The sequence below is a fragment of the Burkholderia sp. PR2 genome (assembly GCF_052372875.1).
Classification (GTDB): domain Bacteria; phylum Pseudomonadota; class Gammaproteobacteria; order Burkholderiales; family Burkholderiaceae; genus Burkholderia; species Burkholderia diffusa.
Map to the genome: position 1 here is coordinate 57,367 of NZ_JBQRWH010000003.1, position 112,938 is coordinate 170,304.

The following is a 112,938-nucleotide window of genomic DNA, read 5'->3' on the forward strand; positions in this document are numbered from 1 at the left end:
CGAACCTGTCCGCACCTTCCGGCCATTCAGCGCCGCGCCATCGGGAGTACCAATCCAGCGCTCATTAGTTGCCGGGATTTCGATAATGCCGATTGTCGGTCGGTCCTGATCCATCAGACAGATCAGCGAGCCGAATATTGGAAAACCAAGCACAAAGGGTTTGGTTCCATCTATCGGATCGAGGAGCCACGTGTATTCGGCGGACCGGGTGGAGCCGAACTCCTCACCACAGATTGCGTGGCCCGGAAAGGTCGAAGTGATCAACTCCCGCATCTGCTGTTCGACCTCTCGATCGGCGAGGGTTACTGGCGATTGATCATCCTTCGATTCGATCGATAGGGGGGTCCGGAAGTACTTCATCGAGGTCGCACGCGCGACGTCGGCAAGCCGCTCGGCAAGTGCGACGGTATCTTGAAAGAGCTTGGAATCCATAGGCGCGATCTAGGAGTGAAACAAAATCAGCTAGGTTATCAGGCCCGCACACGGGCCCGACCCTACTCGGCTCTACTTCAACGTGATGAAGCCCGGTGGGAAGTACTTTGCGATCAAGCCATCCAGAGTACCGTCGGCCTTGATCTTCGCAAGGGCGGTATTGAAGCGCTCGCGCAATCCACTGTCATCCTTGCGGAAGCCAAGTGCCACGCCCACGCCGAGCGTTTGTCTGTCGATAATTGGATCACCAGAGTAATCGAAGCCAGCGCCTTGAGGCTTGCTCAGAAACCCCTTCTTTGCCGCCATCACGTTCTGGAAGGTCGCGTCGATCCGACCGTTTGCCAGATCTGCGTATACCTGGTCCGCGGTTTGATAGGTGGCGATGTTGACGCCGCCTGGAACCCAATTCTTGCGAACGAAAACTTCCTCGATCGTGCCCTGTACGACGCCAATCGTTTTGCCCGAAAGCGAAGCCACCGTCGGCTGCAGATTGACCCCCTTCTTCGCTACAAGACGCCGGGTGACGTCATACAGCATGTCGGAGAAGCTGATTACACGTGCGCGGGCCTCAGTCGCACTGAAGTCCGAGTTGATGATGTCGAACTTTCGCGCTTCGAGAGCAGGAATCAGTCCGTCAAACGGCACCTCTACCCACGAACACTGGACCTTGGCTGCAGCACATAGCGCGGTTCCGATGTCATAGTCGAAACCGGCTAGCTTTCCCTCTGGCGTCTTGTATTCGAACGGGAAATAGTTTGGCTCAGTACCGAATTTGACCACCTGGGTGGTATCTGCGTGCGCGCCCGCGCACATCACTGTCGCGAGAATCGCGACTGCTTGGACAAAGCGATTCATTTCGTCACTGCTCCCGTAGTCATCGCGAAAAATAGGACCGATCGGCTAGCTAGTTCGCGTGAATCTCCCGATTGAAGATCTGCACGCACGAGTCGTCATTCACCGTCGAATCGACGTCGCGCGCTCCCTTCATGCGAGCACCACACCAAGACGCCAAAGTCCACTCTAGACTTTTAATCTTCGCTGAGCAAGTGTGTCAAAAAGTTTCGCAATTCCACAGACGAAATCGACGCCCGGCCTACATCGCTTTTGGCGTTGGGTGGCGGCACGCCCGAACTGGTGCTGTCGGCGGATGAGCACGGTAAGCCCGCCCGGCCCATCAGTGGCTAGGTCTGCCGGCACTCGGCTCAGATGTCGTTCCCACTGCCCGCGCCAAACATATTCGCGCCGCACGATCGGAGGGGCGGTGAAGTCGTAGGCGGGCGTGTTCACAAGTCACTCCAGGGTGGTGCCCGGCGGTGTTGCGGACGGTGTGGAATACCGAAGAGCAAGTCGCGCAAGTGAGCAGCAGCAGAACGCTGGCGACGTTTTTCTGCGAAGTGCGCTCGATTCCAAATGGTGTTGAAGTCCCCGGCTGGTGAGGAGGGGAGGTACACCGTTGGGCACATACCTATCTGGACCGGTAACTGACATTATCGGTCCGTCGTCATTTTTTCCCTAAACTGGCGTTCATGAAAATGCGCGACACCCTCCCCACCGACATGACCGAACTTGGCTTTCCCGACGAAGCCGAACTCGCCGCGCTGCGCGGCTGGTACGCTGGCCTGGACGCGAGGGCCGCCGTGGGCCGTTATCTCGGCGATCGCCGGGAAGCAGGAGCATCGTCGCGCGGCATCCTCGGCGAGATTCGCCAGCGGCTCGTCGCATACGCGCAGACTCGGCACCGCGCCGACCTGGCGGCCGCGTTCGTCGTTCGCCCAACAGGGACATCGGGCGACAGCGTGGCCCGCGCGATCGAAACGCTTCGCAACCTGCCCGTGCCGGCGCCGCTGATCACCGACGAGATCGACCAGTGGCTGTCGCCCCGTATTGTTGGGGCGCTACTCGCGCACGGGATCCGGACGCTCGCCGATCTGACCGTGCGGATCCCGCGGCGACGCCGGTGGTGGTCCTAAATCTCGGGACTCGGCGCCGCCGGCGCGCGCCGCATCGAGGCGTTCTTTGCTACGCACCCAGCACTGACCGAACGGGCGCGAGCATTGATCATTGCTGCGCCCAAAGGCGACATCGTCCCGTGGGAACAACTGCGCGTGCCACACGAGATCGACGGTTCGCGCGGCCAGTTTCGCGCACCGCTAAATGCTTGCCTGCTGAACGCATCAAACGACTACGAGGCGATCCAGTCCTGGCTTTCGCTGCATGAGACGGCGGCCACGCAGCGGGCCTATCGGAGGGAGGCAGAGCGTCTGCTCTTGTGGTCAATCGTCGAACGCGGCCGCGCACTGTCGTCGCTCACGACCGATGACGCGATCGCGTACCGTGGCTTCCTGCGGCGACCGACGCCGCGCGAGCGCTGGGTCGGGCCATCGCGGCCACGGCATAGCATCGAGTGGCGGCCGTTCACGGGCCCGCTGTCCGCTCGCTCTACGGCGTACGCGCTGAACATCTTGTCGGCATTGTTTCGCTGGCTGGTCGAACAACGCTACGTGCTTGCGAATCCTTTCGCCGGCGTCAAGATCAAGAGCCACGCGCAGCGTGCGGGACTAGACGTTTCGCGGGGCTTTTCCGAAGGCGAGTGGGTGCTGATCCGCACGCTCGCCGACGGCCTCGAGTGGTCGTACGACTGGAGCGCGCCGGCCGCGCAGCGCCTGCGATTCCTGCTGGACTTCGGCTACGCGACTGGCCTGCGCGCGAGCGAGCTGGTCGGCGCGACGCTTGGCGACATCCGCCGCGACGAGCACGGCGATCACTGGCTGCACGTGCTCGGCAAGGGTGGCAAGCTCGGCAAGGTGACGCTGCCGACGCTCGCCCGAACCGCGCTGGATCAATATCTCGTGCAGCGAGGACAGCCGGTCACGCCGACGCGCTGGAACCCCGTGACGCCGCTTGTCGCAAGCCTCGAGGAGGATGGCACAGGCATCGAACCCCGGCGCCTATGGCGCGTGCTTCGCCGGTTTTTCGCGCTGGTGGCCGACGCGATACAGGACGAACGGCCAGCGACCGCTGAGAAGTTGCGCCGCGCAAGCCCGCACTGGATGCGTCACACGCACGCGTCGCACGCGCTGGCGCGGGGCGCCGAGTTGATCATGGTGCGCGACCACCTGCGCCATGCGTCAATCTCGACGACGTCGACCTATCTGCACAGCGACGAAGTGCAGCGGGCTCGCCAGTTTGATCATGCGTTCGGAGCCCACAAGGGGTAGTCCACCAACAGGCCGACGACGCCAAACTCATAACGATTCCAATTTCTCAGTCAAATCATCGGGTTAAGGTGTTTTTGGCGAAAATCTCACGAATCCCGGCCGCCCCTCCTGAAGCCATGGCTGAGGACAGCCTCCGTGCCTGCGCCTCACGTGTTGCGACGTCGGCAACGCGCGCCTCTCCCGCTTTTCCAGGAGCCTTGCTTGAAGGCCGTCCACCAGTTGACGAGTTTTTTTGAAATTCGTCGTGTCGGCGCCCGTTCGATAAAGACGAAACGCGGAGGTCACACGATCGCGCCCCTCCAAAGAAAAGCGCTCGTCGCTCACCAGCGCACCAACGTTTTGCGCAAAAACGTTCAGGGTCCGGAGCCGTCAGCGAGGTCTGGGCAAGCCGACAAAGTCGAAAGCAACACCCAGCAGCCGCGGGCGGTTTCAATCGCGACGCCACTTTGCGCAATGCTTCGCGAAGCCAATACATGTAGAAATTCGATGGCTTTACTGAGCATCCGCATTGACTGCAGGGCATCGTACCGCGTATAGGTTACCGATCCGAGTGAATGCCTTGCGCCCGGGGACTGTTTATCGCCCTGGGCGACGAAATAGGGACGGCCCGAGACGCTCCCAGGCCATCAAACTACTTCAGGCCACTGCCGCGACGAAACCGACGAGCAGTCGGGAAGAATCGGAAGTCGTCGTATTTCTGACCGTAGATATAGGGAACGTACGCCGCGCGGTCCGAGAGAACGTCAAACCATGGAACCGTCCACGAAGACTCGCCTTGCGAGTAGTAGGCTTTGCCGACCTTGACCACGGGAATCGTGTGTAGCGGGTCCAATTCATTTCCGTTGAACTTCAGGCTCGCCTTGCCTTCACGACGCACGCGATATGCTTCACGGTTCTTCATGCAGGTGAGCACCACGTCGTCCTGCAAACCACAGCCGGTCACGTGTGGCGTGGCCTTAAGCTCAAAGTCCAGCCCCTCCATCTCGACAGGCCCAAGGTCGGGTCCAAACTCTCCATCGACCTCAATGAGACGCACACCGTTGCGCTCGCCGTAGCCATACATCTGATGGCCATCGACGTACAGTTGCGCGAGACCAGTCTTCTTCGGCTCCCCCCACATCTCACGGCCAATGGAGACAGGCATGTCACCGCTGACGAGGATGTAAAGCATCGTGGTGCCCTCATATTCCTTGTAGCGACAGCGAAGAAAGACGATTGCACAGTCGAACTCGCCGCACATAGCGCTTTGCCAGCGCGACACGTTTGCATAGGCTATAGGTTCGTCGGGCAACTCGAAGCACGGCGCCAGCACCGAACGCATGAACTCGCGTGTGGTTTCGAATTCGACGGTAATGCCTTCAGTCGTGAAGCGACCATCGGACAGCAGTTGCTCGATTTCCTTAACTTCATCGGGTGTTTTGACGAAACCCATGGTGTCTCCTTTCCAGTATGGATTTTTTGTCACAGGTCGCGAGCCGGCGAGCCATCTAATTCCTTCGCCCGCCGCTAAGCAACCGTGACTCGTAGTCTCGGCTTTTAGGCGGTGACTTTCGCAGTTGTGTTCAGACGGTCGATGACGACCTTGGCGACTGCTGCCGACGATGCAGGGTTTTGTCCCGTTATCAGCAAGTCGTCGATGACGCAATGCTCTTGCCAGGCGCCAGCTTTTGAATAGTCGGCACCCAGAGACTTCAGCTCCGTTTCGACGAGATACGGAACTTCCTTTTCGAGTTGGACCGCCGCCTCTTCGCTATCGCTGAACGCAGTGACCCTGCGGCCGCGGACCAAGGGTGAGCCTGACGCTGTTTTAACATTGAGCAGGACACAGCCGGAATGACAAATGGTCGCGACGGGCTTTCCGGCGCTATACATTGCCTCGATGAGCCGAATGGAATGAGCGTTGGTTCGAAGGTCGAACAAGGGACCATGGCCACCGGGATAAAGGACTCCGTCGACCGTATCCGGTGCAATCTCACCCAGGCGCTCGGTGTTTTTCAACGCGGCGTGCAGTTTCTCGTCACGCTCGAAGCGTTGATACAGGTCGGTTTGCTTTATTGTATCGATGGACAGTGGGTCAATCGGAATTTCTCCGCCGAGGGGCGACGCGATTCGCACGTGCACCTTTGCGCCGACAAACTCATAGTAAGGCACGAGAAACTCTTCGAGCCAAACGCCGGTCTTGCGGCCAGTATTGCCGAGCGTATCGTGCGAAGTCAGAACAATCAGAACAGTCATCAGTTTCTCCCGCAACGTGAAGGGATTGAACGGCAAAGAATCGTCAGCGCCAAGCTGCGTGACAAGCCGTAATGGCCTGCGACTTACGCTGCCTGCTTCTGCGTCTGCTGTTCCCAGAGTTCCTGAGCCGTTTCCCAAGACTGGATGACATGCGAACCGTCCTTCTTGACCCAGCTGAGCGGTCCAATCATCTGGAGAATGAATGTGGTGTCTTCGCGCATCACGGTCTCATCGTGCTGCGCGCCGGCAGCTTCGTAGATGAAGCCATCTTTGATGCCGAGTACACCACCGACTTCGGGACCACCACGCACCTGGATTGCGCCATCGAAAATCCAGCCTTCGGCAGGACCGTGATGGATGTGGGGTTGCAGGACTGAACCTTTCGGGCAGTAAAAGAGAACCGTCCAGAAAGCCATCTCTGGCGAAACGTGCAGAAGCTTCCATTTGACGCCACCGCTGTGAAAGTCTTCCGGGAAGTCTTGCCAATCAACCTGATCAACCTGAACGTAGTCGTCTTGCGCCTTTGCCTTGAACATTTCGAAACCTCGTCGTGTGTGGGGGACGAATTCAAGTTATCACCGTAAATTCCGCGTCCGTATCCACTTTCGGCAAGAGGGCGCTGGACGCTTTTCTCGTCTCGCTGCCCGTAACACGCAATGGCGTCCCGGACCGCTGCGCGGCCGCTCTCCCAGCAGCAGTAGCAATGGCTCATCAATGACATGGGCAAACCCTGATCCAGAGGCGGGCTGCTGAAATGCAAAGCATCGCGTGCACGGATGAGTCGATCGCTCAATCCGAGCCGGCATACGGATTCCAACCAAATCGCTGTTCGCTCCGCAACGTTTCCTCGGCTTCAAACTGCGCTTGTTGACACGGTGCGAGGCGCAACCCGGTTGCCAAATCTGGATACGCGCCCGGTTGGACCGGCGTCATAGTTCGGGCACTCACTGCTGTTCAGTGCGGCGGTGACGAACATCTCCAGGAACCACTTCATCAGAGGTCAAACATGGCTCAAACCGTAGGCGTTATCGGCACCGGACTCATGGGGTCGGCCCTCGTTAACACATTGCTCAAGGCCGGCACGAAAGTAACTGTGTGGGACGGTCGCGAAGAGGCGACCGCGGGCGTCGTCGCGAACGGCGCGAAGCTCGCTAGCTCCTTTGTAGAACTGGTGAACGACAACGATGTCGTGATTTCGATTGTCAGCAGCGCCTCCATCGGCGCCAATCTTTTCCGTGAGCACGCGTCGCAGCTTAATCTGGATGGCCGCTACATTGCCAACCTGAGCACGGCCATGCCCGAGGACGGTGAGGCTTTCCGTCAGATCATCGAAAGCAAAGGTGGTCGCTTTATCAGCGCGGCCATCTCGTCGTACCCGGATTTGATTGGTGGCCCATATACGGCCATTCAGTATTCCGGCAAGGAAGAGGTATGGCGTGCGGTCGAAGCGACGTTCAAGCCTCTTGCGCCGGAAGGCACCATTTACACGGGCGCAAACCTCGCCGTGCCTCCTATTGTCGACGCCGCGATGACCGGTAGCTTCTACGCAGTCAGCCTCGCGGGCTTCCTCGAGGCTGCGGCATATGCGAAGGCGCGAGGCGTGTCGCCGTCACAGCTCGCCGACTTCGCCGACAAGATGCTGGACCTTGTCCGCTACAAGGTGCACAAAAGCATCCACGAAATCGAAGCCAACAACTTCGAAACTATTCAGGCAACCGTCGACGTATATCTTGACGCCGTGATTCAGTGGCGCGACGCGCTGAAGGAGGTAGGTCTGCGTGCAAGTCACATCTCAGCCCTTGCTGACGACCTCACCGTCACGCGTGACGCGGGTCACGGTTCCCTCGGCTTTACGGCGCAATTTCTTACAGCTTCGAAGGTCGCTTGATGCTGGCGCCGCGTCGAGTCAGGCAGAACGACCAAACCACTTGCCGTACGGGGACGCGCTACCGTGGCTCGACGCAGCAAACACCGCAGTAAATGCCTGCCATTTCAGTATGCAAATCAGGAGGCGACGCTCATGACAGTCACTATTGCTCGACCGACGCTCCCGGTCGGCGACACAGGGTTCACACTGAACAAGCATCTCGAACATCAGCTTGGCGAGACTGCGCGAACTCGGTCCGGAGTCGAGCCTTCGTCCCCGCGTGGACCTGCTTTCGTTGAAGGCTTGGTATGGAGCATCTGCGGCGGCGTCCTGTGGATGTTCGCGGTACACCTAGCCTCGTCGATTCTCTGACGAGTTGATTCGACAGCCGACGGCGGCGATCAAGCCGCCGTTTTCATTTCGACGCTTTCAATCCGACCGTGCAGAGGCCGGGTGCTGCGTCACCCTATCAGCGTTACGGATTACGACTGAAGTATGTGTGCGGGATGTCGGTGTGTACGCTTACGACATGGTGACGAAGGTGTCGCACGAAGTTGCCGATTTTGGATACGTGCCATTTTTTGCAGGGTGCAAAGTGCACTAACAGGTTGGGCCGACGCGATAAAGCAGCAGAAAACCAACTAAGGTGAGCGGCAGCAGAATGATGTGCTTGGTCATGCTGCAGGGGTTTTAAATAAACATAGAAAACACTCCATAGCCTTCATCGTCGGATTTTAAGCGTTTCGTTGTGTTTATTTCTTAAATGTAAGCATGTGAGGAGGGGTCTGATATGACTGCAGCCAACGCGGAGGTCCGACTCAATTTGTCGGAAGAAGGACGCCGTATCAACCGGGATTTGGTTGAGCAAATCAACGCCATGGTGCAAGGGGAACACGCTCAGTCAGAGTGCTTCGGGTCGGGTCGCCCCATGGTCGTCGAGTGCATCGGCTGGTGCATATTTGGTGCCATCCTGTGGATGGCAACGCTCTACGCTGCGTCGTAGGAGGGGGATGAAATGTCTGAACATAAAGTAAGCGTGGAACAGGAAGCGCTTTCGGGGCGCCTTCCAGTTCTTTCCAGTGCGCGAATCTATAACAGCTACGGCTCGTTCCTTTGGACGTGCTGTGCCTTCAGCGCCGCCACCTGGGCGTTTCTTATCGGAGGCTTCCTCCCGTATGTCGGTGACTGGCGTCTCGGTGTGATGGGCTACGTTATAGGGCTGGTCATCGGTATGGCGCTAGTTTCGCTCGCGTCAGGTGTCCCGAGCTACAAGTACGGCACCGACGTCATCGACACGGCAAAGGCCTCTTACGGCTATCGCGGTATGGTCATCCCTCTGCTCGGCCTCCTGGCCACACTCATTGGCTGGTCATATGTCGTCGAAGCATTGACTGCGCGGGGCGCAGCCAACATTGCGGCGACCATCTCAGGCACAAACGCAACCGGCGGTGCCCATGAGAAGCTCGTGGTTGGCGTAGCTTTGGCGTCCCTTGTGCTTGTCTGGTTGATTGCGAGCAAAGGACCGAAACTATTCGAGCGGCTCAACGGTTACATTGGACCGCTGCACATGCTCATCACGCTGATGATGTTCGGCATTCTCATCCATAAATTCGGCTTCCACACGCTTTGGGTTAGCCAATTGCCCGCCGACCAGATGATGACGCACGACAAGATGCGCGGGCTGGCCCTTGCTGTCGAATTCGGCGTATCGAACTCGATGACATGGTGGCCAGTGATGGGCGGCCTGACACGTCTCGTGAAGCATCGCTCGCATGTGATGGGACCGTCTGTTGTAGGCGTGGGATTGCTCGGCGCGGCGTTTGTGTCGACGGTGGCGGCTCTCGCTGCTATCAGCGCTGGTACGCATGACCCGACCATCTGGATGATTTCGCTTGCGGGTCCGGTGCTTGGCAGTTGCACTATGGCCGTCGTCCTGACCGCCAATATCGCGACGATGGTTGTGATGATTTACCTGGCAGGCGTTTCGATTCAGCAAGTGAAAGTCTTTGCTCGAATCCGCTGGGAACTCCTACTTGCACTCATGCTGGCGCCAGGAATCTATTTCGCTTTCAAAACCGAGTGGTTGTTGGCCGCGGTAATGAGCTGGCTGTCATACAACGGTGTGATGTTCGTCGGAGTGACTGGTGTGACTCTTGTCGATTACTTTTTCCTTCGCAAAGAGCACCTGGATCCGGCCCATCTCTTTGCGACGAATGGTAGCAAGTATAGTTTCTGGATCGGCATCAACTGGGTCGCGGTCGCCATCACTGTGTTGTCTACGGGCGGCTACCTGTGGCTCTACAACCCGGTTACGTCGGCAATGGCTGAACCCTTCAAGTATCTGGGCGCATCGATTCCGACGATTGTCCTGTCTGGACTCGCATATTACGTTGCCACAAAAGTCGTCCTAATCCCCCTGAGGAAGGGCAGCTACCAAGACACCAAGAGCAGCTTGAGCAAAGCAACGCTCAATCCTCAACCGGAATCGGGCGCTGTCGCCGTCTCGCTTTGACATAGAAACGCGGGAATTTATTTAACCGTTATAGACCGAACCTATTTTTCGGTCGATAGCAAATTATTTTCCGAAAGAGCGTTTCGCTCATCATCATATATTACGCATACCTAATTGATATATCTTAATAAGATCGTTACGGATACTTTTTTGAAATTCTTTTTTCAAGGTGCATCATGAGAAATCGAGTTGCGGTAGCAACCGGTGCTATTCTGCTGTCGTCTTCCGCGTTCGCTCAAAGCAGCGTGACCCTCTACGGTGTTATCGACGAAGGTCTCAACTTCACGAACAACGTCGGCGGGGAAAAAGCGTATCAAATGGCGACTGCCGATCTTGGCGTTAGCCGGTTCGGTTTAAAGGGTAACGAGGACCTCGGTGGCGGCCTGCATGCCATTTTTCAACTGGACAACGGTTTCGACATCAACTCCGGTCGCCTTTCCTACGGCGGTCGGTTGTTTGGATATGGCGCTTATGTCGGACTTCAGTCAGATACATTCGGGACATTGACCGCGGGACGTCAGTTCGATTCCATTACGGACGTGTTGGGTCCGTTGACGGCGAACGGGAACTGGGCTGGAACATTGTTCTCCCATCCACTTGACAACGACAACACTGACGCAACGTTCCATGTCAGCAATTCAGTCAAGTTCACGTCGAATACCTACGGCGGATTTTCGGGCACGGCACTTTACGGCTTCAGCAACCAGGCCGGTGGATTTGCGCAGAATCGTGCCTTCACTGCGGGGCTGAAATATACCTATGACACGCTGACGATTGGCGCGGTCTACGCAAACCTTTCGTCCCCCGGCACGACGCAGGTCGGCTCCGTTGCTACCGACGATGCAGGCTTCATAGCCGGCAACCAGAAGATATATGGTATCGGCGCGAATTACGGGATCGGTGCCGCGACGCTGGGGCTCGTGTACACGCACACGAACATCGCACAGCCGACAGGCTCTATCTGGCTTGGCGACCTCGGCTTGACGAATGCCAGCCTCAAATACGACAACATCGAGGCCAACGTAAAGTACGACTTCACGCCCGCATTTTCTGTCGGGGGGATGTACACCTATACACGCGCGAAGTTTTCCAACGGCGGCATCGATTCGTCGCTGCACTACAACGAAGGCGGCTTGATGGCAATGTACTACCTTTCCAAGCGCACAACGTTGTATGCGCAGGCCATCTATCAGAAGGCCTCCGGGTCGTCAGGTACTATCCTGGACAACGCCTTCATTCCGGGCTCGGCTGGGCTGTCCTCGAACTCACATCAGGTTGTTGGGAGAGTTGCTGTCCTGCATACCTTCTAGTCGTTCACACAGTCCCTTGGGTACGAGCCGAGGGACTTCATACTTTCTCGGCATTCGAACAGTTCCTTACCAATTCCAATTTTACGAAATGGTCCCAAGCGCTCAGACGACGGCAGACGAGCTAGAGGTTCTCTTAAGCATCACTGGCCGCATCAACGGATGCCTTTATCGTTGCTTGAACGACGCATCGTATTCAATTATTTACGTGAGCCAGTCGATTGAAGCGCTGACTGGCTACCCCGCAAACGAGTTCTTGGCGAATCGAGCTAGATCCCTCGCCTCGCTGTTTCACGCGGAAGACGTAGCGCACGCCACCGATGTCGTGAATTCAGCGTTGAGAAGCCGCGATTCGTGGACGATGGACTATCGAATCACAACAGCTTCGGGCGACATCAAATGGGTCCGTGAAGTAGGCGGAGGCGTCTTCTCCGAATCGGGCCATCTTGAGTACCTCGAGGGCCTGATTATTGGGGTTGAAGGTGAGCGTGCAGCCGAGATAAAGAATCAGGTGCGTTTGCGGGCAGTAGCTGCCGCGACGACGGACATTTTGACCGATGCCGACGAGATTCTTCGAGCGATCCGAGTCTTGTCGCTGCTTTCATTCAATGCGCGCGTTGAGGCCGCAAGAGCCGGCCAAGCCGGCCGCGGATTCGCCGTAGTTGCCAGCGAAATGAAACATCTGGCAGACGGAACGGATGCGCTCGCTAAGCGTATTTCCATCAACGTGAATGTCGTTCGATCGGCAATGCAGAAGTAGTGAGAGGCACTGTGACCAGTCGACAACGCTCCGTTCTCCAATCCTCATTTCGACTGGCTGCACTCGCCCTGAGTGCCTACCTTAGCTCAGGCAGCAATTCCGAAACATCTGCGTCTCTATTGGAGCTTCGAGCATGGCATGTTGCGCGACATGCGATGGTGGCTGCAGTTAGCCCTGGCGGCCAAATTTGAAACGATGTTGACGACGTGAGTCTTGGCCGGGAGCTATCCATGCGAGCATTAAAGATGGTGCGTCGAACTTCCATCTAAAAAGCTGTCACCATTGTTCTTGCCGAATATGGATACGCTGTCGCGAGGGTCATGGTTATTGTCAGTCTGGTTGCAACTTTCGCAACCGCGGTGAGGTACGTGCTCTGCGCATGGGCTCACATGACTAACCTTCTCTGACTGACTGAACACCATGGCAAGTACCACTCTTGGCGTCAAAGTTGACGACCTTCTGCGCGCACGTCTTAAAGATGGCGCGGCACGGCTTGACCGCACTCCGCACTGGCTAATCAAACAGGCAATCTACACTTACCTGCAGAAGATTGAAGAAGGTGAAAAGCCGGCTGAGCTTGGCAGTCCGAGTGCAGCGATCGAAGTCGCCGAAAACATAAGTCAGGCCGTCGCTCCCGTTCCGTTTCTGGAGTTCGCGCAAAGTGTCCAGCCGCAATCCGCGATTCGAGCTGCAATAACTGCAGCGTATCGGCGACCGGAAACAGAATGCGTGCCTGTCTTGCTTGAGGAGGCTCGCCTGCCCAGCAAATTGGCGGCATCGACTAAGAATATGGCCGCTGAGCTCGTTGAAGCGCTTCGAGGTAAGGGGGTGCGTGGCGGAGTCGAGGGTCTGGTCCAGGAGTATTCACTCTCGAGCCAAGAGGGTGTTGCGCTGATGTGTCTTGCAGAGGCTCTACTTCGCATTCCAGACCGCGCGACACGCGATGCGTTGATTCGCGACAAGATTAGCAAGGGCGACTGGAAGTCCCACCTCGGATTGGCAGCATCGCCTTTCGTCAACGCCGCAACATGGGGACTCGTCCTGACCGGCAAGCTCGTTACCGTGAACAGCGAGTCAGGTTTGTCTTCGGCAGTTGTCCGTCTTATCGGGAAAGGCGGCGAGCCGCTGATTCGTAAAGGCGTTGATATGGCTATGCGTCTCATGGGCGAGCAGTTCGTGACGGGAGAGAGCATTTCCGAGGCGCTTGCGAACAGTCGCAAGTATGAAGCACTCGGCTTCCGCTATTCCTACGACATGCTCGGCGAGGCTGCGACCACGGAGGCGGATGCGCAGCGCTACTTCGAGTCGTACCGTCAAGCTATCCATGCAATTGGTCAGGCATCGCGGGGCCGCGGAATCTACGAAGGTCCAGGCATTTCCATCAAGTTGTCGGCTCTCCATCCGAGATACAGTCGCGGGCAGCAGGAGCGCGCGATGACAGAGTTGCTGCCGCGAGTGAAGGAGCTTGCACTGCTGGCGCGAAAGTACGACATCGGCCTGAACATCGACGCAGAGGAAGCGGACCGTCTCGAACTCTCACTCGACCTGCTGGAGTCGCTTTGCTTTGACCCCAACCTCGCGGGCTGGAACGGTGTCGGCTTTGTCGTTCAGGCCTATCAAAAGCGTTGCCCGTTCGTCATTGATTTCATCCTCGACCTTGCGCGGCGAAGCAGGCATCGCATTATGGTGCGCCTCGTAAAAGGGGCATACTGGGATTCCGAAATCAAACGCGCACAAGTAGAAGGGCTCGAAGGATACCCCGTGTACACGCGCAAGGTCTACACGGACCTGTCGTACATCGCTTGCGCGCGAAAGCTACTCACTGCCCCCGACGCGGTCTATCCGCAGTTCGCCACCCACAATGCGCACACGCTAGCAACGATTTATCACCTCGCAGGTGAAAACTATTATCCCGGGCAATATGAATTCCAGTGTCTGCACGGGATGGGCGAGCCTTTGTACGAAGAAGTGACCGGACGTAACAAGCTGAATCGTCCGTGCCGGATTTACGCGCCGGTCGGGACACACGAGACGCTGCTCGCCTATCTGGTTCGGCGACTTCTCGAAAATGGTGCGAACACGTCGTTTGTTAATCGTATCGGTGATTCGAGCATTTCGGTCTCGGACCTCGTTGCCGACCCGGTCGATGAGGTCAGCAAAATTCGGCCCCTTGGCGCCCCGCACTCGAAGATTCCGTTGCCGCGAGCCCTTTATGGCGAGACGCGAGCCAATTCGCTTGGACTTGACCTGTCAAACGAACACCGACTTGCTTCTTTATCGTCTGCCCTGTTGGCCAATTCGGTGCAAACTTGGCACGCCGGCCCGATGCTCGCGTCAGGTGAGATTGTTCTTGGCGAAGCACGTGAAGTTCGCAATCCCGCCGACCTCCGCGACACTGTTGGGCGGGTCGACGAAGCCGACGCTCGCCATGTCGAACTCGCATTCACCGAGTCCGTCGCAGCTGGTGCTATCTGGCAATCGACACCAGTTGATGTACGGGCTGATTGTCTGTGCAGAGCGGCAGACATTCTCGAGTCGAATATGTATCCGTTGATGGGGCTTATCGTTAGGGAGGCGGGAAAGTCACTGCCAAACGCGGTCTCAGAGATTCGAGAAGCCGTCGATTTTCTCCGCTACTACGCAGTCCAGATTCGAGAGGAGTTTGACAACGACACCCATCGTCCCTTGGGCCCGGTCGTGTGCATCAGCCCATGGAACTTTCCGCTCGCAATCTTCGTTGGGCAGGTTGCGGCCGCACTGGCAGCCGGCAATACTGTCCTTGCAAAGCCCGCGGAGCAAACTCCGCTTATCGCAGCACAAGCGGTTCGCGTTCTACACGAAGCGGGTGTCCCCGCCGGCGCTGTCCAACTGCTGCCGGGCAGCGGTGAGAAAGTTGGTGCCGCGCTTGTCGCACACCCCCGCACGCGGGCAGTGATGTTCACAGGCTCGACGGAAGTTGCGCGCCTTATCAACCTGACCCTCTCCAAACGCCTCAGCGACACGGGGCAGCCGATTCCGCTCATCGCCGAAACGGGCGGACAGAACGCGATGATTGTTGACTCATCGGCGTTGGCGGAACAGGTTGTGGCCGATGTATTGCAATCTGCGTTTGATTCCGCCGGTCAACGCTGCTCGGCGTTACGTTTGCTCTGCGTGCAAGATGACGTTGCCGACAGGATTCTTGAGATGCTGACAGGTGCGATGCGCGAACTCTCGGTGGGCAACCCCGACCGGCTCTCTACGGATGTCGGTCCCGTCATCGACGCAGAGGCTGAACAAACCATCCGCACTCACATCGAGTCGATGCGGGGGAAGGGGCGACGCGTTTTACAGCTTAGCCTACCGGAAGGATGCCAACGAGGAACGTTCGTCGAGCCGACCATCATTGAACTGGAGAGCATCGATGAATTGAAGCGGGAGGTCTTTGGTCCCGTTCTCCACGTTGTCCGCTTTCAGCGAAATGGCCTGGCCACGTTACTAGACCACATCCGCTCGACTGGCTACGGTCTGACTCTGGGGGTTCATTCGCGGATTGACGAGACTATCGAGCAGGTGCTCGCGGGCGCACATGTGGGCAACATATACGTCAATCGCAATATCGTCGGCGCCGTTGTTGGTGTGCAGCCTTTCGGCGGTGAGGGCTTGTCGGGAACCGGCCCGAAAGCAGGCGGCCCACTGTATCTAGGCAGATTGGTTGGCCGCCGACCTTCAACGTTGCCGAAGAAACTAAGCGCCGCGTTGAACATTGCCGCAGCAAATCGCGTCGACAAGCCACCTCGTCAGGGAGAGCTGAAAGCCCTTATCGAATGGCTCTACTCAGAAAAAGAGACCGAACTGGCATCGCGTTGCACGGATTATCTTTCGTTCGACTTCACTCGAGCTGAAGTTGAGTTGCCAGGACCGACTGGAGAGCGCAACGCGTACTCACTCATTCCGCGTGGAACGGTTCTCTGTTCGGCATACACGCAGTTTGGAGCTTGTATCCAATACGCTGGAGCTTTAGCGACCGGCAACAGGGCAATCCTCGCCGGACGCGGTGGGGAGAGTCTCTATGCGGCCCTGCCCGAAAGCTTAAAGCGGTCGACTTCGACGTATAAGGACGGCGATGCCGAGTTCGACGCGGTTCTATTCGAAGGGGATAGCGATGAACTTCAGAGAGTGGTTTGTGAGATAGCTGAGCGTCCTGGCCCAATCGTATCGGTCCAAGGCTTGTCGCCGACGGCGGTTCGTAGCAACCGAGAGCAGTATGTTCTTGAGCGTCTGGTCGCGGAGCGTTCGGTTAGCGACAACACGGCCTCGGCGGGCGGCAACGCGAGCCTGATGACTATCGCATAAGCAATTATCAACTCACGCAACGAAAAGGGTCTCTCAATCGGGCGACCCTTTTTGTTGTTAAGTTGTAGAAGTCGCGACCCGATCTGACAGTTACCCGTTTTGAAGGTGCCTGACTGTCAGATCAAATTCAGGTGGCCGACTTTTTCGTTCCACGCCTCCTTTCCTGCGATGAGGGTTTGCAGAGGCGTCCGACCGCAGCACATCTTACCTTGGTGGGTTCGCTCGCTGTTGTAATAGAGCAGCCATGCATCGAGATCCGTCTGAAGCTCTTCGAGCGTCAGATAAAGTTTGCGGCGAAACGCGACCTGATAAAACTCCTGCAGGATGGTTTTGTGGAAGCGCTCGCATATGCCGTTCGTCTGCGGATGTCGCGCCTTGGTTTTGGTGTGCTCGATGTCATTCAAGGCCAGGTAAAGCTGATAGTCGTGCGCTTCCGGTTTTCCGCAATATTCGGTGCCTCGGTCGGTCAGCATGCGGATGACGCCCATGCCGTGCTCATCGAAGAACGGCAACACGCGGTCATTCAATAGATCGGCGGCGGTGATCGGTGTCTTGGTGGTGTACAGCTTAGCCATGGCAACCTTGCTGTAGGTGTCGACAAAGGTCTGCTGGTAGATCCGGCCGACGCCCTTGATGGTGCCGACGTAGAACGTATCCTGCGATCCCAGATAGCCGGGGTGCGCCGTTTCGATTTCGCCGTGGGCCAGATCGTCGTCCTACTTTTTCTCCAGCGCGATCACCTGGGCCTCGGTCAATACGATGCCTTGTTCGGCGACCAGCTTCTCCAGCGCCAACAGCCGCTGCTTGAAGGACGACAGGTCATTGCGCATCCAGATCGAACGAACACCCGATGGCGATACAAAAATGCCGCGCTGACGCAGTTCGTTGCTGGTGCGCACTTGCCCATGCGCGGGCTGCTCAGTGGCATAGGCCAGAACCGCCGTTTCCGTCGCTTCCTCGACGCGATTTTTTGGGTTCGGTTTGCGTCGGTTGCGCTCGAACAGGGCATCGACGCCGCCCTCGGCCACCGCGTTCTGATAACGGTAGAAGGTGTCGCGGGACAGGCCCATCACCTTGCAAGCCTTCGATACGTTGCCCAGCTCGGTGGCCAGATTCAGCAGCCCGATCTTGTGGCGAATGACGTTTTGGTTGAGACTACTCACGGGGTTACTCCTTGGCGCTTGCGCGCTGTTTTGATGAAGATTCGCACCTCTATCAAAACGGGTAACCCCGCCTCTTGGCAAGGCCTTACTGTCAGATCAAGTCTGAACTTCTACAGTTAAGTCAAGCAGCTTCTGTGGTTTTGACAGTCGCTAGCCGTTAGCAGTCTCGCTGCCAGCAGCTCGACCATCCTTTACTCGAAGTGGCCGGCGGTCACGCCACCGTCAATGGAGTAACAGATCCCGTTTGTATAAGAGGCCTCATCCGATGCGAGGTGGAGGATGACATTCGCGACTTCTTGTGGACGCGCGAACCGCCCGTTTGGCACCTCGCGCAGATAAGACGCTTTTTCTGCCTCCGGGTCGCTCGCCTCAGCGAACAACTGGTCCATCATCTTCGTCTGGACGAAGCCAGGACAAACGGCATTTGAGCGGATTCCATCCCGACCGTAATCGAGCGCCAGGCAGCGAACCAAGCCAATGACGCCGTGTTTTGAAGCGCAGTATGCGGCGTATCCAGACGCACCGCGCACGCCGGCGTCAGAGCTTACCGCGACAAAAGCACCGCCCCCGGCAGCCTGTAGATGAGGAATGGCGTGCTTGGCGAGCAGAAACGTGCCCGTGAGATTGACCGAGACGGTGAGGTTCCAGGAGTCGAGCGTCATATCGTGGACCAGCCCGGTACGCGCGATTCCCGCACAATTGACTGCGGCGTGTACGCCTCCTTGTTCCCTTGCTGCCTTGGCAGCGAATGCAGCCATCTGCGATTCGTCCCGGACGTCCAGGGCGCATTGCACAAACTTACCCGACGCGCCCCTCGAGAGACTTAACGTCTCATCGAGTCCGCGGGTATCCAAATCGCCGCCATATACGACATAACCAGCCTGTGCGAAGCGAACGGCTGTTGCTTGACCGATGCCTGATGCGGCGCCCGTAACCAATGCAGTTTTCATTTTGTACCTATCTGAATCGTGTTATTGAGCCAGGAAACCGCCGTCGACGATGTACTCTGCTCCTGTGCAAAACCGGGACTCGTCAGAAGCGAGGAAGAGTGCCATGTTCGCAACATCGACAGGTTCACCCAGAAATCCGATTGGATGTTTCTTGGTGAGCTCTGCAAGGACTTCGGGATTGTCTCCGACCATCGGGGTCTTGATGTATCCCGGGTGGATGCTGTTCACACGGATGCGATAGCCTCGCTTGCCAGCATGCAATGCTGCTGCCTTGGTCAGATTGCGGACGCCAGCTTTACCTGCAGAATAGGCGGCGTATTCCGCAATACCAACAATGCCCTCAATCGAGGACATGTTGATGATGGAGCCGCCGCGCGCTTTCATGTTTTTAAGGCCATGCTTGGTACCGAGAAAGACGCCGTGCAGATTTACGTTGAGCTCTGCATTCCACTCGTCGAACGGCATCTCCTCCGGATTGCCTTCGATTGCGATGCCTGCGTTGTTCATCAGTACATCGACCTGCCCGAACGTGGAAATCGCGTTCTTGAAAGCTTCGATCCACTGTTCTTCCTTGCTGACATCAAGCACGGTGTTGTGCACGGTAGCTCCGATGTCACGTAGCGAACTCATCAAGGCCTGAGCATTGTCGAAATTAAGGTCTGCAAGGACCAAAGATGCTCCTTCCTGGGCAAATCGGAATGCGGTAGCCGCACCGATTCCAGACCCTGCTCCCGTAATCATAGCTATCTTGCCTTTAAGCCTATCCATGTCGTCTCCGTTGGAGTCTACACACCAGAATCCATGATTCGTTGAAGATGCTATGGCCGCTCCCGTCTGTGTGGGCGGCTGTCTGCTTGTTGCCCCCAAACTATCAGCGGAAGTAGCACTCACATATCCAGATTCGGCAGGCGTCGAATCGGAGGCCGCGAGACAGAGCTGAGACCACCTTCTTGATGTCGGTCCGCCCCCATAAGTCGCACGATGTCCCAGTGCATATGCGCACCTTAGTGGTGCCAATGGTTGCGGCTACGCGTTATTCCCGATTTCGCATGATGGGAAAAGCTGGTCTCATTGAGTACAACATGGGGTGTTTCCCCCTTCATGGAGAGACGCCCCGATTGGCACGGGCTTTGCGTACGTGCAGAGTTGCCGTCACCTGTCTGAAGAGTCGTTGTTTATGTCTACACTCACTGCCGATTCGACTTCCCGCTATGACGTGTCCCGTTCGTCGGACGTGGTTCAGCACGCGCGGACGTTCAAGGAGTGGGAAGACAACAAGTATCACGCTCTGGGTGGCAAGAGACCCTTTGACGGTGTGATGCGAGACCATTCCCTTGGGGACGCCGTTCGCGTTTGTGCTGAAACCGTACGGACACCGTTTCTTGAGCAGATTGGTCACGTCCCAGTTGACCGGATTCTGATTCTTCAGTTGCTTTCAGAAAGCGATGTGTTGCTCAACGGGCGCTTCGTGAACTCCGAAACGGTGTTCGTCTCGTCCGGCAAGACCATTCATGCGATAGCCAAGAGTCCGATTCACGCAAACATCCTCACCATCGACAAGGGATTGTTCTTCGAATCGTTCGACGTAAAGTCGAAATCTATCCGGGAATCTCTTCCGTTCGAACACTTCATTAAGCCGATAGGTGGTACTACGTCGGACTTCCATTCCCAATTCCAGGCTCATTTCAGGGAACTTGACCGTTTGGCGTCGGAGGGTGTTTGCACGGCGCACAGTATCGACCGGATACTCGCTGCGACCGGAGAGATAGTTTGCGCCGATGTCGATGCTGAATTAAGTCCGATAAGTTCGACCACGAGGGCTTATATCGTGGATAAAAGCTGCGAATTATTCGCGCAAAACTTCCACGACGAAGCATTCGGTGTATTGGACCTGTGCAGCCGTCTACGTGTAAGTCGGCGCACGCTACAATACAGCTTTGAAACGGTGATTGGTATGTCACCGTCGAACTATATGCGTTCGGTGCGGCTCAATATCGCGCGTCGCTCCCTGATGACTAATCCGAATGAAAAGATTCAGGGATTGGCGCTGGACGCGGGATTTGGTCACCTTGGCCGGTTCTCGAAATACTATCAAGAGTTCTTCGGCGAATTGCCGTCGGTGACGATCTCTCGTTGCAAGCCGACGTCCGCCCGCGTGCTGGACCAAGTTGCCCACTGACAGAAGCAGCCATAAAAACGTCATTGGTCGTGCCTGGAGACCGACACAAGCAACGACGCGAACTGGAAGAAGAATCGGCCGCACTACCTCGGTTGCAGATGCCGGCTGAACCAATCAACTGCCGCGGTTGACGATTCGCCGAAGTGTCTGATATACGGGTCGAAGTGCCCTCCCTCGAGCAACACAAGTTTTTTTGGATGCGACGCGCGCTCGTATGCGTCTAGCGCTAGGTCGGTGACTGTCAGCGTATCGCGTTTTGCCACAATCATGAGGAGTGGCGTTGGGCTTATCCGGTGTATGGTCGCGCCGGGCTCATACTCGTTGAGCATCTCGATACTTTTTAACGTGACCTCATTGCGCCAGTTCGGCGCGAATTCGCGCTGGCTGTCGACAAAAAAGTCGTAAGAGTCTTGCCCAGGCAAAGCGCAGTCGCTCTTCGGATCCTGATTGACGACTTCAAGATACACCGGGACTTCGCCGTCATAGCGTCTGCGCCTGTCATCTTCGAAAGCATCGAATAGTGACGTCAGCAGGTCCGGCCGTACAGCCAGACGCAAATCAAACGATCCACTTATGTCAGGAACCTGCGTGACTACGCATTTGACACGTCGGTCAAACGCTCCTACCTGTAACACGTGGCCGCCACTGTAACTTGAGCCCCAAACGCCAATTCGATTTGCGTCGACGCCGTCCAGCGACCGCACGAACGTGATGGCGTCCCGATAGTCTCGAACCTGTAACAATGGGTCGACCTCACCACGAGGCGCCCCTTCGCTATCACCAAAATTTCGGTTGTCGTACACGAGAACCCCGAACCCAGCCGCAGCGAACACTTCTGCGTATCGGTCCAGGTATTGCTCCTTCACAGCTGTGAAGCCGTGTGCCATAACGATGGCCGGAAAGGGTCGCGCAAAATGGTCGGGGGGACTGTAAAACCAGCCAGCAAGCTGAAGTCCGTCGCTTGTCAGAAAATTGATGTCTTTTCTCATGATGTGCCTACGTCAAGGTATGGCTTCACATTGTTTGTCGTTGAGCCAGTATCTGAAAGGCTTCACGAGCCACCGCTCTGCAGCTTCATAAAGCTTCGGCTGAGTGATAAGCGTTTCCATACGCAGAGAGCGGTTGAACAGGCCCGAGACGCGCCGCGTATGTCGACCGACAAATTCGCCATCGCCCTCGGGCGACCCATCAAGTTCGCGTCCGATGTCTGCCCAGAGACCCTCGAGGGTCTCTGGGCTAAGCATGTTCTGAACAATACATCCGCCGTCCAGTTCGAAACATTCTAGGATGTCGTCGACGGTGGTATTGCTGGGAAGAGTGGTGAGGCGCTTGTTGGAACTCATTCAAACACCCAAGGTAATCGTTGTGTTTCTCCTTTATATCTGTCACCTGAGTTTCGACCCTATCCGCTTTCGGCAACCTCATGTAAGGTGAAGCGAAAACTTCGAATCTATGTTATCCAGTCGCAAGGGTTGGACCGGCCAGAGTTTCATAGACACTCACGAGCCGTTTAGCGCGTAGCGCCGCTCAAACTCTACAGGTGACAGGTCGCCGGCGGAACCATGCCGGCGAATCGGGTTGTAGAACATCTCAATGTAATCGAATACGTCCGTGGCAGCAGTAGTCCTGTTCGGGTATCCCTTCCTTCGCGAACCAACGTTATCTTGGCTTGGAACGCTCTTTGGGGAGTTCGCCCGGAAGGGGAAAATTCGTCGGCTCCATCGTCGTGCACGAGAGAGAGTTCAATTGTTCCCTGTGAGACGGAATCATCTTTCACCCATCCGTTGAAGCTCGGTTGCAGAGCGCGGGCGGTGTCACGCCCCGTCAGGGCAACCGCTATAGCCTTCAGAAGGGTACTCTTACCCGAACCGTTGTCGCCTGTAAATACCGTCCAACCGGCGTGCTCTCCGTCCTTACGAGCCAACGAAAACTCGAGCGTCGAGAATCCCCGTATGTTCGTGAGCGTAATTTTGTCAATGTACATTGCGTATGGATCTCTCGGACGTGCCGTTGTCGCGTGACCGGCGTGGCGAACTGGACGGAAATATTATCATTGCCAAGTAGCAGGCCGACGCGATGTAAGGGTTGCGCGCTCGCCCGTCCGCGCGCGTCGAGAAAGTTGTCCGGAGACGGTCATGGAACAGCAGCTTTTGACCGAATTGGTTCCCGTCAACTGTCAAGTTCCAGCATGTCGATGGAAGTCGGTCATCGGTTTCGGCAAAGCGCACTTTCAAGGTGGCAGCGTTTTGGTGGGGTCCCCGTGGGTGCCCGAATCTCGTCGCGCAGATAGCCGTCTGCCTTTGCAATTGACGGAGATCGGATCGTCGTCGGAATCGCATTGAGAAGTGTTGGTCATTGTAGTTTTCTCTTCTCCTGAGCCATCCGCCACCCTACCTCGACTGGCCGATCGTCAGCAGCCGCGGATCATAGACAAACGGCCCCTCGCTGCGGAACGACACTACCGAATCGCGAAACGTGGGGTGGTCGGGATTCAGGACGATGTTCCACTCCGCGGGTATCAGCGCAGAAGGAACCTTGAAACCGAGCTTGCCGGTTGGGCCTAGCAGTTCGCCGCCGAATTGCTGGCAGCGCGACAGTGCATCCCGTTCACGCCAGTTGCGTGGCAACCGACGGCGCTGTTCATCGCTGAAGTCTTCGTAACGCCCAAGGTCATCGCGCAGTTCAAGTCGAACCATACGAAGTTCAGGAACGTCTTCGACATCGCCAACGTGCACGAGATACTCGAGGGCGCACAATGCTCGCGACGACCCGAAATAAGCCGCGCGTTGGCCAGCGGGATTCCAGCGTTGTCCATACCGGGCAGCGCCTTCGCCGTTCAGCGCGAGCTGACGATTCGCCCACGCTGCGGCGCACAAACGGTACACCACCATGAATTAGACCGGAGCGCCGTAAGCAATCGCGTCCAACGCGCTGTATACGTCGGCTGGATCGTCGTGAGTTTGCAGCCAAGAAACCGGACTTTCGCCGCCGAGGCGAACCGACGGTCGCTCAAGCCAACGATTCGCTTTTTGCGCGCTACCGAAGACTTCGCGAGCATAGGCACGCACTGCGCGCAGCGTTTCATCATCGTGCCGAACGGCCGGTGATGCGGCACCCATTACCCGCAACTGGCGACCGACCTCGCGCCGCACCGCATTTGCGATCTCCGATTTGACTTCACTTGACCCTACAAACGTCACCGCCCGTTTGGCGATCGTGGCGACGTGTGCGTGCTTCACCACGGGTTTCGCGGCCATTTGCCCGCTCACCTTACCCTGCTTGCGGGTCGACGCGGCTGGTCGCGGAGCGCCTGCCGTCCTGGAAAAGCGTTGGGATGTGGATTTGGTCGTCGTCATCGTGTTTCCTAGATCACGCACTATAGGATACGGGGGAAGCGAAGCTTCCGCAAACGAGCACCTACCACACCTCTGGCGGAATCGGAACTATCGTCTAGATCCTACCCTTCCTCAGCGCAACGCGCGTTGTCGGCGCGCGTGAGCAGCAGAGGCGCGCGAGCCGGGCAAGATTTCGACCGACACAACTTTGTTTGTGTTAGCGACCGCCACGGGCCGAATTCCGCGGCGCTGCCGAATCTGGAGCACGAGCGATGCCCCAGAGGGGTCGAAATCAAGTGCCGAGGTTGCGGCGCACTTGTGCCAATTCGTCGAGATGACGTCGACGGGCCGCAACGTGATGCGTCAGCGGCCCCGCAGCCTGCGCCACGCAGGCTGCGATCTCCTTCTTCTGCCGCGCAAGGTTCACATCGATCTGCGAACGATAGTCGAGAAGCTGCTGTGTGAGCAGATCCTTGTGCTCGATCGGCCCCTCGATGCGAAGCTCGACGATAGCGCCGTTGAGCACTCGACCGCGCGGTGGGTTCAGGTCCGAGGTAGACGGCCGGCAATCCCACAAGGCACGGTCTCCACTGAACGGCAGGCGCTGCGTGATACGCAGCCCGGGCCCGGTGACCCGGTCGTCAAAGACCGTCCGCTTTTCCACCTGCGCATCCTCAACAACCGGCGACGGCACGGCCGCCTGATCAATCTCGAGGATCGCGATCGGGTACGCGGCGATGAGCGCGACCGCCAGCTCGGCGTCGCTGGTATGGGCCAGTTGCGCGTCGGTGAGTGACTGAGCTGCCCCCTGCAGACGCGCTTGCCACTGGACCAGGTAGTCGGACAGGTACTGTTGCCAGAAAAACAGGTGGGTGTTGTCCACGGCGTGCCCCCAGATCGAGGGTCGAAAATTCGACCCCACTGCTCGATGGTTTCACATCGGTCGCTCCCGAACAAGGGGCCGGCGATCCGCATATGGTGTAACCGCCGCGCGCGGAGCGACGGCCGAGTTGATCGACACCGGTCGCTTTTCAGGTTGTCCTGAAATGAAGGGTAACATAGTCCTTACTATCGACCCCTTCACTTCTGCCGCCAACGACTCGGCCACCTTCGCATGGCAAACCGAGCGCGGTCCGAGACACAAGCGAGCACTGCCCGGCGAACCTCCTTGCGTAGATAGCAAAAGTTTCTACGTAGAAACTTTCAGCTGGGGGAAGCACTCCGATGCGCCTGATCTAGAAAGTCGCTTTGCCCAGTGGATTCCTCCGGCTGTCTGTGAGGACCTTATAGAGCATTTGCGGGATGACTGGTCGCGCATCCTGCTAAATTGCCAAATCAACGTCCGGTACGTTAGTGCGCTGCAATTGCTCCAGCGCATCGAGGTAGCGATGGACTGGAACAACAGAAAGCTGCTCATCATGGAGAAGGACCAACGCCTTGAGCACCGTACGCTCTGAGTCGTTCAAAGTCCACGGGTCACCATGCTCGGCGCGTGCAATGCATTCAGCAAGCGCGTTGCCCGCTCGACGACACGGCTCCGCATCTTCGTCAGCAGATAAACAGACGGCGAGAGCCAGCACGTTGGACAACGTAACGATGGCATCGACATCGCCGCGGCCTTCACAGAGTGCGGCAAGAGCGAGATGGTGTTTGAGCGCAAGGCGCCGTATCTGTTCCGCCGGAAGGGGTAGAAGCTGGGCCTTCGTGAGCGGCCGACGACGCAAGGTTGAGTGTTTTCGCATAAATGGATCTCGGCGTTCAACTCGAGATCGAAATGACATTGGATTCGGGATCCGCGGGAGATTCTTGCCGCGGAACTAAGCTCCCTTCATACCGGATTCGTATCGCAAACTCATGTGCCGCGCCCGCGCCGCTCCAGCTCAATTCGGGTGCGCTCGAGCTCTCGTGCGAACGTGGCTTCGTCTGGCAATACCGTCTGATATTCAGCCGCGAGAACCTTGTTCGGTAAGTTGTCGAGCGCGTAATGAGCCTCTGCGGCGCCTTTTTCGGCACATAGGATGAGACCCACCGGTGGATTTTCCCCGGGCTTCATCCAGTGCTCGCGCGCGTAATTGAGGTAGAGGTGCATCTGTCCGGCGTCGGCATAGCTGAAGCGCCCGACCTTCAGGTCAATAATGAGCAGACATCGCAGTCGTCGGTGAAAAAACACCAAGTCGACACGGAACCAGGTGTCATCGATCCGGAGGCGCCGCTGCCGACCGATGAAAGCAAAATCATCGCCGAGCTCCAGCAGGAAGTCGGCGAGATGCTGGATCAAGCCGGCCTCGAGATCCGACTCCGAGTACTCGTCCTTCATATCGAGGAACTCAAGGACGAACGGATCGCGAATCGCCTCCTCAGGTGTGAGTAACTCTCCCGGTTCCGGTTCAGCGGCTTTTCCGAGCAGAGTCGCCTTGTTGCGGGACAACGCCAGTCGCTCGTAGAGCTGACTGCTCACCTGACGGTCGAGTTGACGCACGGACCAGCCTTCACGGAGCGCCTCGGCTTCATAGAAATCACGCGCAGCGGCCGCCTTCACCGAAAGCAGGCGCACATAGGCTGACCAGGGCAACGGAAACGCCTGCGCGACCGTGCTGAGTTCAAGCGGCGTGGCCTCGGCCCCTGCAACGGATAATCGCTTGGCCGATTTTGCAGACGGTGTCGGGACAATTTTGGAGGCGGTGGATTGTGCAGACAGCGTCTGCACAATCCGATCGGCCGGCCAGGCCAGATAGAAAGCACGCATCTGGGCAATGTTGCGCCACCCGAAGCCACGGCCGAACCGCTGCGACAAGTCTGCACCCAAGCGCCGGATCACAGCCTCGCCGTAGGCCGCCCTTTCGTTACCACCCTGCTCGAACAGCACGATCCGCCGCCCGATCTCCCAGTACGTCGCCGTCATCAGCGCGTTCACGCTGCGGGCCGCGGCCGCGCGGGTGGACGCGACCACCTCAGCAATCTCACGGTGCAGGCCCGCGTAAGTGGCTTGTTCAACCTCCCGCTGCGTCACGACGCGTTCACCATATCTTTAAAGGCCTTGCCGGCAGCGAACTTCACCGTGTTCGCTGCGGCGATCGCGATCTCAGCCCCCGTCGTCGGATTGCGACCGGTCCGCGCCGCGCGCTGCCCCCGCGAGAACGCGCCGAAGCCGATGAGCTGCACCGCCTCGCCACGGCTCACGGCCTCCGTGATGACGTCCAACATCGCCTGGACCGTCTTACTTGCCTCGCTCTTGCTGACGCCGGCACCTGCAGCAACGGCGTCGATGAGTTCCTGCTTGTTCATGAACCCTCCTGCTCACCAAGTCAAAGCCGAACCCTACCGCACACCACGGCCGACACGCAAACCTCGGAGAGTCAATACGGTGGCGGCGCCGGCGACCGCCTGCCCCCGCACAGAAACCAGGCTTGCGCCTCACGCTTCGCGACCAGGCCGACACCCGGCACACGCTGTTGCCGATATCGGGCACGCGTCGTTGGCCGGCGCTCGCCGCCCCATCGCGCCGACAGCGTGGCCCGAACAGGGACGATCGCCCCATGAATCGAACCCTAATTAATTTAACCGTGATAAGTCCTATTATCACGGTTACGTTTAATGGCATAAAATGGGGGTACGGCGCTTTACGCCTTGCTGAATAAGGGGCACAGAACCAGCGGAATGCCCTTCTAGCAAGCCGGTGCAGGGCTATCGCCCAGCATATCCCCCGACCGAACATGCTGAACTGATCTTGCGGCAAACCAACGAGCGAACCGAGCTAGATGGCCAACAAGCCCCAACCCGTAGCGCATCAGCGCACCTATACCCGAAACGACTTCGCGGCCCTGCGGGCATTTGTCCAACACGTTCCCCCAGCGACGATTGGCCGACTGTATCTCGGGGACGACGAGAACGGTGACCCGCTTACGGCATCGGCAGTAGAACGTCGAATGCGCGACATGCAAGCCGATCTGGTCGCACTAGCCCTGGAACACGGCTCCCCGGTACTAGCCGAGCATCTAAAGGCGTCTGCAAAGAAGCACGGGAGCGCACGACTTGCCGCGGTATCGCTGAAGATGGTGGAACAAGCTGCCCAGCTTGCCGTCGCCAAACCAGAAGCCGGCCATGCAGTTGGTATGTGGTTCCGACCGCTGATTGCCGTGCGCCTGAAGGCACGGCATATCATGACTCTCGCGGAGCTTGTAGCGTTTTGCAACTCCCGCGGCGGTACATGGTGGCGCGCGGTGCCGCGCATCGGCCCAGGGCGTGCACGTCGTATCGTTGCGTGGCTTCGGAAGCACGAGGCCACGATCGGCCGGGTCGAAACAGACGTTGACGCTCGCGATCCGCTTACTGCGCCAGATGGACAGATCGTGGAGGTCGGGGGTCGAGACAGGGTGCTCGCGCCGCTCGATCGTATGACAGTCGCCCATCCCTTGTCCGGCAGCAGTGGCGAAAACCGGGCTGCCCTATTCCCGTATATCCAGGCCCCGAACGATCTCGCGGCAGTGCGCGCATATTTGTATCAGTACCGCGACCAGCCCAAGACCCTGCGCGCGTACACAAAGGAGCTCGAGCGCTTTCTCCTTTGGGCGGTAAAAATTAGGGGCAAACCCCTCAGTTCGCTTCTCGTCGACGACTGCGAAGCATACAAAGAGTTTCTTAAAGCCCCCTCCGAAGAATTCGTCGGTCCGCGGGCGCCTCGCACGTCTCACCGTTGGCGCCCATTCGTTGATGGGCACCTCAGCGCTTCATCCCAGCGCTACGCCGTGCGCACATTGCGAGCGGCCTTCGCCTGGCTCGTTGAAGTCCGCTATCTGGCGGGCAACCCGTGGACGGCAGTCAACGACCCGCCCCTTGTAACACGGGAGCGCAAACTGCAGGTGGATCGCGCGCTGCCGCAGGCGCTCTGGGACCGGATCCGTGCGCATGCAACAAGTCAGGCCGCCGGAATTACAGATTCATCGGACAAACGCCCTGCCCCGCCTCAGTGGAGAGTTGCGCTGGCTTTGATGCTATTGATGGGAGACTCAGGCTTGCGCCGCGAAGAAGTCGCCAATGCGCATCGTGACGCAATCACCCGATCTCCACATGCTGCGCCCGACCACGCCGTTTGGCAGTTGTCCGTGGTTGGCAAGCGCAACAGAGAGCGCACTGTACCCGTCAGCCCCGATACGGTCGAGGCGCTGCGTGCACATTGGCGCGATCGTGGCGAGGATTTTGATACGGCCGCGTTCGGTCCATTGATCTCACCCGTGCGAATTCCGCGCACCAAGCACGCACAACGCAAGCACGGAGGCGAGGTGCGCCAACCGTACTCACCAAACGGCCTCAACGATCTAATGGAGTGGGTGCGAAAGCAACTCATCACCGCGCTTATCGACATTGACCCGCAGACGAGCGCGACGCTGGCTGGTCTGTCTCCCCACTCGTTTCGGCATACCTTTGGAACGCTTGCCGTAGCAAATGATGTCCCGCTCGACGTTGTCCAGAGAGTACTGGGCCACGCTTCACTGCAAACGACCTCCATCTATGTGCAAGCCGAACAACAGCGGATGATTGAAGAGACGTCACGGTATTTTGGCAAACGGTTAGCCGCTCCTCCGGACGAGTAGACGCACACATGGCCGCCGACATGGCGTTGCCCTGCCCCTTCCAACCGAGCCCCGTCAACCAAATCTCCTATATAAACTCCGACTTTGAAGCGCGTTCAAGACAAAAGTCGGACTTAATCTGGTAGTTAGCCGCCCAGGCAAGTTCAAACCCCCAGATTATCCGGGTTCGCGTCGCCCCTCCGCTCTGAACGCCCATTCATCCCATCAGGCCCAACCGGCCAGACGCAATAGAAAAATTCAGTATATAAGGCAAAAAGCGGCGCTTGGCGTCGGCCGTTCCTTTCGGAATCTGTCGGAACTTCGAGATATCGATGGATACATTTGAACGCACGGTGATGGACGGAGGGCAGAGGGTCGACGCCGATCGGACACGACACCCTTGTCTCAGTTTCGACGTAGAAACTAGCTCCTCCAGGCGGGCGCAGTACACGCTCAACACAAAGACAAGATGTTGCCTGTACTTCTCGCGGCGCGAGGTAACGCCGGTTTCTACGCAGAAACTGCCCAGGAGCTGGCCCAAAGAAAAATCCCGTTTGAGCCGGGAGTGATATGCGTTGACCACATCAAGTCACCCAACTCTCGACACCATTGGGCAGGTTTCTACGTAGAAACTTGCCGCTCCGGACTGGTCCGTACCAGAGAAAACTTTGGTCGTCATGCTACGGCGACGCAAATGCTCGATCAAGAAATCCAATGACTTAAGTTCGACTCAGACCTTATCTGCAACTGCAGGCCTTCACGCCGGCTTCCAGTTTCTACGTAGAAACTCAACGAGCATCGACCCCCCGAAAGCGGACCTTCCGTGACGGGATTTGTTGATAGCTCGCTACAAAATCCCCTCAGAATTCGCCATTTTTCTTGATGTTTTTCGGGTGCCATCCTAATATCCTCCTCAGCCGCCCTGGGCAGTTTCTACGTAGAAACTGCCCTATCTCGGGCACTGAATGGATAAGGGGAATGCATGCCAGCGAAAATTATTGCCGTCTTCAATCAGAAAGGGGGGTCGGGAAAGACAACGACCTCCACCAACATCGCAGGTGCTTTCGGCATGCGAGGTTACCGAACCATGCTCGTTGACTTGGATGAACAGGGAACTGCGACACTCTCGGTCGGCGCAGCCCCGGATGATCGACCATATCCCGCCGCCATTTCAAACTTGGCACTTAGCCCCCGTCCCGATCGGGAGATCGCGAAGTACGTCAATGATTACGATTTCATTGTCATCGACTGTCCGCCGGCCATCAAATCGGCAGCGCCCTCTGTTGCTCTGCTTATTTCAGATCTGGGCCTTATTCCCATTGCAGCCTCGGGGGGCAACCTCTGGGCGGTCCAAGAGGCCAAGAAATTGGGTATGGAAGCACAGATCCGTAACCCGGATCTCAAACTTCGATCGTTCGCGAACATGAATCAAAACGTCACGATCGTGAAGCAGATCTTCGAAGCTGCGGCCGGCGACGACGAACTCCCCATGCTTAAAACGAAGCTCGGCTTCCGCACTGCGTACAAAGAAGCAGAGGTATCGGGAGCGACGGTTCTCCAACTGCGCTCGGCGAAAGCCGCTCATAAAGAACTGAATGACCTTGTCGACGAAATTCTCGAAGTCCTCGAGGTGCGAGCATGACAAAGAAAGATTTCTCTGCTGCGCTTAATGCCGGCGTAAAGCGCGACCAGACGATGCGCGAAGCAGCTGCACCTTCTAGGTTCGACCGTGTCGACGACGCACTGAGCGGCCGAAGCAGCCTGTTGGAACAGCCCAAGGAAAATGTTGCCGCTCCGGTGCAATCCGCAGCAGACGCTTACTTGGCAAACCTGGAGCAAGCAGGGAAGGTACAGGCGCGGTACATAACCATGCCGATCAGCCTTATCGACGATAACCCCCTCAACAGTCGTACGATCTATAAGGAAGAGTTGATCGCAGCCCGCGCAGCCTCAATGGCGCGAGACGGTCAACTCGTCCCCGTACTCGCCGGGCGCCATCCCGAATTCCCTGATCGCGCAATCTTGATCGACGGCCAGTTTCGAAAGCTAGGGGCGCTCCGTAATCGCGCCGAGACGCTGGACGTGAAACTGCTCGAAGGCCTAGATCCGATCGATTTTTACCGCCTCGCTCGAGCGGCAAACAACGAACGCGAACAAGAAACCGTTTTGGACGTCGCGCTCGGGTACAAGAAGCTACTCGATCAGGGCCATGCAAAATCGAACGATGAGCTGGCGGTCTTGGTTGAGGAGGGCAAATCCAAGGTCAGCAAGATTCTCGCGCTGTTGGATCTTCCGCAGCCAGTACTAGACGTGATCGCTTCGCACCCCAAACAATTCGGCGTCTCGACTAGCTATGAACTCACCCTGTACCTTAAGGTATCGGACGAGAAGCGCACCTTGGCATTTGCAGAGCGCATTCGTGACGAGGAGCTACCGTTTCAGAAGGTGAAGGCTATCCGCGAAAGCCTCGAGAATGGCCGGGCTCCACGGAAGTCTCTTTCGCGCCAGTACAAAGTGTCAACTGACGACGGAAACGAGATTGGCGCAATCAAGGAATGGGGTGACGGGAAAGTCCGTGTGGATCTCGTCCTCGGTTCGGCGGAAAAAGCCGAGGCGTACGTCGCGGCCTTCAAGAAGCTCCTTGCAGAGGATGGGCACCAACTGAAGTAGGCATGCGATACGCCGGCGCCACCCGCCGCTGTGGAAACAGCACTTGGGTAGCATTCATGCTGCGGCGGACTGCCGGCAAGCAGGCAGCGACCGAAGCCAAGCCCTTACGCATCAGCCTTCGGCAGTCGTCTCAGCACCTGTTTCCGCAAAGGGTACCTCGCCGTCCAAAGCCAGGCGGCTTTGCGGATTCTGGATAAATTTGAAATCGAGCGAATTCACAGCGCGGCCGAGCTTCACGGGCGTCCAGGAAATAACAAGATCCGCCTTCGCGTTCAGTTCGTTCACTGCGGTTTCGATTACCCGACGCTTGATGTCGGCAAAGCGGTACGTCGCCGGAATTTCAAGCACGTGCCGGAAATCTTCCAACGTGATCAGGAGCCGGCCCCGATCTCGCTCTCGCATCAGCAGTTCGAGGAGCCGCCACGAGTAAAGTGACTGTAGCCCTCGGGCAAACTCAAGTTGATACGAGACGAAACGCCGCTGCAACATGAAGATATGAGGCGTTAGATCCGGAGAAAAGGAAACTTCGGCCCATCCTTCTCGTTCGTGGTAAACCGCCTTCCACACCCAATTCAGTACCACCTTCCTTGGGCCATCCATATACGTCAATTGGCGCTTTTGAAGACTCGCACAGCCTTCCTTCAGCCCCTCGTATGCAGCGGTTGCCTGCTTCTCGCCGGACCTGGGAGCAAGAGCTGCGAGGGCAGCAAACTCGTCGGCTCGAACACGAACGCTCACATAGCCGTTACCCTTACCATGCAAGTATGGTGACTTCTTACTGTCTATGCATCGAAGCGCCGCCATCATGACTCGCTTCTCGTTCAGAGTCAGCCCTTGTTGGGCATTCACCAGCGCTCGGCTCATGGCAACAGTGCCCCGCACTCGACCATCACCGTCCAGAGGCGGTTCGTCCAACGGCTCGATTTGGAGAGGTTCGATCTCAACGATCTCGACCTGAGCCGGCTCGGGCTGATTTTTTGCCTTTTTGTTCACAAAGGTGACCTTCAGCGGGAAGTGACGCAATTATAAGGTGACATGCTTAGGGTGCAAGTCACCGTTGTGGATAACGGTCGAAATTTGTCACCTCTGGCCCGCTTTGTGTCTACTTAGGGTCGGATTGCGTCACCTCGAGGTCGGTAAACGTCACAGTTTCTCGCCTGTGACCCCCGGCAAAGCCTTAACTGGCAAGCCTGTGCGGAGTAGGGCACAGCGTTTACAAAAGGTTTTACAAACGGTTCTATAAACTGTCTTACAAAGAGCACCGTTAGAAAGTTGCTCCTATACAACAAAACCCACCCCACACCTGCCTCCGACGCTCGTTGCCCAGGTCAAAAGTGACATTTTCCGACCTCAACGCGTCTGCGGTCCCTCCGATCCGCTCCTCATGGGAGGCAAAGGCTGGTTTGACGTCCCAAAAGGTGACGCTTTCCGACCTCACTGACCAAAAGACACTAAGTACTCACTCACTTTTAACCAGAAAGGCGTCTGTATCAATGACGCCTCGGACTGCCGGGTCGGGAAACGTCACCTTTTTGGCGAGCTATGAATGCTAAGCCTATGACCGAGGGGCCCACAAAGAAGAAGCCATCGCGGAGGGTCGGAAAATGTCTTAGAAAGGGAGAGACCTCGGGTCGGAAAATGTCACTGTTGGAGCGAATGCCAGCGTACGAAAGAGGAGCCAGTGCTTCTGCCTCAGGTCGAAATATGTCACTTCTCAGAGCGCCAACCGGGTCGGAATTTGTCACCTTCCATTCCCCGTGCAGGTCGGAACGTGTCACCTTTCGAGCAGCACATCGGGTCGGAAAACGTCACTTTTGAGGCCGGGAAATCAGGAGGTCGGAATTTGTCACTATTCGCTGGGGAGTCGGTGGGTCGGAATTCGTCACCTTTGAGAAGCGTAGCTGCGGGTCGGAAAATGTCACCCGTCCACATATCTTGGGTCGGAAAACGTCACCATTGCCTTGGGACGGCCAATATCGTGATAGCCGGCGGCGGGCAGAACTGGGTCGGATCATGTCACCAATTGTGTGGCGACACCTCCCGGGTCGGAATCTGTCACCCGCTTACCGAATACCGTCAGCGTCTGCGCGGAAGGACCGACGGAAGGAGAGCGTTCAGCAGATCTTGCTGTAGGGGAAGATGGGGAACCACGAGGTCGATATGAGGCGAGTCGATGCTGAGATGTCTCCATCTGGCGAATGGAATGTGACTCAGGGATGGCTTGCTTCCCTTCATCATTCTTCCTTCAGGTGGCAGTGACCGTCGTATCAAGCTGACGCAAGGTCAATAAAGTGGACGTGATCTTATTGCTTGCGCTTCATCGCCAACCTCCCGTTCCTATTGGGAAAATTGCCTCCGAAACACGAACACTCATTTGTGTCCAGGATTTCTAGAGCAGATCAAAGCGGATCAGTACTCCCAGTAACCAGATGCTGGCACGATCGTCATATTCTGCGACCGTCACCGTATCAAAGTCGGAAGAAACGCCCTCATCAGATCTTCCAGCCTCGCAAGGACTGGGACGATGCGATCAATGTTTGGCGAATCCAATCGCACGTATCGACGACCATGACCGCGGCAGACCGATAGGCTGAACAAAACTGCCTCCTCACTCCGAAGGCATTCGGCCTGGATCTTCCCAGTCAACAATATCGACTTCACGACATCAGGTGATGAGCCTCCCGGCACACTAAGAGCACGGCTGGTCACGAGCTGCTTGCCGTGCTGTCGAATCAACTTCGAGATCGCGCCGGCGATCTCAAACGTGATGTGATCCTCATCACTGAACGATCGAAGAACTCGCATCGGAAGCAAAGCAGCCGCAATCGATCGCGAGACTCTTGAGGGCGACACATTCAGCGTCCTCGCAAGCGCAGCTTGCGTCGGACACAGATTCTGTTCCAGCACCTTCAGATAAAAACGACCCATTCGCACCGGGGAGGCGAACGCGGCCACGAGCGCTCTATGCGCTGCTATCGCCGTATCCAAATCCGGGAAGTTCGAAATTTCGCCTTTGTTCATGGCTAGTCACGTGGGAAAAATTGCGATAGCGCGATGAAGATCGAGCCGTCGTCTGGGTCGAAAGAAGGTAGCGTGCGTTGTCGCGACTACCTCCCTGCCGCTCAACCGGTTGAGGGGGGTACTAAAAATACCCCCGTCCAAGCCGTTGAATTAACAAAGCATTTCGCACGACGTCGTTCTGCACCGTGCGAAATTTCTGCAACACGGGCTTATCGAGCCGTTATGGGCGGCTCACCGAACATATCCTTCGTGCCGACATGTCGATCGCCTCGGAGAACTCAGCGATGCGGCTCAGGATGCGCGCCATCGCTCTCGGTTCGACCTCGAGCTTCAAATATCTCCCGCTGGCCGCGACCGAGACCGATACGAGGCGGCCGCCGTGTACTATCGCGCTCCCATCGGCGAGCGCGGCCAGGACTACCGCAATCGGGAGCGTCCTGCCGTCGACAATCTTTTGGGCATTTCGGCAGACAACGTCGTTGCCAAGCGAAGTCAAGAGTTTTGCGAGCGTCTCGGCGACACGGAAGGTAACTCGGTCGGAACCTCCCAATGCGGTGATAACAGGCTCAGGCAAGGTAGATGCGTGCAGGGCCTTCGATACAACACCAGTAGACGTGGAGAACAGCCGGGCAAGGTCAACTTGATTCGAGCAGATTCCATCGTCAAGGATCGTTCGATAGAACCGGCCCAGCTCTACAGGTGAAACGCCTCCCTTGCGAAGCATCGAGTGGATCTCCATCGCAGCTGCTCGCTGCCTTTCGCGTTCGATGTCTATTCGGACCAAGTTGTCGGAAGCCAACGCTCATCTGCCGTGAAATTTGTGAAACTGCTCGCGAGTAGTCTATTGCACCTCGAATCGACAGCAAGGATCAAAAGAGGGGTGTTTTTGCACATCATTTCGGTTTAACCCCCTCAACCGGTTGACGTGAGCGTATCGAATTCGCGGTGGGATTGTGGGCAAGGAAAAAAGGTATCCCAAATCGCACCTCTTTTGCCGCGTTGCGCTGCTGGCACGGCTGTTCCAATTGAACCGGCCCAATTGGAATCTCCGCGATGCGTTTCCCTCGACTCTTCCCACGAAGCAAGAAGCAGGTCGCCTTGTCGCCTGCGCCGGGCTTCTACTCGAACGAAGATCCTGAGCAGATCATCTTCGACCAGTCCACGCGCCTGCGCGTGGAGGCCAACCATTGGAAGACCTTCTGTTTCCTCCTCGCGATCGTAGCGGGCGGTGCCGTGTACACCCGCAATCCTGCGCCTTCCGTGGTCAAGGCTTACGGTGTTTCGTCAGATGCCGGCGGCAACCCCATCGTGACGCAACTGACCTCTTACAAGCCAGACGACCAGGCAAAGCGCAAGGCCCTGCGCGAAACCGTCGAACGCTGGTTCACGATTGAGCCGGTGTTGACCGATGACATCCAGTCGTCGCGCATGGCCAGGAACATCAACGCGGTCAAGCAGCAGATGACTGGCAACGCCCGCAATCAGTTTGCCGACTGGTTGAAGCAGGATGCGCCGTTCCAGCAAATCACGACGAACCCGAAGCTCGTACGTGAGTCCCGCGTGACCAACGTGTCCCTCCTCGAGGACTCCACGGCAATCATTGAATTCACCACGTCCACCACCCAGACGCCGTCCGACAAGCCCGTCGTTGTGCGTTACGCCCTCACGGTGCGCTACCAGATCGTTGCGCCGACCCAAGAGGACGCACTCGGTAACAACCCTTTTGGGGTCTATTACCCGTTCTGGACACTGCAGAAGACCGCCGCATGAAACGACTCCGTACCCTTGCTGCGTGCGGCGCGGTCGCGATGATCGCGACGGCCAGCGCTTTTGCGGCAAAGCCCGCGTCGCCAGTGCTTCCACCGACACCGAACTTCGATTTTGCGACGATCATCGGCGATCCGATGAGTCCGGTGAATCCGTACAACTCGGGCACAGATCCGATCACCATGCCGGGCGATGCGCGCATGGCCGTGTTTCCGTACAGCCGCGACCAGATCTTCCGCGTCATGACGGCACCGCTCAAGGTGACAACGATCGAGCTCGCGCGCGGCGAGGTGCTGACCGCGGAGCCCGCGCTCGGTGACTCCATCCAATGGATGCTCGATACCGACGGCGCGAATCACGTTTTCGTGAAGCCGACCAAACCGGGCCTCGTGAACACGCTGCACTTGACCACCAACATGCGCGAGTACGACATGACGCTCGTGTCGTCGCCGGTCGGTGGCCTCTTCTACCAGTCAGTCCGCTTCAACTATCCGAATTCGCTGATGGCGAAAGTCCGTGCGCGCGAGGGCGGCGGCAGTGACAGCGCGGAAGGCAGCCTGTCCGGTGTTGCTTCGCAAACAGACTCCGGCCCGATCGGCGTGACGCCCGACAAGCTGAATTTCGAGTACACCGTGTCCGGGTCCGGCGCGATCAAGCCGGAGACCGTGTTCGACGACGGCAAGTTCGTCTGGATTCGTTTGCCTCAAAACGCGCCGTTCGCCGTGCCCACGGTAAGAGAGGGCGGAGACATCGTCAGCCCGAACTTTATCCGGCGTGGGCCATACATCGTTGTCCAGCAGCTGGCGGACGAAATCACGCTGACGCGCGCGGGCGAAGTGGTCACGATCAAGCGTGGCCGCCGCGGCCTGTTCGGTTTCTGAGCGCGCAACATGGCCAAACAGACCGACACGTTGTCGCCGGAACAAGCCTCACTCGTCAAGGGAAAGGTGCCCCGTAACGCCCTGATCGCGGTGGGCAGCATCGCTGCCATCGCAATTGGTGCGATCGGCTTCTACTACCAGACGCAGGACAGTCGCAAGGCGGACGAAGAGGCGCTTCGGCTCAAGAAGGAGCGCGCGGCGGAGGGCATCGACAAGAGCAATCGTCCGGAAGACGTCGACAAGATCATTGCCGATCAGCAGGCTGCTGCGCGACGCGCGGCCTCCGAAGCGGCCGCGCGTGCCGCTTCCGCGCCGGTCGCCGACAAGAAGCCGAATCTCTCGGCGGATTCGCTCGTTCCGGATCAAGGAAACACGGACCTCAAGGCGAAAACGGCTGAGGACAATATCTACGCGTCGCCTATTTTCAAGGATGGCCTGAAAACGCCAGCCGCCAATGCCCAGCAGCAACAGCAAGTGCCGAACGGTGTTTTGACACCGCAGCAGATGCTGCAGCAAGCGGCCGCGCAAGAGGCAGCGACGAACGCCGCGATCGCACAGGCTGCGGCCGCTGCCAAGGGCGGACAAGCGCCCGGCGCAATGACGACGCAGCAACGCGATAACGAGTTCATGCGCAACGTCGCCTTGCAAAGCGAGAACGGTCGAGATTTTCCCCGTACGGGCTTCGTCGGCCAGTCGCGCGGTTGTACATTGTCGCCGCCTGCCAAAATCCCCGTGCTGTCGGCCGAGGCGCTCAACTCCGATCGTCCCGGCACGGCTTCGCTCGTCGTCGAGCGCGACGTCTATGACAGCCTCACCAGCACCTGCCTCGTGATCCCGTGGGGCACGACCATTACCGCGCCATACAGCTCGGACGTCCAACCCGGTCAGGAGTCGATCCTTGTCGCCGGCGCTGAAATGCGCCTGCCGAACGGCAAGCACGTGCCGCTTTACGGCGCGCAGGGTGCTGACGGCAACGGGGCCGCCGGGTTCTCCGGGCATGTCAACAACCACTTCCTCAAGATCTACGGTGCGTCGTTCCTGACCGCCATCCTGCTACGTCGCTTCGACGGGGGCGATAGCTCCACGACCACCGGCCCGCTCGGCGTCACCCAAGTCGGCAGTACGGCAGGGCAGGTCGCCGCGCAAACCACGCAATCCGTGCTGAGCCGCTACCAGAACATCCCGCCCACCATCACCTCCGACCCGGGCGAGCGCCACTTCATGCTCAAAGTCAACCGCGACATGGTCCTGGAGCCGTACCGCCCATGATGAAGCGACTCCTTTTCATTGCATCGCTGGCGCTCGGTGTCTCGAGCGCGCATGCAGCGACCACGATTTCTAACGTCATCAGTCCGGTGAGCGTCGTGATCTCCAGTGGCAAGGCCCGCGAGGTTGTCACGTTGCCTGGTAAGCCGGTGTACTTCTGCGGCCTCCAGCCGTTCATCGAATGGGCGGCGCCCCTTGTCGGGCAACCGGTGCGCAGCGGGCCGGACACAGGCATCAGCGTGACGATCGACGGCCGCGATGTCTCGCTCGAGCAACTGCTCGCCGATCGCGGCTGGCTGCAGCCCCCCGTGCTGTCGGACGACGCGCAAGCCGCGGTGACCGAGGGGCGGGGTGGCTGGGCATGTGCGCCGACCGTGGCACCGTTCGAGCTGCTGCAAACAAGTGTCGATCCGAAGGTACTGGCGGGCATCGCATTGAACGAATCGGCCTACAAGGGCCGGCCCTGGCCGTGGACGTTGAACGTTGCCGGTAAGGGGCTGTTCTTCAAATCCCGGATGGACGCCTATAAGGCGATCGAAATGCTGATCGCGCGGGGCCGGTGCGATTTTGACGTCGGCTTGTTGCAGATTAATTGGTGCTTTCATGGCAAGCGCTTCGCCTCTGCCTGGGACGCACTCGCGCCGGCGACCAATGTGCGTGTGGCCGAGCAGATCCTGAACGAGAACTACGCACGCACTGGTTCCGTGGAGAAGGCGATTGCCTATTACCACAGCGCGAACCCGACGCCGGGCCGTGCCTATCTCGCGCGATTCGTGCGTCATCTCTCCATGATCGAGGCAAGCCGATGAAGCGCGCGCTCATACGCCTCGCTTGCGCATGCGTCGCACTTTCCTATGGGATCGCTCACGGGGCAAACACCGATCCGTTCGATTTCGATTACGAGATCATGGGCGGCATCGCTGAGCGTCCGGCATTGATCTTCAACGATGGCGCAAAGACCTATATCCAGCCCCGCGCCGGTCAGGTCATCACCGCCGACGGCGGCCACAACGAAGGACCGTATGTGGTGGTCGACGGCACGCCGCAGACAATCAGCTACAAGGTCGCGGGGCGCGCGGCGACCGCGCGCTGGAAGAAAGCGAACACGTTCATCGGCGGCACCGGCACGCTCGCCGCGCTGCACGACGATCAGCCGGCCGGGTTTGATGGCTTTACCAACCGACTGACGATTATTGGCACGCGCGGTGCGCTCGAGCCCGTTCGCCCTCTGCACACGTCAACGCCCGTCGCGAACGTCGTGAAGGCACTGGTACCGCAAGGGTGGACCGGTGCCGCGCAAAAGGACGTCGATTTGACGAATTCGGCTGCGTTCGACACGCGTGACGGCGAAAACTGGCTGCAGGCGCTGGATCGGCTGCTGACGCAGACCGGTCTGTACGCTGACGTCGATTTCGGTGCGCGCCACATTCGGTTGCATCGCGACGTGCCGAAGTCCGCCGCACTGAACTATGCGGCAAGCGAGCGCCGGACCGACGAGGCCGGGCTGGAAGCGGTCGTCGCCAACGTTTCTGCGCAGCCGGCGCAGGTATCGCAGCTGGCCGAACGGTTCGGCGCGCAAGCGATTCGCGATGGCGACGATACGCACACGCAGATTCGATTCGCCGCGCGGCCGGGCAAGGACGTGACCTTCCTGACCCTGGGCGGCAAGTCATTGCACCCGGGCTGGGATCCCACGACGAACGTGATGACGATCGATCGCGCCGAGCGCATCGTCGTGGCCGACGCATCCAATCGCGTCGAAGTCAGCCGCGACGCGAAGACCGTCTACGACTTTGATCAGCCAAACCATGCGCGGCTCGAAGCCGTGTTCGATCGGGATGGACGCACGTACTTCAAGTTCGCGGAATCCGTGGTGAAGGTCGGCGTGACCGACACGCGGCATCTCGGCGTGGGCGAGCAGAAGGGCCGCTACTACATGTTCGAAGGTACCGACGACCAGTTCGTCGTCACCGCCGACGGCAATGTGGTCAACGTGAAGCGTCGTCACGAAGTGACCTATCGGGAGGTGCCGTCGGCGGCTCCGGCAGCGGCACCGAGTGTCGCGCAATCGAAGGGAGGGGCGGCATCGTGATCGGCCTTCGTTCGATTCTCGCGTGCGTGCTGTTTGGCGCGGCCGCGGTGTGCCGCGCCGACTGTATCGATGACGCGGCCATGTACCACCGGCTGAATCCGCGGCTGCTGCGCGCGATCGCTCAGCACGAGTCTGGCATGCGCCCCGACGCGATCAACCGCAATTCCAATGGCAGCGAGGACATCGGCCTGATGCAGATCAATTCGTCCTGGCTGCCCAAGCTCTCGCAGTACGGGATTCGTCGCGAACACCTGTTCAACGCCTGCGTGAGCGCGTACGTCGGCGCATGGATACTCGCCGCGAACATCAAGCAATTCGGGCCGAACTGGAAGGCGGTCGGTGCGTACAACGCGGTCACGCCTTCGAAGCAGCTCGTCTATGCGAGCGCGATTTACCGCCGCCTCATGCAGGGCCAATAACCATGCTGATCACCCACCGATCCCGCGCGCTAACGCGCGCTCTTGTTGCCGCGGCCCTGATCGCGACGACCGTGAATGTCCGCGCAGCCGTCGATCCCGACGGATGGCAGATCCTGGCTTCCGTTCCGAAGGTCACGCCGCAGGCGCCAGCGACCAGCAACACCCCTGCGAGTACGTCCGTGGCAAGTGCGGCGCCCGCTGCCCCGTCGACTTCGGCCGACGTTGCCGCCGTGGTTTTGCCCGGTGCCAGCACACCATCGACGCCCACCACGCTGACGTTTTCAGTGACGCCGCAGGACGTGAACCTGCGCGACGCCCTCGATCGTTGGTTGCAGCAGCAGGGCTGGCAGCTCGCGTGGAAGATCGACGACGACTTGCCGCTGGAATTCAACGCGACCTTCACCGGCGACTTCACTTCCGTGCTGCAACAGGTCATGAAGGCGACGAACCACATGCGCACGCCGACGCGCGCGTGCCGCCATACCAATCAAGTCATCCGCGTGATCGTGCGCGCGGGCAATTGCCAGGACTGAGAACCATGCGCATGCACCTATTGAAATTCGCCGTGGTGATTGCGGTCGCCGTGCTGGCCACGGGTTGTGCCGTGACGCAGCAGGACGTGAACGACAGCTACGACGCCGCGCACCGCACGATTTCTGACGCGCTGGCCAAGGGCCCGGAGTCGATGGCCCTCGTTGAAGACGTGCCGACCGCGTTCCTCGGCGACCGGCTCGTGCCGCTCGCGTACGAGGCCACGCTGCCGGCCGTGTTCCGCGAGAAAAGCGTCACGCTTCCGGCGAACCTCGGCATCAGGCAGATCGCGACGCTGATCTCGACGGCGACGGGCTATCCGGTTCATCTGAGCCCGGATGTATTCGTCCCGCGCGACTCGCTGGTGCCTGGTCAGGGAGACGGAAAGACCCAGACCCGCAATGTCGCCGCGAAGACCGAAGAGCCGGTCTATCGGCAGCCCTTCACCGGCAAAGTCGGCCTGTACATGCGCAATATGAGCACCGATCTCGGCCTGGACTGGTCGTTCGATGGCGGGTCAATCAACGTGTCCCGATTCGTGACGCGGATGTATCAGATTGCCGCGATCCCCGGCAAGGTCTCGATCAAGTCGACGATGAGCAAAGGCATGGACACGTCGACCGGTAATCAATCGGGTGGCGGCAGCGGCGGCAGTTCGGGCGGCAATACTGGCTCGTTCTCCGCGCAGACGTCGACCGGTCGCGAGGGTGATTTCGACCAGATTGCCTCGATCACCGCCGAGATCGACAAGCTGAAGTCGCCGATGGGCCGCGTCAGCGTGAACCCGCAGAGTCGCCTCGTGATGGTGTACGACACGAAAGAGGCGGCGGACAACATCGGCAAGTTGTTGCAGCACGAGAACGCAATCTCGACGCGCCAGGTCGCGGTCACGGTGCGCACGATCCAGATTTCGCTGAGCAAGGGCAGTGAGGCGGGCGCGAACGCGGATGTCGTATTCAATGCGATGCATGCAGGTCTCGCGCGCTACGCGATCAGCTTCGCGTCGCCGACGTCGCTGGCAACGGGCGGCGGCTCGGTCGGCGTCTCGGTGTTGCGCCCGGACGCCCCGTTCTCTGGCACGAACGCGGCGATCAATGCGCTGAACAAGTACGGCCGCACCGTGCAGGACAACACGATGACCAAGATGACGCTCAACGGGCTGCCGGTGTCGGTCGCCTCGTTCCAGAGCGATGACTACCTGCGCTCGACGTCGCCGTCAGCTGGGACGCTGAACGCGACGTCGGGTGGTGTGCCTGGCTTGACGCCTGGCACGATCACCACGGGCGACTTCGTCAACGTGCTGCCGGCGGTCAATGACCACAACCAGATCGTGCTCGCGTACTGGGCAGACAGCTCGAAGCTGAACGGCCCCTTCACCAGCGCGGGGGTAGGTTCGGGCCAGACACAGCAACAGATCCAGCTGGCGCACACCATCGGCACCAAGGACGATCAGACAATCGCGCTCTCTGATGGGCAGACGGTTGTCCTGTACGGCGCGATGACGGATCACGCCGACAGCACGACGAATGCGGGCATCGGTGGGCTCACCGGGTCATGGAACAAGTCGAAGACGTTCCAGATCATCATGCTGAAGGCGACGGTCGTTCCGTCGATGTGACGCGATGATGCACATCACCGAACCCCTGCCGACCGACAAGCGCGCGCGGCTCGTCTTCGGCCTCGATTGGCGGGCCTATCCGATCAAAGGTGGCCGGGCCGAGCGCCGCCGCTACGCAGACGCATTCGGCGCGACGCATTTCGTCGAGTACAAGGTCGGCGAGGAGCTGATTGGCGGCTTCGCGATGCCCGAATCGGCCGACGTCAAGGGCGCGCGACTGTATTCAGGCGCGGCACGCGTCGCACTGCATGACCGGATCAAGAACCGGCCCGCGGCATTGGTGCTGTTGCAGGATGGTCTTCGCGTGCACGCCGTGTTCGTGGTGCGCGGCGCGGTGCGCAGCGACGAGGTGTTGTCCCCTGAAACGGCCCAGGCGCGCCGTCTCGAGATCGAGCAGGAATGTCTCAAAGGCAACCTGGCGCTCGATACCCTCGGCGCCGGAGAGCGGATCGGCGACATCGACGAGCCGTTTCAGGCGAGCGAGCTACTCGGGAACCGCAAGGCCGGCCGCATCACGAAGGTACCGGTCTCCATCCCGGCTGCGATTCCGCTGCTGTTCATCGCGGGCGCGACCATCGTTGGGGGGGCGAAGCTGATGGACGCGCTGTCGCCGCCGCCACCGCCGCCGCACGTCCCGACGTATGCGGAACGCTACGCGGCTGCCGTGCGCAGCACGTTCTCCCGCGCGCTCCCGCGTGCGTCCGCACTGGGGCCAGCACTGCTCGCGGCCGTTGGCACCAATGAATCGGTGCGCAAGGGCTGGGTTTTCAAGGAAGCGAACTGCCCGACGGCCGGCTATTGCACGATGACCTTCCGGCGGCAAGGCGGCACGTTTGCCGATTTTGAAAGCGCGGCGACCGCGGCAATGCGCCCAGTGACATTCTCGCGCGACGGACTCACGTCGAACGCACGCGGGCCGGCGGTTCCGAAGGTCGACGTGCTGTCGGCGAAGGAATCGTCCCAATGGCCGTCGGAACAGACATTCATCGAGGCGGTGCAAACGCCGCCGCAGCGCATGTCATCCCAGCCTTTCGAAATCCGCGCCTACGGCTACACCGTCACGCTGGGAGAAACGCGCCCGCTCATCCCGGCTCCCGTAGCGGGGGAAGGGGGTGGCCACATCGCCCGGATCATCAAGCAGGGCGACTGGACGATCGAGGGCTTTCGGTGGCAAGCACCGTTGCTCGCGAAGCTGCCGCCCAACATGACGCTCGAATCACTCAAGGTCGAACTGCGCCTCAACCAGGGTGCAGGGGCAACGACGAGCAGCGACACGGGCGATGCGCCTTATGGCGTCCATTTCACCGCGAAGGGGAAATATTTTGTTCTTGATTAAGCACGCATTCGTCGCGGCGGGCGCCGGGCTGGCCCTGACCGCTTATGCGGAACCGGCAACGCCTCGACTGTCGATCGACGACATCGATCAGGTAGCGCGGGCCAGTATTGTGCGCCAGCTGTCGGGTGGCGCGACCGGCTCCTCGACGCTGTCGCCGAACGTCGGCGGGATGACGACGCCCCAACCCGGCATCGTGGCGAGCGCCGCTGCTGTGTCAGGACCAGCGAGGCCAGCGACGAAACCGGCCACCCGGACGCATGCGCGAGCCGAACCGGTCTCGTTTCTCGGTGCATCGCGCGACGAATCGGGCTCGTACGTCTTATATCTGTTTCAGGATGCAATCTACCCCGCGCGCGTCGGCGCGACGCTGCTCAACGGCTGGAACATGAAAGCGGTTGACGGCTACGCCGTCACGGTCGCCGAAGGCAAGCACACCTGGAAAGAGCCGATCCGTGCCGCTGTCCCGGTACCGTCCGCGTCGACGAACTCGGTCCGGTCGTTGATCGATCTTGCTTCGCCTTTGCCGTCCGGCGGCCCGATCCCCGGCACGCCGATCGGGGGTGCGCAATGAGCATGTTCTCGGAAATCGACTCGCCGGAACCGGCCAAGCGGGGCCTGTTCGGTCGGCTCAAGGCGTTGAAGCCTAGCTTCGTGGAGAACTCGGCCGCCGCGATGCCGATCGTGGGCAAGGTCCCCGTGGATGCCGACGAACCTCCGCGTTCGTTCGAACCGAGGGAACCCCGGTTCAAGTCGACCAGCAAGCCAGTCAATCCCCGTCAGGCGGCTGAAGGTCAGCCGATGACGATGGGCATGCGTCTGCGGATGGCGCAAGCGGAAATCGAGGATGTCACTGCCGTTGAAGACGCGCCGATTGCGCCGGTTCGTGATGACGGGCAGCCGAATTGCGCCCCAGAGGTCACAGGCACCGACGCTGCTGAAGGCGCGTCATCGATCAATGTCAGCCCGCCGGAGTCGCAGCCAGCCGCCCCGCACGAAGCCGATCGGGTGGACTCGACCCACCATATACCCGAGGTTTCGCCCGACGCTGCTGTTCGCACGGATGAAGGGCGGGTGGGACGTCAAACGTCCGCCGCCGATGAGCCGCCGACGATTCGCCGCGTCGGCGTCGATCTGGTCGACTGCCCCGCGATGGAACTTGGGAGTGGCCTGCCGCGGTTGATTTCCGCCGAGGCGCTCACGTTCAAGCGGATTCTCTGCCAGCGCGATCCGAACGCAGCGCTCCGGATCACCGATGCGGCGCGCCGCGAATTCATCGCCGTCGAATTGCAGGCAGGAATCTCGATTGTCGTGACGACGCAGCGCTTTCATGAAAGCCAGCTGTATGCGACTTACCTGAAGGATCTCGCGCGCGCGGATATCGCCGTCCACGAAGAAATGGTCGCGGACGAGGACGTCATCGCGGCCCTCTACGACAAGGAGCGGCAGCGCGCGGCCAACGTGGTTCCTGAGTCATCCCGCGCGATCGGCACGTTCCGCGATGTGCTGGAGGCCGCGCACGCCTATGAGGCGAGCGACGTGCACTGGGAGTACCGGGACTACGCCGACGACGTGGAGCTGCGCCTGCGCGTCGACGGCGATCTCTACTCGTACCGCAAGATGCCAAAGGCACTGGTGCGCCGCGCGCTGTCTGCCGCATATCAGGACCTGGTCCAGCGCAATACCAATTCGGGCGAGACGTTCCAGCCGACCGCGCCGCAGTCCGCGATGATTCCGCTCGTGGCACACATGGATATCGTGAACATTCGCTGGCAGAGCGCGCCGCTCGTCGGCGGGTTCGATGTCGCGCTGCGCCTGCTCGACGGCAATTTCAAGAACTATAAGGTTCTGCTCCCGGAGGACATGGGACTGGAGCCGAGCCAGCTGGCGATCATCGAGATGCTCGGCAAGGTCAGCGGTGGAGCGACGTTCCTGACCGGGGAAACGGGTTCCGGCAAGACGACGCTGCTGCGTGCGCTGTCGTATCTGTTGCCCAATCGGGATCTGAAAAAGCAGTTCGCCGTCAACGAGCCGTCTGAAGTGCCGGCACCGTGGCTGTCCGATATCTCCCTCCAGCGGCGTCCGGGCGAGACGGACGCAGACGCGAACCGCAAGATCGTGGAAGTGATTCGCACGCTGATGCGCATGGATCCCGACGATCTGACGATCGGCGAGGTGCGCGACGCGGTGCTCGCCGGCCTCGTTGCCGAGCTCGCCCTGACGGGCCACCCGGTGCGCGCGACGCTGCACGGGGACAACATCATCGGCGCTGTCATGCGGTTGGTGGGCGGGCGCCTGAACCTGCCGATGGATGAGGTGGCGTCCGGGAAGTTTCTCAATGCCGTCGGTAATCAGAAGCTGATTCCGAAGTTGTGCCCGCACTGCAAGCGGCCGGCGCGCGACGTGCTGTCGCCACGGCAGCTCGCGACGCTCGAGACAAACTTCGGGCTCGACACGTCCAACATGGCCTGCCGCGACGAAGAGGGGTGCCAGCATTGCCGCCGACCGGGGTTGCTCACGCGCGCGGGCAAGGTGGCGGCCGGGATCAAGGGGCAGACGCTTGCGATGGAGTTGTATCAGCCGACGCCCGAGTTCCTCGATCGCGTGGTCGAGCGGGATTGGCGCGGGGCGGAGCGAGTGTTCCGGACGAGCCGGAAGACCGAGTTCGGCGACGCGGACATGACCGGCAAGACGGTCTACGAGCATGCGCTGTACAAGGCCGCACGCGGCCTCATCGATCCACGCTTCATCGACGAATCGATGTGCGCGTTCGAGACATACCGCGTGTTCGCGGATGAAGACGGGGTACTGCCGTCGTGATCAAGTCGATCATCTATTCGATGTTCATGGCACTGCCCGTCAGTGAACGCATGAAGCTCGCGACATGGCGCTTCAAGAAGATGCGCGAGATGTTCTATCGGGAAACGCGGCTGGACGTCGCAAAGAAAGGGCTGCGCAACAGCGAGACCTTGCTGGAGCGCCTGATGACGCTCGAACAGCGCCACCGCGCCCGAAAGAACTGGGTGTGGCCGGTGTTCCAGAAGATCGCGCAGCGCATGCGGGCGGGCGACGATTTCGCGACCGCGATCAAGTCGTTTATTCCGAACGACGAATATGTGTTGCTGGACCTGGCCGGCCAATCGCCGCGCGACGACGCGGCGGTACGGGGGCTCGAATTGGCCGAGATGGCAGCGCACGCGAAAGGTGTGCTGGCGGCTACCACGTCGTTGCAGATGGCGTATCCCGCCTTTCTGCTCGTCTATCTGTACGCGTTCTGCGTGTTGTTCGGCTCCGAAATTCTGCCGGAAGCGCGCGACGTGAAGCCGCTGGACCAATGGTCTGAGGCGGGGCAGATCATCTACGCGGTTGACACGTTCTGCGCGCAGTACTGGTGGTTCACGGGTGCCATCGTGGCCGGGCTTGTGGTCGCTTATTTCCACACGCTCAAGCGTTGGGTTGGTCATGTCCGCAACCGGATCGATGCGATGCCCTTGATGTGGCGCAATCGGCGCGACCTGCGTGCAGCGCTGTTGATCGTGTCGTTGGCGGGCCTGTTCGATTCGAACCTCACGCTACGCGCCGCGCTGGACAGGCTGACGAAGTCGGCCGACCCGTGGCTGCGGTGGCATCTGCGCCGCATGAGCGCCCGGCTCACCGCGAATCCCGATCAGCCCATGCGTGCGCTGGATACCGGGATCTTCTCGGAAGCGACGATCGACATCATGACCGACGCGGCTGGGCGCGACCAGTTCGTCGAGTCGATCAAGGATCTCGGCCAGAACTCGCTCAACCGGGTGGTCGAGACCGTGCGCCGCAACGCGAAGATCACCCACTACGTGCTGCTTGGCTTTGCCGCGCTCGCGTTTCTCACCCTCGGCCTCGGCTCGTATGTCGCGACCGGCGCGGTGAGCTTCGACAGTGCTCCATCAACTGCTGCGAAATCTTTCTGAGGAAGATCATGAACAACAACATGCCGATTAAACGAACGAATCCCTATTCCCGAATCGTCCGCCGCCGCAAGGAGAAGGGCGAGCTGTCGATGATCGAAGCCGCTGCAGTGATGGCCGGCGCAGCACTGCTTGCCTTGATCGTCTATCAGGGGCGAGGCTATGTGATGGATCGCATCCACGCGCATCAGTTCAAGAGCGAGGCTCAACTGTTCCGCAGCGGCATTCAGGACGCAACCTCGGGCGATATCGATTTTTCGGGGGAGTCGCTGACGACGCTCGCGCAAAATCACGCGTTCGATTCAGCAGGGTCGCGGATCAATGTCGCATCCGGAACCTTGACGGGCATCTTCGGTGGTTCGGTGAGCGCGGCACCCGGCACAGTCGCGTCGGCCAACGACGCAATGGTACTGACGTACCCGGTGCCGGCGACCGTGTGTACGCTCGCGGCGGGAGCAATCGCGGGGGCGTACACGATGGTCAAGGTCAACAACACGACGGTCTCAGGCCCATCGACCACGTTCAACGGGACGACGGTGGGGCAGGCATGTGCATCCGCTGGCGCGACGGCGAGCATCGCGATGTACGCGACCCACGACAATTAAGGACCGGCCATGTTCAGCATCATCGAGATGGCGATCGTTCTCGTTGCGATGGCGCTGCTGACCATTCAGGGCATCAAGGACGACGTGGCGAAGCGCCGAACGGCGATGCTGACGGCCGAAGGCCAGAATGAGGCGGTCATTAACGCTGCGCTTGGAAACTGGGTGACGGACAACTACGGTGCGCTCGTTGCCCAGCTGGTCGCGCCGGGGCCGACGGTCGTGACGCCGCCGACTTTGGCGCAACTGCAGTCGGGCGGCTATCTGAAGGTCAACTACGCGGCGGGCCCGATCTGGGGCGGCACCTACATGATCCAGATGAGCGTCGGGCCGGCCGGCTGCTCGACGGGCGGATCGTCGTGTCAGGTTTCCTATCTGTTTTACCCCTCCAAGCCGGTGACGAAGAATGGGCTGCCCGATGTCGCGGGCGCAGGTGTCGTCGCGCAGGCAGCCGGCAACGGGTTCGGTTTTTCGAAGACCCAGAACGCGTCGACGGTCTATGGGTTGAATGGCGCGTGGAATGCGTCAAATCCCTTGGCCGGGGCGCCGGCTGCTGTCGTGATGGCCACGAATGGGCCGACGACGAACGGCAACTCGGTGTACATCCGTCGCGATGGCTCGTTGACCTGGACCGGGGATCAGAACGCCAACGGCGTGAGCATCAACAACCTGAAAAATGTCACGGCGACGGGCAATGTGCAGGGTAAGCAACTGCTTTCAAACAATAACGGAAGTGTCTCAACGTTCGTCAATGACGGATTGGGCAACACGAACGTCTACCAGAACGGCATGTTGCAGGTCCTCAAGAGTGGTACGGCAACCTTCGCGCCGCTGCATTCGGGCGACGTGATTGCCGAGGGGACGGTACGGCCGGCGGCGATTGCCACACCAAGAACCGGCTGTCCGGTCAATGGCGCGGCCGCCCAGAACAGCGACGGTCGGGGGCAATGGCTGTCATGTCAGGACAACGTGTGGTTGCCGATCGGTGGCACCGCGCTCCGCTACAACTACTACCTCGTCCAGAACGGTTGGGGTGTGCCAGCGCCGCCCTGTTCGGCAGGCGGTACGCCGCAAATTGTTGCGAACCTGCAGAACGTCTATGTCGACACAACGGCGACCGTGAACGTCACGACGTCGGGTTCGGGTCCGTGGACAGTCTGGATTACGGACGGGAATGGTAGTGGGATTGGCGGTTCAGCCGTTGTTGAGACCTATTGCGCGTATTAACAGGAGTGAAGGAATGCAGTTCTTGCTGCGGGTGATGCTCGCGTTCGGGTGTTGGCTGGCAATGGTGGCGCACGCTGAGGCCGCACCGGTGCGCTGCTCTTACGGTTATCAGGACTCGACGTGCACGACCCCGATCCGAAATGGACCGATTCCGCAACCGCAGTGTTCGACGGGGGCGGGGTGGACGACCACGGCTGCTGCTGTTTGGCAGGGTTCGCATTGGAGCGCACCACAATGCAACTATCAGGCTCCGTCGACATGCCCAGCAGGGCAGGTTATGACAAGCCCTCCCGTGTGGAACGGGTCTAGTTGGAGTCAGCCGGGGTGTCAGTTGCCCGCACCCCAACTTCCGCCTCAGACGAATTGGGCGCAGATTTGCAATGCCGCAGTTGCCGCCACCCAAAAGTTTTACGTGACGTTCTTGAATAGCGACTTCGCCCCTTACCAGTTCGGTACCGGAGTTTCGACGATGGTGGGTGGCCGTTGGGGTACTGGCCCCAGCTACGTCGACGGGGATTACTCGGGGAACGATTACGAGGTCAATTGCGCGGTGAGGATAGACAACGGCACAATCTATCAACTCCAGTTCTGGCCGGTGTCCGGTTATCAGGGAGGATAAAGAAAAAGCGCCCTTGGGCGCTTTTTCATTGTGGACTGCCCGATTCAACCCGCGATGTTGCCTGTCGTGAAGCTGAAGTTGCGTGAGAACGCGGAGCCGTTCACCGTTCCAGTGATCGATACGCTGTATGTTGTATTCGGCAACAAGGCTGACGCCGGATAAGCAACGGCTTCGTATGCTTGGACGATCTTGTTCGGATCGTTCGTGGAATTCAGCAACTGAAGGCTCAGAACATTGCCCGACGTATCGGTCATCGTGCCAGACTGCAGCATGATCGTGTCCGTGGAATTGCCCATCACCACAACGGGGGTACCCCAGCCAGAGCCGCTGACATTCGGCGGCGTCGGGCTTTCGCCCGTCGACTTATAGGGAACGCCAGTGACACCTTGGCACGGGAAGGTGACGGGGGAGTTACCTAACGTCTGCGTCTGCGTGTTGATGAGACTCAGGCTTTGCCATGCAGACGTCCAGGTGATTCCACTAGACGTGGCTTGAGTTTCGTACTCGCCAATGCCCACCGTATCGACGGGGAAAAGCACCACCCCGGAGTGATAGACGCCCGCGATCAGCGAATAGACGAATTCTTGTCCGGATGCAGTCGCTGAGAAACTGGCGGTTTGCGACGTGTTTCCTCCGCTGGCGCCCGACCCATTTGCCGTGCTCGGGAAACCAGCAGTGACGGCGCGAGCGACATATGTTGCTCCCGTGAACCCGGTGTTTCCAGAAACCTCGGTGTCCGTAATCGTGTTATTCGCGCCCAAATACTTCGCATGGGCCTGGGCCGCTTGGTCAAGAACGGTGTTCTCTTGAAGAGCCGGGAAGCCGCATTGCGTGCGGTATTGGTTCAGCAAATTGAACGCGGCGAGCTGAGCACTGCCTTGTGCATACTGCGGCGAAGGGAGCGTCCCCGTAACGGCGACCGGCGTCGATCCGCCGCCCGATGAACCGGAACCGCTGCCGGTCGATCCCGTGGAGCTGCTGCCGCCGTCACCGCCACCGCCGCAGGCTGCGAGCGCCAGAACCGCCGCGATCGAAAGGGTCGACAGGCCGATCATCGTGATTTTCTTCATTGTTGTTTCCTCGTTTTGTTGTCCGGTACGCACGGCGCATACCCTCGATTTCATGTTACCGAGCCCCGAGCGAAGTCAAGTCTGCGCCGGCGACCGTCGGTGTTTGGTGCGGCCGGGCCGAGCCAATAGAACGCCAGTTCCTGATATCGGACGTTTCCGTCTAGACTTGAATCGAGAGTGCGGTTGAGTCGAAGGCTGGCACCGCGGAGGCCACTTACCCGCTCGGCGGAAGGTTGTAGTCACATCTTTGTGAGTTCGATCGGTCCACCGGGAAGCAACATCATGTATCCGGTCGACGTCTTGAAGTCGCCGACGGATAGACCGGGCTGAACTTTCGCGACGATTGCGAGCCCTGCCGCGTATCCGACGAACGAGCCTTGGGGCTTCACACCCATAATCTTCTCGAATTCCTCGGGTGTGATGGGCCGCGCGATTTCGGTCGCGGTGTGCCACCGCCCGCCCTCGTAGTTATCAAAGACGTACCCCTTGTCGGTCTTTTCCACCTTGACTGCAGGATCAATCTTTCCATGTTCAGCGACGCCGTATTCGCCTTCAAGCGAATCGACGGATGACTGTTTGCAGCCGGACAGTGCAGCAAGCAGGCAGACTGCCAATGCCAAGTGCCTGAGCTTTCGATTCAATTTTTTGGTCTCCAAGGTTTCAGTAGAACTGCGTCCGCAATGGTATCGGCAGACGCTCCGACACATATATGTTTTCCGGCTGCGGATCGCCTCGACCTGCATGGGGCCTGGCCGGGACCTATGCGACGCCCAGTGAAAAGCCCGCCACGCGGGCGGGCGTCAGCCGGATCGGTTACCTTCGTTTGCGGTGTCGCCAGTGGAAGATCCGCAGACCGACAAAGGTCGCGCCGAGTAGTACGCCGCTGGCGCGCGGCGCCTGTCCCGCCATCATCGGAACGAATTGGGCGGCCATGTACACGCAGAAAAACGCGACGAACACTTTACCGACCACGGGTTTGGCCAATAGCGCGAGCAGACGCGGGGGCTGGCGGTGGACCCATTCGCCATATTCCTCGTTGGTTCGCTCGAGATCGAACCCGTCGGCGCCTGCGCCGCACTGCGTGCGATAGAACTGCTCGTAGCGCTCGAAGCGCCCGTCACCTCGCCCGGAAAGCCACGCGGCGTTGCTTTCGGCCACTAGATAAGCGTAATCGTCCATCGCAGAGTCCCTTCAGTGTGCACGGTCCGCCACCCACGGCACCGCGCCGACCGCATCCCTGATTAGCTCGCCGGTTGCCTCGGACCAGTACTGCTCCGTTTCGGGATTCAACCAACCGAACTGGGCACGGCCGTCCGCACTGAACACGACGAGGCCTGCAGGCAGCGTCGGTTCGTGTTCATGACTTTCCATGACCGGCCCGTGTACGTGCGTGACGCTTCCTCTCGCCAAGTTGCCGGTTGCAGGCCGGGCAGTCGAAGCTCTGGTGCATCTCGATCTTGGCGTCGTTGTTGCTGACCACATAATGGGTTCGGCACGAGCGGCACGGGGCAATCGTGAGGCGCGAATCGGCCGCCATCGAACGGGTCAGGTTGCAGCCGCGATCTGCAGAAATATCCGGCTTGCCGCCGAACAGTTGCTGGTAGATGTCGTTTGTCGCGATCAGCGCCTCCGGCGCGTTCCCACCCGCGGCGAGCCCCGCGCGGTACAGCCACGTGTAGAAAGTGGCATGCAGCCGGTTGTGCGGCGTCTCGACGAACCACGTCAGCGACGTCGGCACGTTCCCGCAAGGGGAGCTAACGCCGTGCATCTCGACGTAGCGCTGGCGCATCGCGTTCTGGTTCAGGCGAAACAGGGCCGCGGCCGTCGACGCCCGGCACCGGTAGGCCATCATCGCGTATGCATAGGTTTCGTTGCGTTCACGCGGCAGGCGCAGCTCGCTCCATCCCGCCTTGCTGGGCAGTTCCCCGACGCGAATCGGCGAGGTTTCCATGATCAGGTGCGCGACCATTTCGTCGGTCAACGTGCTTGCCGTGAACTGATACCAGAAGGTCGGCGCATTGAAACGCCAGCGGAAGAGCGGCAAACCACGCATACGCCCCAGTGCAAGGCGCAGCTTGTACGTCGGCACCGACACGAGGTAGGCGGCCAGCTCGGTCGTAATGCCGAGCAGGGGCGCCGCGAGTACGCTCATGTGGATCACGCTCGTGACGAGGTCCAGGAACATGCGGTTGTGCTGTTGCACCGAGTACGTCGACAGCGCATCCAGCTCCGGCAGTTTGCGGCGCAGCTCGTCAACCGCGACGGTCGTCGCGGTCTCGTCGATGAAGCAGCGCCAGTCCTCCACCGTTTGCAGCGTCGGTGCCACCATCAGGAACGGCGTGTGGAGCAAGTTCCGCAGCGACGACTCATTGTGCTTGAAGTGCTCGATTTCCTTGCGCTCGACCGCGAGGATCTCGTTAAACCGACCATCTTTCTGGAGCAGCCACTTCATGTGGTCGACCAGATCGAAATTCGTGACCTGGATCCGTTCCGTCAGCCATTGAGGCACGTAAAGGCGTTCGACGGACCGGTAGGTCTCCCGGACATTCTTTTTTTCCATTTGTATTTCTCTCGTTTCCCTGCCAATTCGGGAGCGGCCGCTCCCGAACCATCATGCCGCGCGTGTCGCAGCCATCACTTCCCCATGAAACTTGCCGATCAGGTCGCCGAGCGCCGCAAACAGCGGCTGGAAGCGCGCGGGACGGCCGTCCGCGGTCGCCAGCAACTGCGCGCTGTGATAGTCCTGGGCGAATGCGCCGAATTTCTCGATCAGCGCCCGGATCTTCTTTTCTAGTGCTTCACCAGCCTCGAGCGCCGCCTTTTGCTGCTGAAGTTCGGCTTCGAGCGCCTCTTTTTCTGCCTGAATGGATTCGAGACTGGCGCGCGCCTCCTTCACTTCAGCCAGCTTGGTCGCGAGCGCATCTTCGAGATTCGTGAATTCATCAGGAACCGTGGGGACCGGGACCTGTTCCTTCAGCGGGTTGGCCTTCAGGTGGGCAAGGTCATGTGTGATCTGCTTGACTTCGTGCTCTCGCTTCGCCAGTTCGTGTTGCAGCGTGCTGACCTGCTTGCTGACGTTCGCCAACTCGACGGAGGTGGCCTGCGAGCTCTCTCGCTCGCGAGCCTGCTCTTGCCGCGTTCGATCGAGTTCCGCCGCAAGGCGATCGATTTCCGCCTGGGCGTCATCAAGCCGGCCGACGGTGTTCGCGAGGTCGGTCGTGACCATCTCAACCTGGTTGGCTTTTTCGGCGAGCTTGTCCTGATAGTTCGCGATCAGCTGCTCGACTTGCCGCTTGCTCAGGTTCGGGTTCTCGCTTTTGGCGTCGATGACCATGTCGACCACTTCGTTGCCAATGTCGTTACCGACCAGCAGCGCCATGTCGCTGTGCGAGAGGATCTCGACGGCGCGCATGTTGTTCGCGAACTTCTCGTAACAGCGGATGTACAGCCGAACTGACGACTTCGACTTGCGAAACACTTTCGTCAGGTAGTCGTAGACGAGTTCCTTCGCGCGGTTCCGCACGGCGACAGTGTCACCTTTGTGCGTCACCTCATGCCCCACAACGCCCGTGAGAATGTGCACGAAGTTGCCGCCGATTCGCATGTGCTCAAGCAGGATCTTGCGTGTCGAGTGCGCGACTTCCTCGCTTTCCTCGATGATCGTGCGGATCAGCGAGTCGGGCAGGCCGGCGAACATTTCGCGTGCGGCAGTGCCGAGCTCGAGCTGGGTCGGAATGTGGGCGAAGTTCGCTGTCAGATCGGCACTCGATTCGACGTCGTCGGCAGGCGTGCGACCACCATCAGGAACGGTCGGGTTGAAATCGTCGTCAGACTGGATGGGTTTGGGCAGATTCTTGGACACGTGTTCACCCCAATGCGATGTTGCTCGCCAGCTTCTGGTAGCAGCGGATATAGAGCCGAACGGTAGCGTTCGGCTTGTCGAATTCCCGCGTCAGAAAGTCGTAGGCGACCTTCCGCGCGCTTTCGCGCGTCGCTGGGGTATTGCCATGCTGCGCCACGTAACCACTGACGATGGCATCACGGATGGCGGAGAAGTGGTAGCCGATGCGCAGGTACTCCTGCAGCTTGCTACCCAGAATCGACGCCACGTCCTCGCTATGGCGGATTACGCCGCTGAGGATGTCGTTGGAGAGACTCGCCAAAGACGGGCCGGCGGCCCCTTGCTGTTCGCGTTGTACAGTCGCATCACGACCCGATCGGGGGTCGAGGGGATTGCGCGTGTCGTCTCGGGTCGATGCAGATGCCGCGTCGAGGCGGGGTTTCTTGGACGGATGGTTGGACACGGTTCCTCTCCGAAATGTCCGGTTGGAGCCATTGCCGGCGCAGTCGGATTCCTCAGCTGCGCGTCAATGGCGACAAGTAGTTTGGGCGGGTGGCGAACCCAGCATACGCCGCGTTTTCACGAAGTCCTGGCGAAAAGCTGCACGAAACCACCCCGCTTTCAAACGGACTCGAATTGTTACGTATTATGAATTTGTCGGCAGAATTGACCGAAACATTAGGAGCACTTCCTCAGATAGGTAAAGATTGCTGAATTTTGCGGCGATGGATTTCGAGAGCCGCCCCCGTTGGATCGTCAACGCTGAGTCGGCGAATGGCGTCATGGGCACGCTGGACCTTGATCGAAGGCCGGCCGGAGAGTGCGTGTCGATTCTTCTTTTCGCGCAGCCAGTGCCCCAGATCCGCAGCGCGAATGAGATCGATGGGCAGCGCCGGCGACAACGTGCAGACGTCGCTGGAAAACACGCCGACACCGTGAACGTCCCACATGGCGGGCAGCATGCTGCGCAGGAATGCAATCTTTGACCGGTTCTGGTTCAGCGGCGAGCGCCGCTCCTCGAGCCTGCCGCCGGGCAGATGGCACAACAACGTGGTCGCGTCGCTGCCTGGTGCGACGCGAGCGGCCCAGTGTTTAGTTTCGACTACGAAAATCCCGAATGGCGCGATGACGAGATGGTCGACCTCGGCGGTCGGAAAGTCCGTACCGGGCGCGTGATTCAGCAGCAGCGCCGTCGGGTGAACGTAGTAATCGTAGCCGCAGAGCCACGAGAGCACGCGTTCGAGTTCCGCGCGCACGCGTGCTTCGCCGGCGTCGCCCGATGCGTGGCTGCGCGTCACGGGCGGCTTGCTCGGTCGAGTGGGGTGCCGCTTGCGAAACGCGATGTAGAGCGACCCGCCGATGAACGCGAAGATCAGAATGGAAGACATGATGAGCGCCTTGAAGTGAAGTGACGCTTTCAGTCTGCCGCGCGATTTGCGAAGTCAAGTCCTCGGAACCGGCAAAAGCTATACGTTTTTCTGGAGCTTTCCGGGTTAAGCCCCTCAACCGGTTGAACTGGCCGCCGGCCGCCAAAGCTGTACGCGATTGCCGAGCATTCGGGCGACCCGCCTCGAGCGAACCCGATACGCTAGGCCTATTACGCGTTTCCCCGACGCATCGACCTCCTGGACCTATCGGTCTTGCCTCTTGCGGCCAGCCCGCATCTTTTCCTGATCGACGCCGAGCATTTTCGTGCGCGGGCCTGACGGCCGCGCACGAAAGCGCTTCGCGCCGATTTCCTTGCTCCTCTCGAGCATCGAAACCGCCGGACGTTGTCCGGACAACCTTCTGTAAATAACCTTTCTGGAGAGAGAGATGTTGACGCTACTGTTCAAGGGCGCGTTCAAATCGCCGTTCAAGCTGCTGGCGCTTTGCCTGGTCGTGTATGTCGCGACCACGTCGTTCTTCGTCGCCGGCATTGTGATGCTGGCGGTCGCCCACTGGGCGAAGACGGAATTCGACAAACGTCGCCGGGCGGCGCAAACGCCCGAAGCTGCCGAACGTCCGGCTGCTTCGGACGCTGCTCAACAGTTGCATCGCGCCGCAAAAGCACCTGCGGCGAACGACGCAACCGAATCGACACCGAAGCGGCAGTATGCGAAATCGGCTGTCGTCATTCCGATCAAGACGGGCACCAAGTAAGGCGCCTGCCGTTCCGTTGACCGTGCGAAGCCATTCGCGCGGTCAACGCCTCACCCCCGCCGGGAACCCCGTTCCCGGTTTCCGGAGATGAGGTTGCCCGGCACGACCGGAGCATTCTCATGGAACCGCATGTGGCTGCCTGGCAGCTCGACATGTTCGGCGACGCGTCGCCGATCGTTATCCCCCCACCGAAACCCGATCCGCTTCCCGATCCATCCCAGTGGGCACCGCACGTTCGCGAGCAGCTGGCCGAAGCTGTGTTTTTCCTCGCGGTCGACAGCCGCCACGGTGACAGCGTGCCGGAAGCACTGATGGATTGTGCGGAGATCCTCCGGGATCGACTGTGCAATCGTCCCGTCGACAAGGCCGACTACTACGCGACGCTTGGATGGATCATGGAACTCTGGTCCGGCGCGATCCCGTATCCGCTCGTCTGTTCGCTCGGCCGGATTCGGTCGCGCTCGATGCAGGACGTGATCCGAGATAACCCGTTGCTCAACTTCGATTACATGCGGCTTAGCCGCTGGTGTAGCGGGCAACTGTCCCTGGAGGCGCAATGGCAAGCGTAGCGATGTTCATCACGCGCGTGCTCGCAAATGCGTTCCCAGGCGAAGGGCGCAAGGCGACCACGCCGTCGTCTCCGGGTGCGTGCACACCGGATCGCGAGCGGGTGGTCGGAAAGGGCGCGTCGAACGAGACCCACGTCACGATCGACGGCATTCCCCACCTGTTCGTTGACGAGGGCGACTGTATCGTCGAATTCGAACCGGCTTTCGATGATCACACCGGCGACACGATGTTCGGTCTCAAGATCCTGCCGGACCTTGAGCCCTACTGGGCGATGCGGGCTGAGCACCGGTCTGCGCTGAAGGATGCGATCGCAACCGCCATTCGGCGTGCGGCCGGTGTCCAGATGCCAACCGGCTCCAATGTGTCGTCGGCCGAGGCTGCGCCGATGGAGGTGGCGCCGGCCGATGAGCTCGAGCGCCCGCGCGACTCGTCCCGACGTCCGGCGCGACCGCGCCGCGACGAATCCGCCAAGTCTGCGGCCGTGGTCGGTCGCATCACCTGGTGGGGCGAGGACGAATTCCCCGACCGTCGTTCGAACGGCTCACGCTTCTACAAGTCCTTCGCGATCCGTCTCGATACGTCGTATGGCGAACGCACGCTGCAAGGCGAAGGCTTGAAAGAGGCGATCTCGGAATGTGGTTGTCGGCTTGGCGACACCGTGAGCGTCAAACGTCTCAGGAAGATCAAGGTGCCGGCCGTGCGGTCGGATGGTTCACCCAAGATCGTGAATGGCCAGCAAGTCATGTGGGACAAGTGGCTCTGGTCGATTACTCAATAAAGGAGTTGTACATGGCATCTGTCAACAAGGTCATCCTCGTCGGCAATCTCGGCGCTGACCCGGAAGTCCGTTACCTGCCGAGCGGCGACGCCGTGGCGAATATCCGTCTCGCGACGACCGATCGCTACAAGGACAAGGCGAGTGGTGATTACAAGGAAATGACTGAGTGGCACCGCGTCGCGTTCTTCGGCCGTCTCGCTGAAATCGTCAGCGAGTACCTGAAGAAGGGTTCGTCGGTCTATATCGAAGGTCGGATCCGCACGCGCAAGTGGCAGGGCCAGGACGGCCAGGACCGCTACTCGACCGAGATCGTTGCCGACCAGATGCAGATGCTCGGCGGCCGCGGCGGAAACGCGCAGCGTGATGGCGGCGACGACGGATTCGAGCAGGGCGAACGCCGACAGGCTCCGGCCAATACGGCGCGCGCGCCGGCTCGCACGAATGGCTCGGGCCCGCGGCCTGCGGCTCCCCCGCCGGATCAGACGAGGTCGTACGGTGGTGGTGGCGGCTTCGACGAAATGGACGACGATATTCCGTTCGAATCGTGGTACCCGCGCAAAGCGTGGGCCGCGATCTGATCCCGGAAACTCTCACCGATCCACTTCGCGTCTCCCGTTTCTTCTCACCTTCGCGTGTGATGTGCCTCGCGGCACATCACACGCGAACCTTCTCCTCCCCTCTGTTCATCCCACGACGTTGCTGAACCAAGCCGACGCGCTCGCGCGGCTTGGTTGAGCAAGCGTTTCCGCGCCTGTCTCAGGCATCGACCAAAACCGCAATCCAAACAGGAGAGTGCCTATGAATGTGAAGTGGTTTCACCTTTCGCGCAGCGCAGTGCTCTCCATGTCACGTCGATTCGACGCGACAGCGGGGGGCGTGAGATGTGAGAGGGCGCTTGATCCACCGGTGGTTGCTTCCGCATCGATCGATGGCGCAGCTGCTTCGTACGTTTTTGCCAGAGCGCAAAAGGAGGCTGAATCATGCGAGAGCTGAAGAAGCTGGTTCTCGAGGACCTGAACTGGTCAAACATCTTTCCGCATTACCTCGACAGTCGTTATCTGGGGGATGCCAAGAAGCGTTGGTGGGCGTGCCCGCTGTGTGACGGCGAGGAGACGTTTCGGCTCTATTCGCCCGAGAAGGATCCGAAAGGCGGCTGGTACTGCGCCCGTTGTGCGAAGGGTGGCACGGGCGTGCAGCTCATCCATGAGGTGACGGGGAAGCCGTATCGCGAGATCTACTACGAGCTCGAGACCGGAAACTATAACAGTGGCATTCCCGTCGAGGTGGCGCGCAAGGTGAAACCTGTCCCGGTCCGGCCTGAGAAAAGCGACGAGCAGAAGTGTCGCGAGATGCAGGTCGCATGGGATGGCGCTGGGCCGGTCACGGCGGAGTCGCCGGTATGGACGTATCTGTCGACGCGGATTCCCGGGCTGCAGATCGAATGGATCGGGAAGGATGTGCGCTACCACCCCGGTATGGAGTACGTCGATGCATGGGGAAAGAAGCAAGGAAAGTTTCCCGTCATGCTGCTGCGCGCGCGTTCGCCGGCCGGAAAGCCGCGTCGCCTTCATCGGACCTATCTCACGGCTGATGGCACAAAGGTTCCCTTCCTGACGAAGAAAGGGAAGCAGCGAGCCAAGCTGGAGATGAGCGCGCCCGACGGAAGTTTTGGTTCGTCGGTGCTGCTCAACACGACACGGTCGCGGACCCTCGCGCTGGTCGAGGGGGCGGAGACGGGGTTCGCGGTGGTCGCGCGGTATCAGAATCGTATCGAGGTTCGCAGCCTGCTGAACTGCGGCGGCCTCGAGCGTGCCGACATCCGTTGGGACGATTACGACCACGTGATCATCTACGCCGACCGTGACCGGGTCGATGCGCGCCACGGCTATCGGCCTGGCGAGCATCACGCGAATATCCTTGCTGATCGCGTTCGTAGCCTCGGAAAGCGCGTCTCGATCGTCCGTTCGGTGGTCGAAGGCGTGGATTTCTGCGACGTGTGGGCTCAGCAGTACAAGCGCCAGACGCAACGTTACGAGCGGGCGCGCGCGAGACGGGCGATGCGCGATGAAGTGCGTCGGCGGAATCTCGCGCTCGCGGATGGAAGCAACGTGTGCCGTGTAGTTTGACTTGAACGCCGGCGATCGCCGGCATTGGTTTGTTTGCCCGGTGGGGATACGTCCCCACCGGGCCGCATTGCGCCGGGCCTCATTCGGAGACTGATGATGGCCTTTCGTATGTTGCTGGGAGAGTTCGAGATCGTCGCGACCACGGGTGCGGCGAATGGCAGGCAGCCGACGGTGTTGTCGAAAGCGGAAGCCTTCGACGTCATCGACCGGAAGTGCGAGGGCGAGGCCCGCTATGTGTTGCGGGACGAGCCGTTCGAACCGGCGGTGGACTTCTGTATGGCATGGCTCGCGCAAAAGGCGGCCAGTCGCAGACATTGAACTTGAAGCGAAGCGGCTCACCATTTGGTGAGCCGCTTTTTTTTCGTCCATGGATTCTGCATCGGCAACGACCTTCCTGAACCTACAGCACGATCCGGAGGACCAGCAGGAAGAGCTTATAGGCACCCGAAGCCCATACCGCGCCAATCGCTCCGCCGATGAGGAACGGCTCGGCCAGACTCCCAAAGTGGCGCGCATGCAGGAAGATGCCGAAGAACCAGACGAAGGCGAATGCGTATGCCAGGATGATGCGTCGGACCAGGAACGGCAGGCGCTTGTACAACTGGTGAGCTTCCGTCGCGATCGCTATTACCTTGTTGTTCATTCGTGATCTCCAGAGATATGTTCCATCTTGGCGAGCCCCGCGAAGAAGTATTCGATCGCGATGCGCATTGCAACAAAGCTGAGCCAGAGGTACGGCGACGATAGCTTATGGATCAGCTCGCCGTGGCGAATCCAGTCGATGAGTTCCAGCATGGTGTGCATCCTATATGCACCGGTGCATAGCGCGATGCGCGCCATGAACACCGGTGTTATGTATCCATCTTCGCAGTTCCAACCCAAAGTCAAGCTGCAGTAGCGTGCTGCGGCGGCCCTGTCATTCGAAGTAGCCCGCCAGTTGCCCGCCAAGCTCGTCGCCAAAGCCAGTGCTTTCGTGCCCCGAGTCATCCACCCGCAGCACCTGGAATCCCTCGTTGTCGATGCCCCCCGCCGCGCGCGCCCCTGCCGCAGGAGGGGGCGAATACGCTTGCGTCTTCGTCTGAGCAGGCGCGTGAATGTATCCGGTCAGCTCCTGACGTAGCGTGGTCTCCGCCAGCGATTTCAGAATCGCGGCGCGATGGCGGGCCGACGTACACGCGCTCAGTCGCTCGAAGAGCAGCGGCGACACGAGCGGATTGATCGTGACAGTCATCTCGATCTTGTCGCTCATGCCGTCTCCTTAGCGACGTTCGCGGGCAAGGCCGGCTTCTCCGACCATCAGGAAGCCGCGCACGTTGGCGAGGCACGGCGCGTCGATCACCTCAATCAGCACGCGCGGAAACGCGCGTCGGATGACCGCCGCGTAGAGCGCTGCGCCGCCGCCGGAAAGAATGATCGACCGAACGTTCGGCAAGCGGCCGACGTTGTTCTGCATTTCCTTGACGACGCCCGAAATGAGCGGTTGAGCCTGCTCGAGGTACGGCGCAAGATCAATGTTGGTTCCGTAGAAGAAGAACGGCGTCTGCTCGCGCAATGCCTTATCGATACGCTCGATGTCTTCGACTTCGTCGCCCTGGTCGCGCGCGACGAGGCTGGCGATGCGCTGGTAAATCTGCGATGCGCCGCCCGGCATGCCACCGCTGCGGTTGTCATCCATCGTGAAGCCGTTCGCATACACCCAGTCGGTCGTGAAGTAGCCGACGTCGACGACGAGGTGGGCGACGTCTCGCCCGAACTCGTGCTGGCGATTGCTCGACGCGAGTACCAGCGAGCCGAGCGGTTGTGGGATCACCACGACCTTGTCGACCGTGACCCGGCCAGCCCCGAAGTCCAGTTCCCCAGCGAAGCGTTCCTTCAGCTCGGCCGAGTACTTTTTCATGTTGTGGACGGGCAGGCCGAGCACCAACCGTTCAATGTGCGTGACGCCAGAAAAGTGGATCGCGCCAAACAAGAGGGCGGCATAGTTGTCGGACAGCACGTAGTCGTCTGCCAGTGCTCGGCCGGTATTGCCGTAGGCGGCGGTAAGCGGCACATCGGGCCCGACTTCGTATTCGACCTGGTCGATGACGATCGTCGAGACCTTACGCGCGGTCAGTACGCTCTCGCCGTAGCCCGATAGCGTGCGGCTTGCGGCGAGGGGAGTCAGCGACGGGAACATGCCGGTCGCGATCGTTCCACTTGCGGCGCGGTGAGCGTATTTCGTGTTGCCATAGCCGACATCGACGGCGAAGACTGCGGTTTTCAAAGGCGACTCCTATAGGGACGAATGGGGCGGTGCCACAAATCAAAGTCGGACGTGAAGTCGGACATTGAGCGCGGCGAGAAAGCGAAATCGGACATGAAGTCGGACTTTGTCGAATGAGCGTCGCCAAAGTCCGACTTGATCTGGGAGTTTGCGCAGTGAGTCGCCCACAACTCCGAGTTGAAGTCCGAGATTGCTGAACCCAGTCTATCGAGCGATGCGCGAAGTCAAGTTTCGGAAAGCGCGCCGGTTCCCGTCAGCTTTCGGCCGGTGAGCCGGGGCAAATCGCTCTATTCTTCTTTTCACCTACCGCGTCATCGACGCATCGAAACCGAGTGCAAGGCACTCGCTCGTCCTCTTGGCCCGCAACAGGCCCCCAAATGCAGTCAAGTGTTCGGGCCGCACAACGAAGCGGCCTTTTTGTGAATCAGATCAAGTACACAGCGGTCAACAGTGAGGACCGCTGGACAGTGCGATATCCATACGATCGGCGACGGTTTGTCGCCACAGGACAGCACGAGAACAAGTGGAGCCCCGGACACCGGACGCTTTACGAGCACTCGTGCGTGTCTGAACACACCCTTTCAGCGATCGATGCTGGGTGCACTCAGGAAGCCCGATACACCGCGGCCGACATGAGTGTGCTTGGGGGTGGGGGAGATCATGCGACCGGCAAAAGCCCGGTATCGCGATTCCCTGACAGGAAGAAAAAACGGTCTGAGCCGCCGTGCCCGAAAGGTCTCAACACGAATTACCCGGCATTCAACCCGGCGTCCGCATACGCGAAAGCGGTGGGCGTCGCGACGCGAGCGCGTCGGCTTGCAGGGTAGCCACGAAGCTGTACCCGCGCGGAGCTTCTCCGCGCAGCGCGACCGATGAGGGCGCGCACGAATGGCGACGCCTTGCGCGAAGCGCGAGGCGAGTTGTTCAGGCAGCAGGTTGGACAGTCGGCGTGCATGTACTTCCCATGCACCGGGCTGATCGGATGGAAATCGCTAAAGGACAGGAAGACGCAATACCGAGCCGGCGGAATCCGGCAACCGCGCATTGCGCGAAGCGGGATGAGCTGCAACGTGATCGGGCACGGCGTCAGGTAGGGGCGCCGCGAACGCGCTGCGGCAACGAATCAACGAAGGTGCGGCGTCGGCCGCAAGGAGTAAATGCATGGCAGTGATCCTCAACGTTCGAGCGGTTGTGGCCCGCTATCGACTGCCGCCCGAGTTTCGCGACGCGCTGCTGGTGCTTTTCGATCAGCACGTCGCAGCTATCCATAGCACCACACGCATCAGCACCCGCGCGCTCTCGATCAGAACGCAGGAAAACCGCGCAGCTGCGCTGTGCAAGGCGTTCGTTGAGCTGCGCGAAGGCGGCTTCGCGTTGCAGAGCCCGTGGTCGCTGAAGGAAAAGCACGTGAAGTATCTCGTCACGCGGTGGGTCGATGCGGGACAGTCGGGTGGTCGGATCGAGAACAAGCTCACCTACCTGCGCGCAATCGCACTGTGGATGGGCAAGACCAATCTGGTCGGCACGCTCGGAGATTACGTGGACCGGCGAGCGGCGGGCCTGGTGCGCAGCTATGTGGCGACTGAGGACAAGTCGTGGGTGGCGCATGATGTGGACGCTGTAGCGAAGATCGACGAAATCGCGGCGACCTGTCCGTACACGGCGGTGCAGCTCAAGCTGCAGGCGGCATTCGGGCTGCGGGTCGAGGAGAGTTTCATGCTTCGACCGCTTGAGGCGGTGCGCAATCCGCAGACACTGGCCGTTACGCGTGGCACGAAGGGTGGCCGGCCGCGTGAAGTGCCGATCGAGCGGAAGATCTCGATTCTGGAGGAGGCGGCTCGGCTCAGTAATGGTTCATCGGGGTCGACGATTCCGGCCGGCCGCACGCTCAAGCAGTGGCGAGACTGGTACTACTACGTGCTCGGCAAGCATGGGGTGACGAAGAGCGGGCTCGGGATTACGAGCCACGGCTTGCGTCACGAATACCTGCAGACGCTGTACGAGCAGTTCGCCGAGGTCCCGGCGCCGATCAAGGGAGCGTCGGTGCGGCCCGATCCCCAGGTGCACGAAGAGGCGAAGCGTCGCGTCGTGGCGGCCGCGGGGCATAGCCGCGAATCGAAGGCGAATGCCTATCTGTCGACGTTCGCGCGGCAGGAGGCAATGCGCAAGCAACTGCCGACTGTGGATGCGGTTGAGGCCGCGTTGCGGGCCGCCGCCGGCAACAAAAGCCATGCAGCGGCAGCGCTCGGGATTTCAAGGCAAGCGCTCTATCGGTTGCTCGCGTCGGCGCAGGATCGAAAGTAAGCGTCGACGAGGGCATCGTTCGACAGAATCGCATGCACGTCGAAATGAGGCGTGAAATAGGGCGTGTTATGTCCGCTGGGCCGACGGCCCGTTCTGTAAGATGGACTTGTCTCTCAGGTTCTAGCTCGGCCCTCGGATATGGCTAGAACTCCTTTCAAGCCGGCTCGCGCCGGCTTTTTTTTCACCAGCGATCCCGATCGGGCATCGCGTCGACGGCCATCGCGATCCGGTCTTCGAACAGGAAGTCCATGTGTTCGGAAGGCGACGGAATTTTCGGGAACTGCACGTAGTCGTGCCCGTCGATTTCCACCCACTTTGCGAGCTGGACGAGCTTCCGGTATCGCGCGGCGTCTTCGAGCACCGGGGAGATCGGCCACGTGTCGAGGGTCACGACGGCAGCGTCGACGACGCGTTGCGCGAGCATCTTGAAGACGGGGCCGAGCGTGGCCCAGTCGCCCTCGGCACGAGACAACAGATCGAGGACCAACTGCGCATCGCATGCGCCGAGCTCGCGTTCGACAAGCGTTTGCAGATCGTTCTCGCCCGCCTTCGGGCGGCTCAGGCGCCGGTTCCACGTTTCCGCGCAGCGCGTCTTGGCCGCGATCTCGTCATCGCCGATCGGTTCCCACTGCGTCGACAAGCCGCACCCGGTGCAATGGATGCAGACGAGCTTTTCGGTCAGCGGTGCTTCGGGCGGGCGCGGCAGCACGTCTCCCAGGCATGGCGGCCCGCCAAACCGACCGAACTGGCTGAAATCAAACGCGCGGTTCTCCGGGCAATCGATCAGCCGTTGCGATCGCCCGATCGTGGCCCGCCCTCCGCAGTGGTCGCAGGGATAAAGCTGCTCCAACATTTGTAATATGAAAATAAGGTCGTGACCGGCGCATTATTGCCGCTTTTGTGTGACAGACAAAGGGGAATTAAACAGAGATTGTCCCCAATATTAGATTCACGACTCGGCAACATGCGCTCTCAGGCGGTTGCAGGCGACCAGACGGCCGTGCTGCGCGCGGCAGCTTCGACGCGCTCCAGATACCGAAGATAATCGTCGGTATCGTGTCGGGTAACGGTCGTCGGAATGATGGTCACGGTGCGCTCGTCGCTCGGCGCGCGAGGGAAAATCCGGCGCATCGATTCCGGCTGATCGACGATCCAGAAATTCCACTGACGAACAAAATGCCACCAGGTGCGCGCCCGCTCCAGCTCGGCCCACGTCGCACTGAATTCCAGCACCGCGCCGAGGTTCGTGAAGAACGTGCATCGAATGCCGTCATCATCGGCGGCCGCGACCACCACCTGGCGGCCGCGCGAGATCGAGCCGGCTTCGCGGCATGCCATTGACAGGGCGGGAAAACGCGGCGCCCAGTCGTGTGAACGGGAGACTGCGCGGTCGAGAAAGAGTGATTTGCCTTGCATATCGGCCTCCATGGGCATTGAGCATGCATCCATCTTGCCGGTGGCCGGGCAATGTCAAGGTTCGTCGCCGCCGGTCGGCTAAAGCGTGCCCGGCGCGATGCCGTAATCACGGGACATTACAACAGCTTGAGCCTCCTACATGAAGCCGAAATCCGCGATCCGATCCAAGTCCGATCTCCTGCCCATCCCTGCCGCGGATCGTGACGGGATCGCGCTCGAGTGCTATCTCGCGCTGAGCACGCTGCGGGCGGGTCAGGGCGATCGCCATACGCTCGCTGTGCTGACCCATGCGCTTGTCGCGGCGCACTTTCTGTTGGAGGCTGGGGTAGGTGACGGAAGCGAGAGCCGGGCGACGTTTGCCGCAGCGCAGGATGCGATCAACGAAATCGACTCGGGTGCGGTGATCGCTGGACGATGTGCGGTGACAACGGAATCTTCGGCAGGGGCGATCGGCGGGTTGCTGGCGCTCTACGATCGGCAGCTCAGACGCGCGCCGCGCGCGACGGTGTCCCAGATCGTTGCGCAGGTGAATGCATTTTGGCGCGGATCGTCCGGGGCGCTGAGCGAGCAGGAGCGGCTCGTGGCCTAGGCAGAGCTATGATGGGGTGACGTGTGATGGTTCCGATGCTCAAGCTCTGGGGGAGCCGTGCCGTAAACCCGGGGGAACAATGATTTCTTCCTCCTCGTTGTACTCACCTCGCCCCGCACTTGGGATCCAAGGCGGGGTTTTTTTCGTCTGCGCGGTGCTCAGGCGGCTGGACGGCATTGCGCGGTCGGCGGTACGAACGAAACTCGCGGGCTGTTCCTGCGCATCCTCGAGCTGCACCGTCACGCCGGCGAAGGAAACGTCGGTCATCACGCATTGCGCTTGGCCGCCTCGGACGGGTTGTATTCGCGACCGGTCGCTCTCTCGGTCAGAAACCATTGGCCGCTCGACAGGCGGGTGACGTGGCAAAAAGGGAAGCGCTGCTCCATGAGCATTTTCTCATTGGCGTCGCGTTGGTCGCGCCAATGTCCAATGAGTCGAAGAATTTCCCCGATCGCCCACCCGCAGGCGAACACTCCTGCCAGTGCGCATCCGCAAATCATCCTGGTGTAGGCGCTGAGCCGAGTGAATACCATGACAAGGTCTGCGATTAGCATGACGATGATTGTGATTGGAACAAGACGTTGCATGATGGTTAAGGGCTCGGATTGGAGGTTCCCGAAGGCAAGCCGGCTGGCGCGAAGATCAGCCGGGCTATCGGAATATGGTTACTGCTCGGAACGAAACGTTGAGGCAACTGGTTGCCAGTTCGATTGTGATCAGTGGCCACCACGGGCTCAGTCGGAAAGCCTCATCAATTCGGTCAGCTTTCTCGGTACCGTCATAGGCGGGCGCTGAAGCTGCAAAAGCTATACGTTTTTCTCGAGCTTTCTGGGTTTGCCCCATCAACCGGTTGAGCTGGATGGCGTTTGCCTAAAAAATGTGCAGGCGGCTCTCCGTCATGCCCAGCGCGGTCGTCCGGGACTTTTCCACAACGTTGTTCAGGGAAATTGTGAGTATCTTGCTCGCGTTGCCCCACGCGCGGTTGGCAAAAGCGCGTGCGATATCCCGCCCATTGCCCGGCCAGTGACGGGCGAACACGCGATACGATCCTTCCACCTACCGCGTCATTGACGCATCGAACGAATCCGCCGCCGGCGGCCTTCCATATCACCCAGACGGGACCACTCCCGTCGGGTGTGCTCTCCCGTTCATCCTGGAGAGCATCATGTCCCATCTGCATATCTGCGCCTGCGAGGTGCTTGCATGAGCCGCAAGAGCGCAGAACGCAAGCACGACCAGACCGCGGACCCGTATCAGCGCGAGTTTGTGCAAATGGTCAAGGCTTTCTCGTACAGCCAGCACACGCATACGGTGTTTGCCGACTTCGTCGAGTTGGCGGCGCTGTCGATCAGCAACAGCGTCGATCGCACGCAGTTCGAGGCGCGCGAGAAGCGTTACCTGGAAATCGTCGGTAAGTACGAGCGTGACGACGTCGAGCGGTTTCCCCGCATGCTTGGCGCGCTGACGATGTCCTTCGAGCATCGGATGCAAGTGTGGGAGAAAGCTGGAGCGGATTCGGTACCCGTCTTTGACGGAATGACGGACGTTCTCGGCGAGACCTACATGATGCTGGAGCTGGGGAACGCCCGGGCCGGGCAGTTCTTCACTCCGTATCACGTGTCGCGCCTGATGGCCATGCTGACGACCGGCGACGGTCAGCCGCACATTCAGCAGTACGGATTCGTGCGGATGCAGGAACCGGCGTGCGGTGCCGGCGGTATGGTCATCGCGACGGCCGAGTCGCTCGCGGCCGCGGGTCACAACTATCAGCAGACGATGCATGCGACCTGCGTCGACATCGACCCGGTCTGCGTACACATGACCTATCTGCAGTTGTCGTTGCTGCATATCCCCGCGATCATCGTGCACGGTAACACGCTAACCGGCGAGGTATGGGGCGTTTGGTATACGCCGGCTCACATCATGGGCGGCTGGCGATGGAAACTGCGTCGACGCGAGCGCGAGCTGGCCGAAGCGGCGCTCGCCATCGAGGCGCCCGCGGCGGTCACTCCGCCGACTGAAGATGCGCGCGAGCCTCAGCCGACAGATGTTGAGGCACTCGATTCCGCCGCGTCGTGGCCACTGGTTGGCGATGACAACGATGTTGCCGTCGCGGAGCCGGAAGCGATCGCAGCACGCACGTATGACCGACGGACGATCTTCGACCTGTTCGAGGACGCTGTCGAGCAGACGAGTCCCACCGCGATCTTTGCGGCGATCGACCAGATGACGTTGTTCTAGCGGCCATCTCTTGAACCCAGCCCGATCCTGGTGCTCGGGCCTTTTTTTGAAAGCTGAGCCGAAATTCCGGGCTTTCTCGTCTCCGGCGTAAATTTCGAGCGGTATCGTTGTCCCATCCAACGCGTCACTGACGCATCGACCCGCCGGCCCCGCCGGCAATTCATTGCCTATCAACCCCATCGGGAACCACTCCCGACAGGGGGCAGGTTCCCACTCTGGAGAACCTGTCATGCAACACGCCAACCTTCAACAACCCACCGTTCCGCTCGGTCGCATCGTCCTCGGTCCGAACCCTCGAACCTACTTCGATGACGCCGAGATGGACGAGATGCGAGCGTCCATCCGCGCGCGCGGCGTCGATACACCCGTGCTCGTGCGTCCGCTCGACGACGATACGTTTCAGCTGATCGCCGGCGGACGCAGGTACAAAGCCGCGATGGACGTTCACGGCGAGACCTATGACATGCCGGTGTCGATCAAGTACGTCGACGAGATCGAGGCCGAGGAAATCGCGCTGGTGGAAAACATCCAGCGTGCGGACATGTCACCTGGCGAAGAGGCGGTCGCCGCGGCCAAGATGGTCGGCCGCTGCAAGGGTGACCGGGAAGATGCCGCCCGTCGCATCGGCTGGAGCCTTCCGACGCTCAACAGCCGGCTCGCTCTCATGAACTGCAGCGCGAGTGTGCTGGAAGCGCTCAATACGCGGAAGATCAATCTCGGCCACGCCGAGCTGCTCGCAGCAATTTCGAAAGAAAGTCAGGACAAGGTGTTGCCCGTCATCGTCGCTGAGAAGCGGTCGGTGGCCGATGTGAAGAAGCTGGTCGAGTCCGTGTCGTGCTCGCTAAACGCGGCGATCTTCGACAAGGAAGAGTGCACCAGCTGTCCGCACAACTCGTCCACGCAGTCTGCACTGTTTGGCGAGTCGATCGCGGATGGCAACTGCACCAACCGCGGTTGCTACAACGAAAAGACCGAGAAACAACTCGAAGTGATCGCCACCGGCGTTCGCGACGAGTATCCGCTCGTTCGGATCGTGCGACCAGGCGACAACCACACCCGTGTGCAAATTGCGGTCGACGGTCCCAACGGCGTGGGCGAAGACCAGGCGAAGGCCTGTCACTCGTGCCAGAACTATGGTGCTGCGGTGAGCGCGTTGCCTGATTCCATCGGCAAGGTGTTTCGCGGTCAGTGCTTTGATACCGTGTGCAACATGAAGAAGGTTGCGGCACGGATTCAAGCGGTGAAGGCGGCGACGCAGCCTGCGGCAACCGCGAATGCGGGGGCCGCGACCGGCAAGGGCGCCGCGAAGGCGGGCGGTTCCAAGTCCGAGCCGGCAGCCGTCACGGTCGTTGCGGAATCCGACAAGGTGAAGCAATACCGTGTCGCCGTCTGGCGCAAGGCACTTCGCCGCGATATCGGGACGAACGGCGTGCTCGCACGTCAGTACCTGATCGCGATTGTCCTGGCCGGATACGCCCGGCAGATCAAGGACGACACCTTCCGGCTCGTGTTCGAGAAGATGACCGAGGAGAAGGTGCCGTCTGGCGATCTTCCGAAGGCGGTCGATCTGGTGCAAGCGACGAGCGAGCAGCAACAGGCGGATCTCGTGACCGGCATGCTGCTTTCCGCGATCGAAGGTCTCGAGGTGTCCTACCTGACGCAGCTTTGCAAGCAACACAAGCTGGATCTGACGAAGCACTGGAAGCTCGACAAGAACTTCCTCGAACTGTTGACCAAGGCCGAGATGATGGTCGTGGCCGACGAAATCGGGCTGCGCAACGCGATGGGCGACGACTTCAAGAAGGTGTTCTCGAAGTCGAAGTCGGAAGTGATCGAGGCGCTGCTTAACGTCAGCGGTTTCGAGTACGCCGGCAAGATCCCGAAGGTTCTCAAGTTCTGACATACGGGGCGGCCGTGCGCCGTTCCCGTCCTTCATTTGCGCCGCCATCGTGCGGCGCTTTTTCATTTTCCGGAGATTTTCATGTTTCAAGCACTTGAACGGCTGATTCGTTCGGCTGGTAAGTTGACGCTGTCACTCGCGATGGACGGCGACAACATTGTGGTGTTCCTGACGCCGCAAGGCGGGAAGGACGCCACGCTGCGTCAACCGCTCATTCTGAAGGCGACGGCTGCGGAGCTGGATGAAGGGTTCGCCGCGGCGGTCACCTCCTACTCGGCGGCGCACAAGTCGCTCGAGGAGCAGGTAGCGGCAACGAACGCGATCCTGGACGAGCAGAAGGCTACGCAGGTGACGAAGGCGCAGAAGGCCCTGACCAAGGGTTCGAAGGTGCCGGCGGCCGGCGCAGCAAGCGGCCCGCAAGATGAGGACGACGACAACGACGACGGTACTCAGCCGACACCGTCGGCGCCGCAGGCCTCCGATGCCGAGTCGAAGCCGGCCGGCACCGATCTCGCGTCCTTGCTCGATTAAGGAGATATGTCATGTCGATCAGCATCGCAGCGGTTGTTCGTGAATTCCTCTACAACGGCATGGCCTTGATGGATCCCGGCGCGGCGTTCTCGCCCGATCAGGTGCGGGATCTGTACACCGCCCAGTACCCGGAGCTGACGACGGCCGCCGTCGACGGCCCGCAAATCAAGGGTGAGGTCATGTCCTACACGTTCGTTCGCGCGGCAGGCGCCAAAGGCGCCCATGCGTAAGGACGCTCTGCTCAAGGCCCTGTCCGATCCGGATGGTGGCTTCAACCAACAGGAACCGGCCGAAAGGCCGGTTTTTTTATATGACGAGGAAATGCGGAAATGTTCTTCGATCCTGCACTCCCTGATTCAAGCGTCGCAGCTGGCTCGGCCGCGACCTGGCAACCGCCACGCGCTTCCGCTGCCCGACGTCGACCTGCCGCTGATCTTCTGACGCTTCCGTCGTTCTCGACGGAGGTGCCGGGGGTGGTGCGGTTGAAGTGGCGCGAAGACGTGCACCTGTCGGATCTGGTCCTGAAGCATTTCCAGTACGGGCCGCTGCGAGCGGGCGACGTTCACGATCCGGCCGACGCCGGCGACGCGTTCCAGCAGGCGTTTCATGCGTGGACGCAACGCCAGTATGGGCGGTTTTCCCGGCTCCGATTCACGCCTCATCTGTTCGATGCGCATGCGGTTCGCGATGTGCTCGATGGCCTCGGTAACGGGAACAACGATGAAGATCCGACGCCGCTGTTTTTCGGGTTCGGCCTTGAAGATGAGTGGGTGTACTCCCTTGAGGGGGCGATCGAGACACTGCGGTCGGTCCACCCGTTGCTCTTCCGGACGGTGATGGCCGCGTTGTGTCGCGCATCGGCTCGGACGATGTTCATCCGCCTGCCAGACTGGTTCATGTACGAATTTTCGTGCTGGTACTGGGACGGCGATCCGAACGCTTCAGACAAGGATGCGGACGAAGCGCTGAAGGAACGCTTCGAGGACGACACGGAAACCCGTTCTGCGTATCTGCCGTCGGTCGTTCGGCCACAGCTTTGTCCGGACGACGCTGATCCGTGTGTGTTTAGCGGCGGTAAGTGGCGCGATCGACGCGTCTTGACGTACCCGGAGCTGGTGCGGCTTCGCGCTCGCAGCAGGGGCATGCCTCGGCGCGTATGCACCGAGGTCCTCAACCTTCGCGCGCTGATGCGCCGTAGCCGAACGCGAGATCTGTTTCACGTGAGCTACGACACCAATCCTGTCTATGGCATTTGCTCGGTGATCGTCGAGGACAACGAGTTTGTTGGCGACCTTCTCGACCATCACTTTGACGGTGCCGCTCAATGCGGGGATGCGACGACCTACAGCGGGTTCTCCCGGCTGGCGGCCACCCCGAAGGCTATCCGCCGTCAGTACGCCGACCTCGCGTTGGCGTTTCGAATTCTTACTCATCTCGACCGGCTTCTTTCGCTTGTCAGTGATCCCATTTAAAGGAGTTTTCATATGTCTGGTATCTCTGCCGGTCGAACCGGTTCTGATGTCGCATTGTCGCAAGCGCTGTTGCTCTATACAGGCAAGGACGGTGCGCATTTTGCGACAGCCCACGCTGTCATCGCTGACCGCCAAAGCGGCCGGCCCATCATTGGTGCCGGTCGGCCGCTTGACCGGAAGGTACTTGTTCAAACGCTTCTGAAGCTCGCCGAGCACGTCGCACCGCGGGCGGAGTTTTTGCCGCCGACGGTGCTCGGGGTCTCGCCTGATGCAGTCACGTGGTGGTGTCCGCCAGCGATGCGCCGGGTGTTCTTCGAATGCGAGAACCTTGGCAAGCGAAGCGCCGTGGTGCCGCATCCGGGGCTGGTGTTCCAGGCCTCGAATCAGGGCTTTCGCGTGTTCGCGGTGGCATGCAGCGGTCGCCCCGTTCGCGAGACGCCGTTGTTCGAACCTCCGTACTTCAACACGTGGGACATGGGGCGGATCTGCATCGGCAGTGCGCAAGTGCCGAAGCGTGTGGATGTGGCGTCAATCGATGGGTGGGAAGCCGGGTTCTTCGATTCGGCCTTCACGCATCCGAACGCCGGCGGCAAACGGATCGAATACAAGGACGGCGAGTACGCGTTCTGGCGCGACATGCTCGACGGCAAGTTCGGCGAGACGTTTCCGCTCAACGCGCTGGTGCCTATGAAACGGACGCTCGAGCAGCTGGTGAACGGCCAAGTCGGGAGGGGGGCATGAATCCGCTCGATACCGTTCTCCAGCAGTCGTTCCCGTCGGTGATGGTTCCGTCGCGGGAGGCCGTTGTCCCGATGACGCGTTCGGGTGAGCGCCTGCTCATCGCATCGGACGGCGTCTATCTGGAAGTCCTGCGCCCCTGGCTGAGCGCGGTGCGTCGCATCGCGCAGTACGAAGTCTCGACAGCTGTCCCGTACGGGAAGGTCGAAGAGACGACGGCGCTCTTGTGCGGGCAGATTCCGGCCGCGCTCGTCGCGGAGTTTCATGCGATGGCTCGGGCGGCGGTGCCAAACGAGGTCGGCGCGTGGATTGTCTGGAACAGCGTGACCTTTGCGTTCCGCATCGTTGCGTTGCCTTCGCTGTCGCACGGGCCGGGGCATCTGGTCTATGAGCGGCCGCGACTTGCAGACGGCGAATGGCTGGTGGTGGATTGCCATTCCCATGGCACGGGCCCCGCGTTCTTCTCGCGCACGGACAACAAGGATGACCAGCATGACGTGAAGTTTGCGCTCGTGCTGGGCCATTGCGATCGTACGCCGTCCGTCGCGCTGCGGCTTTGCGCGAAGGGGATCTTCGAGAAGTTCGAACGCGTGCCCGAGTCGTGGGCGGCCGCGTTGACGATGGAGGTGATGTGATGAGCGAGGCGATCACTCACAGTATTCCGGCCGACATGATCCGCCGGCCGTGGCGTGTCGTGGTGGTCGGCGCCGGCGGGACCGGCAGCGCATTTCTTCCCAGTCTCGCGCGGCTGCATCACGCCATGATCGAGCTCGGCCACCCTGGCGGGATCGAGTGCACGGTGTACGACGACGACACGGTCAGTGAGACAAATGTCGGGCGGCAGGGGTTCTATCCCAATGACGTCGGCCATTACAAGGCGCTGCTGCTCGTGAATCGGCTCAACAACCTGATGGGGACCAACTGGGTTGCGGAGCCGCGGCGTGTCGATTCGTCGGTGCGGATCGTCGCCGACATCGTGGTGGGTTGCGTCGACTCACGTCGCGCGCGGCACGCCATTGTGCAGGCAGCGAAGCGAGGGAGTTGTCGCTACTACCTGGACTGCGGCAACGAGACGGATCGTGGTCAGGTCATTCTCGGGGAGTTCGGCAAGGCTCGGCACGATAGGTTGCCCCACGTCGGTGATTTATTTCCGGACTTGCTGAACGCTCGGAACGACAAGGGCGACGAGACGCCGTCGTGCTCGATGGCCGACGCGCTGCGCAAGCAGTCGTTGGTCATCAACCAGGTGATTTCGGTACAGGCCTACAACCTGCTCTGGACGCTATACCGGACGGGCTCGCTGAAGTACTCGGGCACCTTCGTGAACCTGGAATCGGGCCGCACAAGCCCGATACCGATTGATCCTGCTGCATGGGCGCGCTTTGGCTACGACGCGCCTCCCCAGAAGAAGCCACGGGCACGCAAGCGCCCAACGGCTAAAGCTGATGCCTAAACATGCCGTTCCCCTTATGGGGAACGGTTTATTTCAATGTCGATCCTGAAAACTGGACGATGCCTATACAGGAGTATTTCGATGTTCAAGAAGTTGTTTGACCGCGATGCCAAATCGGCCGCGGGAGCGCTGGTGGTGCTGCTGTACGGTGTCTTCCCGATGTTTCTCTTTGGCTCGCTGCTGGCTGCCATCGGGAGCCATCCGGAGGTGGCTGCCGTGTTGAAGAACGAGCCTGTCTATCGTTACGTGACGTGGTGGGATGGTGGAACGAAATGGATTCCGCTCTGGTTCGGCGCGGTCGCGGTTGGCTCGCTCTTCTGTGGAGTTGAGCGGTTGGTGCGTGCGGTGACCACGGGCGCCGAATGGAAGTACATGCCGCATGTGCGAAAGGGAGTGAAGGACTACACGCTCAAACCGTTCCTGAGCGCGTTGGCTTTCGTCGATGGCCTCATGGTGAATGACCCGCGTGTTTGTATCGCGGTCTTTCTCATGGGGGCAGTGCTGGCTTTTTGGTCGCTCCACCTGCTAAAGGTGAGCGAGTCGTAACGAGGTGCCGCCGTCCGTTCGAGGTGGCGTCGTCCTTAAGAGGCCAGTTCAAAAACCCTGCTCAGCTCGCCTGAAGATGTTCCAGCAGACGAGCGAGCAGCCAAGTTTCAGAAATGCTTCGTGAATGTAAGCACGTCGCTCGAAGCGCGTGCGTAGGCGACGGAAATTGTGGAGCCAGGAGTGCGTACGTTCGACCACCCAACGATACTTGCCGAGACCGCTGCCATGTTCGGTCCGGCGCTTCGCGATCACGGGTTTGATACCGCGCTCGCGCAACGCGCGACGGTGTCGGGTGGAATCGTAGCCGCGATCGGCGTAGACGACGCCGGGCTTCTGAAGCGGTCGGCCACGGACACCGCGAATTGGTGGAATCGCATCAACGAGCGGCAGCAGCTGCGTGACGTCGTTGGCGTTTGCGCCAGTCAGGATGGCGGCGACGGGGACGCCGTTGGCGTCTACGAGGATGTGGTGCTTGGAACCCGGTCGCGCGCGATCCGTGGGGTTCGGGCCAGTTTTTCGCCCGCCCCAACGGCGCGCACGGACGATGAATCGACCGCAGCGTATGACAGATCGATTTGGCCGGCCGCACGCAACTTGTCGAGCAGCAACTCGTGCAGTTGGTCCCATACACCAGCCTTTTGCCAGTCGCCCAGTCGCCGCCAGCAAGTTGCGCCGGAGCCGAAGCCCAGCCGAGTCGGCAAGTGGTTCCAGCGCATTCCCGTTTTGAACACGAACAGGATGCCGTTGAGCGCCGCACGATCGGACACGCGCGGACGACCAGGATCGCTCTTCGCACGAGGCGTCACGGGTGGCAACAATGGTTCGATCAGTATCCACAGTTCGTCGTCAATGATCGGCGCTTCCATCCTTGGGCTTCCGTTGTTCTGGTGCCCAAGGTTAACAGCTCGCCGAGGAAGTAAACAGCCCCTCTCGGGGTTTTTGAACTGACCTCTCAGGGCACATGCCCAAGCACCGGCTGAATCGATAAGCCAGACCGGCCGCATAAACGCAGGGGTAACCGCCTGGGAACTCCAAGTTGAGCGCGGCTTGGCGAAAGCCTCCTTTGTCCGTTTGCGTGGTCATTTCGGGAATGCTCTAAAGAGAAGTCGGCAGTTGCCCGAGGGCTCCTGCCAATTTGACAAAAGTGGTGTTCTGGAGGCTTGGAGGCTCAATGAGCGTTCGAGCGGATGGACCCATCGACCGTAGAGGCGGAGCCGATGACATGTTGGTCGATCGGCTGCAGCTCTTCGAGTTCGTCAACGTTCGTGCGATTCAGCACCGCACGCGCCGTGTTCATGTCGAGCTGTCCTTCCCAGCGCGCGACCACTACCGTTGCGACACCATTGCCGATCAAGTTCGTCACGGCCCGAGCTTCATTGAGAAAACGATCGACGCCAAGAAGCAGGACCAAACCCTCGACCGGAATCTTGTGCATCGACGCAAGCGTCGCGGCCAGCGCAACGAATCCGGCACCCGCGACTCCCGCCGAGCCTTTCGACGTGAGCAGCAGCACGCCGAGCACGAGCAACTGGTCCCAGATCGTCAGATGCACATTCATCGCCTGCGCAATGAACAAAGCCGCCATCGTCAGATATATCGCGGTCCCGTCAGCATTGAAGGTGTATCCGGTAGGCAACACCATCCCGACAACTGGTCGGGAGCAGCCCATCCGTTCCATTTTGATCAGCATCTGCGGAAGTACCGCTTCCGTGGAGGCCGTGCCGAGCGTAATCAGGATCTCGTCCTTGATGTAGCGCAGGTACTTAAAGAGCGACAGTCCGCACATCCGCATTACGAGGCCAAGGACCGCAACCACAAAGAAGATCGACGTCAGATACAGGCACAACATCAACTCGCCGAAGGAAGCCAACGTGCCGATACCATATTTCGCGATGGTGAAGGCCATGCCACCGAACGCACCGATAGGCGCGACGTACATAACGATCCGTACAACACCGAACATGCCCTGAAGGAACATATCGAGCATGTCTACGAACGGCGTAGTCCGAGGTCCCAGCTTGGCGAGAGAAATGGCGAGCAGCACCGAGAAGAAAATGATCGGTAGCATCTCGCCGTTGGCGAACGCGCCAACAATGCTGTTCGGAACGATGCTCATGAAAAACTCGAGCATGCCATGTTGCTTCGCTACAGTCGTATAGGTTGAAATCGCAGATCCGTCGATATGCGACGGATCGACGTTCATGCCGCTGCCTGGTTTGACGACATTCACGACGATCATTCCAACGAGGAGCGCAATCGTCGATGCGACCTCGAAGTACAACACCGCCTTAACTCCAACACGACCCGCTTGGTGAAGATCATTCATGCGCGCAATGCCAACAACCACCGACGCGAAGATGATCGGTGCAAGCAGCATTCGGATTAACTTGATGAACAAGTCTCCAAGGGGCTTAAGTTGAGAACCAAGGTCCGGATAAAAGTGGCCCAGCAGGATACCGGCGATGATACCGATAAGAACCTGCACATAGAGCTTCGAGAGCGTCTTCCTAACTTTTGATACCAGCATGTCTGTCTCCTATGACTGGCGTCTTTTTGTAGAGTTTGGACGACCGCCAACGGCGGAGTATTTCCGCGGTGGAAGGCACGCCCGGGTGTCGCCTGCGTTGGTTTTTTATAGGCGCCGCACCGACGAAAATCGTCGGTGCGTTTCTGCTGCTGAAGGTTTATGCCGAAAGCTTGCGCATCTCGGCGATGAGATCCGATTTGCCCTCGAAGCCGATACCCGGAAGTTCCGGCATCGTGATGTAGCCGTTTTCGACCTTGACCCCATCGGGGAAGCCGCCGTACGGCTGGAACAGATCCGGATAGGACTCGTTTCCGCCCAAGCCGAGGCCAGCGGCGATGTTCAGCGACATCTGGTGACCGCCGTGGGGAATGCAGCGGCTCGGCGACCAGCCGTGCTCACGCAACATGTCCAACGTGCGCAAGTATTCCACTAGGCCGTAGCTCAGCGCGCAGTCGAATTGCAGCCAGTCGCGGTCGGGACGCATGCCACCATAACGGATCAAGTTGCGCGCGTCTTGCATCGAGAACAAGTCTTCGCCCGTCGCCATCGGCTTGTGGTAGTAATTGCGCAGCGTGGCTTGCAGTTCGAAGTCGAGCGGATCGCCCGGCTCCTCGTACCAGAACAGGTCATATTGCGACAGAGCCTTCGCGTACTGAATCGCGGTGTCCAGATCGAAGCGACCGTTCGCATCGACGGCAAGCTTCTGGCCGTCTTGCAGCACGCTGAGGATCGAGTCGATGCGGCGAAGGTCTTCATCAAGCGACGCACCACCGATTTTCTTCTTCACAACGGTGTAGCCACGGTCGATATAGCTGCGCATCTCGTCTTTCAGCTTCTCGTGGTCCTGGCCCGGATAGTAATAGCCGCCTGCCGCGTACACGAAAATCTCGCGGTCCGGTTGGCCATTGCCGTACCGGTCTGCCAGCAACTGGAAGAGCGGCTTGCCTTCGATCTTCGCTACGGCATCCCAGATTGCCATGTCGATCGTACCGATCGCGACCGAACGCTCACCGTGACCACCGGGCTTCTCGTTGGTGAACATCGTCGCCCAGATCTTATGCGGATCAAGGTTGTCACCCGCATCGTTGACCAGTGAGGCGGAGTCGGCTTCGAGAATCCGAGGAATGAAGCGCTCGCGCATCAGCTTGCCCTGACCGTACCGGCCGTTGGAGTTGAAGCCGTAGCCGACCACCGGCTTGCCGTCACGGATCACGTCCGTAATGACGGCAACGAGGCTCAGCGTCATCTTGCTGAAGTCAATATAGGCATTTCGGATCGGGGAACTGATCGGAACGGTCTTTTCGCGGATTTCAACGATTCTCACGGCTAGGTCTCCAGAGCTTTACGAGGTTGTTGCAACACATTGGCTGCAACATGGGACGTAGCTTAACCGCGAAAAACGCTGCTAAAATTCACTTCTGTTCACATCACTTTTCAATTCCAGTGAATACCGAGACACAGACTGCTACCGACTTCGAATTTTTTATTCTTCTGGCGAAACTGAGAAGCATGTCAGGCGCCGCGCGCGCTCTTGATCTGTCCCCGCCGGCTGCGACGAAGCGGCTTGGCGTCATCGAACAGCGGCTCGGCGTACGTTTGGTAAATCGAACTACTCGGAGCGTGAGTCTGACGCCTGAAGGCGAAACCTATCTCCGCTATGCCACGCAGATAGTCGGGCAGGTGCGGGAAATGGAGGAAGCGATCGCGGGAACGAAAGGTGAACCTCAGGGGCTTTTGCGCATTAACGCGACGCTCGGCTTCGGCCGAACAACGATCGCACCGTTGGTCTCAGAATTCGCAAAACGCTTTCCCAGCGTTGAGATCCAGTTTGAGGTCACCGATCGTCCAGTCGACCTCGTTGAAGGCGCGTTCGATATGGCGATAAGATTCGGCGAGCTCCCAGACACTCGCTTGAGCGCGCGAAGGATCATGAGCAATCGCCGCTTCCTCTGTGCCTCACCAAAATACTTAGAGAAGTACGGCACACCAGAGCGCGTCGAAGATCTGGCCCAACATCGTTGCATCATTCACCGCCAGAACGACGACGCGTACGGTGTCTGGCGTTATATCGTGAACGATCACACAGAGGCCATTAAAGTAAAGGGGGCGTTGTCGAGCAACGATGGCGACATCGTGCTTCGCTGGGCGCTTGAAGGACACGGGATTCTGATACGGTCGGAATGGGACCTAGCCAAGTATGTGCAGAGCGGGCGTCTCCAACTCGTGCTGCCTAACACTGCTCTTCCATCCGCCGACCTGTTTGTCTATTACCCTAGGCAAAAAAACCAGACGGCCCGGGCGCGCGCATTTATCGATTTCCTGATCAGTCGCTTCCAGGCGCCGTTCACTCCCGTGGAAACAGGCGCCGAGCCACGGGAACGAAAGAAACGAAGCCGCGGTTGATGTGTTGGAAGCAAGGCAAAAGAGTGCCAATGCCGAGTCGGAGCGGCCGGGCAGGATAATTCGGACGTCAACGCCACGCTTGGCCGCGTCGACCAACACGTTGACCAGTTGCGGATGGCCGCGACGCATAAGTTGCGCTCCTGCGCCTACGCCAAATTTGACGATGCCTTTGAGACACAGCACGATTATCTCTCCGGGCACTCGGCACTCGGGAATACGCTTACCCGCCGGAAGCACAAGTCGAACGACCTCCAGTTTTCCGGGTCACTTCCAATATCCCTTCTGCAGCCTCCTCAATCCGAGTCTCCGTCGCGTGCTACGATGATCACTGCGTGATAGGGAGTGAGCAATGGACCTGGACAGATTCAAGCCATATCGCGGCTACTTCTATCGAGTTTCTGTAAATTTCAACCAGGATGGCCAGTGGCGCGGCACAATTGATGTTCTTCGGCGTCGTTGGAACGGCATCTCCGAAACCGTGATTTCGGAGATGAATGTACCTGGCACATTCATCTCCGAGGACCTGGCCCGCGACGCCTCTGACGCCTACTGTCACATGCTCATCGATGAGGGGAATTTCGGAGATAAGTAGTCTCAAGACGCCCTTTTTTTTCATCTAAGATAGACCCACCCCTCAAACATCAGAAGCGCAAGTTTGGTGCCGAGCCAATCGCTTAGAGGTCAGTTCAAAAACCCCGAGAGGGGCTGTTTACTTCCTCGGCGAGCTGTTAACCTTGGGCACCAGAACAACGGAAGCCCAAGGATGGAAGCGCCGATCATTGACGACGAACTGTGGATACTGATCGAACCATTGTTGCCACCCGTGACGCCTCGTGCGAAGAGCGATCCTGGTCGTCCGCGCGTGTCCGATCGTGCGGCGCTCAACGGCATCCTGTTCGTGTTCAAAACGGGAATGCGCTGGAACCACTTGCCGACTCGGCTGGGCTTCGGCTCCGGCGCAACTTGCTGGCGGCGACTGGGCGACTGGCAAAAGGCTGGTGTATGGGACCAACTGCACGAGTTGCTGCTCGACAAGTTGCGTGCGGCCGGCCAAATCGATCTGTCATACGCTGCGGTCGATTCATCGTCCGTGCGCGCCGTTGGGGCGGGCGAAAAACTGGCCCGAACCCCACGGATCGCGCGCGACCGGGTTCCAAGCACCACATCCTCGTAGACGCCAACGGCGTCCCCGTCGCCGCCATCCTGACTGGCGCAAACGCCAACGACGTCACGCAGCTGCTGCCGCTCGTTGATGCGATTCCACCAATTCGCGGTGTCCGTGGCCGACCGCTTCAGAAGCCCGGCGTCGTCTACGCCGATCGCGGCTACGATTCCACCCGACACCGTCGCGCGTTGCGCGAGCGCGGTATCAAACCCGTGATCGCGAAGCGCCGGACCGAACATGGCAGCGGTCTCGGCAAGTATCGTTGGGTGGTCGAACGTACGCACTCCTGGCTCCACAATTTCCGTCGCCTACGCACGCGCTTCGAGCGACGTGCTTACATTCACGAAGCATTTCTGAAACTTGGCTGCTCGCTCGTCTGCTGGAACATCTTCAGGCGAGCTGAGCAGGGTTTTTGAACTGGCCTCTAACTACCGGCGTGGCGACACTCGTGCGTTGCGCTTTCTAATCCATCTGCAGACAAGCGCCTCCCGAGTGATCGGGCAGGCGCTTTTTTTTCGTCCAGAGGAAAGCGGGGCGGTTTTCGCGACGATTTCGGCGCGCGGCGCTGGCGCGTAGTCCTACACTGATCTTGTTTCTCGCGCTTCCGCGCATCGACCCAGTCGCACCGGCTCTGCCCGTGCGCATTTCTCTCACCGACAACGTGTCGGCTTCCCTGTCAGGGCAATCCCCCTGACGGGCGATTGCCCTCTTTTTTTGAGGCAATCGTCATGTTCAAGCTTCTCATCACTGTCCTGCTGCTCTCGTCCCTGACTGCGTGTGCGTCGTACGACTTCGGTTCGCCCGATGTCTACCAGCGCTATGACGTTCAGCACGCGGGAACGATCGAGGCGGCCACGGTCGTCAGCGTTCGGACCATCACGATCGACAGCGGCTCCGACAACTCAGGCCTGTCGTCGCTGCTTAGCGCGGGTGTGAGTGCGTTTCTCGGCTCGCGCACGATCGGCGGCGGTAATGGCCGCTATATCGCCGGTGCCATCGCCGGCGCGAGCGCCGGGTTTATCACGCAGAAGGTATCGGCAGTCCTGCAGCGTCACGCAGGTGTCGAGATCGTTGTTCGTACCGCCGCCGGCCGAGTGTTGGTCGTGGTGCAAACGGACGACCAGCGCTTCACCACGGGCGACCGTGTGATGCTGGTCAGCAGCAATTCAGGGCTGCGCGTCACGCGCTGAGCCCATTTTCGATTCCGGCGATCGCCGGCTTTCCCATTCATAGCGAGGCCCTCCGAAAGGGGGCCTCGCTTTTTTTGTTTCGAGGGCAAGATGTTCAAGGTACCGAAAGTTCTTCACGCCGATCGGCGCGCGGCTGGCGCCGCGGCCGACGCGGCACTGACGCACCACGCGAAGCGAATGCTGCATCGCGTCGCGCGCGACCTGAGGTTGCGCACGGGTGAACACGAGGTGGTGGCGGAGCCGGCGAAAGCAGGCCGCGGCTGCCGCGTCACCCTGCGCACCAGCCGGATGTTGCTCGAAATCGCGGATACGGCATCCCGCCAACGCGTCGCGGTGTCGTTCCGCACGCGGCGGGGTCATCGCGACCTGTCAGGCGGCGGCGACAACGTCGTGCCGCTCGCCCAACTCGACACGGACGAGGGCTACCAGGCCTTGCTTGGCGGCCTTCGGCTCGTGGATGGTCTCGATAGCGACCGGCGGTAGGAGGCACGATGGAATTCGTTGACGTGCGTGTCGAATTTCCTTCGGGCCTGACGGTCGTCGATCGCGGATCGTACGATTCGGATGAGCAGATCGTTTTCATTTCCGTGCAGATGCGAGAGCTGCTGATCGCGGTCAAGGAAATGGAGCCTCCTCCGGTCGTTACGGCGACTTGGGGCGGGTTTGAGGCAACCCTGGTCCAGGGGACGGCAGATAGCTTCGACGTTGCGTCGGTAACCGAACTTGCGGCGGAGCCGCGATCGAGATTGAGCGCCCGGCTCGTGCGCGCGTCCTGGTCGAAGGACCAGCGGCAGCAGTTCGGGCGCTTCTGTCACACGCTGACGGTCTCATCGATCGTCGGGTTAGTCGGCTACGTGCACGCCATCTCGGAGTTCTCTATCTGGGCCGCGATGAACGTCGCCGCTCTGGTCGTGATTGGTGTGATAACGTACGTTATAGGCATGGATTCCATGAACGGAGAATGAAAATGTACTTCGGTCCTGTTGCACTGCTTCTGACGCTGGTGTTCTGCGGCTACGGCATCGTCGCATGCGAACGCGGTCGCAAGGCGGAGCGCGACCAACGTCGTTCTCTGCGTCACCACACGCATTAAATCGAACTGACGGCCGCCGACCTCGGCGGCTTCTGTCCAATTAAGGGCTGCACCTCACGGTGCGGCCCTTTTTATTTTGGGGTTTCCATGTTTGAAGTTCTGGAGCAGCCGGTATCGCGGCCGCTGGATATGCATAAATTCGCCGGCAAGACGGTCGAAGAGGTCGCTCGTTACGTGGAGCAGGCGTTACGAGCCGCCGGTCTCGAGCCCGAATGGGTGACCGTTGCGAATCAGTCGCGGTATGCGAACGAGGCCGTTTTTGGTGCGAAGCCTTGGACCAACTGGCCGGTTGATGGTGGGCGGCGACGTAGTTCAGTGTCGATCCATCGTGGTCAGTCGGAAGGGTGGATCGTACATATCGACACTGTCTGGCTTTCAGCAGAGCGCGGCATCGGCCACTGGCGAACACAACCGCTCATTCGCATAAAGACGCTGACACGTTCCCATGGCTGGGCCGTTGCAGCGGTGGTATCGAACCTGCTCGATATCGACTGACGCATCACCCTCTCTTTCTCCCAATCCGGGGCAACTGCCCGGATGGGGTGGTTGCCCCTTTTTGCAAGGACAACCACTGATGTATACGATTCACACTCCCAACGAAGTGATTCACGTCGAGACCCTCGCGCACGCGTTCCACGTGTTCTTCCACGACGCGACCTTGTCTGCGTACGAAACGCCAGAGATCTCGTTGATTCATGGCGGCACCCCGCTGCCGATTCTGCGCTATAACGGCATCTTGACCGTCCGCCAGCCGGGTACCGCCCACGCAATCTTCACGTCGCTCTTTACCGAGCTTCGAGACCGCTGGTTCAGCAAAGACGGGAAGGCGCTGCAGCCCTGGCAGGTCACTCGCAAGCGCTGGGAGATTTTCCAGTTCGTGTTCGAGCTCGCGTCGAGACCGGCTTGGCTGCTGTCGGGCGAACAGCTCGAGGCGGAGGTAGAGGCAGCACGAGCCGCTGGCCACCGCTTTCACTTGGGCGATGTTTGCGACCAGGTCGCGGACACCCTGTTCGGCTACACGTCGCAAGGGCCGCGGCTCTCGCTCTCGGGTGGGGTCAACGGCCGGCACGAGGTGCATGTCGCCCATGCGCTGTTTCGGGATCAGCCGATCCCGGACACGGTGCTCGCAGACTACCGCGGCGACGCCAAGCACTTCCGGTACGATCTGCAGTGGTTCCCGGTTCTCCTGGACGTGCCGGCTCTTCGCAACTCGCTTCCGTACGGCGTGATGCAGAACGCGGTCGCGATCTTCCGGCACGAAAAGCGGCAGATCGACGGCGAGCTCGGTACCGATATCGTCGCGGCGCTAAAGTCTGCCCCGGCCGACATCACGTACACCGACGTCGACGACCGGCTGTACGCGGCAGGCCTCGTGCACAAGCTGGATCTTCCGGAGCAATACCAGCGCCCGGTGGATGTCGGCATCGCCAAGTCCCCCGTTGCTGCGCGATTGCGCGAGCTGATCGGGGATGCCGTACTGAAGAAGTCGCGGGACAGGCTCGAAGCCGATCGCCAGAAAGGGCTGATCTCGCAGCGGCAGTATGACCTGCAGACCGATTTGGCGACGCTGGATCGAGGGCGTACGACGTTCGAATGGCCGAACCAGTTCGCGGCCGCTGTCGAAGCCCGCGACGTTAGCACCCTGCTGAAGGTTCTTGATCATCCTGATGGCTGGAACGACCACAGCAAGCAGGTACTGCGAGAGCAGTTTGGACTGTCGTTGCGCGGATTGAACTCGACCCGCCGACGGCGCGCGATCTTCACGTTCTGCGGCTTCGATGAGGCGGTACAAGCCGAGTGGGAGGCAAAGCAGGACACCGCTCGAGCACGGCGACGTGCGCAAGAGGCCGCGAATGACGCCAAGGCGAAAGCAGAGCGTGCGCGGTATCGCACGCCCGATAATGCGGTGATCACGGGCGTCGAGCACGTCGATCGCGCGATTGCTGACGGGTATTCCGACATCCGCAGCTTTCGCCATGGTGCGGCGACGCGCTACGCATTGGCGAGGCCTGGTTCGACCGAGGGGCGAACGCTCCACGCGAAGAACGGTACGCTGGACTATGCGCGTTCCCGACTGACGTCACTCGCGGCTTGATCGGGGACCTGCTTCTCGCATGAGCGGTCTTCCGTCAGTCGATATTGAACAACCGGCGCCTCGTGCGCCGGTTTTTTTTCGTCCATTCGCAGCGTGGCAGATCCAAAGCCGCCCGCTTTTCCCGACCTTTCCGGCCAGCGTGTGGCACAGGGACGCCTACACTGGCTTTACTTACCGCGTCATCGACGCATCGAACCCGCCGCGAAGCGGCCTTTTCCTGCCCCAGGGGATTACGTCCCGCAGGGCGTCGTTCACGGGGCGACACTTTCGAGGTCACCCATGAACCAACTCGACGTATCACCCCGCTTCCCACCGGACGTCATCTCGATCGCAGAGATCGAGGTGGCCATCAACGTGTGGCGCAATCGCTCGCCGGCGCCGATCGGCCCCGACGAGCTGCTCGTACTTTGCCCCGAGGCCCGCGTACTCGCGGACGTCTACGGCGTGATGATCGTCACGCGCGCGAAATGCGTGCCGCGGTCATCGTTGACGGAAAGACAGGCCGCCGCGCTCACACAAGCGCACGCTTAAGGATCAAACGGCGTCTCCGGACGCATCGACACGCCGCATCGCGGCATCTCCAATCGCCCCGCAGGGTCACGTCCCTGCCGGGCGCGATCCCGTGGGGCTTTCTATTCAAGGAACCCCCATGAAACTCTCCCCCGCGCAGCTCACCGGGCTGCTCAGCATCTACATTCCGAAGCGCTTCCCGGTGCTGATCAGTGGCCGGCCCGGCATCGGCAAATCCGACATCGTCGAAGCTGCTGCGACCGCGACCGACCACGATCTGCTCATCAGCCATCCGGTGGTCGAGGATCCGACGGACTCGAAGGGCCTGCCGTTCCCGTCATCGGACGGCGAACGTGCGCGGTTCCTGCCGTTCGGCGACCTCGAGCGCGCATTGAGCGCGCGCCGGCCGCTGCTCTGGTTTCTCGACGATCTTGGGCAGGCATCGCCGGCCGTGCAGGCCGCAAAGATGCAACTGCTGCTCGCCCGTCGGATCGGCGAGCACAAGCTGCCGGATCAGGTGACGTTCGTGGCTGCTACCAACCGGCGCGGCGATAACGCCGGTGTGGCCGGGATTCTCGATCCGGTGATCTCGCGCTTCGCCGCTGTGGTTGAACTGGAGCCGACGATCAACGACTGGACACGCTGGGCGGTTGCACACAACGTGCCGCCGGAGCTGATCGCATTTCTCCGGTTCCGGCCCGATCTGCTCTCGGTCGTTAAAACGAGCCGAGACATCGAGGCATCGCCGAGCCCGCGCAGCTGGGGCTTCGTTGCCAGGGTGTTCCCGTCCGTTCCCGCGCACCTGCTGACCCATGCGGTCAGCGGCGTGGTCGGCGAGGGCGCGGCGGCGGAGTTCGTCAGCTTTCTCTCGATCTACCGAGCGCTGCCGTCTGTCGACGCGATTCTGATGAACCCCGATCTCGGGCCGATTCCGGATGAGCCGAGCGTGCTGTATGCGCTGACGACGGCGCTTGCCTGCCAGGCCGGCGAAGGCAACTTCGAGCGCGTCCTGCGGTACGCGGATCGCCTCGTCAACGCCGGCCACCGCGAATTCACGGCGGTCCTGGTGCGCGACGCGACCGTGCGCAAGCCGGAGTTGCAGAGTCATCCTGCCTTCGTCTGCGCGCAAGGCGGCGAGATCGGCAAGATCATCCGCGGCGAAGACTGATCGCCACCTACCTTCCATCGTAGTTCCTGTTGCCACGGCCCGCTCGCGCGCCGTGGCTTTTTTTCGTCTCATCCATTCAGTTTCTATCTGGAGTCATTCCATGAACATTACCGATCTGAAGTCCAAGGTCATGCTGTCGTCCGTCACGATTTCCACGTGGGTCGCCCGTCGCTACGACGGCAAGGTCACCGAGGAGGTCGAGAAGAGCCACCACGCGCGCGGCATTGGCCGATTCAACAAGCGCCTGCTGCCCGAGCACGCGCCGAGCTACGCCGAAGTGCTGTCGATCGGCAACCGGATCCGTTCCTACTACTACGGCCGCACGCTGAAGTACGACCAACTGGGCGTGCGCCTGCTGCCGACCATGATCTACATGGATGTGGCCGAGCGTATGCGCGCGATGAAGGACGAGTTCGATCTCGCAGTGTCGGTTTTCCTGACGAACTATCTGGATCTGAAGGAGCAGGCGCGCGCGGAGATGAACGGCCTGTACAACGAGGCCGACTATCCGTCGCTGGCCGAGCTGTCCGGAAAATTCGGCATAAAGCTGTCGGTGCTGCCGTTCCCGGACGCGAGCCAGTTCGGGGTCGATCTGCCGAGCGACGTGCTGACGAACCTGCGTACCGAGATCGACCAGCACGTGTTCGAGTCGATCAAGACCGCGAACAACGATCTGGTCGGCCGGCTGTACGAGGCCGTGTCGACGATGGCGAACCGTCTGTACGCATCCAGCAACGTTCGCATGGACGTCGCCAACCATGTCCGTGAGCTCTGCGAGCTGTTGCCGAAGCTGAATTTCAGCAACGATCCGAAGCTGGCGCATATCCTCGAGCAGGCCAAGACGCATCTGGCCACCCACACCGGCGCGGAACTGAAGGAATCCAACGTGCTGCGTGCGCAAGTCGCTGCCAAGGCGACCGAGATCGAAGGCTTGATGGCGGCCTTCATGGGCGGCGCACCGGCGCCGATCGCGGATCAGGTGATCGATCAGGCGATCCAGCTTCCGCCGCTGCGCTTTGCCGCATGAGGTCGCCATGGACACGCGACTTTATGAACGCATCGCGAAGCAGCGCACGGCGCTTGTCCTCGACCACCCGTTCATCGGGGCGTTGGCGCTTCGGCTCAAGGTTGTCGAGGATCCGACCTGCGAAACGTTCTGGACGGACAGCGAATCGCTGGGCTACAACCCGGTGTACGCGGCTGACCTGAACGACCTGCAGGTGCGCGGCGTGCTCGCCCACGAGGTGTTGCACGTCGCGAACGGACATTGTTGGCGTCAGGGCTATCGCGAGCACAAGGGTTGGAATGAAGCATGCGATTACGCCGTGAATCCGATCGTGCTCGACGCCGGGCTGCAGTTGCCGCCCGGTGGACTCGTCGACCCGCGCTTCAAGGGCCGGTCGGCCGAGGAAATCTACGGCGTGCGGCAGAACGAGGCACGGCAGAAGGCCAAGCAAGGCGCTGGGAAGCAAGGCGACGGGCAATCGGGTAAAGCAGACGGGAATCAGCCGTCGGCCGGTTCCGGCGGCCCCGGTTCGCCACAACCCGCGAACGGCGGGAACACTCCGGCCGCAAGCCCTACGCCTGATGCAAAGCCTGATGCCGGTCCCGCATGCGGCGAGGTTCGCCAGTACGCGGGGCCCGACAAGGCGGCGAAGGAGGCCGAGTGGAAGGTCGCGGTCCTGCAGGCGGCGAAAGCTGCCCGGGCCGCTGGCAGGCTCAGCGGCGGGCTGCAAGCCGCCATCGAGCAAGCTGTTGCATCGACCGTCGATTGGCGCGCGCTCCTGCACCGGTTTGCGCAGGAAGCGGCGCCGACGGAGTACACGTGGGCGCAGCCGAATCGCCGCTACCTTCACGCAGGGCTGTATCTGCCGTCGTTGAATGAGCCGGCGGTAGGCGACGCAGTGTTCGTGCGCGACGCCAGCGGGTCGGTGTGGGACGCGACGCAGGCGCAGTTTGCCGCCGAGATCGAGTCGATGTTCGATGCGGTTCGACCTCGCCGTCTGGTTGTCATGGACTGCGACACGCGCGTCACGCAGGTGCAGGTGTTCGAGCGCGGCGAGCCGGTCGACCTCGCTCCGTTGAAAGGTGGTGGGGGGACGTCGTTCGTCGACCCCTTCCGTCGCATTTTGGCGGAAGGGATCGATCCGGCGTTTCTCGTCTACCTGACCGATATGGACGGCGCGTTTCCGAAGGAGGCGCCGTCCTATCCGGTGCTTTGGGCGTCGACCACGCCGCTCAAGCGTGCGAGGCGCGCGCCGTTCGGTGAGATGGTCGAGGTTATCTGTTGAGCGCCGCGGTCACGCGCCCATCTTCTGTCACCCACCCGGTCCTCGCGACCGGGTTTTTTTTCGCGTGCGCGAAACAGCAACCATGGAAGGGTGGAGGGGAACCCGGAGAAAGCTATACGTTTTTCTGGAGCATTCTCGGTTAGCCCCCTCAACCGGTTGACGCGAACGCAGGCCTGAGCAGTCGCAAACGCCGCCGTTTGGGGTGCGACGAAAGCTGCTGAATTTCGCCATTCTTTCGGTCCGCCAGCGGCGCGCGCAGCTTGAACAATAGCTGCATGTCCGAAATTGCCCAGAATCCGCCAACCGCGAATCAGCCGAGCGTCGACCGTCCGGTGCCTGATGCGCCGGCGTCTCGCCCGAGCGCGCAGATCACTGCCGAGGAGTTGCTCAAGGTCCGTCCGCTCGAAGACAACGCGGTGAAGCTGTTCTTCGCGTCGCTCGACCAGCTGACCGGTCCGCTGGATGCACCCGACGTCGCTGAAATCATGATCAACGACTACGACAACGTCTGGATCGAGCGGCGCGGTGAGATGCACAAGCTCGACATGCGCTTCAATCCCGCGAAGCTGCAGGGCGCCATTCTGTCGCTCGCGTCGTCGGTCGAGAAGTCCGCGAAAGCCGGTACCGCGCAGGGGATCATCAACGGCGGCCACAAGAATCTCCGGATCGCCTCAGTGATGCGGCCGACCGCGATCGACGGGCATGCGCTTGCGATCCGGAAGCATCGGGAATCGAACCTGTCGTTGGCCGACTACGTTGGCATGGGCGCGTTCTCGCTCGTCCACGCTCGCCGCGAGGTGGAGCGCGCGATCTTTCCACCAGGTGCGCATGACGAGGTCCTGGGAGAAGCATTCCGGGCGCTCGTTCGATCGCGAGCGAACGTCCTGGTGGCAGGCGGCACGTCGACCGGCAAGACGACCTTCCTGAACGCGCTGAATGCGGAGATTCCGCCAGAGGAGCGTGTCATCACGATCGAAGACACGATGGAACTCAAACTGTCCGCGCCGAATCGCGTGCGGCTGCTGTCGAACCCCGACAAGGGCGTGACCACGCAGGTCCTGGTCGCGCTGTGTCTGCGCTTCCGGCCCGACCGGATCATCGTCGGTGAGGTTCGGGGCGGCGAAGCGTACGACTTTATTCAGGCACTGAGCACCGGCCACGACGGTGGCATGGGCTCGATCCACTCGAACGATGCGCGCGGCGCGCTGAGTCGTCTCGAGAGTCTGGCGATGCTTGGTATCCCCACGGGGAGCCGCTGGGAGCTTGCCGACATGCGCAAGGCCATCGCCGATTGCTTTCACTACGTCGTGCACCTGCGTCGCACGGGCGAGCTGCGCCACGTGTCGGAAGTGCTCGCCATCAAGGGTTTCAAAAACGGGGACTACGTCCTCGAGCGCGTTTTTTAACCATACGGGGTTTCCAATGAAGAAGTTGTTCAACGCTTTTGCTCACTCGCCGCTCGCCAAAATTGTCAGCGCCTTCCTTCGACCGGCGACTGCCAAAGTACGCAGCGCGGCGCACTACCTGTTCGGTCGCGGGCAGATCCGCTCCACGTTGATCGCAGCCGCGATCGCGTTTGCCACACCGGCGGCGCATGCAGTGGATCTCAGCGATCTCGGCAACGCCGCGTCGATGATCTGTCTGATTCAGGCCTATGTGAGCGGCCCGGTGCTGTTCTGTATCGGCATCGTGGTGATCATCATGGCCGCAATCATGATCGCGAACTCCGAGAGCAACATCGTCAAGTTTCTCGCGACCGTCTTCATTGGACTCGGTGTCGCGGCGTGTGCGATTCCGATCGTGAAGAACCGCATGCACATCGACTACACCTGTGCGTAAGCCGAAAAAAGTCAGCCGTTCGCTGTCGCTGCCCCGCCAGTTAGGCGGGGCGGAGCGCGGACTCGCGATCGCGAACGGGACGATCACGACGCTGCTCTGCTACAGCGCGATGACGCCCGCGTTCCTCGTCGTCGGAATTGGCATCCATTGGGTGCTCCGATGGCTGTCGTCGACCGATCCGTGGTGGAAGGAGGTGCTCATCGTCTACAACCGCTATCCGGACGTACACGAGCCCCTCCCCACGACGAAGTTCTCGGTTCGGTTTAAGCGTCCCTACGGGTTCGATCAGGATCTGCAATGTTGAGTTCGAAAATCAAACGCGGTCCGGTGCAGGAGATTGCGCCGTGGGCGACGATGGTCACCCCGGAGCTTGTCCTGGACAAGGATGGGTCGCTGCTGACGGTGTTCACGTTCGACGGGATCGACGCCGACTCGCCGAACAAGGCTGATATTTCGGCAGCGCGAGACAACCTCGATCATGCATGCAAGAACTTCGACCACCGGGTAACGGCGTGGTGGCGACTGTCGCATCGGCGTGTCCGTGGGGACATACAGGGTGGATTCTCGTCCCGGATCGACGAGCGCATCGATGCCATCAATCGCGCACACGTCGGCAGCGGCAAGTTCTTCCGCAACACCCATTCGCTGGCGCTCGCTTATACGCCCGAGACCGGGATCAACAAGATCTTCGAGAAAGTCGCTTACCACATGACGGTCGGCGGCAAGTCGGTGCCGGTCGCTCTATGGGAAACCCTCCGTGACGTGCTGTTTGCACGCAGCGCCTTCGCGTTCGACATGGAACGGATCACGTCCGACATCAAGCGGTTCGAGGGGGTGATCGATGCTTTCAAGGGCGGTGTGACGCGCCTCAAGATGAAGCGCCTGCAACTGCAGAATGCCATGGCGTTCCTGCACCAGACGGCGAACCCCTCCGTTCCGCCGCGCCGCGTTCGCTACCCGGTCACGATGCTGGACACCCATCTGACCGAGACGTTCGTGACGTACGGCACGGAGCACCTGATGTTCGAGTCAGCGTACGGAAAGCGGTACGCGAAGATCGTGTCCGTGAAGGAATGGATGGGGTTTCAGGAGGCCGCCCTCGATGTCCTGGCGGACGTCGATGCAGAGCTCGACATCTGCGTCATGTTCCGCTTCCTGTCGACCCACAAGGCGCGGGTCTACATCGAGAAGATGCGCAAGTTCTACAAGGTCGCGGCGTTCAACCCGCTTGCGATCCTGAAGAGCTTCTTCTCGAAGGATGAAAAGCAGGAGGCGGAAAAGAACGACAAGGGGCGTGAAATCCTCGCCGAAGAGGCTGAAAACGCACTGGCGAAGCTTGTGGCCGATGGGACGCAGTATGGGTTCGCCAACATCTCGGTGGTCATCTATGGGGACACGGTTGAGGAGTGCGACGACAACGCGCGTGAAGTCGTCGGCCGCATCGGCAATGCGGGGTTTGGCGTCATCCTGGAGACCCGCAACATCCCGGCGGCATGGGCGACCACGTTGCCCGGACGGTGGGATCAGCAAAAGCGTCTGCAGTTCGTCGAAACACCGTGCGTTTCCGACATTGCGCCGTTGCGCGGGGTCGAGGAAGGCAGTCCGGTCAACCAATGGCTGACCCAACAGACCGGCGAGCAGACCGGGCCGCTTACCGTTCTGCCCACGCGTCACCGCACGCTGCAGCGCGTGACGCTGCACCAACCGGGCGGGAAGTCGCACACGCTCGTGGTCGGGCCGATCGGCGCGGGCAAGACGATCTTCCTGAACTTTCTCGTGTCGCAGTCCGGGCGCCACAACCCGCGCCGGATCAAGTTCGACAAGAACCGGTCGACGCGGATTCCGACGGTGATGGCGAACGGTCGCTTTGTCGATGCGACGGGGCGGTTCGGCGCGGCCACGCCGGTCAACCCGCTTTCGCTGCTGGCGGATAAGCGGCACTGGACCTATGTGGCGGAATGGGTGCAGATGGCGATCGAGGATGAGGACTTCCACTGTACGCCGCAGCAGCAGACCGATATCTATCAGGCTGTCGCAACGCTGGGCGGCGGCGAGTATGACCGCGAACTCTGGACGCTGTCGATGCTGAACACGTTGTTGCCGATCGAGCTGCGTGAGCGGCTCCAGATCTGGACGCAAGGTGAAAAGAACGGTCGCTTCTTCGATCACGTCGAGGATGCGTTCTCGCTGTCGGACGATATCGCGATCGAGATGGGGGACCTGTTTGAAAAGTACCCGGTCGCCGCCGCGCTATTCATGGATTACGCGTTTTATCGCATCTCGCAATGGCTGGACGGGAAGCGCTTCACGATCATCGAGGTCGAAGAGTGCGGCTTCTTCTTCCAGTACGAACGCTTCTATGCCCGCCTGGAACTGTGGGCCGTCACGATTCGCGGCTTGAACGGGACTCTTGTGATGGCGACCCAGTCGCTAGGGCAGCTTGCCCGCGTGAAGAACTTCGAGATTCTGAAGGAGAACATCCCGAACTTCTTCTTCCTGCCTAACCGGGACGCGCGTAACAACAAGCACCTCTATCGGGATGTGTTCGGCCTGACTGACGACCTGATCGACATGATTGCCGACGCGGTACCCAACCGCGATTACCTGTGGGTGACGCCTGATCACGCACGGATGCTCCACGCGCAATTCCCGAAAGAAGCACTTGCCGTTTTGCGCGCCGACGGCGCCGCCCAACGGGTGCTCGACAAACACCACGACTCCGGCTCGCCGCACTGGCGTGAAGAGTACCTCCAAGAAATGTTGACTCTCGACTGATAGGTGATCCCTTGAAAATGCGCCTCCTCCGTGCCGCCGTCGTCGCAGCATCCCTTTTCTCGGCCCAGCATGCCTCGGCCATGATCGTGTTCGATCCGACCAACTTCGCGCAGAACGTCATTACGGCCGCGAAGGCGGTGCGCGGTGAGATCTACCAGAACACCAACATCATCTACCAGTACCAGATGATGGCGAACCAGCTGCTGCAGGCGAAGAACCTCGATCCAGCCGCGTGGAAGGCCGCGTATGAGCAGATCACCGGCGACATCAACAAAGTAAAGAATCTGGTCGGCACCCTCAACGGCCTGTACGGTGACCTCAAGCAGGGTGGCCAATGGGTTTCGCAGGTGCAGACGTTGGTGAGCCGTTCTGGCAAGACCAATGAGCAGTGGTTCGCCGACATGAACACGCTCTATCAGCAGAACGACAAGGTGGTGCGCAACCTGTTCCAGATGGGATCGGACATCATGCAGCACACGAACGATCTGGCGAAGCGCCGTCGAGAGTTGCAATCTCAACTGTCGTTGTCGCCGACGGCGCAGGCGACGGCGGAGATTACGACGCACTATCTCGACATCGTGACGAGCCAGAACGCCGACATTCTTCAACTCAACGCAGCGAAGGCGCAACGCGACTCGCAGAAAGATGCGCAGCAGGTTGAAGACGACAAGGAGAAGGCGGCGGACGCGAACCGCTTCATTTCGAAGCAGCAGGCCGAGCGGTCGGCATATGGGTTCTGAGTCGGTGATGGCCAACGATTCTGCGAAGCGGTTGCGCCGCGGGGCCTTGACGCTGCTCGTGCTGATGCTGATCGGTGTCGCCACGGCTTCGAGCGCGTACGCGTTCGATTTGCCATCGGGCACCTCGGGATGGAGCTCGAGCTACCAACCGGGCGAGGTGGCGAAGGGGGCAATGGCGGCGATAGACGAGATCGCGAAGATCATGAAGGATCTGATCGACCTCGCGGTGACGCTTAGTCAACCGCTCGATCAGCACGCGAACAAGATGGCTGGCGGGCTGGCAGGCATCACAGTTGCACTCGCGGGAGTTCGGTATGCCGCAACCAGGGATCCCGTGGCGGCGTGGCAGTCGCTGATTGAGGACCTGGCGATTCTCGGCATCTTCGGTTCGATCTTCCTGATGTACGCCACCTGGGCGCCCGGGTTCTATAAATGGTTTAACGATATGGCGGTAGCGGTGTCCGGCACGGATGCACAGTCGCTTCCGTCCGCGATGGTCAAATCCGCAGGCTCGATCTTCGATGCGGTTATCGAGGCTTTCCAGGCCGCGCATTGGTGGAGCTACATCGCACTGGCGATCAATCTGATGCCGTTGTTGTTCGCCTGGGGCTTTCTGATGATCGCGTCTCTCGTATTTCTCTTCTTCATTTCGCTGGGCACCATTCAGATGGCCGTCGGCATCGTGATGGGCAAGATCGCCTTGGCGTTAGGTATGTCGGAGTTCACGCGCGGCTACTTCAAGACCTGGCTCGATTACATGATCAGTGCGGGCATGTATATGGTTGTCGCGGCGATCCTTCAGCGCTTGGTGACGACCACGATCACGAGCGCGTTTACCAACGCGATCTCGAAGGGGCTGACCACACCGTATGCCGGATCGCTGACACTCGATCTGTCGATCTTCGTCCTGATTCTGTCGTTCGAGGTTCCGAAGTTCGCCTCCATGTTCGGCGGCGGCGCGAATGCGAGCGGCGGGGCATTCAAGAGTCTGACGAAGCTTGCGACGAAGGGCTTGGCATGATGAGCGAGCTACGTCTCTTTCAGTCGCTCGATCGCAGTGTGCTGGTCGCGAACAACGAACGGCGGATCGATCTGATCGCGCAATGCGCAAACGAAGTCAGCCAAGCGGAATTCGCTCGCAAGTGGCTCACGCTCGTGCATCGGTGCGCCGATTGGTTCTCGTCCGTTCCGCTCAATCCGGAGCTGTACCGGGAGCCTGGTGGTGCATTCCGCTGCACGATCGAGACGGCCTTCTACGCGATGCGGCTGGCCGGCGGGCAGAAGTTCGGCACAAACTTGCCGTCGGAACGCCGGCGGCGCATCGAGCCGCAATACAACTATGGGGTGTTCCTCGCTGCAATCTGCTCGTGGCTGGATGAGCCCTATCGGCATTTCGAGGTGGTGCGCGAGGCCGATCAGCAGGTCTGGAATCCGTCGATTCACGGGGCGGCCGGGCCGTGGCTGGGGGATCTTCCTTACCGGATATCGCGCCGGTCGGCGCCGCTTGCGGTTGAGCGGATGCGCACCGGCATGCTCGCGCAGGCGCTGGTCGGCAGTGAACTGCTCTCGGGCCTGGATGCGGAGGTGCTGGCCGAGGTGTTCGGGTCGATCAACCCGACTGCAAGTCCGGTCGGTGTCGAATCGTTGACCCATCGGGTGGTCCGCCAGGCGATTTCGACGGCGGCCGAATTCGATCGGAAAGCGCAGCGTGGCGTGTTCGAGCCGGTGAAGTTTGCCGTGCCGTCTGCGATCCACGTTGCGGGCGAGCTCGAGCCGGTGGTGACCCCGGCCGGCACGCCTGCCTCGGCCGCGCCGGCGCCCGCTGCGCCGACGGCGGCAGGACGCGCGCCGTCACCGATTACGCCGACCACCCCGACCACCCCGACCGCCCAAGCGGCGACCGCCGCGGAAGGGGGGACGGCAAGCGTGGTCGGCGTGCCAAGTCCGCAGCCGCCACCAAGCCCACCTCAACTGGGCGCGCCGACGCCTGCTGAGTCACGCGAGCCGGCCGTGCAGCCGGCGCAATCCGGACCACAGTCGGCCGTGATCGATCCGGAGCGTCGCGTTGAGCCGTCCCCGGAAGCGTTCGACGCGGTGCTCAAGGGCGCGCCGCGCATGATCGTGGATTTCTTCCGCGCCCTCGGGCAGGACGTTCAGGCGGGGAAGGCCAAGGTGCGGTGGAGTGAGTTGGGCCTGGTGCTGCCCAAGCGCCTGATCGGTAGCTACGGCATCGCGAGCGACACCCTGATCGAGCACATGCGTCGCCGCAGCCTGTTGCTTGCCAATGAGCCGATGGAAGTCACGCTAGCGCCGCGCGCCGGTGAGTTGATTCAGGCGCGCGCCCTATGAACGGCTACATCAACCATTTTCGCCCGATCTACGAGCTCAGGGCCGCGCTCGTATGGCTGCTCGCGATTGTCATGTTGCCCCTGTCCGGGATGCCGCATGCGTGGGCATTCGCGCTGATCGCCCTGGTGGCATTTGCAATTCGATCGGGGCAGGTCTGGCGCGCGCTGAAATTCCGCATGGCCATCTCGACGAAATGGCTGACGACGCTCGCGGTGCCCAAGCTGCTTGCGATCCAGTCGCGCATGAAATCGGAAGCGAATGCGATGTTTCTCGGCACGGGCTTTGAGTGGACACAGAAGCACTGCCAGATTGCGCATGACATTCTTCGCATGCCGTCGACGGATATCCCGGGCCTTCCGAAGTGGCTGCCGAAAACCAAAACCGGACGCCAGTTCGAGGAGATGATCGAGCGGCTCTTTGCCCCGAAGGACAGTATCAGGGACCGCATGCCTCAAGGGGTCTCATGGATCCACGGGCTTGAGCCGGCGAAGGGCTTCGTGCCGTTCCATTACAAGGCGATGGGCGGCCACACCGCGGTGGGCGGCACGACTGGTGCGGGGAAGACCCGTACCTACGAGTGCATTTCCACTCAGGTGATCCATCTCGGCGATGTGTTGCTCGACTTCGATCCGAAAAACGACAAGGAATGGAAGCTCCGGGTGGAGCGGGAGTGCAAACGGGCCGGCCGGAAGTTCCTGTACTTCAATCAGGCAAAGCCCTCGGAATCGATTCGCCTGGAGCCGCTCGATAGTTGGTCGCAACCTTCGGAGATCCCGAGCCGGATCGCGCAGCTGATGGAGGAGGGGCCGTTCCGCGACTTTGCGTACCTGTTCATCAGCCGCTCGGTAAACGGCGAGCTGTACATCGGCGACAAGCCGAACCTGCGGTCGATTCTCAAGTATGCCCAGTCGGGCATCGCGACGCTGCTGGAGAAGGCGCTGAAGCGCTTCTTCCTCGAACAGGGCCTGACGGATTGGGAAACGCAGGTCGCAGCCGACACGGTGAAGATGGCCAACAAGCCCGGCGTCTCCAAAGTGGATGGCATGGTCGCGCTGTACCAGGCACGGTTCGCGGCACTCGATCGCGGCCACGAGGCGATCGACGGCCTGATCTCGACGCACACGCACGACCGCGAACACTACATGCGGATCATCGCGTCGGCGCTCCCGCTGCTGCAGATGCTCGCGACCGGCGAAACCGGCCTGATGCTGGCGCCGAAGGTCGACGACTTCGAGGACGAGCGCGAGATCTGGACCATTGAGAAGATCATTCGCCAGAAGGCGGTGCTTCACGTCGGGGCCGACTCGCTGTCGAACAGCATCGTGGCGAAGGCGATCATGTCGATGCTGCTCGCCGACGTGTCGGCGGTCTGCGGCTCGATCTACAACTTTTACGAGACGCCGCCTGAAGTCGTGCTGATCATCGACGAGGTCGCGGAGGCGATCAACGAACAGGTGATCCAGATCCTGAACAAGGGGCGTGGTGCAGGCTTCAAGGCGTTCGTGGCATTCCAGACGCGCTCGGACATCGAGGCGAAGCTCGGAAATGCCGCAAAAATGCTGCAGGTTTTGGGCAATTTGAACAACCAGATCATCTTACGCTTAGAGGACACCGACACGGCGGACTGGTTCTCCGACAAGGTCGGGGAGACGGCGATCCGCAACCTGGTGATGTCGAGTTCGACCAGCACGGGTAGCGAGTCGCACGTCGGTGAATTTACGGGATCGGTGTCTCGCTCGCTCCAACTGGAGAAAGTACCGCTGATTCCATCCCGCCTGATACAGAGCCTTCCGAACCTGCAGTACTTCATGCGGATTTCGGGTGGCGCGGTGTATCAGGGACGCATTCCAATCCTAAATGGCTGAAAACCAAAGCATGTCTGTCGTCTTCAAAAAAATCATCCGCGACCATAAGCTTTCGGCCCGCCTGATCCCAGTGTTCACGCTGGCGCCGGAGCTGGAGCTCGCGTGCACGCGCGTGGCCGACTTCATCGGTGAGAAGTTCATCGGCAAGTCAGGCCCGCTCGTCAAGGAGATGCTCACGGAGGGACTCGATGGGGTCAGGCGCGTACGGAAAACAGGCGATCCGCACGTTGCGTTCATGCAGGGGATGTTCGCGTCGGCGCACCTGCTCTATGCCAGACGCTACGTTGCGCGCGACGGCGAGCGCTGCCATGTGTGGTCACCGATGTTTGAGCCGGTTACGGTGTTCGAGGCGCGTCATGCACATCTGCCGACCGAGGTGGTCGACGAACGCTGCCCGGAGAACATCAGCCAGCGCTCCGCCGCATTCCAGCTCGCCGCACGTGCGCTGACGGGCGAGAACTTCCGACTCTACTTCGAGGGATACGATGTCGCTCACGCGTTTTCTGATTCGGACGCTGGCCAGGGTTGACGACGACGTTGCGCGCCGAGTGATGTCGACCGCGTCCGCCCAGGATGATGCGAACGCGCCGGTACCGGCCGAGTTCGCGCGGGGGCAAAACGCGCTGGCCTATGCGCTCGCGCTGTTCATCGGTCGCCGCCCACTTCACTTCTACGTGGGGCTGTTTGGTCTCGTCGCGTTTCCGAGCTACCTGGCCTGTCGGGCGATTGCCTCCCTGCTGACGCTGATGGGAGGCAGCCATGGCGGATAGCCGGTTTGTCCGGCATGTGAAGGTCTGGTTCTTCTTCGTGCCACTCGTAGCCGTCGCGATCATGCCGGTCGTGCCGAATCGATCGTTATTCGAGATCCCGGAAGCGGAAACTCGCTCGGTGGTGGCGACGATCGGCGAGGATCGGGCGGATCGTGCTGTGGCGACCACGAACCGGTTGTTCAGGCGGTACTTCGTAGACACTGGGGTGGTGGCGGCATCGCTCGAAACCACGCGGGGGGCGGACGCAGATGATGGCGGGATGACCAATCTGGCCAGCACGTGGGTTCACAACTTCTGGCGGCTGGTTTATCGCGTGGTCTACCGGCTCACGATCATGAAGCTCTGGCTAATCGGTACGTTGGCCTTCTGCGTTGCCATGTTCGTCGACGGGACAGTGCGTCGGAAGATTCGCGCGGCTGCTGCGGGCTATGTGAGCCCGGTTTCCTTCCACCTGGCGGGTCACGGCATTCTGCTGGTGTTCGGCGTTGCGTTCTCGGTGTTGATCGCGCCGATTCCGTTGCTGGCGCCGTACTGGATCGCAATCGCCGGTTGCCTCGGTGTGCTGCTCTGGAAGGCGGCATCGTCGTACCAGTAACTTCGTTCCTCGAAAAGGAGAACCATGCGAGTCATCATTCATTCGACGTCGAGAGGCACGTTACTCGAATACAACGGCTTCTTCGGCCGGGCATTCTTTTCTCATGATTCGGGCGATGTCGTGGCCCATGTGAAGGCTAGGCAAACCGCTCGGACGTTCGTCGACGAGCCTGATGCGCGCGCGTTCATCGACCGAATTAGCGGCGTCTCGATCGCCGATTCCGAGGAATTGCTTCCGACCGATCTCTCATTTGTTCAGGTCGATACCGATGCCGAGTACGCGCCGGTCGACGTATGTGTTGCCGCTGGCGTCCCTTCGTGGACAGCGCCGCAGGTGAAGCCAATTACGCCGTTTCGCTTCGATGTCCACGCAGCCGACGTGGGCCACACGTTGGTGATCGGCTCGGTTCGGGCGGGTAAGACGGTATTCCTCCCACACCTGCGTGCGGCCAAGACGGAATAGGACAGAAAGCTATACGAATTTGTGGAGCTTTCTGCCAAATGCCCCTCAACCGGTTGAGGGGCATTTTCATTTGAGACGCCACATGGATCGTGCCGATGCCGCGAGGACCTCCGACGAAAGCGTGCAGAAATCGTCCATGTTTCGGGCCGCTTCCGGACCGCCACCTCGCAAGAATAGACGCATGCCGCGCGTGCGGTTACTCACCCCATCCAAAGGACCATGATGACCACGATTGACAACGAGACGCACGTCCTCGATGACGAGGCACGAGAGAAGACGGCAGAGCATCCGACGAACGGGCCGATCGGGACTGAGGCCGCCGGCGGAGCCGGGAGCGCTTCCATCGATCCGACTGCGCGGCCGACGACGGACGGTGCGGACGACGTCGAGCTCGAGAACGAGCTGGCGCAGATGGAATCGGATGCGGCCACCCTGCAGCGGGAGGGCATGATCAGTGCCGCCGAGGCCGACGAGAAGCGCGAGCAGGTCGCGCGCACGCGCAAGCTGTTCCGTGAGCTGCCGCCGGCCGAGCGGGTCCGCATCATTCAGCGCCGCCGCGAAATCGGCCGCGAGCTGATGAACAAGCAACTGTCCGGCGCGGCGGTCGTGTCGACCGACGTTCGACTGAAGCACACGCGGCTCAAGCCGTTGTTTGAGCAATGGTGGCCGTATCTGAACCGGATGAGCATCAACATGCAGCGGTTCGGCCGGGCGACGTTCGGCGCCGACGATCAGGAGACGGTGACGACCTTTTTCGATAAGCAGCTGAACGACCTCGAAGCGTACGTCAATGAACAGCTCGAAGTGGCGCACGGCTTTCGGGAGCGAACCGAGACCGAGATGCGCGAGCGCGGCGACATCGTGTTCTCGCCGACGGTGACGAAACCGTCCCTGGACATCACGGTCGAGGCGTATTCGCGTTTCTCGATGCGGTTGCTCACCGTGATGCTGAAGTACGATCAGGTGATGGACCACTTCGACTTTCTGGTCTGGAACGGCGTGCGTGATCAGTCGGACGCCGACGAGGAAACGTCGCGCTTCCTGCGCAAGTTCCATCCGATCGGCGTGCGGGGCTACATGACGCACCTGCGCCTGATGACGACCGTCCGCGGTCGATAAGGGTCCGCGGTGAGTGCCATGCTCGATGAGCTGAACCCCCAACAGCGCGAAGTGGCACTCCTGCGCCGCCACTGCGTCGCGATCGCGTGTCCCGGCGCGGGGAAAACCAAGACGATCGCGACCAAGGCCGCGCGCCTACTGGAGGATCCGGCCGCGGTGGTGGGTGCGGTGACGTTCAGTAAGGACGCGGCCCTCGAGCTGCGCGAGCGGATCCTGGCCATCGCCGTGCCGGACGCGAAGCGCCGGCTAATCGCCGGGACGTTCCACTCGTTGGCGTTCAGGCAGATAGGTCAGCCCGGCCGTGCGCGCCACGATATAGCGTCCGACGGCGACCGGTTCGGCATGCTGGGGCGCGTCATCGCGGAACTCGGCTTCGAGTGGAAGGTCGAGGAAGCGGTGTCGATCATCGAGCGGATCAAGACGAACTTCGGTCGGGCTGAGCCGGGATCGTCTGAAGCGAAGCTCTATGCCGCCTATCAGGAGGCGCTCGAGCGCAACGGCAAGATCGATTTCCAGGACATGCTGCGGCTGGCCGTGGCCGGTATGGAAAGCGGCGATATCCGTCCATATCGCTTCACGGATCTGCTCGTCGACGAGTTTCAGGACACGGATCCGCTTCAATATCGGTGGGTCGAGCTGCACGCGCGCGCCGGCGCGCAGGTCACCGTGGTCGGTGATGACGATCAGAGCATCTACGGTTTCCGCTCGGCCTTGGGCGTCCGAGGCATGGAGAGCTTCTCCGGGACGTTCGACGCGCAGAAGATCGTGCTCGGCAGCAATTACCGTTGCCGATCGGAGATCCTGGCGGCGGCCGACCGCGTCATCCGCAACAACGTCGACCGGATTCCGAAGGTGTTGCACGCCGACCGCGGCGGTGGCGGCGCAGTGTCGTCGCTGCGCTTCGAGGACGAATACGGAGACGCCGTTGCCGCAGTCGATGCGCTGCAGGCGCAACTGGCAGCAGGCCGGACGTGTGCGATCCTCGCGCGCACCAATCGCAACCTCGATCCGATCGAATCGGTCTGCCGGTCGCACGGCGTGCCGTACTACCGAGCGGCCGGTGGTTCTGTGCTCAACCGGCCGCAGGCGGCACTGATGTGTAATCTCCTTCAGATCGTCGAAGGTCGGAAGCAGAACGGTGTCGACGCGGTGCTCGGATACATGGGGATCAGTTCGCATGATCTGCGCGCACTCCATCGGGACATGGGCGCCGAGTTCGTTCAGCGCCAGAAACAGGATCTGGTTGCGCTCGGCTTGGCTGAGGACACGGCGACCGCGTATCGAGCATTCATGAAGCGTCTTGCTGAATGGCAGTCGCTCTGCGAGCGGGAATTCCATTCGCTCGCACTCGAAGGCGTGTTCGAATGGATGATGGGTTACGCGAAAGGGGATGCGGCCATCCGCGCGCTCCAGTGCACCTACGATGTGATCAGCCGGTTGAACGGCCCGTTTACCAATCGCATCGAGTTCTTGCAGCGGGATAACAACAAGCCCGGCGACGGTGTGTTGGTGCTCACGACAATGCACGGCTCCAAGGGGCTCGAATGGGATCACGTGTGGATCAGTCGCGCGGAGGAGGGCGTCGTGCCGGACGACAAGAGCCCGGAATCCGAGGAGCGCAGGCTTTTCTATGTGGCGATGACGCGCGCTCGGGAGAATCTTGTCATCACGTCGATCCAGAAGAACGCCGTTTCGCGGTTCGTGATTGAGTCCGGAGTCGAATAAAATCGGCCACGCGAGGTGGCCGACCTCTGGCGAGTCGCAGAATCTGAAGCCTTATGGCGTCGTGCTTACACCGTCTGCTTTTCCGTGGCAGTGTTCCCACACTTCAAGAGCTAAACACCCGATGACCAGCGGGACCGCGATGATCAGCATGTAGGTAATCAACGCGATCGGAACTTGAAATAGCCAGATGTCTGCTACTTCTTCGTTTCGCCAGGCGATCATGTGGGCAACAAAATGGACAATGTTCCCGATCGCCTCAGTAGTGATATTGCCGGGCGATCCCCATAGCCGTGCGAGACCGCTGACAGCAAGGGTCGCCGAAGCAGCCAGCGACGCGATGACGATTGCCAAAGATACCGACTGCCGGACAATCGTGCCGAAGGGTTTTCGCGCTTTGTTCATGACGTTGTGAGTGCCGTGGTATTGGCGTTGTCGGTGATGGGTGCGCCGGCCGTCGGCGCTTCAATGGTCAATTCGCGCGGGACGCGTTTGAGCTGACCGTTGAGCGCGGCTTGCGGCCCAAGCCGGATCGTGCCGCAGTAGTAGACGTTGCCCTTCACCACGCCGTTGATCTCGAGCATGTCACGCGCATGCACATCGCCTTCCACGACGCCGTCGATGCGTACGATCTCGCCTTGCACCTTGCCCTTGATCATTCCGCCCTGCCCGATATGCAGCAGGCCGGCCGTCGAGATGATGCTGCCGCTCACGAGTGCGAACGCGCTCATCCCGTGGTCGAGGATCAGATCACCCTGGACGACCAGGCCGGTGGCCAGCAGCGTCACGTTGATGGTTTTGGGTTTCATGGTCCCCTCGTTAGAAGAGTTGGACGTCGCCGGACTTGCCTGCTGCCGGCGCTTTGGCCGCAGGCGCCGGCGTGGGCGCCGGCGCGGCGGGGTCGGCATTTTCTGCAGGTGCGGCGTGCGGCCGCGCCGTGCCGCGGCGGCTATGCCGGGGAGCGGCCTTCGGTGGGGCAGCCGGTGGTGGTGCCGGTTCTGTCGTTGCGGAAGCTGCGGTCGGCGCGGCGGTCTGCACGACTGGCGCAGTCCGCGGCGCACGGATCGGTGCTGCCGCGGCCTTGTTCAAGTCGCTCGGCGCGGGCTGCTCTCGCGGCGATGGATTGGTAGGTGGCGGATCGTGACGGGCGGTCAACGAGCGCGGATCGACGCTCGCCAGCGTACCCGTTGGGGCGCTGGCCGAACCATCGAAGTCGGCAGCCGTCAGGGAGTGGGTGCTGGTGAGCGCGGAAGAGGCGGCCGGCGCGGGGCGGGGAGCTGGCGGAGTGGCTTCGTGCGTCAGCTCGGCGTGCGATGGTGCGCGCAGAGCCCGCCACAGCTTGGCGGCACTCACACCGCCGCCCGCAGCGAGCGCGGCGGCTGCCACGCCAATGGCGACGGGCCTGACCAGCCGGTTGAACCGGCCGAGGCGGGGCAGTGCAATCCGTTTGCGATTTCCCTCGGGAGCCGGGAGTGCCGGCATGGCTTCGACGTGGCCGTTGATGTCGATCACGACCGGTTGCGCAGCGTACTTGGCGTGCAGCGCCTGAATTTCTCGGATGTCCATGGTTCTCCGCATGTGAAGGCGTTTCGTTTTGGGGCGCCTATACGAGATTGCGAGATTGCTCACGCGTGCGCGGACGACGAGCGAGACACTACCCGTGCATCGCAACCGGGCACGTCGTCTTTGTCAGCGTAGCCATTCCGGCAGCGTGTCAAGTTCATCGGGCGATGAACCTTCAATCGCGCAGCGTCCCGTCTGCCTGATAGCGATCGTTGTCGGGCACGCACACGAGCGAGATGTGCTTGATCCGCCCCTCGGCGTTCGCGAGGATGGTGGCCCGGTCCTGAGCGGTGATTTTTTCGGCGAGCACAGCTTCCATCGTCGCCACAAAGAGCTTGTCGTATTGGGTGAGGCAACGGACCAGCAGACCTGCGAGCGGTCGCGTGACCTTCAGTTCAATATGCTCGGCGGGGAAAGCGATCGTCCGGGCCTGGTGCTTTTCGACCCACACCAGCGCCTTGCGCAGCCAGTCCGACGTATCACGCAGCGCGGACTCGAGCGCATGCGTTTTTCCCCCGCGCGCGACGGCGATTTTCGACGCGCAGAAGTTGTAGTCGCCGCGAATGAAATTGCGGGCGAACTGCGAGCTGTAGCGCAGCACGGTGACCGCGTCGGAATCGGGGATGATTCGATCGATGCGGCTGTCGCTCGTCAGACGTTGGATCGGCTTGAGTCCCGTTGACGACGGGGACAGCGAATCGTTCGACGGGCGCGTATTGGGATCGACGGCGATCGGGTCGAGCAGGGGCGCGTCCCGCTGCGGGTCGTGCGGTGGTTCGAGAACGGCGGACATGGTGTTTTCGGGTGGTCTCTCTCACTAATGATTTTGGGTTAACCCGATTTAACAATTTAGGCAAAAGCGGGCCTGTTTTTGTGAGCTTTCCACCCTTTCCGGTCGCAAATTTCCGCAATACTGACTCTACTTCTCGCGTCCACGACGCATCGACCTAGACTTCGTAACCCGAAGTCCATCTTCTGTACAAGCCGTGCCAATGGGCATGCTCCGACCAGCCGGCAACTGGTGTGGAATCTTCTGCTGATGAGTGCCTAGCCAGCACTTCCCATCTTTCAGTCATAAAACTCGTCGCCGGCCGCATGTATTTGCGCCGCGACATCGTTCGAGTCCGGACATCGGGTGTCTCTCTCCAGACCAGAGTCTGGGTAGAACGATCGTAGTCGACTGAGCCGTGATCCTGCGGCGGAGTGGTATTTCCGAAAATGGGCTGTTGCGCAGCGTGACCATGCTGCGCGAGGACGACCTAACGTCCCCGATATGAGCCGACCGGCTCCCTGAGCGCCACGTCCCCGGAAGGGACGTGGCGCTTGGGTCATTTCCACGAATCCGAAAAGCGCGTTCCTCTTGCCGAGGGACGCGCTTTTTTTCGTCGTTTGTTCCTGTCCCGGAGGTTCACATGCTTCCCAACCGTCTCGACGCGCGCATCGCCAACGTGATCAGCAACACGATCGCCGACGAGCGCGCAACTGCCGATACCGCGTCGCCAGCCTGGCGCGCGCGGTGCGAGGTGGCTCAGTTCGCGATGTACAGCGATCCCGACCGCCGCATCTTTCTTTCCCACATCGCCGAACGCCGCGGAGAGGCGGCCGCCAGCACGCTCGAGCAGTCAGCGAGCGCGATGCGCACTCAGGCGATTTACTTTCTTGCGAGGAAACCCTCATGAACGCTGTTGTCCCTATGCTGGGTGGCCCGGTGCGCAGCCTGGTCGAAGAGCGTGCGATGCGCCCTCCTGTGATCGGGCGTATCCGGCCCGGTATCAAAGTGCTGACGTCCAAGGCGCGTGCCAATCAGGAGGCGGTCAGGCTGTACGAAACGATGGTCGCCGCCGGCGACTCATTCGAGACGATCGGCAAAGCGATCGAATCGCGCTGCCAGCTCCGTAACGCACTGGCGCCGAAGAACGTCGACTACTTCACGTGTCGCCGGTCGGACTTCAACAACCCGGACGTGGCCGACGAAATTCTCAAGCTGTACGGCGAGGACCGCGGGCAGGGCGTGCGGCTATACCGTTTCCCGGTGCTGTTTGTCTTCAACGACTGGATGCAGAACCTCCCGAACGAAATGGCCGCGTGGGGCACCACCGGCCGGAAGTTCTTCTCGCAATATGGTCCCGACGGCATCCGGTACTGCAAGACCTACGCGAAGGTCGAGCGCGATCCGCGTGCCCAGCGAGCCACGCGCCATTTCGGTGGCCGTGATGTGATCTTCCGCCAGGACGACGCGATCCCGGACGGTGTGTGCGATCCCGAGCAATGCCCGCAGTACCAGAGCCGGCAGTGCAATCTTTCCGCGCATTTCGTGTTCGCGGTCCCCGACATCAAGGGGCTCGGCTTGATCGAGCTGCCGACGAATTCGATCTACGTGCTCCAGAAAGCCTACGCCGCGATGCAGACGGTGCAGTTGGCGCGCGGCAGGCTCACGGGTACGCGCTTCTGGCTCTCGAAGCGGGAATTCGACATCACCCGGATCAACGAGAACGGCGAGGTCGTGCGTCAGCCTCAGATGTTGACGGTTCTCGACGCGGATATCGACATCGGGGCGCTGCTGGACGGTGCGGATGAAGCTGCGTCGGCGATCGAGGTTGCGCAAGGTGCGGCCGCACTGCTCGGAACGGGTGGCACGGTGATTCCGCTGCATCCGACGGACGGAAGCGGTGTGGTGGCATCTGGCGCGGCAGAACCGACGACACACGCCGGCGATGCTCGACGCGATGAACACGACGACCCGCCCCCGGAGTCGCTCGAAGAGAAGCGGCATCGCCTGCAGGATCTGCTGCAGCGACTTCGCGTCAACACAGACCCGCGCCGCGAGCAGTTTCGTGTCTACGGCCACGTCAAGTTCGGGCGCGGCTGGACCGAACGGCTCGCAGACGTCGACAAGATGATCGGACGGCTGACCGGTGCCCTCGATGCGCCGGATGTTCTCGACCGCGAGATCAGCGAGGCAGTCGAATCGTTCAACCGCCGATAGCGGTTTCTCCTTCAGCCAGCCCTTCGGGGCTGGCGTTTTTCCCTCTACTCAGCGAATCCGGAGAGCATTTCAGCAAAGCCCCTTTGCTCAAGTGCTTTCGACCGCGTCATTCACGCATCGAAATCGTCCGCGCAAGCGGCCATCTTTTGACTATCCATTTCGGAGGAACTCATGCGCCGGATCGGCAACATCACGGCGTTCTTCGGCGCCGCCGACGTGCTGAGCAATTGGCACCCGTGCCATTTCAGCTATCACGAGGTGGCTTTCACGAGCACCGAACAATTCATGATGTACGCGAAGGCGATGCTGTTCGAGGATCACGACACCGCGTCGAAGATTCTCGCCGCGTCATTGCCGCGCGAGCAGAAGCGGCTGGGACGTGCTGTTCGCGGCTTCGACAACGCCAGCTGGGAACGCTGTCGCGAATCGATCATGTTCGTCGGCTGCCGGGAAAAATTTAGGCAAAACGCCGAACTCGCGGTAGTTCTGCGGGATACCGGTTCGAGCGTGCTTGTCGAGGCGAGTCCGTACGATCAGATCTGGGGTGTTGGACTCGGCGAGACGGATCCACGCCTCGCGGATCCGTCGAACTGGCAAGGGCTGAACCTGCTCGGCAAGACGCTGATGCGGGTGCGCGACGTCCTTTTCCGGTAGTAATTCCCTCCCGCCGCGTGTCGGCGTCCATCAATTGTCGGCTGCCGCGAGGCGGCCTTTTTTATTTTGGAGGCGGCGATGAAGATCGCGCATTTTTCTGACTTGCATTATTCGCCGGAGAACCTGGACGAGGCCGATCGCTGTTTTTCGTTCGCAGTCGGCGATGCGATCTCGCGTGGGGCGCGGGTGGCGGTGATCTCGGGCGACTCGACCGATCATCGCCTCGACGCACACGCGCCATCGCTGCATGCGCTCGCGACACAGGTGCACCGGTTGGCCGAAGCGATGCCCGTCATCATGTTGCAGGGCACGTTTTCGCATGAGCCGCCCGGCACGCTCACCAACTTTGCGTTGATGGGCGCGCGGTATCCCGTGTTCGTTGCAGATCGGATTGGTCAGGTTGCTCTCATCGGCACGCAGTTCCGCGCGTCCGACGGTCCGGTGTTCGACGACGCAGAGATGCTTGCGTTCGACGGACTCTATCCGGACGCGGTCTTCACCTGTCTGCCGACGATGAACAAGGCCGATCTCGCACTGAAGGTCGGTGCGTTGTCCGCATCGACGCAGCTCGGTGACGTGCTCGGAACGTACCTCGCTGCGGCGGGCAGGAATAACGCCCGCTTGCGTGCGATCGGCGTGCCGACAATTGGGATTTCGCACGGCACGGTGGCCGGGTGCACTACCGAGCATGGTGTGACGATGGCGGGATTCGATCACGAGTTCAGCCTCGGCACGCTGTTCGACGCGGAGTGTGCTGCGTTCATGCTGGGTCACATCCACAAGAACCAGATCTGGTTGCGCGAAGGGCGCGCGGTGGGATATCCCGGCTCGATTGGGCGATTCCACTACGGAGAAGAAGGCGACAAAGGTTACCTGTTATGGGACGTGCTGGCGGCTGAAGCACGTGCCGAGCTGGTGACGACGCCGTCGCGCGAGATGGTATGCGTCGCGTTCGATGGTCCGCCCGACGAAGCGCAGCTTGCGGCGCTTGCCGCGGATTCGGCCGGGAAGTTCGTCCGGATTCGCTGGCAGATCGACGAGGAGCACAAGCAGCTCGTCGACCGGAAGGCAATCGAATCGATGTTCGCGTCGGCCGCTGGCCTGAAGCTCGAGCCGCGCATCCTGCCGGTGATGAGAAGCCGCGCGGAGGGGATCAGCAAGGCGGTGACGGTCGACGCGAAGGTCGCCCGCTGGTGCGAGCTCACTTCGGTCGACGCCGGC

114 protein-coding genes and 4 pseudogenes (2 of these 118 cut by a window edge) are annotated in these 112,938 nt (G+C 60.4%); 74 read left to right on the top strand and 44 right to left on the bottom strand.

Translation table 11 applies throughout. From position 1 onward, the window contains the following. Together ACT2FV_RS15875 and ACT2FV_RS15880 are read right to left on the bottom strand one after the other, a co-directional pair. Positions 1-432 carry the 5' portion of an inositol monophosphatase family protein gene (locus ACT2FV_RS15875; RefSeq protein WP_444504316.1) on the bottom strand. 342 nt of this gene lie to the left of the window's left edge, so 432 of the gene's 774 nt are visible here — the first part of the coding sequence; its start codon is at positions 430-432; its stop codon lies off the left edge, out of view. Positions 433-504: 72 nt separating this feature from the next. Continuing rightward, positions 505-1,287, bottom strand: coding sequence for a transporter substrate-binding domain-containing protein (locus ACT2FV_RS15880; protein ID WP_444504317.1), 783 nt, complete (start codon positions 1,285-1,287; stop codon positions 505-507). Between the two features lie 671 nt (positions 1,288-1,958). On the opposite strand from ACT2FV_RS15880, the pseudogene ACT2FV_RS15885 reads away from it, so the two are divergent. Further along, positions 1,959-3,650, top strand: a pseudogene (locus ACT2FV_RS15885) (phage integrase family protein). Between the two features lie 631 nt (positions 3,651-4,281). Here the strand turns inward: ACT2FV_RS15885 and ACT2FV_RS15890 are convergent. The 3 genes from ACT2FV_RS15890 to ACT2FV_RS15900 form a co-directional block, all read right to left on the bottom strand. After that, positions 4,282-5,082, bottom strand: coding sequence for an acetoacetate decarboxylase family protein (locus ACT2FV_RS15890; protein WP_444504318.1), 801 nt, complete (start codon positions 5,080-5,082; stop codon positions 4,282-4,284). 104 nt (positions 5,083-5,186) lie between these two features. Next, the gene (locus ACT2FV_RS15895; RefSeq protein WP_444504319.1) at positions 5,187-5,885 is read right to left on the bottom strand and encodes a type 1 glutamine amidotransferase domain-containing protein; all 699 of its coding nucleotides are present in this window, start codon (positions 5,883-5,885) and stop codon (positions 5,187-5,189) included. A gap of 83 nt (positions 5,886-5,968) precedes the next feature. Then, the gene (locus tag ACT2FV_RS15900) at positions 5,969-6,421 is read right to left on the bottom strand and encodes a cupin domain-containing protein (RefSeq protein ID WP_444504320.1); all 453 of its coding nucleotides are present in this window, start codon (positions 6,419-6,421) and stop codon (positions 5,969-5,971) included. Positions 6,422-6,816: 395 nt separating this feature from the next. Between ACT2FV_RS15900 and ACT2FV_RS15905 the strand changes: the two genes are divergently transcribed. From ACT2FV_RS15905 to putA, 6 genes are all read left to right on the top strand, one after another. Beyond that, complete coding sequence (locus tag ACT2FV_RS15905) at positions 6,817-7,773, top strand: NAD(P)-binding domain-containing protein (RefSeq protein WP_444504496.1); 957 nt, start codon at positions 6,817-6,819, stop codon at positions 7,771-7,773. A gap of 769 nt (positions 7,774-8,542) precedes the next feature. Next, a complete protein-coding gene (locus tag ACT2FV_RS15910) occupies positions 8,543-8,755 on the top strand; it encodes a hypothetical protein (protein ID WP_444504321.1) in 213 nt (70 codons plus the stop codon). A 12-nt stretch (positions 8,756-8,767) separates the two neighbouring features. Next, positions 8,768-10,264: a cytosine permease gene (locus tag ACT2FV_RS15915; protein WP_444504322.1), complete on the top strand. Its 1,497-nt coding sequence runs from the start codon at positions 8,768-8,770 to the stop codon at positions 10,262-10,264. A gap of 176 nt (positions 10,265-10,440) precedes the next feature. Continuing rightward, positions 10,441-11,574 carry a porin gene (locus tag ACT2FV_RS15920; RefSeq protein ID WP_444504323.1) on the top strand — a complete coding sequence of 378 codons (1,134 nt, stop codon included), beginning with the start codon at positions 10,441-10,443 and terminating at the stop codon, positions 11,572-11,574. Between the two features lie 205 nt (positions 11,575-11,779). Continuing rightward, positions 11,780-12,331: a methyl-accepting chemotaxis protein gene (locus tag ACT2FV_RS15925; protein ID WP_444504324.1), complete on the top strand. Its 552-nt coding sequence runs from the start codon at positions 11,780-11,782 to the stop codon at positions 12,329-12,331. Between the two features lie 420 nt (positions 12,332-12,751). Then, positions 12,752-16,666, top strand: a complete 3,915-nt coding sequence (gene putA, locus ACT2FV_RS15930) for a trifunctional transcriptional regulator/proline dehydrogenase/L-glutamate gamma-semialdehyde dehydrogenase (protein WP_444504325.1) — start codon at positions 12,752-12,754, stop codon at positions 16,664-16,666. A 116-nt stretch (positions 16,667-16,782) separates the two neighbouring features. Here putA and ACT2FV_RS15935 read toward each other — a convergent pair. The 3 genes and pseudogenes from ACT2FV_RS15935 to ACT2FV_RS15945 all read right to left on the bottom strand — a co-directional run bounded on the left by ACT2FV_RS15935 (position 16,783) and on the right by ACT2FV_RS15945 (position 19,547). Beyond that, positions 16,783-17,829, bottom strand: a pseudogene (locus ACT2FV_RS15935) (IS481 family transposase). 191 nt (positions 17,830-18,020) lie between these two features. Next, positions 18,021-18,779 carry an SDR family NAD(P)-dependent oxidoreductase gene (locus ACT2FV_RS15940; RefSeq protein WP_444504326.1) on the bottom strand — a complete coding sequence of 253 codons (759 nt, stop codon included), beginning with the start codon at positions 18,777-18,779 and terminating at the stop codon, positions 18,021-18,023. Positions 18,780-18,800: 21 nt separating this feature from the next. Beyond that, positions 18,801-19,547 carry an SDR family NAD(P)-dependent oxidoreductase gene (locus tag ACT2FV_RS15945; RefSeq protein WP_444504327.1) on the bottom strand — a complete coding sequence of 249 codons (747 nt, stop codon included), beginning with the start codon at positions 19,545-19,547 and terminating at the stop codon, positions 18,801-18,803. Between the two features lie 409 nt (positions 19,548-19,956). On the opposite strand from ACT2FV_RS15945, the gene ACT2FV_RS15950 reads away from it, so the two are divergent. Then, complete coding sequence (locus ACT2FV_RS15950; protein ID WP_444504328.1) at positions 19,957-20,958, top strand: helix-turn-helix domain-containing protein; 1,002 nt, start codon at positions 19,957-19,959, stop codon at positions 20,956-20,958. 83 nt (positions 20,959-21,041) lie between these two features. Here ACT2FV_RS15950 and ACT2FV_RS15955 read toward each other — a convergent pair whose 3' ends face one another. The 4 genes and pseudogenes from ACT2FV_RS15955 to ACT2FV_RS15970 form a co-directional block, all read right to left on the bottom strand. Continuing rightward, positions 21,042-21,947, bottom strand: a complete 906-nt coding sequence (locus tag ACT2FV_RS15955; protein ID WP_444504329.1) for an alpha/beta hydrolase — start codon at positions 21,945-21,947, stop codon at positions 21,042-21,044. A 12-nt stretch (positions 21,948-21,959) separates the two neighbouring features. After that, a complete protein-coding gene (locus ACT2FV_RS15960; protein WP_444504330.1) occupies positions 21,960-22,301 on the bottom strand; it encodes a hypothetical protein in 342 nt (113 codons plus the stop codon). 156 nt (positions 22,302-22,457) lie between these two features. Continuing rightward, positions 22,458-22,607 (bottom strand): annotated as a pseudogene (locus tag ACT2FV_RS15965) (IS3 family transposase); the annotation flags it as partial. Positions 22,608-22,651: 44 nt separating this feature from the next. Next, a pseudogene (locus ACT2FV_RS15970) lies at positions 22,652-22,942 on the bottom strand (AAA family ATPase); the annotation flags it as partial. Between the two features lie 151 nt (positions 22,943-23,093). Between ACT2FV_RS15970 and ACT2FV_RS15975 the strand changes: the two are divergent. Then, on the top strand, positions 23,094-23,300 hold the full coding sequence (locus ACT2FV_RS15975; protein ID WP_444504331.1) for a hypothetical protein: 207 nt from the start codon (positions 23,094-23,096) through the stop codon (positions 23,298-23,300). Between the two features lie 48 nt (positions 23,301-23,348). On the opposite strand, the gene ACT2FV_RS15980 is transcribed toward ACT2FV_RS15975, so the two are convergent. The 6 genes from ACT2FV_RS15980 to ACT2FV_RS16005 all read right to left on the bottom strand — a co-directional run bounded on the left by ACT2FV_RS15980 (position 23,349) and on the right by ACT2FV_RS16005 (position 27,578). Next, on the bottom strand, positions 23,349-23,849 hold the full coding sequence (locus ACT2FV_RS15980; protein WP_444504332.1) for an RES family NAD+ phosphorylase: 501 nt from the start codon (positions 23,847-23,849) through the stop codon (positions 23,349-23,351). Between the two features lie 3 nt (positions 23,850-23,852). Further along, complete coding sequence (locus ACT2FV_RS15985; RefSeq protein WP_444504333.1) at positions 23,853-24,314, bottom strand: MbcA/ParS/Xre antitoxin family protein; 462 nt, start codon at positions 24,312-24,314, stop codon at positions 23,853-23,855. A 271-nt stretch (positions 24,315-24,585) separates the two neighbouring features. Continuing rightward, on the bottom strand, positions 24,586-25,176 hold the full coding sequence (locus ACT2FV_RS15990; protein ID WP_444504334.1) for a hypothetical protein: 591 nt from the start codon (positions 25,174-25,176) through the stop codon (positions 24,586-24,588). 439 nt (positions 25,177-25,615) lie between these two features. Beyond that, positions 25,616-26,035, bottom strand: coding sequence for a hypothetical protein (locus tag ACT2FV_RS15995; protein ID WP_151047967.1), 420 nt, complete (start codon positions 26,033-26,035; stop codon positions 25,616-25,618). Positions 26,036-26,145: 110 nt separating this feature from the next. Continuing rightward, positions 26,146-27,303, bottom strand: coding sequence for a PDDEXK nuclease domain-containing protein (locus tag ACT2FV_RS16000; RefSeq protein ID WP_226118054.1), 1,158 nt, complete (start codon positions 27,301-27,303; stop codon positions 26,146-26,148). After that, positions 27,300-27,578: an HU family DNA-binding protein gene (locus ACT2FV_RS16005; RefSeq protein WP_226118052.1), complete on the bottom strand. Its 279-nt coding sequence runs from the start codon at positions 27,576-27,578 to the stop codon at positions 27,300-27,302. The genes ACT2FV_RS16000 and ACT2FV_RS16005 overlap by 4 nt, the downstream gene beginning before the upstream one ends. Before the next feature lie 473 nt (positions 27,579-28,051). Here ACT2FV_RS16005 and ACT2FV_RS16010 point away from each other — a divergent pair, with 473 nt between their 5' ends. The 3 genes from ACT2FV_RS16010 (at position 28,052) to ACT2FV_RS16020 (ending at position 32,533) form a co-directional block, all read left to right on the top strand. Further along, positions 28,052-29,884 carry a phage integrase family protein gene (locus tag ACT2FV_RS16010; RefSeq protein WP_444504335.1) on the top strand — a complete coding sequence of 611 codons (1,833 nt, stop codon included), beginning with the start codon at positions 28,052-28,054 and terminating at the stop codon, positions 29,882-29,884. Positions 29,885-30,845: 961 nt separating this feature from the next. After that, complete coding sequence (locus ACT2FV_RS16015) at positions 30,846-31,505, top strand: AAA family ATPase (protein WP_175712524.1); 660 nt, start codon at positions 30,846-30,848, stop codon at positions 31,503-31,505. Continuing rightward, entirely contained in the window at positions 31,502-32,533 is a 1,032-nt protein-coding gene (locus tag ACT2FV_RS16020; RefSeq protein WP_444504336.1) for a ParB/RepB/Spo0J family partition protein, read from the top strand. The genes ACT2FV_RS16015 and ACT2FV_RS16020 overlap by 4 nt, the downstream gene beginning before the upstream one ends. A 111-nt stretch (positions 32,534-32,644) precedes the next feature. Here the strand turns inward: ACT2FV_RS16020 and ACT2FV_RS16025 are convergent, their stop codons facing one another. The 3 genes from ACT2FV_RS16025 to ACT2FV_RS16035 form a co-directional block, all read right to left on the bottom strand. Then, on the bottom strand, positions 32,645-33,526 hold the full coding sequence (locus ACT2FV_RS16025; protein WP_175712526.1) for a replication initiation protein: 882 nt from the start codon (positions 33,524-33,526) through the stop codon (positions 32,645-32,647). Between the two features lie 1,467 nt (positions 33,527-34,993). Beyond that, the gene (locus ACT2FV_RS16030) at positions 34,994-35,554 is read right to left on the bottom strand and encodes a hypothetical protein (protein WP_444504337.1); all 561 of its coding nucleotides are present in this window, start codon (positions 35,552-35,554) and stop codon (positions 34,994-34,996) included. Positions 35,555-35,774: 220 nt separating this feature from the next. Then, a complete protein-coding gene (locus ACT2FV_RS16035) occupies positions 35,775-36,293 on the bottom strand; it encodes a hypothetical protein (RefSeq protein WP_226118044.1) in 519 nt (172 codons plus the stop codon). Between the two features lie 314 nt (positions 36,294-36,607). Here ACT2FV_RS16035 and ACT2FV_RS16040 point away from each other — a divergent pair, with 314 nt between their 5' ends. The 14 genes from ACT2FV_RS16040 to ACT2FV_RS16105 are packed head-to-tail and all read left to right on the top strand — an operon-like array spanning position 36,608 to position 51,237. Continuing rightward, complete coding sequence (locus tag ACT2FV_RS16040; RefSeq protein ID WP_124664105.1) at positions 36,608-37,324, top strand: type IV secretion system protein; 717 nt, start codon at positions 36,608-36,610, stop codon at positions 37,322-37,324. Then, positions 37,321-38,202, top strand: coding sequence for a TrbG/VirB9 family P-type conjugative transfer protein (locus ACT2FV_RS16045; RefSeq protein WP_444504338.1), 882 nt, complete (start codon positions 37,321-37,323; stop codon positions 38,200-38,202). Before ACT2FV_RS16040 ends, ACT2FV_RS16045 begins: the two co-directional genes overlap by 4 nt. Positions 38,203-38,211: 9 nt before the next feature. Beyond that, positions 38,212-39,471 carry a TrbI/VirB10 family protein gene (locus tag ACT2FV_RS16050; protein ID WP_012367228.1) on the top strand — a complete coding sequence of 420 codons (1,260 nt, stop codon included), beginning with the start codon at positions 38,212-38,214 and terminating at the stop codon, positions 39,469-39,471. Next, a complete protein-coding gene (locus ACT2FV_RS16055; RefSeq protein WP_444504339.1) occupies positions 39,468-40,277 on the top strand; it encodes a transglycosylase SLT domain-containing protein in 810 nt (269 codons plus the stop codon). Before ACT2FV_RS16050 ends, ACT2FV_RS16055 begins: the two co-directional genes overlap by 4 nt. Further along, the gene (locus ACT2FV_RS16060; RefSeq protein ID WP_444504497.1) at positions 40,274-41,560 is read left to right on the top strand and encodes a TrbG/VirB9 family P-type conjugative transfer protein; all 1,287 of its coding nucleotides are present in this window, start codon (positions 40,274-40,276) and stop codon (positions 41,558-41,560) included. The genes ACT2FV_RS16055 and ACT2FV_RS16060 overlap by 4 nt, the downstream gene beginning before the upstream one ends. Then, positions 41,557-41,979 (top strand): lytic transglycosylase domain-containing protein, encoded by a 423-nt coding sequence (locus ACT2FV_RS16065; RefSeq protein ID WP_325090418.1) that lies wholly within the window; start codon positions 41,557-41,559, stop codon positions 41,977-41,979. Before ACT2FV_RS16060 ends, ACT2FV_RS16065 begins: the two co-directional genes overlap by 4 nt. A 2-nt stretch (positions 41,980-41,981) precedes the next feature. Continuing rightward, positions 41,982-42,512, top strand: a complete 531-nt coding sequence (locus tag ACT2FV_RS16070) for a toxin co-regulated pilus biosynthesis Q family protein (protein ID WP_012367224.1) — start codon at positions 41,982-41,984, stop codon at positions 42,510-42,512. Positions 42,513-42,517: 5 nt separating this feature from the next. After that, positions 42,518-44,128, top strand: coding sequence for a type II secretory pathway protein (locus tag ACT2FV_RS16075; protein ID WP_444504498.1), 1,611 nt, complete (start codon positions 42,518-42,520; stop codon positions 44,126-44,128). Between the two features lie 4 nt (positions 44,129-44,132). Further along, positions 44,133-45,464 (top strand): hypothetical protein, encoded by a 1,332-nt coding sequence (locus tag ACT2FV_RS16080; RefSeq protein WP_444504340.1) that lies wholly within the window; start codon positions 44,133-44,135, stop codon positions 45,462-45,464. Beyond that, positions 45,457-46,035, top strand: coding sequence for a hypothetical protein (locus ACT2FV_RS16085; protein WP_444504341.1), 579 nt, complete (start codon positions 45,457-45,459; stop codon positions 46,033-46,035). Before ACT2FV_RS16080 ends, ACT2FV_RS16085 begins: the two co-directional genes overlap by 8 nt. Next, on the top strand, positions 46,032-48,281 hold the full coding sequence (locus tag ACT2FV_RS16090; RefSeq protein WP_444504342.1) for an ATPase, T2SS/T4P/T4SS family: 2,250 nt from the start codon (positions 46,032-46,034) through the stop codon (positions 48,279-48,281). Before ACT2FV_RS16085 ends, ACT2FV_RS16090 begins: the two co-directional genes overlap by 4 nt. Next, positions 48,278-49,411 carry a hypothetical protein gene (locus ACT2FV_RS16095; protein ID WP_012367219.1) on the top strand — a complete coding sequence of 378 codons (1,134 nt, stop codon included), beginning with the start codon at positions 48,278-48,280 and terminating at the stop codon, positions 49,409-49,411. The genes ACT2FV_RS16090 and ACT2FV_RS16095 overlap by 4 nt, the downstream gene beginning before the upstream one ends. Before the next feature lie 8 nt (positions 49,412-49,419). Then, positions 49,420-50,013: a type 4 pilus major pilin gene (locus ACT2FV_RS16100; RefSeq protein WP_444504343.1), complete on the top strand. Its 594-nt coding sequence runs from the start codon at positions 49,420-49,422 to the stop codon at positions 50,011-50,013. Between the two features lie 9 nt (positions 50,014-50,022). Then, on the top strand, positions 50,023-51,237 hold the full coding sequence (locus ACT2FV_RS16105; protein WP_444504344.1) for a hypothetical protein: 1,215 nt from the start codon (positions 50,023-50,025) through the stop codon (positions 51,235-51,237). Positions 51,238-51,900: 663 nt separating this feature from the next. Here ACT2FV_RS16105 and ACT2FV_RS16110 read toward each other — a convergent pair. From ACT2FV_RS16110 to ACT2FV_RS16145, 8 genes are all read right to left on the bottom strand, one after another. Then, positions 51,901-52,926 (bottom strand): CAP domain-containing protein, encoded by a 1,026-nt coding sequence (locus ACT2FV_RS16110; RefSeq protein WP_444504345.1) that lies wholly within the window; start codon positions 52,924-52,926, stop codon positions 51,901-51,903. A 239-nt stretch (positions 52,927-53,165) separates the two neighbouring features. Beyond that, positions 53,166-53,567, bottom strand: a complete 402-nt coding sequence (locus ACT2FV_RS16115) for a hypothetical protein (protein ID WP_444504346.1) — start codon at positions 53,565-53,567, stop codon at positions 53,166-53,168. Positions 53,568-53,739: 172 nt separating this feature from the next. Beyond that, positions 53,740-54,105: a hypothetical protein gene (locus tag ACT2FV_RS16120; RefSeq protein WP_444504347.1), complete on the bottom strand. Its 366-nt coding sequence runs from the start codon at positions 54,103-54,105 to the stop codon at positions 53,740-53,742. Positions 54,106-54,117: 12 nt separating this feature from the next. After that, on the bottom strand, positions 54,118-54,297 hold the full coding sequence (locus ACT2FV_RS16125) for a hypothetical protein (RefSeq protein ID WP_444504348.1): 180 nt from the start codon (positions 54,295-54,297) through the stop codon (positions 54,118-54,120). Continuing rightward, positions 54,284-55,486 (bottom strand): FlhC family transcriptional regulator, encoded by a 1,203-nt coding sequence (locus ACT2FV_RS16130; RefSeq protein ID WP_444504349.1) that lies wholly within the window; start codon positions 55,484-55,486, stop codon positions 54,284-54,286. Before ACT2FV_RS16130 ends, ACT2FV_RS16125 begins: the two co-directional genes overlap by 14 nt. 51 nt (positions 55,487-55,537) lie before the next feature. Then, positions 55,538-56,788: a hypothetical protein gene (locus ACT2FV_RS16135; protein ID WP_444504350.1), complete on the bottom strand. Its 1,251-nt coding sequence runs from the start codon at positions 56,786-56,788 to the stop codon at positions 55,538-55,540. A 4-nt stretch (positions 56,789-56,792) separates the two neighbouring features. Further along, on the bottom strand, positions 56,793-57,230 hold the full coding sequence (locus ACT2FV_RS16140; protein WP_444504351.1) for a hypothetical protein: 438 nt from the start codon (positions 57,228-57,230) through the stop codon (positions 56,793-56,795). Positions 57,231-57,459: 229 nt separating this feature from the next. Further along, on the bottom strand, positions 57,460-58,155 hold the full coding sequence (locus tag ACT2FV_RS16145) for a nuclease-related domain-containing protein (RefSeq protein WP_444504352.1): 696 nt from the start codon (positions 58,153-58,155) through the stop codon (positions 57,460-57,462). Positions 58,156-58,582: 427 nt separating this feature from the next. Between ACT2FV_RS16145 and ACT2FV_RS16150 the strand changes: the two genes are divergently transcribed. The 6 genes from ACT2FV_RS16150 to ACT2FV_RS16175 all read left to right on the top strand — a co-directional run bounded on the left by ACT2FV_RS16150 (position 58,583) and on the right by ACT2FV_RS16175 (position 62,701). After that, positions 58,583-58,909: a hypothetical protein gene (locus tag ACT2FV_RS16150; RefSeq protein WP_325090402.1), complete on the top strand. Its 327-nt coding sequence runs from the start codon at positions 58,583-58,585 to the stop codon at positions 58,907-58,909. 119 nt (positions 58,910-59,028) lie between these two features. Beyond that, positions 59,029-59,478 carry a hypothetical protein gene (locus tag ACT2FV_RS16155; RefSeq protein ID WP_226118002.1) on the top strand — a complete coding sequence of 150 codons (450 nt, stop codon included), beginning with the start codon at positions 59,029-59,031 and terminating at the stop codon, positions 59,476-59,478. After that, positions 59,466-60,257 carry a hypothetical protein gene (locus ACT2FV_RS16160; RefSeq protein ID WP_444504353.1) on the top strand — a complete coding sequence of 264 codons (792 nt, stop codon included), beginning with the start codon at positions 59,466-59,468 and terminating at the stop codon, positions 60,255-60,257. Before ACT2FV_RS16155 ends, ACT2FV_RS16160 begins: the two co-directional genes overlap by 13 nt. A gap of 11 nt (positions 60,258-60,268) precedes the next feature. Continuing rightward, entirely contained in the window at positions 60,269-60,835 is a 567-nt protein-coding gene (locus ACT2FV_RS16165; protein ID WP_444504354.1) for a single-stranded DNA-binding protein, read from the top strand. 402 nt (positions 60,836-61,237) lie between these two features. Then, positions 61,238-62,383, top strand: a complete 1,146-nt coding sequence (locus tag ACT2FV_RS16170) for a DUF7146 domain-containing protein (RefSeq protein WP_444504355.1) — start codon at positions 61,238-61,240, stop codon at positions 62,381-62,383. Between the two features lie 93 nt (positions 62,384-62,476). Next, positions 62,477-62,701, top strand: a complete 225-nt coding sequence (locus ACT2FV_RS16175) for a hypothetical protein (RefSeq protein ID WP_185646562.1) — start codon at positions 62,477-62,479, stop codon at positions 62,699-62,701. Between the two features lie 82 nt (positions 62,702-62,783). On the opposite strand, the gene ACT2FV_RS16180 is transcribed toward ACT2FV_RS16175, so the two are convergent. From ACT2FV_RS16180 to ACT2FV_RS16195, 4 genes are all read right to left on the bottom strand, one after another. Beyond that, a complete protein-coding gene (locus ACT2FV_RS16180) occupies positions 62,784-63,026 on the bottom strand; it encodes a hypothetical protein (protein ID WP_012367201.1) in 243 nt (80 codons plus the stop codon). Beyond that, positions 63,023-63,178: a hypothetical protein gene (locus tag ACT2FV_RS16185; RefSeq protein ID WP_444504356.1), complete on the bottom strand. Its 156-nt coding sequence runs from the start codon at positions 63,176-63,178 to the stop codon at positions 63,023-63,025. The genes ACT2FV_RS16180 and ACT2FV_RS16185 overlap by 4 nt, the downstream gene beginning before the upstream one ends. Positions 63,179-63,299: 121 nt before the next feature. Further along, positions 63,300-63,632: a hypothetical protein gene (locus ACT2FV_RS16190; RefSeq protein WP_444504357.1), complete on the bottom strand. Its 333-nt coding sequence runs from the start codon at positions 63,630-63,632 to the stop codon at positions 63,300-63,302. Between the two features lie 9 nt (positions 63,633-63,641). Beyond that, positions 63,642-64,646 carry a PRTRC system protein D gene (locus ACT2FV_RS16195; RefSeq protein ID WP_012367198.1) on the bottom strand — a complete coding sequence of 335 codons (1,005 nt, stop codon included), beginning with the start codon at positions 64,644-64,646 and terminating at the stop codon, positions 63,642-63,644. A gap of 1,161 nt (positions 64,647-65,807) precedes the next feature. Here ACT2FV_RS16195 and ACT2FV_RS16200 point away from each other — a divergent pair. Next, positions 65,808-66,950, top strand: a complete 1,143-nt coding sequence (locus ACT2FV_RS16200; protein WP_444504358.1) for an integrase domain-containing protein — start codon at positions 65,808-65,810, stop codon at positions 66,948-66,950. 181 nt (positions 66,951-67,131) lie between these two features. Here the strand turns inward: ACT2FV_RS16200 and ACT2FV_RS16205 are convergent, their stop codons facing one another. Beyond that, positions 67,132-67,803: a Lar family restriction alleviation protein gene (locus ACT2FV_RS16205; RefSeq protein WP_444504359.1), complete on the bottom strand. Its 672-nt coding sequence runs from the start codon at positions 67,801-67,803 to the stop codon at positions 67,132-67,134. 119 nt (positions 67,804-67,922) lie between these two features. After that, entirely contained in the window at positions 67,923-68,366 is a 444-nt protein-coding gene (locus ACT2FV_RS16210; protein ID WP_444504360.1) for a hypothetical protein, read from the bottom strand. Between the two features lie 139 nt (positions 68,367-68,505). On the opposite strand from ACT2FV_RS16210, the gene ACT2FV_RS16215 reads away from it, so the two are divergent. Further along, the gene (locus ACT2FV_RS16215; RefSeq protein ID WP_325090394.1) at positions 68,506-68,955 is read left to right on the top strand and encodes a hypothetical protein; all 450 of its coding nucleotides are present in this window, start codon (positions 68,506-68,508) and stop codon (positions 68,953-68,955) included. Between the two features lie 39 nt (positions 68,956-68,994). On the opposite strand, the gene ACT2FV_RS16220 is transcribed toward ACT2FV_RS16215, so the two are convergent. Next, positions 68,995-69,222, bottom strand: a complete 228-nt coding sequence (locus tag ACT2FV_RS16220; RefSeq protein ID WP_444504361.1) for a hypothetical protein — start codon at positions 69,220-69,222, stop codon at positions 68,995-68,997. Next, the gene (locus ACT2FV_RS16225) at positions 69,222-69,542 is read right to left on the bottom strand and encodes a hypothetical protein (RefSeq protein WP_444504362.1); all 321 of its coding nucleotides are present in this window, start codon (positions 69,540-69,542) and stop codon (positions 69,222-69,224) included. Before ACT2FV_RS16225 ends, ACT2FV_RS16220 begins: the two co-directional genes overlap by 1 nt. Before the next feature lie 616 nt (positions 69,543-70,158). Here ACT2FV_RS16225 and ACT2FV_RS16230 point away from each other — a divergent pair. From ACT2FV_RS16230 to ACT2FV_RS16270, 9 genes are all read left to right on the top strand, one after another. Beyond that, positions 70,159-71,196 (top strand): N-6 DNA methylase, encoded by a 1,038-nt coding sequence (locus tag ACT2FV_RS16230; RefSeq protein WP_444504363.1) that lies wholly within the window; start codon positions 70,159-70,161, stop codon positions 71,194-71,196. A 229-nt stretch (positions 71,197-71,425) separates the two neighbouring features. After that, complete coding sequence (locus ACT2FV_RS16235; protein ID WP_444504364.1) at positions 71,426-73,096, top strand: PRTRC system ParB family protein; 1,671 nt, start codon at positions 71,426-71,428, stop codon at positions 73,094-73,096. Between the two features lie 81 nt (positions 73,097-73,177). Continuing rightward, the gene (locus tag ACT2FV_RS16240; RefSeq protein ID WP_444504365.1) at positions 73,178-73,627 is read left to right on the top strand and encodes a PRTRC system protein E; all 450 of its coding nucleotides are present in this window, start codon (positions 73,178-73,180) and stop codon (positions 73,625-73,627) included. Positions 73,628-73,638: 11 nt separating this feature from the next. Next, positions 73,639-73,857, top strand: coding sequence for a PRTRC system protein C (locus ACT2FV_RS16245; RefSeq protein ID WP_012367187.1), 219 nt, complete (start codon positions 73,639-73,641; stop codon positions 73,855-73,857). Positions 73,858-73,956: 99 nt separating this feature from the next. After that, positions 73,957-75,099, top strand: a complete 1,143-nt coding sequence (locus tag ACT2FV_RS16250; RefSeq protein ID WP_444504366.1) for a PRTRC system protein F — start codon at positions 73,957-73,959, stop codon at positions 75,097-75,099. A 12-nt stretch (positions 75,100-75,111) separates the two neighbouring features. Beyond that, the gene (locus ACT2FV_RS16255) at positions 75,112-75,840 is read left to right on the top strand and encodes a PRTRC system protein B (protein WP_444504367.1); all 729 of its coding nucleotides are present in this window, start codon (positions 75,112-75,114) and stop codon (positions 75,838-75,840) included. Next, positions 75,837-76,472, top strand: a complete 636-nt coding sequence (locus ACT2FV_RS16260) for a PRTRC system protein A (protein WP_444504368.1) — start codon at positions 75,837-75,839, stop codon at positions 76,470-76,472. Before ACT2FV_RS16255 ends, ACT2FV_RS16260 begins: the two co-directional genes overlap by 4 nt. After that, positions 76,472-77,290 (top strand): PRTRC system ThiF family protein, encoded by an 819-nt coding sequence (locus tag ACT2FV_RS16265; protein WP_444504369.1) that lies wholly within the window; start codon positions 76,472-76,474, stop codon positions 77,288-77,290. The genes ACT2FV_RS16260 and ACT2FV_RS16265 overlap by 1 nt, the downstream gene beginning before the upstream one ends. 81 nt (positions 77,291-77,371) lie before the next feature. Continuing rightward, on the top strand, positions 77,372-77,836 hold the full coding sequence (locus ACT2FV_RS16270; RefSeq protein ID WP_444504370.1) for a hypothetical protein: 465 nt from the start codon (positions 77,372-77,374) through the stop codon (positions 77,834-77,836). A gap of 48 nt (positions 77,837-77,884) precedes the next feature. On the opposite strand, the gene ACT2FV_RS16275 is transcribed toward ACT2FV_RS16270, so the two are convergent. The 3 genes from ACT2FV_RS16275 to ACT2FV_RS16285 form a co-directional block, all read right to left on the bottom strand. Continuing rightward, positions 77,885-78,702, bottom strand: a protein-coding gene (locus tag ACT2FV_RS16275; RefSeq protein WP_444504371.1) for an IS5 family transposase whose coding sequence is annotated in 2 segments (ribosomal slippage) — positions 77,885-78,354 and positions 78,354-78,702 — 819 coding nt in all. Because the reading frame shifts where the segments join, the coding sequence is not laid out codon by codon here. A 302-nt stretch (positions 78,703-79,004) separates the two neighbouring features. Next, entirely contained in the window at positions 79,005-80,363 is a 1,359-nt protein-coding gene (gene dctA / locus ACT2FV_RS16280) for a C4-dicarboxylate transporter DctA (protein WP_444504372.1), read from the bottom strand. 157 nt (positions 80,364-80,520) lie between these two features. After that, positions 80,521-81,687 (bottom strand): mandelate racemase/muconate lactonizing enzyme family protein, encoded by a 1,167-nt coding sequence (locus ACT2FV_RS16285; protein WP_444504373.1) that lies wholly within the window; start codon positions 81,685-81,687, stop codon positions 80,521-80,523. Between the two features lie 119 nt (positions 81,688-81,806). Between ACT2FV_RS16285 and ACT2FV_RS16290 the strand changes: the two genes are divergently transcribed. The 27 genes from ACT2FV_RS16290 to ACT2FV_RS16420 all read left to right on the top strand — a co-directional run bounded on the left by ACT2FV_RS16290 (position 81,807) and on the right by ACT2FV_RS16420 (position 106,517). Then, the gene (locus ACT2FV_RS16290) at positions 81,807-82,766 is read left to right on the top strand and encodes a LysR family transcriptional regulator (RefSeq protein ID WP_444504499.1); all 960 of its coding nucleotides are present in this window, start codon (positions 81,807-81,809) and stop codon (positions 82,764-82,766) included. A 349-nt stretch (positions 82,767-83,115) separates the two neighbouring features. Beyond that, a complete protein-coding gene (locus tag ACT2FV_RS16295) occupies positions 83,116-83,358 on the top strand; it encodes a hypothetical protein (RefSeq protein ID WP_444504374.1) in 243 nt (80 codons plus the stop codon). A gap of 171 nt (positions 83,359-83,529) precedes the next feature. Beyond that, positions 83,530-84,347, top strand: a protein-coding gene (locus tag ACT2FV_RS16300) for an IS5 family transposase (RefSeq protein ID WP_444504371.1) whose coding sequence is annotated in 2 segments (ribosomal slippage) — positions 83,530-83,878 and positions 83,878-84,347 — 819 coding nt in all. Because the reading frame shifts where the segments join, the coding sequence is not laid out codon by codon here. Positions 84,348-84,659: 312 nt separating this feature from the next. Beyond that, a complete protein-coding gene (locus tag ACT2FV_RS16305) occupies positions 84,660-85,121 on the top strand; it encodes an outer membrane lipoprotein (protein WP_226117961.1) in 462 nt (153 codons plus the stop codon). Positions 85,122-85,211: 90 nt separating this feature from the next. Continuing rightward, complete coding sequence (locus tag ACT2FV_RS16310; RefSeq protein WP_444504375.1) at positions 85,212-85,604, top strand: hypothetical protein; 393 nt, start codon at positions 85,212-85,214, stop codon at positions 85,602-85,604. 8 nt (positions 85,605-85,612) lie between these two features. Continuing rightward, complete coding sequence (locus tag ACT2FV_RS16315; RefSeq protein ID WP_444504376.1) at positions 85,613-86,086, top strand: hypothetical protein; 474 nt, start codon at positions 85,613-85,615, stop codon at positions 86,084-86,086. Further along, positions 86,083-86,214 carry a hypothetical protein gene (locus ACT2FV_RS16320; protein WP_264160633.1) on the top strand — a complete coding sequence of 44 codons (132 nt, stop codon included), beginning with the start codon at positions 86,083-86,085 and terminating at the stop codon, positions 86,212-86,214. Before ACT2FV_RS16315 ends, ACT2FV_RS16320 begins: the two co-directional genes overlap by 4 nt. Positions 86,215-86,301: 87 nt before the next feature. Continuing rightward, the gene (locus tag ACT2FV_RS16325) at positions 86,302-86,709 is read left to right on the top strand and encodes a hypothetical protein (protein ID WP_325090380.1); all 408 of its coding nucleotides are present in this window, start codon (positions 86,302-86,304) and stop codon (positions 86,707-86,709) included. Positions 86,710-86,788: 79 nt separating this feature from the next. Then, positions 86,789-88,309: a hypothetical protein gene (locus tag ACT2FV_RS16330; RefSeq protein WP_444504377.1), complete on the top strand. Its 1,521-nt coding sequence runs from the start codon at positions 86,789-86,791 to the stop codon at positions 88,307-88,309. A gap of 279 nt (positions 88,310-88,588) precedes the next feature. After that, entirely contained in the window at positions 88,589-88,840 is a 252-nt protein-coding gene (locus ACT2FV_RS16335) for a DUF3717 domain-containing protein (protein ID WP_226117950.1), read from the top strand. A gap of 118 nt (positions 88,841-88,958) precedes the next feature. Then, positions 88,959-89,987, top strand: coding sequence for an ATP-binding protein (locus tag ACT2FV_RS16340; RefSeq protein ID WP_444504378.1), 1,029 nt, complete (start codon positions 88,959-88,961; stop codon positions 89,985-89,987). A 100-nt stretch (positions 89,988-90,087) separates the two neighbouring features. Beyond that, on the top strand, positions 90,088-91,014 hold the full coding sequence (locus ACT2FV_RS16345; protein WP_175804583.1) for a hypothetical protein: 927 nt from the start codon (positions 90,088-90,090) through the stop codon (positions 91,012-91,014). Between the two features lie 7 nt (positions 91,015-91,021). Further along, on the top strand, positions 91,022-92,278 hold the full coding sequence (locus tag ACT2FV_RS16350; RefSeq protein WP_444504379.1) for a vWA domain-containing protein: 1,257 nt from the start codon (positions 91,022-91,024) through the stop codon (positions 92,276-92,278). A gap of 275 nt (positions 92,279-92,553) precedes the next feature. Further along, positions 92,554-93,684: a CpaF family protein gene (locus ACT2FV_RS16355; RefSeq protein ID WP_444504380.1), complete on the top strand. Its 1,131-nt coding sequence runs from the start codon at positions 92,554-92,556 to the stop codon at positions 93,682-93,684. 16 nt (positions 93,685-93,700) lie between these two features. After that, on the top strand, positions 93,701-94,117 hold the full coding sequence (locus ACT2FV_RS16360) for a TrbC/VirB2 family protein (protein WP_444504381.1): 417 nt from the start codon (positions 93,701-93,703) through the stop codon (positions 94,115-94,117). Further along, entirely contained in the window at positions 94,110-94,421 is a 312-nt protein-coding gene (locus ACT2FV_RS16365; RefSeq protein ID WP_012367167.1) for a VirB3 family type IV secretion system protein, read from the top strand. Before ACT2FV_RS16360 ends, ACT2FV_RS16365 begins: the two co-directional genes overlap by 8 nt. Further along, on the top strand, positions 94,415-96,892 hold the full coding sequence (locus tag ACT2FV_RS16370; RefSeq protein WP_444504382.1) for a VirB4 family type IV secretion system protein: 2,478 nt from the start codon (positions 94,415-94,417) through the stop codon (positions 96,890-96,892). The genes ACT2FV_RS16365 and ACT2FV_RS16370 overlap by 7 nt, the downstream gene beginning before the upstream one ends. A 17-nt stretch (positions 96,893-96,909) precedes the next feature. Beyond that, the gene (locus tag ACT2FV_RS16375; protein WP_444504500.1) at positions 96,910-97,632 is read left to right on the top strand and encodes a type VI secretion protein; all 723 of its coding nucleotides are present in this window, start codon (positions 96,910-96,912) and stop codon (positions 97,630-97,632) included. 7 nt (positions 97,633-97,639) lie between these two features. Then, positions 97,640-98,653 (top strand): type IV secretion system protein, encoded by a 1,014-nt coding sequence (locus tag ACT2FV_RS16380; protein WP_444504383.1) that lies wholly within the window; start codon positions 97,640-97,642, stop codon positions 98,651-98,653. Next, positions 98,653-99,981 (top strand): TraI domain-containing protein, encoded by a 1,329-nt coding sequence (locus ACT2FV_RS16385; protein WP_444504501.1) that lies wholly within the window; start codon positions 98,653-98,655, stop codon positions 99,979-99,981. Before ACT2FV_RS16380 ends, ACT2FV_RS16385 begins: the two co-directional genes overlap by 1 nt. After that, the gene (gene traD / locus ACT2FV_RS16390) at positions 99,978-101,846 is read left to right on the top strand and encodes a conjugative transfer system coupling protein TraD (RefSeq protein WP_444504384.1); all 1,869 of its coding nucleotides are present in this window, start codon (positions 99,978-99,980) and stop codon (positions 101,844-101,846) included. Before ACT2FV_RS16385 ends, traD begins: the two co-directional genes overlap by 4 nt. A gap of 10 nt (positions 101,847-101,856) precedes the next feature. Then, on the top strand, positions 101,857-102,375 hold the full coding sequence (locus ACT2FV_RS16395; RefSeq protein WP_226118144.1) for a hypothetical protein: 519 nt from the start codon (positions 101,857-101,859) through the stop codon (positions 102,373-102,375). After that, complete coding sequence (locus ACT2FV_RS16400; RefSeq protein ID WP_226117927.1) at positions 102,332-102,616, top strand: hypothetical protein; 285 nt, start codon at positions 102,332-102,334, stop codon at positions 102,614-102,616. Before ACT2FV_RS16395 ends, ACT2FV_RS16400 begins: the two co-directional genes overlap by 44 nt. After that, positions 102,606-103,211 carry a DUF4400 domain-containing protein gene (locus ACT2FV_RS16405; RefSeq protein ID WP_226117925.1) on the top strand — a complete coding sequence of 202 codons (606 nt, stop codon included), beginning with the start codon at positions 102,606-102,608 and terminating at the stop codon, positions 103,209-103,211. The genes ACT2FV_RS16400 and ACT2FV_RS16405 overlap by 11 nt, the downstream gene beginning before the upstream one ends. A gap of 24 nt (positions 103,212-103,235) precedes the next feature. Further along, the gene (locus ACT2FV_RS16410; protein WP_444504385.1) at positions 103,236-103,673 is read left to right on the top strand and encodes a hypothetical protein; all 438 of its coding nucleotides are present in this window, start codon (positions 103,236-103,238) and stop codon (positions 103,671-103,673) included. Between the two features lie 222 nt (positions 103,674-103,895). Then, entirely contained in the window at positions 103,896-104,792 is an 897-nt protein-coding gene (locus ACT2FV_RS16415) for an ATPase (RefSeq protein WP_325090443.1), read from the top strand. A gap of 18 nt (positions 104,793-104,810) precedes the next feature. Further along, positions 104,811-106,517: an ATP-dependent helicase gene (locus ACT2FV_RS16420; protein ID WP_444504386.1), complete on the top strand. Its 1,707-nt coding sequence runs from the start codon at positions 104,811-104,813 to the stop codon at positions 106,515-106,517. 51 nt (positions 106,518-106,568) lie between these two features. Here ACT2FV_RS16420 and ACT2FV_RS16425 read toward each other — a convergent pair whose 3' ends face one another. The 4 genes from ACT2FV_RS16425 to ACT2FV_RS16440 form a co-directional block, all read right to left on the bottom strand. Next, entirely contained in the window at positions 106,569-106,919 is a 351-nt protein-coding gene (locus ACT2FV_RS16425) for a hypothetical protein (RefSeq protein ID WP_444504387.1), read from the bottom strand. Then, positions 106,916-107,323 (bottom strand): bactofilin family protein, encoded by a 408-nt coding sequence (locus ACT2FV_RS16430; protein ID WP_444504388.1) that lies wholly within the window; start codon positions 107,321-107,323, stop codon positions 106,916-106,918. The genes ACT2FV_RS16425 and ACT2FV_RS16430 overlap by 4 nt, the downstream gene beginning before the upstream one ends. 10 nt (positions 107,324-107,333) lie before the next feature. Further along, positions 107,334-108,080 carry a hypothetical protein gene (locus ACT2FV_RS16435; protein WP_444504389.1) on the bottom strand — a complete coding sequence of 249 codons (747 nt, stop codon included), beginning with the start codon at positions 108,078-108,080 and terminating at the stop codon, positions 107,334-107,336. A gap of 172 nt (positions 108,081-108,252) precedes the next feature. Then, positions 108,253-108,870 carry a DUF1845 domain-containing protein gene (locus ACT2FV_RS16440; protein ID WP_444504390.1) on the bottom strand — a complete coding sequence of 206 codons (618 nt, stop codon included), beginning with the start codon at positions 108,868-108,870 and terminating at the stop codon, positions 108,253-108,255. Between the two features lie 619 nt (positions 108,871-109,489). On the opposite strand from ACT2FV_RS16440, the gene ACT2FV_RS16445 reads away from it, so the two are divergent. The 4 genes from ACT2FV_RS16445 to ACT2FV_RS16460 form a co-directional block, all read left to right on the top strand. Continuing rightward, on the top strand, positions 109,490-109,756 hold the full coding sequence (locus ACT2FV_RS16445; RefSeq protein WP_012367423.1) for a DUF7696 family protein: 267 nt from the start codon (positions 109,490-109,492) through the stop codon (positions 109,754-109,756). Continuing rightward, positions 109,753-111,063 carry a recombination directionality factor gene (locus ACT2FV_RS16450; protein ID WP_444504391.1) on the top strand — a complete coding sequence of 437 codons (1,311 nt, stop codon included), beginning with the start codon at positions 109,753-109,755 and terminating at the stop codon, positions 111,061-111,063. Before ACT2FV_RS16445 ends, ACT2FV_RS16450 begins: the two co-directional genes overlap by 4 nt. A gap of 171 nt (positions 111,064-111,234) precedes the next feature. Beyond that, on the top strand, positions 111,235-111,717 hold the full coding sequence (locus tag ACT2FV_RS16455) for an NADAR family protein (RefSeq protein ID WP_444504392.1): 483 nt from the start codon (positions 111,235-111,237) through the stop codon (positions 111,715-111,717). Positions 111,718-111,795: 78 nt separating this feature from the next. Further along, positions 111,796-112,938, top strand: partial view of a metallophosphoesterase family protein gene (locus ACT2FV_RS16460; RefSeq protein ID WP_444504393.1) — the 5' portion only. The gene runs 225 nt beyond the window's last position; the window shows 1,143 of its 1,368 coding nt (coding positions 1-1,143); the start codon lies at positions 111,796-111,798; its stop codon lies off the right edge, out of view.

Coding starts and splice junctions, on each gene's coding strand:
- ACT2FV_RS16050 (WP_012367228.1), top strand. CDS start 38,212: ATGGCCAAACAGACCGACACGTTGTCGCCGGAACAAGCCTCACTCGTC.
- ACT2FV_RS16080 (WP_444504340.1), top strand. CDS start 44,133: ATGATGCACATCACCGAACCCCTGCCGACCGACAAGCGCGCGCGGCTC.
- putA (WP_444504325.1), top strand. CDS start 12,752: ATGGCAAGTACCACTCTTGGCGTCAAAGTTGACGACCTTCTGCGCGCA.
- ACT2FV_RS16245 (WP_012367187.1), top strand. CDS start 73,639: ATGTCGATCAGCATCGCAGCGGTTGTTCGTGAATTCCTCTACAACGGC.
- ACT2FV_RS16340 (WP_444504378.1), top strand. CDS start 88,959: ATGAAACTCTCCCCCGCGCAGCTCACCGGGCTGCTCAGCATCTACATT.
- ACT2FV_RS16055 (WP_444504339.1), top strand. CDS start 39,468: ATGATGAAGCGACTCCTTTTCATTGCATCGCTGGCGCTCGGTGTCTCG.
- ACT2FV_RS16060 (WP_444504497.1), top strand. CDS start 40,274: ATGAAGCGCGCGCTCATACGCCTCGCTTGCGCATGCGTCGCACTTTCC.
- ACT2FV_RS16045 (WP_444504338.1), top strand. CDS start 37,321: ATGAAACGACTCCGTACCCTTGCTGCGTGCGGCGCGGTCGCGATGATC.
- ACT2FV_RS16240 (WP_444504365.1), top strand. CDS start 73,178: ATGTTTCAAGCACTTGAACGGCTGATTCGTTCGGCTGGTAAGTTGACG.
- ACT2FV_RS16155 (WP_226118002.1), top strand. CDS start 59,029: ATGGAACCGCATGTGGCTGCCTGGCAGCTCGACATGTTCGGCGACGCG.
- ACT2FV_RS16295 (WP_444504374.1), top strand. CDS start 83,116: ATGGACCTGGACAGATTCAAGCCATATCGCGGCTACTTCTATCGAGTT.
- ACT2FV_RS16120 (WP_444504347.1), bottom strand. CDS start 54,105: ATGGACGATTACGCTTATCTAGTGGCCGAAAGCAACGCCGCGTGGCTT.
- ACT2FV_RS16355 (WP_444504380.1), top strand. CDS start 92,554: ATGTCCGAAATTGCCCAGAATCCGCCAACCGCGAATCAGCCGAGCGTC.
- ACT2FV_RS16420 (WP_444504386.1), top strand. CDS start 104,811: ATGCTCGATGAGCTGAACCCCCAACAGCGCGAAGTGGCACTCCTGCGC.
- ACT2FV_RS16175 (WP_185646562.1), top strand. CDS start 62,477: ATGATGGCCTTTCGTATGTTGCTGGGAGAGTTCGAGATCGTCGCGACC.
- ACT2FV_RS16170 (WP_444504355.1), top strand. CDS start 61,238: ATGCGAGAGCTGAAGAAGCTGGTTCTCGAGGACCTGAACTGGTCAAAC.
- ACT2FV_RS16020 (WP_444504336.1), top strand. CDS start 31,502: ATGACAAAGAAAGATTTCTCTGCTGCGCTTAATGCCGGCGTAAAGCGC.
- ACT2FV_RS15895 (WP_444504319.1), bottom strand. CDS start 5,885: ATGACTGTTCTGATTGTTCTGACTTCGCACGATACGCTCGGCAATACT.
- ACT2FV_RS16335 (WP_226117950.1), top strand. CDS start 88,589: ATGAACCAACTCGACGTATCACCCCGCTTCCCACCGGACGTCATCTCG.
- ACT2FV_RS15915 (WP_444504322.1), top strand. CDS start 8,768: ATGTCTGAACATAAAGTAAGCGTGGAACAGGAAGCGCTTTCGGGGCGC.
- ACT2FV_RS16375 (WP_444504500.1), top strand. CDS start 96,910: ATGCGCCTCCTCCGTGCCGCCGTCGTCGCAGCATCCCTTTTCTCGGCC.
- ACT2FV_RS16350 (WP_444504379.1), top strand. CDS start 91,022: ATGGACACGCGACTTTATGAACGCATCGCGAAGCAGCGCACGGCGCTT.
- ACT2FV_RS16415 (WP_325090443.1), top strand. CDS start 103,896: ATGACCACGATTGACAACGAGACGCACGTCCTCGATGACGAGGCACGA.
- ACT2FV_RS16010 (WP_444504335.1), top strand. CDS start 28,052: ATGGCCAACAAGCCCCAACCCGTAGCGCATCAGCGCACCTATACCCGA.
- ACT2FV_RS15985 (WP_444504333.1), bottom strand. CDS start 24,314: ATGACGACGACCAAATCCACATCCCAACGCTTTTCCAGGACGGCAGGC.
- ACT2FV_RS16145 (WP_444504352.1), bottom strand. CDS start 58,155: ATGTCTTCCATTCTGATCTTCGCGTTCATCGGCGGGTCGCTCTACATC.
- ACT2FV_RS16260 (WP_444504368.1), top strand. CDS start 75,837: ATGAATCCGCTCGATACCGTTCTCCAGCAGTCGTTCCCGTCGGTGATG.
- ACT2FV_RS15955 (WP_444504329.1), bottom strand. CDS start 21,947: ATGAGAAAAGACATCAATTTTCTGACAAGCGACGGACTTCAGCTTGCT.
- ACT2FV_RS16210 (WP_444504360.1), bottom strand. CDS start 68,366: ATGCAAGGCAAATCACTCTTTCTCGACCGCGCAGTCTCCCGTTCACAC.
- ACT2FV_RS16345 (WP_175804583.1), top strand. CDS start 90,088: ATGAACATTACCGATCTGAAGTCCAAGGTCATGCTGTCGTCCGTCACG.
- ACT2FV_RS16320 (WP_264160633.1), top strand. CDS start 86,083: ATGAAAATGTACTTCGGTCCTGTTGCACTGCTTCTGACGCTGGTGTTC.
- ACT2FV_RS16030 (WP_444504337.1), bottom strand. CDS start 35,554: ATGAACAAAGGCGAAATTTCGAACTTCCCGGATTTGGATACGGCGATA.
- ACT2FV_RS16190 (WP_444504357.1), bottom strand. CDS start 63,632: ATGAGCGACAAGATCGAGATGACTGTCACGATCAATCCGCTCGTGTCG.
- ACT2FV_RS15975 (WP_444504331.1), top strand. CDS start 23,094: ATGGAACAGCAGCTTTTGACCGAATTGGTTCCCGTCAACTGTCAAGTT.
- ACT2FV_RS16270 (WP_444504370.1), top strand. CDS start 77,372: ATGTTCAAGAAGTTGTTTGACCGCGATGCCAAATCGGCCGCGGGAGCG.
- ACT2FV_RS15900 (WP_444504320.1), bottom strand. CDS start 6,421: ATGTTCAAGGCAAAGGCGCAAGACGACTACGTTCAGGTTGATCAGGTT.
- ACT2FV_RS16070 (WP_012367224.1), top strand. CDS start 41,982: ATGCTGATCACCCACCGATCCCGCGCGCTAACGCGCGCTCTTGTTGCC.
- ACT2FV_RS15940 (WP_444504326.1), bottom strand. CDS start 18,779: ATGAAAACTGCATTGGTTACGGGCGCCGCATCAGGCATCGGTCAAGCA.
- ACT2FV_RS16435 (WP_444504389.1), bottom strand. CDS start 108,080: ATGGACATCCGAGAAATTCAGGCGCTGCACGCCAAGTACGCTGCGCAA.
- ACT2FV_RS16395 (WP_226118144.1), top strand. CDS start 101,857: ATGTCTGTCGTCTTCAAAAAAATCATCCGCGACCATAAGCTTTCGGCC.
- ACT2FV_RS16430 (WP_444504388.1), bottom strand. CDS start 107,323: ATGAAACCCAAAACCATCAACGTGACGCTGCTGGCCACCGGCCTGGTC.
- ACT2FV_RS16400 (WP_226117927.1), top strand. CDS start 102,332: ATGTCGCTCACGCGTTTTCTGATTCGGACGCTGGCCAGGGTTGACGAC.
- ACT2FV_RS16425 (WP_444504387.1), bottom strand. CDS start 106,919: ATGAACAAAGCGCGAAAACCCTTCGGCACGATTGTCCGGCAGTCGGTA.
- ACT2FV_RS15880 (WP_444504317.1), bottom strand. CDS start 1,287: ATGAATCGCTTTGTCCAAGCAGTCGCGATTCTCGCGACAGTGATGTGC.
- ACT2FV_RS15945 (WP_444504327.1), bottom strand. CDS start 19,547: ATGGATAGGCTTAAAGGCAAGATAGCTATGATTACGGGAGCAGGGTCT.
- ACT2FV_RS15950 (WP_444504328.1), top strand. CDS start 19,957: ATGTCTACACTCACTGCCGATTCGACTTCCCGCTATGACGTGTCCCGT.
- ACT2FV_RS16220 (WP_444504361.1), bottom strand. CDS start 69,222: ATGACCGACGTTTCCTTCGCCGGCGTGACGGTGCAGCTCGAGGATGCG.
- ACT2FV_RS15960 (WP_444504330.1), bottom strand. CDS start 22,301: ATGAGTTCCAACAAGCGCCTCACCACTCTTCCCAGCAATACCACCGTC.
- ACT2FV_RS15910 (WP_444504321.1), top strand. CDS start 8,543: ATGACTGCAGCCAACGCGGAGGTCCGACTCAATTTGTCGGAAGAAGGA.
- ACT2FV_RS15980 (WP_444504332.1), bottom strand. CDS start 23,849: ATGGTGGTGTACCGTTTGTGCGCCGCAGCGTGGGCGAATCGTCAGCTC.
- ACT2FV_RS16035 (WP_226118044.1), bottom strand. CDS start 36,293: ATGGAGATCCACTCGATGCTTCGCAAGGGAGGCGTTTCACCTGTAGAG.
- ACT2FV_RS16310 (WP_444504375.1), top strand. CDS start 85,212: ATGTTCAAGGTACCGAAAGTTCTTCACGCCGATCGGCGCGCGGCTGGC.
- traD (WP_444504384.1), top strand. CDS start 99,978: ATGAACGGCTACATCAACCATTTTCGCCCGATCTACGAGCTCAGGGCC.
- ACT2FV_RS16160 (WP_444504353.1), top strand. CDS start 59,466: ATGGCAAGCGTAGCGATGTTCATCACGCGCGTGCTCGCAAATGCGTTC.
- ACT2FV_RS16230 (WP_444504363.1), top strand. CDS start 70,159: ATGAGCCGCAAGAGCGCAGAACGCAAGCACGACCAGACCGCGGACCCG.
- dctA (WP_444504372.1), bottom strand. CDS start 80,363: ATGCTGGTATCAAAAGTTAGGAAGACGCTCTCGAAGCTCTATGTGCAG.
- ACT2FV_RS16125 (WP_444504348.1), bottom strand. CDS start 54,297: ATGGAAAGTCATGAACACGAACCGACGCTGCCTGCAGGCCTCGTCGTG.
- ACT2FV_RS16330 (WP_444504377.1), top strand. CDS start 86,789: ATGTATACGATTCACACTCCCAACGAAGTGATTCACGTCGAGACCCTC.
- ACT2FV_RS16005 (WP_226118052.1), bottom strand. CDS start 27,578: ATGAACAAGCAGGAACTCATCGACGCCGTTGCTGCAGGTGCCGGCGTC.
- ACT2FV_RS16360 (WP_444504381.1), top strand. CDS start 93,701: ATGAAGAAGTTGTTCAACGCTTTTGCTCACTCGCCGCTCGCCAAAATT.
- ACT2FV_RS16150 (WP_325090402.1), top strand. CDS start 58,583: ATGTTGACGCTACTGTTCAAGGGCGCGTTCAAATCGCCGTTCAAGCTG.
- ACT2FV_RS16445 (WP_012367423.1), top strand. CDS start 109,490: ATGCTTCCCAACCGTCTCGACGCGCGCATCGCCAACGTGATCAGCAAC.
- ACT2FV_RS16130 (WP_444504349.1), bottom strand. CDS start 55,486: ATGGAAAAAAAGAATGTCCGGGAGACCTACCGGTCCGTCGAACGCCTT.
- ACT2FV_RS16185 (WP_444504356.1), bottom strand. CDS start 63,178: ATGCTGGAACTCATCGACTGGATTCGCCACGGCGAGCTGATCCATAAG.
- ACT2FV_RS16200 (WP_444504358.1), top strand. CDS start 65,808: ATGGCAGTGATCCTCAACGTTCGAGCGGTTGTGGCCCGCTATCGACTG.
- ACT2FV_RS16370 (WP_444504382.1), top strand. CDS start 94,415: ATGTTGAGTTCGAAAATCAAACGCGGTCCGGTGCAGGAGATTGCGCCG.
- ACT2FV_RS16255 (WP_444504367.1), top strand. CDS start 75,112: ATGTCTGGTATCTCTGCCGGTCGAACCGGTTCTGATGTCGCATTGTCG.
- ACT2FV_RS16110 (WP_444504345.1), bottom strand. CDS start 52,926: ATGAAGAAAATCACGATGATCGGCCTGTCGACCCTTTCGATCGCGGCG.
- ACT2FV_RS16250 (WP_444504366.1), top strand. CDS start 73,957: ATGTTCTTCGATCCTGCACTCCCTGATTCAAGCGTCGCAGCTGGCTCG.
- ACT2FV_RS16325 (WP_325090380.1), top strand. CDS start 86,302: ATGTTTGAAGTTCTGGAGCAGCCGGTATCGCGGCCGCTGGATATGCAT.
- ACT2FV_RS16165 (WP_444504354.1), top strand. CDS start 60,269: ATGGCATCTGTCAACAAGGTCATCCTCGTCGGCAATCTCGGCGCTGAC.
- ACT2FV_RS16380 (WP_444504383.1), top strand. CDS start 97,640: ATGGCCAACGATTCTGCGAAGCGGTTGCGCCGCGGGGCCTTGACGCTG.
- ACT2FV_RS16455 (WP_444504392.1), top strand. CDS start 111,235: ATGCGCCGGATCGGCAACATCACGGCGTTCTTCGGCGCCGCCGACGTG.
- ACT2FV_RS16385 (WP_444504501.1), top strand. CDS start 98,653: ATGAGCGAGCTACGTCTCTTTCAGTCGCTCGATCGCAGTGTGCTGGTC.
- ACT2FV_RS16410 (WP_444504385.1), top strand. CDS start 103,236: ATGCGAGTCATCATTCATTCGACGTCGAGAGGCACGTTACTCGAATAC.
- ACT2FV_RS16265 (WP_444504369.1), top strand. CDS start 76,472: ATGAGCGAGGCGATCACTCACAGTATTCCGGCCGACATGATCCGCCGG.
- ACT2FV_RS16235 (WP_444504364.1), top strand. CDS start 71,426: ATGCAACACGCCAACCTTCAACAACCCACCGTTCCGCTCGGTCGCATC.
- ACT2FV_RS16450 (WP_444504391.1), top strand. CDS start 109,753: ATGAACGCTGTTGTCCCTATGCTGGGTGGCCCGGTGCGCAGCCTGGTC.
- ACT2FV_RS15995 (WP_151047967.1), bottom strand. CDS start 26,035: ATGCGAAAACACTCAACCTTGCGTCGTCGGCCGCTCACGAAGGCCCAG.
- ACT2FV_RS15890 (WP_444504318.1), bottom strand. CDS start 5,082: ATGGGTTTCGTCAAAACACCCGATGAAGTTAAGGAAATCGAGCAACTG.
- ACT2FV_RS16040 (WP_124664105.1), top strand. CDS start 36,608: ATGCGTTTCCCTCGACTCTTCCCACGAAGCAAGAAGCAGGTCGCCTTG.
- ACT2FV_RS16225 (WP_444504362.1), bottom strand. CDS start 69,542: ATGCAACGTCTTGTTCCAATCACAATCATCGTCATGCTAATCGCAGAC.
- ACT2FV_RS16105 (WP_444504344.1), top strand. CDS start 50,023: ATGTTCAGCATCATCGAGATGGCGATCGTTCTCGTTGCGATGGCGCTG.
- ACT2FV_RS16215 (WP_325090394.1), top strand. CDS start 68,506: ATGAAGCCGAAATCCGCGATCCGATCCAAGTCCGATCTCCTGCCCATC.
- ACT2FV_RS16315 (WP_444504376.1), top strand. CDS start 85,613: ATGGAATTCGTTGACGTGCGTGTCGAATTTCCTTCGGGCCTGACGGTC.
- ACT2FV_RS16090 (WP_444504342.1), top strand. CDS start 46,032: ATGAGCATGTTCTCGGAAATCGACTCGCCGGAACCGGCCAAGCGGGGC.
- ACT2FV_RS16015 (WP_175712524.1), top strand. CDS start 30,846: ATGCCAGCGAAAATTATTGCCGTCTTCAATCAGAAAGGGGGGTCGGGA.
- ACT2FV_RS16205 (WP_444504359.1), bottom strand. CDS start 67,803: ATGTTGGAGCAGCTTTATCCCTGCGACCACTGCGGAGGGCGGGCCACG.
- ACT2FV_RS16100 (WP_444504343.1), top strand. CDS start 49,420: ATGAACAACAACATGCCGATTAAACGAACGAATCCCTATTCCCGAATC.
- ACT2FV_RS15920 (WP_444504323.1), top strand. CDS start 10,441: ATGAGAAATCGAGTTGCGGTAGCAACCGGTGCTATTCTGCTGTCGTCT.
- ACT2FV_RS16440 (WP_444504390.1), bottom strand. CDS start 108,870: ATGTCCGCCGTTCTCGAACCACCGCACGACCCGCAGCGGGACGCGCCC.
- ACT2FV_RS16180 (WP_012367201.1), bottom strand. CDS start 63,026: ATGAACAACAAGGTAATAGCGATCGCGACGGAAGCTCACCAGTTGTAC.
- ACT2FV_RS16305 (WP_226117961.1), top strand. CDS start 84,660: ATGTTCAAGCTTCTCATCACTGTCCTGCTGCTCTCGTCCCTGACTGCG.
- ACT2FV_RS16075 (WP_444504498.1), top strand. CDS start 42,518: ATGCGCATGCACCTATTGAAATTCGCCGTGGTGATTGCGGTCGCCGTG.
- ACT2FV_RS16405 (WP_226117925.1), top strand. CDS start 102,606: ATGGCGGATAGCCGGTTTGTCCGGCATGTGAAGGTCTGGTTCTTCTTC.